Here is a 112,912-nt window from a genome sequence, read left to right as displayed (position 1 = left end):
ACCCGGGGCGCCCCCCCGGGGGGGCCCCCGGGCCCCCGGCCTCCGGGGCCACCCGCCGTTCGCATGCCCGCGACCGGCCGCCGATACGTGTTACAGGCATGTTTCCCGTGCAGGTCAGAGGCGGTGTACGCGGGTGCCGTCAAGGCCCTGGGAGGGTCAGTCCGGCGTCAGAGGAGCATCAGGGGTTTCGGCCAGCATGACGGAAAGGAATCAGCCACAACCCAGGGGGGGAATTCATGGCGGTCACACCTGTCATATCCGAGGTACAAGAGCGTCTCGACACCTGGCCCATGCCGCGCACCTGCCCGTATGCGCCGCCGGACGCCTACGCCGAACTGCGTAGGGGTGCACCCGTCAAGGTGCGGATCAGGACAGGAGAGGCCTGGCTGGTCACCCGCTACGCGGACGTTCGCGCCATTTTGGCCGACACGCGTTTCAGCTCGGACGACACGCTGCCCGGCTTCCCCGTCCGCATACAACTGCCGCCCGCGCCCCGGGTGATGTCGTTCACGCGCATGGACGGCCCGGAGCACGGCCGGCTGCGCCGCATGGCGATGACGGAGTTCACCGCCCGCCGCACCCGGGCCCTGCGGCCCTCCGTGGAGCTGCTGGTGGAGCGCCTCGTCGACGAGCTGGAGCGGGGGCCGCGCCCGGTCGACCTGGTGGCGCGCTTCTCCGTACGGCTGCCCTCCCTGGTGATCGCCCGCATGCTGGGCGTCCCGGAGGCCGACGAGTGCGACTTCACCGAGCTGAGCCAGGCCGTCCTCTCCCAGGACGCGACCCCCGAGGAGATCTACGCCGCCTTCGTGGAGATGACGGGCTACCTGGACGAACTGATCCGGCGCAAGGGCCGCGAGCCGCAGGAGGACCTGCTCAGCCGCCTCGCCACGCAGTACGTCGCGACGGGCGAGCTGTCCCACGACGACCTGGTGGCCATGGCGCGGCTCTTCCTGGTGGCAGGCCACGAGACGACGGCCCACCAGCTCAGCCTCAGCGTGCTGAGCCTGCTGCGCGAACCCGCGCAGCTGGAGCAGCTGCGCGGCGACCCGTCGCGGTTCGCCCCGGCCGTCGAGGAGCTGCTGCGCTACTGGTCCATCACCCAGGACAACCAGGTCCGTGTCGCCGTCGCCGACGCGGAGATCGGCGGCGCGCACATCGCGGCGGGCGACGGCGTGATCCTCGCCTACCCCGGCGCCAACCACGACGAGACGGTCTTCCCGGACGCCGACCGCCTCGACCTGACGCGCGACGCGAGCCGGCACATCGCCTTCGGCCACGGCCCGCACCTGTGCCCGGGCGCCTCCCTGGCCCGCATGGAGCTGGAGGTCGCCCTGCGCGCCCTGGTGGGCCGCTTCCCGGGCCTGCGCGTCGCGGACGTGCCCGGCGCGGTCTCCTTCCGCGAGAACACCATCAACTACGGGCTGAACTCCCTGCTCGTGACCTGGTAGGACCACCCGGCCGACGTCAGGCGGACGTCAGATCCGTGTCAGCGCCCGGTGAAAGAGTCGTTCGCAGGTGCTACCAGATCAAGGAGTACGCCCGTCATGGCCGACAGCAGCGACGCCGCGGTCCCCACCAGGGCCCTGGTCATAGCCAATCCCGCATCCGGCAGCCACAGCCCCGAACTGGTGCGTGACGTCGAGGAACTGTGCTCCGCCCACCTGTCCCACACCGAACGGCACCTCACCACCGCCCCCGGGGACGCGACCGCCTTCGTGCGCCGCGCCCTGGAGCGGACCGAGGGGGCGCCGGACCTCGTCGTGGCCATCGGGGGCGACGGCACGGTCCGCGAGGTGGTGCAGGGCCTCGCCGAGTCCGCCGGGCGCGCCGCGCTCATGGTGGTGCCCGGCGGCACCGGGAACTCCGGGTACAAGATGCTCTGGGGCGAGCAGCCCTGGACCGAGTCCCTGAAGGCGGTCCTCGCCGACTCCGGGCCGGGCGGCAGCGCCCGGCTGCGCCACCTGGACCTGGCGCGGCTCGCCGAGACCGGCAACTGCGTCTGCCTGGGCGCCTGCACCGGGGTGATCGCCGACGCGCTGATCACCGCGAAGGGCATCCCGCTCAGCGGCCGCGAGCTGTACGCCCGCGCGTTCGCCGAGACGGCCGAGGCCTACGTCCCGTACCCGGGCCGGGTCGTGGTGGACGGGAAGGTGGTCCACGAGGGCCCGACCGTCCTCGCCAACGTCGGGGGCGGCCGCTACCGCGGCGGCCGGTTCCTGGTCCTGCCCGACTCGGTGCTCGACGACGGACTGCTCGACGTCTGTGTCATCGGTGACGGCGTCGCCGCCACCGAGGTGCCCGGACTGACCCTGGAGGCGGCGCACATGGCGCATCCGGCGACCGTGTACGCACGCGGCCGCACGATCACCGTCGAGCGCACCGACGGCGGACGGCTGCCTCTGGAGCACGACGGCGAGTACCAGCACGGGATCGGCGCCTCGGCCACCTTCGATGTGCTCCCCGGAGCGCTCGCCGCCTGGGCGTCGGCGCGAGACGAGCTCTGACCGCACGCCCGGCCCCTCTTTCCTCATGTCCCTTACCACCTGACTGCTTTCTCTCTCCAAGGAGTCCTCATGAGCGACCTCAACAACACCGTCACCCGCTACCTGGCCATCTGGAACGAGGCGGACGCCGACAAGCGCGCCGCGGCGATCGCCGAGCTGTTCACGGCGGACGCCCCGTACATCGACCCGATGGCGGCCGTCGAGGGCCACGAGGGCATCGGCGCGGTCATCGCCGGCGCCCGCGACCAGTTCAAGGGCCTCGGCTTCGAGCTGATCGGCACCGTCGACACCCACCACAACCTCGCCCGCTTCCAGTGGGGCCTGGTGACCGAGCCCGGCGCCGAGCCGATCGCCATCGGCTTCGACGTCGCGGTCACCGCCGAGGACGGCCGAATCAAGGGCGTCTACGGCTTCCTGGACAAGGTCCCCGCGGCCTGATCACCCCCGCGGCGGCGGTACGTCATCGGCGTACCGCCGCCGCGGCACTCACCGGCCCGGCGGCCGTGCCGCCCGGGCCCGCACAGGAAAGGCACGGTGCGTCACATGTCGGCAGTCCTCGCCGAACGGGTGGCCCGGACACTGTGCGAGCAGTGGGAGCCGCCCCGGCCCGCGGCGGCCCGCGCCGCCACGGACACACCGCTGCGCGAACTCTCCCGATGGGCCGCGCGACTGCGCCCCCAGGACGTGCCCTGCCGGGTCCTGAAGCTCGCCGCGAGCCAGGTCCTGTCGCAGGTCGCCTCCATCAGGGCGGGCCTCGCCCATCCGCTGGGCCGCAAGCTCGTGGCCGCGTTCGGCCATCCCATGCAGCGCGACCCGCGTGCCGCGGCGGGCGTCTTCGCCGCCCTCGGCTCCTGGCTCAACCTCGACGACACCGCGTACGCCGGTCATCTGTCGAACTCGACCGTCGCGGTGCCCCTCGCCTTCGCCTACGCCCGCAAGCTCGACGGGCTCTCGCTGCTGACCGCCGTCGTCGCGGCCAACGAGTGCGCGGCCCGCATCACCGCCTCCGCGACCCTCGGTCCGCTGCGCGGGCAGAGCGCCGTGCACACCCATCTGGCGGGCGCGGTCGCCGGCCGGCTGCACTGCGACCGGGCGCCCGCCTCGCAGTGGGAGGACGCCTTCGGCCTGGCCTTCGCCATGCCCAACTGGCCGCTGATGCGCGCCTTCCTGGCCAGCGACGCCCGGCTGTTCAACACCTTCACGCCCGTACGCACCGCCATGGACGCCTGTGACGCGGCCGCCGCCGGGCTGCGCGGCGCCCCCGACATCATCGAGCACCAGGACGGCTTCCTGGCCCGCTTCGCCACCGTGCCGCTGCCCCAGGCCGTCGCCAAGGGGCTGGGCAGCCGCTGGCACACCGACACCCTGTCGTTCAAGATGCACCCGGGCGGCCCCGGCATCGACGCCGCCGTGGACTGCGCGATGGAGATACACCGGGAGCTGGGCTCCCTGCGCCCGCAGGACGTGGCGGAGATCGTCGTGGAGGCGTCGCTGTACACGCTGTTCGCGGGGGAGCGCGCCGCCCAGTACGTCAACGGGCCGGGGTCCCCCCTCGGCGCGCTCGTCCTCGACGTGCCCTACCCGGTCGCCACCACGCTGCTGACCGGGGAGTTCTCGGTGGACGACTTCTCCTCGCCGCGGCTGGACGACCCCGACCGCTGGGCGCTGGCCCGCCGGGTGCGCCTGGAGCACGACACGCGGATGACCCGCGAACTCTTCCTGTCGGACGCCCCGTTCGGCGAGGCGGTGCGTGAGGCGGGCCCGCTGGCCACCCCGTGGCTGCGCGGCTTCGGCGGTGACGAACTGGTGGACCTCATCGGGGATCTGGGCGCCGCGGGCGCGGACTTCTCCCGCTCGACGAAGGCCACCGGGGCCCGGGTCACCGTACGGCTGACCGACGGGCGCACGGTCACGCGCGGCCGGCTCATCCCGGTCGGCGCGGCCGGTCCCGACACGCGGGTGCGGCACTCGGAGATGGTCCGCGAGAAGTTCCTGGCCGTCGGCGGCTCCACGCAAGTGGCCGACACCGTCGGCGCGTTGCACCGGATGCGGCCGCGCGGGGTGCGCCGCTGGATCGAGGCGGCCTTCCTGGACTGACCGCCGGGCCGTGAGCGCACGGAGGCCGTACGCTCGTCGGCACACGGGTCAGGACGCCACCCGGTGGGTGGTCAGGAAGACATCGATGATCTCCCGCACCCGGTCGACGACGTCCTGGCGGTTGGCCTGGACCCAGGAGATGTGCTGGGCGCCGAAGAGCGCGGCCCGCAGCACCCGGGCCAGCGCGGCCGGATCGGCGGTCTCCAGCGTCCCCGCCTTGTCGCAGTTCGCCAGGAGTTCGGTCAGCAGGTCGGTGAAGCCCACGTAGGGGACCGGCATGTCGCCCTTGATGTAGGGGCGTTCGATCTGGAGCCGGGAGCCGGCCTTGATGTAGTCGTCGTCGCGGAAGCCGCCGGCCACCGCCATCAGGACGTCCATCACCGTCTGGGGCGAGGACGGGTCGCCGTCCAGGACGGGGGCGATGATCTCGTTCAGCCGCCGGTAGAACTCGTCGGCCACGGAGACGGCGATCGCCTCCTTGTTGGCGAAGTGGAAGTACACGGCCCCCTTGGTCAGCTCCGCCTTGTCGGCGACGTCCTTGATGGTGACGGCGGGGAAGCCGGTGTCGGCGAAGACCGAGGCCGCCGCGTCGAGGATCGTCCTGCGGGTGTGGATGGCCCGCTCCTGCTTGAGGTGCGAGGTGTCGTCGGAGAGGGAGCCGGCCGGGAGGGACGACAGCGGTGTCTTGCGTTGTTTGCTCATGGGCTTCCATATCGTGCTGAGTCGATCGGATCGGACAACTGCTGGGCACGCAGGGGTGGTTGATGATGACCGCACGTGGTGACAACCCTTGAAATATACCTTCCCGCAGGTATATTAATTCCCGGGCAGCAAGGCTTCACACGCCTGTTCTCTAACAAGAGTTCGTCCTGATTTGGGGGGAAGCGTTGTCTCGGATGTCGGTCGTACTCACGGATACTTCCAGAAACGGGGAGGCCTCATCAATGGATCCCACGGTCCCTGGCCTCACCTTTCTCAGACCCGTGCCGCGCGAGCTGGTGCACCGCAGCTCGATCGCGGAGGTCTTCGTCACGGACGGCTGTCGCGTAAGCGACAGCCGTTTCTCTGTCGCGGCCCAGTGGCCGCGCGATCACGCGCTCTACCACCCTGACGGGCAGGGCTTCAGCGATCCGATGCTGTTCGCCGAGACCATCCGCCAGGCCCTGCTCTACGTGGCCCACGAGTACTGCGAGGTCCCGCTGGGGCACCGCTTCGTCGGCCGCGACCTGTCCTTCGACATCACCGACCCGGCCGCCCTGCGGATCGTCGGTGTCCCCGTCCCGGTGGTCCTCGACGTGCGGTGGACCTGGGAGGAGGGGCGGCCCAGGGGGGCCAGGATCGACGTACGGCTGCTGGTCGACGGCGTGCAGTGCGGCAGCGGCACCCTGCGGGTCTTCGTGCTGGACGACAGGCGGTACGGGCTGCTGCGCCGGATGGCGTGGGGCGGCGACACCCCGCCCGTCCCCGTCGCGCGCAGTACCTCGGCCACGCCGCTCGTGCCGCCGCGCCGCGTGGGCCGGCTGCGCTGGAAGGACTGCGTCCTGGAGCGCTGCTGGCCGGACGGGGACTGGCAGCTGCGCCTCGACCGCGACCACGCGGTGCTCTTCGACCACCCGACCGACCATGTGCCGCTGATGGTCCTGATGGAGGGCTTCCGGCAGCTGGGCCACCTCTGTGTGCACGAACAGGTCGAGGAGCCCGACCAGGTGTTCGCGCTGGTCGGCTCCCAGGTGGAGTGCGCGGCCTTCGCGGAGCTGGACGCGCCGATCCGGCTCGTCGTCGAGCAGAGCGTGCCGGGCGCCGGGGCGACGGACCCCTTCCGGCTGCGGGTCGCGGCCCTCCAGGGGGACACCCTGCTGGCGCGCACCGACATGATGTGGGCGGGCATGGGGCCCTGCCCCGCCCCGCCGGCGGTGGGCCGCTGGCCCGAGCCGGCCTCACTGACAGGCTTTGCGCCGTAGGGCCTGGGCCAGCACGTTCCACATGGCGGCCACCCGGCCGCCGCCCGACTCCGGCCGGTCACCGGCGGAGCCCATCCAGAACACACCGAAGAAAGCGGCCACGAGCAGGTCGGCCACGGCCTTGGCGGACGCCGAGGCATCCCAGCGACCCTCCTGCTGTACCTCGCCCACCAGCCGGCGCACGACGGAGTGCGTCTCCTCCAGCAAGGCGGCGGTGACCCCTGACGCCTGAGCGGTCTCCAGGGTCAGTCTCAGCGCGGCACGGGCACGGACATCGCCCTGGAAGAGCTCCCCCAGGGTGAGCATGAGGCTACGCAGTCGGTCGAACGCCGGGCCGGTGGCGGCCCTCGCCTCACCCAGGGGGAGTTCGACCGCGGTGGACAGGTGGGTGGAGAGCACGGCGGCCAGCTCCTCCTTGTTGGAGAAGTGGCCGTAGAGGGCGCCCTTGGTCAGGCCGATCTGATCGGCGATCTTCTGCAAGTTGGTGTTCGCGTACCCGTATCGCGCGAACTCGTAGGCGGCGGCGTCCAGGACGGCGTCGTATGTGCGCAAGGCCCGTGCTTGCTTCGGCAAGGTGCACACCTCCTTCACTGGGATCGAGTGGCGAGGGGACCGGCGGCCATAAAGATACGTTCAAGAACGAATTCTAATCGGTGCGAGAGGTGTATGCCACAGATGTTTCCGTCACAGAGTTCACCAGCAGGACGTCAGCGGCCCGACAGCCTCGCGCTGCCCCCGGCCGCCGTCGCGAACGCCGCCAGATCCGCGGCGGTCCACACCCACCACGCCGACCGGGAGCACCGGTTGCACGAGGAGACCGCGGGGCTGCTGACCCGCGCCGGCTTCGCCCGGCACTTCGTGCCCCGCGCCTGGGGCGGCACGGAAGGCACCTTCGACGCGCTCCTCGACGCGGCCGCCACGGTCGGCGCGGGCTGCGCCTCGGCCGCGTGGTGCGGCGCCCTGTGGGCCGCGCACGGCAGATTCGCCGCCTACCTGCCCCCCGACGGCCAGCGCGACCTCTGGGCCGACTCGCCCGACACGCGGATCACCGCGGTGATGAGCGCCTCGGGCGAGGCCAGGCCCACCCGGGACGGCTGGCTGCTGAGCGGCAGCTGGGCCTACGCGAGCGGCGTGGACTACGCGGACTGGCTGCTGCTCACCTCCACCGAACCGACCGAAGCCGGTGAACCGGGCGGCCTCTGCCGGGTGTTCGCCCTCCCGCGCGCCCAGGCGACCGTCCTGGACACCTGGCGGCCCGACGGCATGCGCGGCACCGGCAGCCAGACCGTCGTCGTCGAGTCCGTCCCCGTGCCCCGGCACCGCTCCTTCCTGATGGCCGACCTGACCGCCGGTACGCCGGGTCCCGGGCGCGCCCGGTGCCACACCGTCCCCGCGCAGCTCGGCGGCGGCCTCCTGTTCTGCGGCCCCGCGCTGGGCGCCGCGCGCCACGCCCTTGAGGAGTGGTCGCGGTGGGCGGCGCGCGCCGCGCTGGCCCTGCCCGAGGCCGGCGCGCTGCGGCTGCACCGGGTCCTCGCCCTCTCGGCGGACGAGATCGAGGCCGCGGGCCTGCTGCTGCGGGACGCCGCCCAGCGCGCCGACGCCGCCACCTGGACCGAGCGGGACGTCGCCCGCAACCGGCGTGTCGCGGCCTCCGTCGTCGGGCTGCTCGCCCGCGCGGTGGAGCGGCTGCACCGCACCGGCGTCCCCGCCGGCCCGCCGGCCCCGGCCGCGGTCGAGCGGTGCCGCCGCGACGTGCGCACCGTGGCGGGCCACCGGATGCTGCGCCGCGAGCAGGCGGCGGTCGACTACGCGCGCAGCGTCTTCTCCGAACTGGCCGAGGAACTCACCGAAGTCACCGCCACCGCGCGGGACCTGGCACCGGAGGTGCCCCATGCCGAGGTCTGAACGCCCCCGTCTGGTCTTCTCCGACGTCGACGAGACGCTGATCACCGGCAAGAGCCTCTTCGACTTCCACGCCTACTACGCGAGGGGCCGCCACGGCGCCGAGGGCACCCTGCGCGCCGCCCGGCTCCGCGAGGACCTCCTCGCGAAATCGGCGGCGGGCCTGCCGAGGGCGCAGGCCAACCGCGCCTACTACCGGGCCTGGCGGGGCGAGCCCGTGGCGGCGGTCGAGGAGTGGGCCCGCCGCTGGTTCGCCGAGCGCAGCGCCGCCGAGGGCTTCTACGTGCGCCACGTCGTCGCCGAGCTGCGGCGGCACCGCGCCGAGGGCGCCACCATCGCCCTGGTCTCCGGCTCGTTCCGGCCCCTCCTGGAACCCCTCGCCGAGGCGGTCGGCGCCGAACACGTCTTGTGCGCGCGCCCGGAGCGGTGCGGCCGCGTCTACACCGGCGCGCTCCTCGGCGCCCCGGTCATCGGCGACGAGAAGCGCCGCCTGGTGCGCGAACTGCTCTCCCGGCACGCGCACATCGACCCGGCCGACTGCTACGGCTACGGCGACGACGTCTCGGACCTGCCGATGCTCTCCGAGGTGGGACACGCGGTGCTGGTCGCACCGCACCGCTGACGGCCCTTCCCGGCATGTCCGGCTCACACGGCGCGGTCGGTGACCCGATCCCGGCCGTGTGACTGGACGCGCACCATGTGGTCGGGTTCCGCGACACAAGCACCGCACGCGTACAGGTCGCCCGTCGCACCGGGCGTACGGACGGAGCCGACCCACAGCACGCGCACGCCCCGGCGCCGGCAGTACAGCCAACGGGTGCCGGTCACCTACCGGTTCCCGTCGTCCGTCCGCGCGACGAGCGGCCACGCGTCCCGCCACGGCCGCGCGGTGGCCGGCGCGAACGTCACGCCGTGCCCCGCTCGCGGCGCGGCGCCCCCCTTGACGTGCAGAAAGCCCCCGGCCCGCTCGATCTCGCGCGCCACCTCGTCGTACTCCTGGGGCACCGACGAGATCATCGACCGCCACGCGGTGAGCACCGCCCCGGCGTCGCCGCCGCGCACCCGCTCGACGGCCCGCTCCAGCCCGTCGCGCCCGTGCGGCGGCAGCAGCCCCACGCGCTCCTCGATGACCTCCGTGATGTGCCAGCCGAACATCCCGGCGTACTCCGCGCACTCCTGGCGCGACGTCGTGATGTCCGTCGTGGGCGCGCCGCACAGACAGCTCACGCAGCGGAACCGCTCCATGGACCGGCGTCCTTCGGCGGCGCGCTCACCCCGTACCCGGCGTCAGGCGACCGCCGCGGCCGCGAGCCCCGTCCGCGCTCCCGCGCCGCACAGCGGGACCACCGCCGAGCGCTCGCCGAGCGCCCCGTCCCGGACGGCGGCCCAGCAGGCGACGCCGGTCGGTTCGACGTACAGGCCGCGTGCGGCCAGATCCCGCTGGGCGGCGGCCACCTGCTCCTCCGTCACGGTGAAGAAGGCGCCGCCCGAATCGCGTACGGCCCGCAGGATCTGCCGCGCCCGGGGCGGGCGGGGGATCGCGATGCCCTCCGCCGCGGTGGGCGCCGCCGGCGTCTCGCCCGCCAGGTCGTCGGCGCCGGCCCGCCAGGCCGCGGCGAGCGGGGCGACCGCCGCGGCCTGCACCGCGTACAGCGCCGGAGTCTTCGCGATGAGCCCCGCCGCGTGCAGTTCCCGCACGGCGAGCGCGGCGCCGAGCAGCAGCGTGCCGTTGCCGACGGGCAGCACGAGGGCGTCGGGCAGCCGGCCGCCGAGGTCCTCCCACAGTTCGTGGACGTAGGTCTTGGTGCCGTGGAGGAAGTAGGGGTTGTGGACGTGCGAGGCGTAGAACGTGCCGGGCAGGTCGGCGGCGGCCCGGGCCGCGCGGGCCGTCGCCTCGCGGTCGCCGTCGACCACTTCGAGCCGCGCCCCGTGCGCGCCGATCTGCTCCAGCTTCTTGGCCGACGTGCCGGCGGGCACGTACACGGTGCAGGGCAGCCCGGCCCGCGCGCAGTACGCGGCGAGGGCCGTGCCCGCGTTGCCGCTGCTGTCGGCGATGACGAGGTCGGGCCCGAGGCGGTGCGCGAGGGCGGCGAGCACGACCGCGCCCCGGTCCTTGAAGGAGAGCGTCGGCATCAGGAAGTCCACCTTGGCCCGCACACCGCCGGTCAGCTCCACCAAGGGCGTACGGCCCTCGCCGAGGGAGATCGCGGGCAGGGGCAGCGGCAGGCACTCGGCGTACCGCCACAGCGAGTTGACGCGGCCGGCCAGGGACGTGAGTGGCGCCGGGGTGGGGGAGAAGTCCAGGTCGAGGGGGCCGCGGCAGAGCGGACAGGCCCATTGGAGCGAGCCGGCGGGGACGCGGGTCCCGTCGAGGGGGCAGAAGCAGTCGGGCAGCGCGGACGCGGGGCCCGCATGGTCCATGACGGTCATGCGCGCAGGCTAGGCCGTACCCGTACCGCCTTTGCGTCAGGTCGACCGCCCACGCACCCCCGAACCAGCCATGTCTGACGCCACGTCAGGCCAGTCGTGGGGCGGATGAGGCCGACGAGGTGCGGCGGGCGGGGCCCGTCCGGTCGTGGGCCTTGTGGGATTCCTATGGATCAGCCAATCTTTCGTCCCGACGGAGGCGGGCCCCGTGGGGTCGGACGGCATACGCGTACGCCCGTATTGACATGCTCCTGACGATCATATGGACGCCTCCGCGCGTGTGGGCACCACCCGTTCGACTTCCCCCACCAGCGCACCACCTATTGAGGAGGACCCCTCAGATGGCAGTGATGCGTCATGCCCGCCGAAGAGTGGCCGGGATCAGCGCGACAGCGGTCGCGGCCCTCGCCCTCGGCGTCGTCTCCGCCGTCCCCGCCGACGCCCGGCCGGACCGCGCCGAAGGCAGGATCGAGAACGCCGGCGCCCCCGGCACGATCAAGAACAGCTACATCGTGAGCCTCGGCAAGGACGCCCCGAAGGCGCGCTCGGCCGCCGGCAAGGCCCTCGCCCAGCGGTACGGCGCCGAGATCGAGCGCACCTACGACAGGGCGCTCAACGGCTACGCGGTGGAGCTGACGGAGGCCGAGGCGAAGCGGTTCGCCGCGGACCCGGCGGTCGACGCCGTCGTCCAGAACCGGACGTTCACTGTCTCCGCGACCCAGAGCAACCCGCCCTCCTGGGGCCTGGACCGCATCGACCAGAAGGCGCTCCCGCTGGACCAGAAGTACACCTACCCGGACTCCGCGGGCGAGGGTGTCACGGCGTACGTCATCGACACCGGCCTGCGCATCACCCACAGCGACTTCGGCGGCCGCGCCTCCTACGGCTACGACGCCATCGACAACGACAACACCGCGCAGGACGGCCACGGCCACGGCACGCACGTCGCCGGCACCGTCGCGGGCACCCTGCACGGCGTCGCGAAGAAGGCCAAGGTCGTCGGCGTCCGCGTGCTGAACAACCAGGGTTCGGGCACCACCGCCCAGGTCGTCGCGGGCATCGACTGGGTGACCAAGAACGCCGTCAAGCCCGCCGTGGCCAACATGTCGCTCGGCGGCGGCGCCGACAGCGCCCTCGACACGGCCGTACGCAACTCCATCGCGTCCGGCATCACCTACGCGGTCGCGGCGGGCAACGAGTCCACCGACGCCTCGACCAAGTCGCCCGCGCGCGTGACGGAGGCCATCACCGTCGGCGCCACGACCAACACCGACGCCAGGGCCAGCTACTCCAACTACGGCAGCGTCCTCGACATCTTCGCCCCCGGCTCCTCGATCACCTCGTCGTGGAACACCGGCGACGCGGCGACCAACACCATCTCCGGTACGTCGATGGCCTCCCCGCACGTGGCGGGCGCGGCGGCGATCTACGTCGGCCAGAACCCCTCGGCGACCCCGGCGCAGGTCTCCACCGCGCTGGTCGACGCCGCCTCCACCGGCGTCGTCACCAACCCCGGCACCGGCTCGCCCAACCGTCTGCTGAACGTGACCGGCGGCACCACGAACCCGCCCGGCCCGAAGTTCACCAACGACACCGACTACGCGATCGCGGACAACGCCACGGCCGAGTCGCCCGTGACCGTGACCGGCGTCGCGGGCAACGCGCCCGCGGCCCTGAGCGTGCCGGTGACCATCCAGCACACCTACATCGGCGACCTCCAGGTCCAGCTGATCGCTCCCGACGGCACCGCCTACACCCTCAAGGCGTACGGCACCGGCGGCAGCGCGGACAACATCAACACCACGTACACCGTGAACGCCTCCTCGGAGACGGCCAACGGCACGTGGAAACTGCGTGTCAGCGACAACGCGGCGCAGGACACCGGCAAGATCGACTCCTGGGGCCTGCAGTTCTGAGTGACCTCGCCCCCGGATGACCCGCTCGCCCTCGTGGCACGGCCCGGGGCCCCCCACCCCTGGCCCGCCGCGAGGGCGAGACGCATATCCGGGCAAGCGTCCTGCGTAAAGACCTGCGGGGTCAGAAATCATCACTTCGAGTGATTCCTTGGCCTTGGGTTGCGGGCGACAACCCACGGTTGCCAGGCTGTAGCTGTCTGTCAACCTGATGGGAGTGGCCAGTGACTTTCGGTGAGCAGCCGGCGTATCTGCGGGTCGCGGGTGATCTCCGCAAGAAGATCGCCGACGGTTCGCTGCCGCCGCACGCCCGCCTCCCCTCGCAGGCCAGGATCCGCGAGGAGTACGGCGTGTCCGACACGGTCGCCCTGGAGGCGCGCAAGGTCCTGATGGCCGAGGGCCTGGTCGAGGGCCGCTCCGGTTCCGGCACGTATGTGCGCGAGCGCCCCGTCCCCCGCCGGATCGCCCGCACGGGCTACCGCGCGGTGGACGGCGGCTCCACCCCCTTCCGCCAGGAGCAGGCCGCCGAGGGCGCGCGCGGCACCTGGGAGTCCCGCAGCGAGCAGGCGGACGCGAGCGCCGCCGTCGCCGAGCGCCTCGGCATCCGCGCCGGCGAGCGCGTCATGTGCACCAAGTACGTCTTCCGGGACGCGGGGGAGGCCATGATGCTCTCCACGTCCTGGGAGCCCCTCGCCGTCACCGGCCGCACCCCCGTGATGCTCCCCGAGGAGGGCCCGCTGGGCGGCTGCGGCGTGGTGGAGCGGATGGCGGCCATCGACGTGGTGGTGGACAACGTCGCGGAGGAGGTCGGCGCCCGCCCCGGCCTCGCGGAGGAGCTGACGGCCCTCGGCGGCGTCCCCGGCCATGTCGTCCTCGTCGTCTCGCGGACGTACTACGCCTCGGGCCGCCCGGTCGAGACCGCCGACATTGTGGTCCCCGCCGACCGCTACCGCATCGCGTACCACCTCCCCGTGAAGTGAGCCCGCGCGCCGGCGGCCGCGCCCGCGTGAACGGGGGCGCGCCCGCGCGCACCGTGGCCGATTGCCTACCTCCACCGCCCCTGACGGGTATCTCTTCGTGCAAACGCGTATCCGCTGAGTAAAGGTCGGGCGTAGGCTCGGGCATATGCGGAGTGCGGTTTCCTTGGTGATCGAGGCGTGGCGCGCGCCCGGGCCGGCGAGCGGAGGGGCGCGATGAACGACGGGACGGATCTGCTGCCCTGGCTCGTCATACGGCAGGACGACAACGGCAACCGCTATCGCGTGGGCAGGTACGCGACGAAGGCGGAGGCCCAGAAGATCGCGGACAGCCTCGACGGGCGCGGGAACAAGCAGCTGTACTGGATCGAGAAGCTCAACCAGAACGCCTGACCGCCCCGCTCCGGCCCGCCGGCCGCCCTCTAGGCTCCGGCGCATGAACGAACGCATCGTGGCGGGCGCTGCCCTGTACGACGACGGACGCCTGCTCGCCGCGCGGCGCAGCGCGCCCCCCGAGCTGGCGGGCGGCTGGGAGCTGCCGGGCGGCAAGGTCGAGCCCGGCGAGCGGTGCGAGGACGCGCTGGCGCGCGAACTGCGCGAGGAGTTGGGCGTTGAGGCGGAGATCACCGAGCGGGTGCCGGGCGAATGGCCGCTCCCCAAGGGGTACGTCCTTCGGGTGTGGCGGGCCCGCCTCGTCTCGGGCGTGGCCCACCCCCTCCAGGATCACGACGAACTGCGCTGGCTCGCCCCTGACCAGGTGTGGTCGGTCGACTGGCTGGCCGCCGACGTGCCCGCGGTGACGGCGGCGCTCGCCCTCCCGCACACCACGCGCTGACTCCGCCTACGCCGTTCGTGCCACAGTGCGCCCCAGTACGCGGTAAAGCCGCCGCGATATCGGGTATGTGCCCATTAACCACCCGAAACCGGACAGGTTCTGCCTCTGGTCTGGAAGTGATCGGCGTGATCGACATCCAAGGCGACTGCGCCGAGTGGGACTTCCCCGCGGACCCCGGCGCCGTCCGCACCGCCCGCGCCGTCGTCCGCGACCAGCTCGGGACCTGGGGTCTCGCGCCCCTCGGCGACGTCACCGCCCTGCTCGTCAGCGAGCTGGTCACCAACTCCCTGCGGCACGCCTCCGGTCCCATCGGCGTACGCCTCGTACGCCCCGCCGATCCCCTGGGGACGCTCCTCGTGGAGGTGTCCGACCCGCTGCCCGACCCGCCCCTGGAGCGTGTCGCGGCCCTCGACGACGAGGGCGGGCGCGGGCTCCAGCTGGTGGCCCGCTCCTCGCGCCGCTGGGGCACCCGGCCGGGCCGTACGGGCAGGACGGGCAAGACGGTGTGGTTCGAGCTGGCGCTGCCGGGTTAGAAGACTGGCAGTGTGCGTAGAGCGTCGGGCACAAGAGCCGCACGGGCCAAAAAGCGTCGAGTCCGTGCTGTGATCGTGAACGCCGTGTGGCGCTGGTCCGTAGTGCTGGATACTGCGGTCAGCCGTACGCGGTGACCGGTGCCGGACGCGGTGAGCTGGAGGGGACGGTTCGCGTGAGCGAGATACCAGCGAAGGCGACGGAGCCCGAGGAGCCGTCGGGCGGTGCGCCCGGCTCCGGCGGGCTGCCCGCTCCCGGCGACAGGTCCGGCTCCGGCGACAGGTCCGGCTCCGGTCAGGGGGCCGGCTCCGGTGCGGGGTCCGTCGACGAGACCTGGCGGAGCAGCCCGCCCGGGTCGATATACGACCACATCCAGGTCGCCTCGTTCTCGATCGGCCCCGACGGCCTCGTCGACCAGTGGAGCGCCCGGGCCGAGCGCCTGTTCGGCGTGGCCGCGCGGGACGCCGTCGGCAAGGACCCCATCGAGGCCTTCGTGCCGCCCGAGCTGCGCGCGGGGAGCCACCGGAAGATGGCGGAGATCCTCGACGGGCGGGAGTGGACCGGTGTCGTCCCCTTCCGGCTGCCCGCGGACGCGGACGCGAAGGTCGGCGGCCCCGGCGCCGAGCCCGTCACGGAGGGCGTCGCCGAGGTCTACGTCATGCCGACCGGGACGCGGGACGGCGAGCGGGCCGCGGTCTGCATCGTCGTCGACGTCCGGGCGCTGCGGCGGATCGAGACGGACCTCGCCGCCTCGCAGGCCATTTTCGGACAATCTCCCTTCGGCTTCCTGCTGTTCGGCACGGATCTGCGCGTCCAGCGCGCCAACCGCCGGTTCGCCGACGTCTTCGGCGGCGGCGCCGAGGACCACCGCGGCCGCACCGTCCACGACTACCTCCCGCGCCACGAGGCCGACCGCATGGCCGCCGCCCTGAAGCGGGTCCTGGAGACCGGCGAAGCGGTGACGGACATGCAGATCGTGGGCCCGGCGCCCGGCAGCACCGAGCGCAGGCACTGGTCGATCGACCTCTACCGCGTGCACAGCGGCGCGGGCCGCCCCATCGGCGTCGCGGGCCTCGGCACCGACGTCACCCGGCGGCACGCCGCCGCCCGCGAGGCCGCCCAGGCCCGCCGCAACCTCGCCCTCCTGAACGAGGCGGGCGCCCGCATGGGCAACTCCCTCGACCTGGAGACGACCGCCCGCGAACTCCTCGACGTCACCGTCCCCGGCTTCTGCGACCTCGCCTCCGTCGACCTCTACCAAGGCCTGCTCGCCGGCGACGAGGCACCGCCCGGCCTCGCCGACGGCAGCGCGGAACTGCGCCGGGTCGCCTACGCCAGCGCCGTCGCCGACGTGCCGTTCCCGGACGGCGGCGCGCCCGTCGCCGTCGGGGCCGTGCACCGCTTCCCGTTCACCTCGCCCTGCGCCGAGGCCCTGCGCGCCGCCCGGCCCCGGCTGACCAGCGCCCGGGACGAGGACTCCGCGAGCCGCCTCACCGGCGGGCTCATCCAGTCCACCCTCGCCGTGCCGATGGTCGCCCACGACACGGTGGTCGGCCTCGCCCAGTTCTCCCGTACCAAGGGCAGCGAGCCCTTCGGCGAGCGCGACCGCGCGCTCGCCGTCGAGCTGGCCGCGCGCGCCGCCGTTTGCATCGACAACGCCCGCCTCTACCGCCGCGAGCACGAGCGCGCGCTGATACTGCAGCGGTCCCTGCTCCCGCCCGGCGACCCCGAGGCCTCCGGCCTGGACATCGCCTGCCGCTACCTGCCGGGCAACGCGGCCACGGAGGTCGGCGGCGACTGGTTCGACGTCATCGAACTGCCCGGCCACCGCACCGCGCTGGTCGTCGGCGACGTCATGGGGCGCGGGCTGCGCGCCGCCGTCGCCATGGGCGAGCTGCGCACCGCCGTGCGCACCCTCGCCCTGCTCGACCTCGAACCGGCCGAGGTGCTCTCCGCGCTCGACGAGATCGCCCGCGGCCTCGGCAACCCCGCGGGTCCCCAGCAGAACACCCGCGCGGCCCGCAAGGCGGCCGACGCCGACCTCAGCGAGGTCTACCTCGCCACCTGCGTCTACGCGGTCTACGACGCCGTCACCCGGCGCTGCACGTTCGCCAACGCCGGACATCTGCCGCCCGTCCTCGTCGAGTCCGGGGACCCCGACCGGCTCGCGCTCATGCTCGACGTACCGCCGGGCCTGCCGCTCGGCGTCGGCGGCGAACCCTTCGAGGACGTCGAGGTCGAACTGCCCGAGGGCGCCCTCCTCGCGCTCTACACCGACGGCCTCGTCGAATCCCGCGACCACCCGCTGGACGAGGGCCTGAACGCGTTCGTACGGGCCCTCGGCGACGCGCCGCCCGCCCTGGAGGACGTCTGCGACCACGTCCTGAACAGCCTCCACACCCACCACGGCGAGGACGACATCGCGCTCCTCATGGCCCGCGTCCAGGGCCTGCCCGCCGAGCACGTCGGCGACTGGACGCTGCCGCGCGACCCCAAGTCGGTGGGCCGCGCCCGCGAACTGGCCTGCGACCAACTGCGCGCCTGGGACCTGGAGCAGCTCTGCGACAACGCGGAACTGCTCGTCAGCGAGCTGGTCACCAACGCCCTGCGGTACGGCGAGGGCGAGATCAGGCTGCGCCTGCTGCTCGACCGCACCCTGGTCTGCGAGGTCTGGGACGGCGGCTTCGTCCAGCCCCGGCGCCGCCGGGCCCGCGACACCGACGAGGGCGGGCGCGGCCTCCAGCTGGTCGGCCTGCTCAGCGCCGCGTGGGGCTCGCGCAGGACACCACGCGGCAAGACGGTGTGGTTCGAACTCCCCCTCCCCGACGGCGAAACCGAACCAATGGACGCGGCAGAAGCCCTCCTGAGCCTCTTCTGACCCGCTCCGTCCCGGCCGCGCCCGCTCCGCCTGCCCGGCTCGCCCTGCCCGGCCCGTCCTGCCCTGTCTGCCGTGCCGGTCGGGGGGTCGAGCATCTTCTGGGGGTCCTCGGCCTGGTCGAGGAGTGCGTTGACGTTCGCCTTGGCGAGCCGGCCCACACGGCCGAGGATGGTCTGCTTCGTCATGGCCTGGTCCTCCTGATACGAGGGTCGAGAGGGACGTACGCGATGTGCCGCCGGGCCTCAGAACCTGCCGCCCCCGCCCCGGCGCCCCCGCGTCCCCCCGCCGCCGAAGCTCCCCGGCCCGCCCCCGCCGAAGCCACCACCCCCGAAACCACCGCCTCCGTAGCCGCCGCCCCCGCGCCCCCCGCCCCCGGACAACTCGCCCAGGATGATCCCGCCGAGGACCGCGCCCCCCATGCCCCCGCCGCCCGAGCCGAAGCCCCCGTAGGGGTTGCCGTAGCCGCGCACGTCCCGCTCGGCGAGCTGGTGTGCCTGCCGGGCCAGGGAGTCCGCCCGCTGGGCCGCCGCGAGCGCGGCCGCGGCGTCCCCGTCCTCGGCGGCCTCCGCCCGCGCCAGGAGCCGCCCGGCCTCGGCCAGCCGTGTCCTGGCCTCGCTGCCGACGGCACCGCGATGCGTGGTGACGTGGTCCATGGCCGCCCCGACGGCGCTGCGCGCGGTGAGCAGGGCCTGGCCGAGCAGATCACGGGAGCGCCGGTCGGTGACCTCGCGCTCCCGGGCACCCGCCAGCGCCGCGTCGAGCGCCGCGTCGGCCTCCTCCACGCGGCGCAGGGCGGCGATCGGGTCGTGGGGGCCGGCCGCGAGCTGCCCCCGCACCTCGGCGGCCACCGCCTCGGCGCGGGCGACGCGGCCCCGCAGGTCCGCCGTGGGCGCCCCGGCCGCGGTGCCGTCGAGGAGGCCGCGCGCGTCGGCGAGGTCGGCCTCCGTCTCGGCGAGCGCGGCCGGCAGCCGCTCGGCGGCCTGCGCCAGTTCACCGGCCAGGCGGTCGACGGCGGCCACGAAGGTGCCCGCCTGGTCGACGGCGCCCTCGGCGGCCCGCAGATGCACGGCCGCCGCGCCGCCCTCGCCCGCGTCGAGCGACTGCCGGGCCGCGTTGAGGTGCGTGGTGGCGAAGACGAGGCGGTCCTTGGCCTGCTCGACATGGCCGACCACGGCCGCGGTGGCGGTCGCCGCGTACGTCCGGCGCAGCCCCGCCAAAGTGTCCGCGGCGGCACTCGTACGCGCCGCGACCTGCCGGAACACCGCCTCGGTGTGCTCCAGGGCCCCGGCGGCGTTCTTCTCCAGGGCGCGCAGCTCGTCGAAGGCGGCACTCTGCTCGTCCAGCAGGCGGTCGGCCGCCGCGCAGCGCGCGAGGATCTCGTCCAGCATGCGGCGCCGGGTCGGCTCGTCCTCGGGCAAGGCATCGTCCAGCTCCTGCCGCAGCCGGAACGCCGCCGTCAGCTCCGCCTGCGCGTACGCCAGCGCCTCACCGAAGGGCCTGACCGCTTCCTCACCGAACTGCGCGGTCGCGAAGCCCAGTTCCTCGGTGCTCGTACGGATCGCGTCGTCGCTCTCCACGAGGAGCAGCCGGGCCCGCTTGTCCAGCTCGGGCAGCGGCGTGAGGTCCTTGCCCGCACGCCCGCCCGCACCGCCCTGGCCGCCGCCCGGTGTCGTACGCGTCGTGAGCCGTTTCTTGCGCCGCCGGTGGGCGACCGTCGCGGCGACCCCGGCCGCGCCGGCCGCCAGCACGGGCAGCACCAGGTCACCGGCCACGGACTCGTCACCGCCGGAACCGCCCCCGCCGGGGTCGGCCGCCCCCGGGGTGAGGGACGGGAGCGGCACGGGGTCGCCCGCGAGGACCGCCCGGTAGCCGTTCGCGGCGCCGATGGCGGCCCTGGCCCAGTCGTTCTCGCGCAGGGCGGGCCGGATCGCGGTGGTGGCGACCTTCCGGAGCCGCGCGTCACTGAGCCGTGAGTCGTCGTCCACCGAGTAGGCGAACTGCCGGTCGTGGGTGGCGACGGCGAGCAGTACGTCGTCCGGGCCCAGGCCGTTGCGCTCGGCGGTGGCGTCCGCCCAGCCCTGCGCGGAACGGCCGGAGAAATCACGTACGTACACGACGAAGAGCTGTACCGCGCGGCCGTCATAGAGCCGGTCCAGGGCCCGCTCGGCGGCCTCCGCACGGTCCCCGAGGGCGCCCACCCGGTCGGTGGTCCGGCCGGTGCGGGAGAGCGTGACGGGGTCCTCGGCGGCGGCGGGCGAGGGGCACGGCAGCGCACACCAGGCGAGCAGCACGGCCACGGCGACCGCGGCTGCCCGCGAGGCTCCGGACGGGGTCGGCGTCACATGGGGGAGCGTATGACCCCCTCCGGGGTGCCGCGACCTGGGAAGCGCGCCCCCGGGCCCAGGGGCGCGGGAGCGTCAGGGCGTGCCGCCGAACGAGCGGCGGTAGGAGCGGGGCGGCACCCCGCGGCGGCGCACGAACTGCTCGCGCAGCACGGCCGCGCTGCCGTATCCGACGCGGCGGGCGATCTCCTCGACCGGCAGGTCCGTGGTCTCCAGGAGCTCCTCGGCGCCGCTCAGCCGCAGGCTCCGCAGCCAGGCGTGCGGGGTGGTGCCGGTCGCGGCGGTGAAGCGGCGGGCGAAGGAGCGCTTGCTCATCATGGCGCGCCGGGCCAGTTCCGCGACGGGCAGCGGCTCGTGGAGGTTCGCGCGGGCCCAGGCGAGCACCTCGGCGAGCCGCTCGTCCCGGCAGTCCTCGGGGGCGGGGGCGGCCAGGTACTGCGCCTGCCCGCCGTCGCGGTGCGCGGGCAGCACCACGTCCCGGGCGACCGCGTTGGCCATCGCCGCCCCGTGCTCGCGGCGCAGCAGGTGCAGGCAGAGGTCGAAGCCGGCGGCGGCGCCCGCGCCCGTGACGACGCGTCCTTCGTCGACGTAGAGGGCGTCCGGTTCGACGGAGACCTCCGGGTGGCGGCGGGCGAGCAGGTCGGCGAACCGCCAGTGGGTGGTGGCCCGCCGCCCGTCGAGCAGCCCGGCCGCGGCGAGGGCGAAGGCGCCGACGCAGTGGGCCGCGACCAGCGCGCCGCGCTCGTGGGCGGCCGACAGCGCGTCGAGCACGGCGGGAGGGGGCGGGGTGCGGAAGCCGGCCCCCGGCAGGGCGATGACCAGATCGGCGCGGGCGAGCCGGTCCAGGCCGTGCGCGATGCTCAGCGGCACGCCGAGATCGGTGGGCACGGCCCCGGGACGGTCGGCGCACAGCGCGAAGTCGAAGCCGGGCACGGCCTCGCCGTGCGGACCGAACACCTCGCTGACGATGCCGACGGCGAGCATGCCGACTCCGGGCGGGGCGTACGCGGCGATGGTCTCGAAGGGAGGCACGCGCGCAGTCTGACAGCCGTGGCAGCAATCCTGCGATCAGCGGCAGCTGTGCCACTCGTACCCGCACGTCCCGCCCGGCAGGATCAAGGACATGACAGAAGCACCGCTCGGCCGCAGCGCGGCGTACACGATCCTGACCACCGGTTACGTCGGCTCCACCGGCCCCGGAGTCGCCGCCACCGTCTCCTACATAGCCGACGCCGGACGGCACGTGATCTTCGACCCGGGCATGGTCGCGAGCCGCGACGACATCCTCGCCCCCCTCGCGGAACTGGGGCTCGGCCCCGACGACATCACCGACGTGGTGCTCAGCCACCACCACCCCGACAACACCATGAACGTGGGCCTCTTCGGGCGGGCCCGGGTGCACGACCACAAGGTGGAGTACCGAGGCGACCAGTGGAGCAACCGCGACGCGGAGGGCCACGAACTCACCCCCTCGCTCCGGCTGATCCGCACCCCGGGCCACAGCACCGAGGACATCACGCTGCTCGCGGGGACGGACGAGGGCGTGGTGGCCTTCGCCGGTGACCTGTGGTGGCACGCGCAGGGCCCGGCGGACGACCCGGTCGCCCCGGACCGCGAGGTCCTGCGCGCCTCCCGGCAGCGGGTCGTCGAGGCCGCCGACCTGATCGTGCCGGGCCACGGCGGCCCGTTCACGCCGGACGACAGCACGCCCCGCTAGGTACGGTGATCACGTGCGGACGCCCCAGGGGTGGGCCCGCGCGGGGGAGGGACGGGGATGAGCGGTGTCTGGACGGGGGTACGGGAACGCGTGCTCGCCCTGCGCGAGGCGCCGAACTGGCAGGCGGTGTTCGGCGCGGACTTCCACACGTACGGCCACCGGTTCGAGCTGCTTCCCGTGCTGACGGAGGAACAGGTCGCCGCGGTCGAACGGCATCGCGGCGTGACCTTCCCCGCGGAGTACCGCGCCTTCCTCCTGGAGGTCGGCGCGGGCGGGGCGGGCCCCGACTACGGCCTGTTCCCCGTGCGGCCGGTCGAGCCGGACGCCCCCGTGGAACCGGGCACGCCTGCCGGGCCGGGCACGCATCCCGAGCGGGACGCGCCGCCCGCGAGCGACCACTCCGCACTCCTCTTCCGCCCCGAACGCACCCGCGAACTGGCCGCCCACCAGGAGGCGCAGCCCCTGCGTGCGGACTACGGCGACACGGCGGCGGACGAGGAACGGTTCCGCCGCGACCTCCACGCCTGGGACACCCGCGAGGACGAACTCCTGGACGCCCTGTCCGAGGGCACGCTCTGCGTGAGCTCCCAGGGCTGCGGCTACTACACGCTGCTCGCCCTCACCGGCCCCGCGCGCGGCACGATGTGGCACGACGCGAGGGCGGCTGCCGAAGGCCTGCTCCCGGTCGAGATCATCGGCGGACCGGGCCGCCTCACCTTCGCCCCCTGGTACCTCCACTGGCTGCACCACGCGGAACGCCAGGCAGCGCGACCGCCCGCCGCCCCCGGCCACCCGCCGGCCTGACGAGCCCGCCCCCGGAGGCGGGCTCCGGCGGTTACTCCCCCCGCCGCCGGATCTTGTTGCCCAGCCACACCAGCGGATCGTACTTGCGGTCGACGGCCCGCTCCTTCAAGGGGATCAGCGCGTTGTCCGTGATCTTGATCCCCTCGGGGCACACCTCCGTACAGCACTTGGTGATGTTGCAGTAGCCGAGCCCGTGCTCGTCCTGCGCGGTCCGCTTGCGGTCCAGGCCGGCCTGTGTCGCCGCGTCCAGCGGGTGCATGTCCAGCTCGGCGACCCGCATCAGGAAGCGCGGCCCGGCGAAGGCCGCCTTGTTCTCCTCGTGGTCACGCACCACATGGCAGGTGTCCTGGCACAGGAAGCACTCGATGCACTTGCGGAACTCCTGCGAGCGGTCCACATCGACCTGCCGCATGCGGTACTCGCCGGGCCCGAGCCCCTCGGGCGGCACGAAGGCCGGCACTTCCCGCGCCTTCGTGTAATTGAAGCCGACGTCCGTCACCAGGTCCCGCACCACCGGGAACGCCCGCAGCGGCGTCACCGTGATCACCTCGTCGCGGCCGAAGACCGACATGCGCGTCATGCACATCAGCCGGGGCCGGCCGTTGATCTCCGCCGAGCACGAACCGCACTTGCCCGCCTTGCAGTTCCAGCGCACCGCCAGGTCGGGGGCCTGGGTGGCCTGGAGGCGGTGGACGATGTCGAGGACCACCTCGCCCTCGTTGACCTCGACCCCGAAGTCCTTCAGGCCGCCCCCGTCCGCGTCCCCGCGCCAGATTCTGAACCGCGCCTCGTACGAACTCGCACTCACTCGTACAGCTCCTCTTCAGCCAGGTACTTGACCAACTCCTCCTTCTCGAAGAGGGCGAGCAGGTCCGGACGGATGGGCTCCGTCGTCACGCGGTCGAGGTCGATCTGGCCGTGCACGGCGTCGGTCCCCGCCAGCCCCTCGGTGGGGTCCGCGAGCCGGCACAGCAGATTGGCGCGCCGCCACTCGCGGCTCATCGCCGGGTGGTCCTCGCGGGTGTGGCCGCCGCGGCTCTCCGTGCGCTCCAGGGCGGCCCGCGCCACGCACTCGCTGACCAGGAGCATGTTGCGCAGGTCGAGCGCGAGGTGCCAGCCGGGGTTGAACTGGCGGTGGCCCTCGACCCCGGCCCGCCGGGCCCGCACCCGCAGCTCCGCCAGCTTGTCCAGGGCCCGCGCCATCTCGGCCTCGCGGCGGATGATGCCGACCAGGTCGTTCATGGTCTGCTGGAGCTCCTGGTGCAGGGTGTACGGATTCTCCGGGGCCGCCCCGGCCTGCCGCCCCTCGGCGCTGAAGGGCCGCAGCGCCTCGGCCGCCGCGGCGTCCACCTGCGCCTCGTCCACCGCGGGCCGCGCGGCGAGCCCGGACGCGTACCGCGCCGCGTGCAGCCCCGCCCGGCGCCCGAAGACGAGCAGGTCGGACAGGGAGTTGCCGCCCAGCCGGTTGGAGCCGTGCATGCCGCCCGCGACCTCACCCGCGGCGTAGAGCCCCGGCACCCCGCGCGCGGCCGCGCTGTCGGACTCCACCGCGATGCCGCCCATCACGTAGTGGCAGGTGGGCCCGACCTCCATCGCCTCGGCGGTGATGTCGACGTCCGCCAGCTCCTTGAACTGGTGGTACATCGACGGCAGCCGGCGCTTGATGACCTCGGCGGGCATGCGCGTCGACACGTCCAGGAAGACACCGCCGTGCGGCGAGCCGCGGCCCGCCTTGACCTCGGAGTTGATGGCGCGGGCGACCTCGTCGCGCGGGAGCAGCTCGGGGGGCCGGCGGTTGTGGTCCGGGTCGTCGTACCAGCGGTCGCCCTCCTCCTCCGACTGCGCGTACTTCTCCTTGAAGACATCGGGGATGTAGTCGAACATGAACCGCTTGCCCTCGGAGTTGCGCAGCACCCCGCCGTCGCCGCGCACGGACTCGGTGACGAGGATGCCCTTGACCGACGGCGGCCAGACCATGCCCGTCGGGTGGAACTGCACGAACTCCATGTTCAGCAGCGGCGCCCCGGCCAGCAGCGCGAGCGCGTGTCCGTCGCCCGTGTACTCCCAGGAGTTGGACGTCACCTTGAACGACTTGCCGATGCCGCCGGTCGCGAGGACCACGCCGGGTGCTTCGAGCACGAAGAACCGGCCCGACTCCCGGTCATAGCAGAAGGTCCCGCTGACCCGGTCGCCGTCCTTCAGCACCCGTGTGACCGTGCACTCCTGGAAGACCTTCAGGCGCGCCTCGTAGTCACCGAACTCGCGGAAGTCCTCCTGCTGGAGCGAGACGATCTTCTGCTGGAGCGTGCGGATCAGTTCGAGGCCGGTGCGGTCGCCGACGTGCGCGAGACGCGGATACTCGTGTCCGCCGAAGTTGCGCTGGGAGATCCGCCCGTCCGGCGTACGGTCGAACAGGGCGCCCCACGTCTCCAGCTCCCAGACCCGGTCCGGGGCCTCGCGGGCGTGCAGCTCCGCCATCCGCCACTGGTTGAGGAACTTGCCGCCGCGCAGGGTGTCGCGGAAGTGGACCTGCCAGTTGTCGCCGGAGTTCACATTGCCCATGGAAGCCGCGATGCCGCCCTCGGCCATCACCGTATGGGCCTTGCCGAACAGCGACTTGCAGATGACGGCCGTACGAGCGCCCTGCTCACGCGCCTCGATCGCGGCCCGCAGACCCGCGCCCCCGGCCCCCACCACGACGACGTCCCACTGCTGCCGCTCCACTTGGGCCATCAGAACAACCTCGGATCGTCGAAGGCGCCGGACGCGATCAGGTACACGTAGAAGTCGGCGAGCGCCACGCTCACCAACGACGCCCAGGCAAGCAGCATGTGACGGGCGTTCAGCTGGCCGACCCACTGCCACATCCGGTAGCGGACCGGATGCTTGGAGAAGTGCTTGAGCTTGCCCCCGACGATGTGCCGGCAGGAGTGGCAGGAGAGCGTGTACGCCCAGATCAGGGTGATGTTGAGGAGGAAGACGAGCGTGCCGAGGCCCATGTGGCCCCACGCGTAGTCCTCGTCGCGGAACGCGAGCACCGTGTCGTACGTGAGGATGCCCGCGACGGGCACGGCCGCGTAGAAGAAGTACCGGTGGATGTTCTGCAGGATCAGCGGGAAACGGGTCTCACCGGTGTACTTCTTGTGCGGCTCGGCCACCGCGCAGGCGGGCGGGGACGCCCAGAAGCCGCGGTAGTACGCCTTGCGGTAGTAGTAGCAGGTCAGCCTGAAGCCCAGTGGGAAGATCAGGATGAGCAGCGCGGGGGACAGGCCCCACCAGCCGCCGAAGACCTCCCAGTTGGGGCCGGAGCGCATGGGCGCGCAATTCTCGGCCAGGCACGGCGAGTAGAACGGCGAGACGTAGGGCGCCTGGTAGTAATCCGCGTTCGCGAAGGCCCGCCAGGTCGAGTAGACGACGAAGGCGAGCAGTCCGGCTGCGGTCGCCGCGGGCGCGAGCCACCAGCGGTCGGTCCGCAGATGGGCGGCGGCGATAGCGGCGCGCGTGCCGTCGCGCACTCCGCCGCCGCGGGCCGGTCCGCTCTTCGGTCGGGGTTCCGTGCCGGTGGCCAACGAGGCTCCACTCCTTCGTCCTCGGGTACCTCGGGTCGGGGCTGGCTTTCGGGGCTCTTTCGGGGCTGGCTTTCGGGGTGGGCCGCCGGGATGGGCTGCCGGGTCCGGCCGCCGGGGGTGGCGCGCGGGGTGGCTCACGGGGGGGGGGGGGGGAGGGTCCGCCGCGGCGGTGCGTCAGGGGGCGCGGCGGTCGCGGCCGCCCAGGCCCTCGTCGTCGCAGTCCCCGGCGTTCGTCCACAGCGCGCTGTCGTACGGCGTGTCGGAGATGGTCACGAGATCCGGCCCGCGCGGCTGCTCACCCTCCCCCGGAAGCGGCGGCGCGGCCGAGGCGCGCAGCAGGGCGACGCTCTCGCGCAGCCGGTCCGCGTCGGCGCGCACGCGGCGCACGTCGACGCCCGCCAGCCGGCCGCCGGCCTGCTGCTCCAGCCTGCCGACCGTGCGGGCCAGCTCCTCCGCGCGGTGCTGAACGGCCGTCAGTTCGTCGTGCAGAGCCATGACTTGCCCTCACTTCGGAGTGTGCGGTGGCAACGCTCATGCGCCTGCGAGTGTCGCGCGTCACATCCCGGCTTGTGAAGAGATCTGCGCCGATTGCCGGATCGGGGACGGTGAATGCGCCGCGACACGCGCCTATCGCGCCTATCGCGCCGATCCCGACCGGCAGCGACCGATCCCGCGCCGGCGAGGGTCGGCGGGCTGTAGGGGCGGTGAGGGTGGGGGGGCGGGCCGAGGTGGCTGCCCGGCCCATTGGGCCGCACGGGTGGCATCTGGGGGCCCGCACGCCGTGGCGCCGCCGCGCGGTCCGCCCGGTCACCTTCAGTGGGGCCATAGATGTGATCAGCTCCATATACCGCCAAACGTGATCAAACCCGGCCCGGTCCTGGTAGCGGGCGGCCGGGCGAGCCCCGGACCCCGGAGGTACCACCCATGTCCCACGACCGCGTCAGGGCCAGATCTGTCGTGTTCCTCGCGACGGGGGTGCTGGCCCTGCCCGCCCTCGCCGGCTGCAGCTCGAACGACGAGGCCGGCCGGCCCGTCGCGGGTCAGGACGTCGCCCCGGCGGGCCGGGACATGGTCGCCGACGGCGGGACCGTGAACTGGGCGCTCGACGCGCTGCCCGAGACCCTCAACACCTTCCAGTCCGACGCCGACACGGGCACCTCGCGGATCGCGGGCGCCGTCCTGCCGAACCTGTTCCGCCTCGACGCGCAGGGCAGGACGCAGCGCAACGCCGACTTCCTGGAGTCGGCCAAGGTCGTCGAGCGCGAGCCCCGCCAGGTCGTCCTGTACAAGCTCAACCAGCAGGCCGTCTGGAGCGACGGCCGGGAGATCGGCGCCGACGACTTCGCCGCGCAGTGGCGGGCCCTGTCCGGCAAGGACACCGCGTACTGGACGGCCCGCAACGCCGGCTACGACCGCATCGAGAAGATCGAGCGCGGCGCGAACAACCTGGAGGTGCGGGTCACCTTCGCCAAGCCGTACGCGGACTGGCGCTCCCTCTTCTCGCCGCTGTACCCGAAGCAGGTCATGGGCGCCCCCGACTCCTTCAACGACGGCGCCCGCCGCAAGCTGAAGGTCACCGCGGGCCCCTTCGCCCTCTCGGCCATCGACCGCAAGGCCGGCGAGGTGACACTCGGCCGCAATCCGCGCTGGTGGGGCCGGCCGGCGAAGCTCGACAAGCTGGTGCTGCGCCGGGTCTCGCGGGGGGAGCGCGCCGAGGCACTGGCCAAGGGCAAGGTCGACCTCGCCGAGATCGACGCCACGGAAGCCGGGCGGATCTCGCTCGCCGGACGCGACCCGGCGGACCAGGGCGCCCTGGCCCAAGGCCCCGCCGCCCGGCTCACCCCCGCCAAGGCGCTGCGCTCCTGGGCCATCGCCCACGGCTCCGACGAGAAGGCGGCGGCGGCCGAGGCCGAGGCGCGCCAGAAGATCCGCAAGGCCGTGAAGAAGTACGCGACCGAACAGGCGGGCCTGACCGGCTACGTGGTCCGCAAGTCGCTGGAGCCCGCCTACACCCAGCTCGCCCTCAACGGCTCCAGCGGTCCGCTGGCCGACGACCGGGTGCGCCGGGCGGTGGCCCGCGCCCTGGACCGCGAGGAGCTGGCCGAGGCGGTGCTCAAGCCGCTCGGCCTGCCCGCGAAGCCGGTCGGCAGCCACCTCGCCCTCGCCGGGCAGGAGGCGTACGCGGACAACAGCGGGGCGCTCGGCGAGCAGGACACCGCCGAGGCGCGGGCGCTGCTCGCGGACGCGGGCTGGACGCCGGGCGCGGCCCTGAAGGACAAGAAGCCGAAGACGGCGGGCGGAGAGGCCGGTTCCGGGTCGCAGTCCGGGGCGGGTCAGGAGGGGGACGACTCCGGTCAGGAGGCGGGCGACGGCACGTACGTCGTCGGTGAGGGTGACGACAAGCCTGCCGACAACAGCGCCTCCGTCCTGGCTCCCGCGCCCGCCGCCGCCTACCAGAGGGCCGCCCTCGCCCGGCAGGCCGACGTCCTGGAGCTGCCCGGCGAGCCGGACGTGAAGAACAAGTCCGACGCGAAGCGGAAGGCGGACGCGAAGAAGGCGAACGCCAAGAAGAAGAACGTTAAGAAGAAGAACGCCGAGAAGAGGAACGCCGAGAAGACGAGCGCCAAGAAGGCGAGCGCGAAGAAGCAGAACGCCAAGAGGAGGGACGCCGCCGACCGCACCGGGCAGCACGACGACCGCCACTCCGCCGTGCAGTCCCACTCCCGGGACCGCGCCAAGGGCGGCGCTCCTGGCGCGTACGCCCCCAAGGGCACCGCGGCCCCCGCCGCCGCGAGCGGACCGCTCGCCAAGGACGGCAAGGCCCTCACCCTGCGCTTCGTACTGCCCTCCGGAGAGGGCTCGGAGCCCCTGCGGGCGGTGGCCGACCGGATCTCGCGGATGCTGGAGAGGATCGGCGTGCGCACCGAGACGGCGCGGGTCTCCGACACCAGCTACTTCAAGGACCACATCGCGTCCGGCCAGTACGACCTCGCCCTGTACTCCTGGCCCGCGTCGGCCTTCCCGGCCACGGACGCCCGGCCGATCTTCGCCAAGCCGGTCCCGGCCGCGGACGGCTCCCTGAACGTCGAGCAGAACTACACGCGGGTCGGCACCGACCACATCGACCAGCTGTTCGACCAGGCGGTGAGCGAACTGGATGAAGAAACGTCACGCTCCTTGGTGCGCAAGGCCGACGCCCGCATCTGGGCCGAGGCCGGCTCCATCCCGCTCTACCAGCGCCCCCAGCTGGTGGCCGCCCGGCCGAACCTCGCCAACGCGGGAGCCTTCGGCTTCCAGGCCCCGCGCTATGAGGACATCGGCTTCCTGAAGCAGGGCGCCAAGTCCTCGGGCTCACCGTCGGCGAAGTGACGTACGCCTCGTCCAGGTGACGTACACGATCTCTTCACGGGACCGACGCTCAGATTCCGCTCAACTCCCTTGCCCGCCGACCACCCCGGCGGGCAAGGTCGTACCTACCCATTGACCTGCGGTTTCACCCCTGACGCCCGTCCCTCGGGCGAGCTGTCACCACCCCCCGAAAACCCCCCGCGGGGGCCGCCTCCGCGCGAGCCACGTAGACTGGGGTAAGGCCGTGGCGTGTTGTCTGCCCGGCAGGGCCGCGTACCGGACCGTACGCGACGCCGTCCACTCTTCCCGGGAGAACCGCAGCTGTATGCCCACGCGCCATGACATTCGTAACGTCGCCATCGTCGCCCACGTCGACCACGGCAAGACGACCATCGTCGATGCCATGCTCAAGCAGGCCGGTGCCTTCGCCGCCCACGCCGCGGAGTCGCTCGACGACCGCATGATGGACTCGAACGACCTGGAGCGTGAGAAGGGCATCACGATCCTGGCCAAGAACACGGCCGTCAAGTACCACCCCAAGAGTGGTGGCGAGCCCATCACCATCAACATCATCGACACCCCCGGCCACGCCGACTTCGGTGGCGAGGTCGAGCGCGGCCTGTCGATGGTGGACGCGGTCGTCCTGCTCGTCGACGCCTCCGAGGGTCCGCTGCCGCAGACCCGCTTCGTGCTCCGCAAGGCCCTCCAGGCCCGGATGCCGGTCATCCTGTGCATCAACAAGACCGACCGCCCGGACTCCCGGATCGACGAGGTCGTCAACGAGACGTACGACCTCTTCCTCGACCTGGACGCCGACGAGGACCAGATCGAGTTCCCGATCGTCTACGCCTGTGGCCGTGACGGCATCGCCTCGCTGACCAAGCCGGAGGACGGCACCGTCCCGGCCGACAGCGACAGCCTGGAGCCGTTCTTCACCACGATCCTGGAGCACGTCCCCGCTCCGGAGTACGACGAGTCGGCCCCCCTCCAGGCCCACGTCACCAACCTGGACGCCGACAACTTCCTCGGCCGCATCGCGCTCTGCCGCGTCGAGCAGGGCGAGCTGCGCAAGGGCCAGACCGTCACGTGGATCAAGCGCGACGGCACCCAGCAGAACGTCCGCATCACCGAGCTGATGATGACCGAGGCGCTCACCCGCAAGCCCGCCGAGAAGGCCGGCCCGGGCGACATCTGCGCCATCGCCGGTATCGCGGACATCATGATCGGCGAGACCCTGGCCGACCCCGAGAACCCGATCGCGCTGCCGCTGATCACGGTCGACGAGCCGGCGATCTCCATGACCATCGGCACCAACACCTCGCCGCTGGTCGGCAAGGGCGGCAAGGGCCACAAGGTCACCGCCCGCCAGGTGAAGGACCGCCTGGACAAGGAGCTGATCGGCAACGTCTCGCTCCGCGTCCTGGACACCGAGCGCCCCGACGCCTGGGAGGTGCAGGGCCGCGGTGAGCTGGCGCTGGCCATCCTCGTCGAGACCATGCGCCGGGAAGGCTTCGAGCTGACCGTCGGCAAGCCCGAGGTGGTCACCAAGGAGATCAACGGCAAGGTCCACGAGCCGATCGAGCGCATGACGATCGACTCGCCCGAGGAGCACCTCGGCGCCATCACGCAGCTGATGGCGACCCGCAAGGGCCGCATGGAGACCATGACGAACCACGGTTCGGGCTGGATCCGCATGGAGTGGATCGTCCCGTCCCGCGGCCTCATCGGCTTCCGCACGGAGTTCTTGACCCAGACCCGCGGCACCGGCATCGCGCACTCCATCTTCGAGGGCCACGAGCCGTGGTTCGGCGAGCTGAAGACGCGCAACAACGGCTCCCTGGTCGCCGACCGCGCGGGCACGGTCACGCCGTTCGCGATGATCAACCTCCAGGAGCGCGGTGTCATCTTCACCGAGGCCGGCACCGAGGTGTACGAGGGCATGATCATCGGTGAGAACTCGCGCTCCGACGACATGGACGTGAACATCACCAAGGAGAAGAAGCTCACCAACATGCGCGCCGCCTCCGCGGACTCCACGGAGAACGTCGTGCCGCCGCGCAAGCTCTCCCTGGAGCAGTCCCTGGAGTTCTGCCGCGACGACGAGTGCATCGAGGTGACCCCGGAGACCGTGCGCATCCGCAAGGTCGTCCTGGACCAGAAGGAGCGCGGCCGCACCGCGTCGCGCGCCAAGCGCGGCTGACGTCCGCGTTCCCACAGGCGCCGCCGGCCGGTAAACCTCCGGCGGTGCCCGTGGGGCCGATGAGGCCGGTTTCCACCACCCCCGAGGGGAGTTGGGCGGAAGCCGGCCTCTCGCGTTTGTGCTGGCGGTACGGTGTGGCCACGTACCGCCACTGTCGCGTGAAGACGCCCGCGGCAACTCCTTTTTGCCCCCGGAGTGTCCGGTATACGGACGTCACTGACCGTTAGATGGGTAACACGTCCGTTTCGCAACCATCTATCTAGGATCGGTTTGTCCGGATTTTGGAAGTTGTCCGTGCCAGGTGTGATTGAACCGAGACCAAAAGGGTGTGGTCGACCGGTACCGCATGGCTAATAGTTGACCGCGTATAGCTCGGGTCAATGGGTCACGCGCTGTGGGGAGCGCCGACTCACGAGCACACTGGGGTACTCGATCTTCGCCGTCAGGGGTGTCGGCGCGATCACCCGTACCCCCTCTCGCAGTGAACAAGTGGACTCATGAGGAGGAACCCCATGCGTGGTGCCAAGAGCGCCAAGTGGGTCGCGATAGCCGGTGTTGTGGCTTTGACTGCCACCGCTTGTGGTGGCGGCGACAGCGACAACGGCAACAGCGGAAAGGTCGACCCCAAGGGGATCGTCAGCTACGCCAACGGTGAGCCGCAGAACGCCCTGCAGCCGTCCAACACCATGGAGGCGTACGGCAGCGTCGTCATCGACGCGCTCTTCACCGGGCTTGTCCACTACGACAAGCAGGGCAACATCACGTACGAGAACGCCGAGTCGGTCACCCCCGACAAGGCGAACAAGGTGTGGACCGTCAAGCTCAAGCAGGGCTGGAAGTTCCACAACGGCGAGGCGGTCACCGCCAAGTCGTACGTCGACGCCTGGAACTGGGCCGCCGACCCGGCCAACGGCCAGCAGAACAGCTCCTGGTACCGCGACATCGTCGGCTACGACGACGTCCACCCGGCCAAGGGCAAGGCCAAGAAGAAGGCCATGTCCGGCCTGAAGGTCGTCGACGAGAACACCTTCACCATCACGCTGAAGAACGGCATCCCGTACTACGCGTACAAGCTGGTCTACAAGCCCTTCTTCCCGATGCCCTCGGCCGCGCTGAAGGACCCGAAGAAGTACGGCGAGTCGCCGGTCGGCAACGGTCCCTACAAGTTCAAGAGCTGGGACCACAAGAAGTCGATCCAGGTCACCGCCTGGTCCGGCTACAAGGGCGAGGACAAGCCCAAGAACGGCGGCATCAACTTCAAGGCGTACAACAAGGACACGGCGGCCTACGCCGACCTGAAGTCCGACAACGTCGACACCATGCCGCTGGTCCCGAACAGCGAGATCGCCAACTTCAAGCAGGACTTCGGCGACCGCGCGATCGACATGGACTTCTCGGCTCTCAACACGATCAACTTCGCCTTCTACACCAAGCAGTGGAAGGACATCGACGTCAAGGTCCTCCAGGGCCTGTCGATGGCGATCGACCGCGACACCATCGCCAAGACGGTGTTCCACGGCACGCGTGAGGCCGCCACCGGCTGGGTCGCCAAGGGCGTCAAGGGCTACCAGAGCGACGCCTGTGGCGAGTACTGCAAGTTCGATCCGAAGAAGGCCAAGAAGGCCATCAAGGACGGCGGCGGCGTCCCCGGCAACAAGATCTCCATCCAGTACAACGCCGACCAGCCGCACAAGGACTGGGTCGTCGCGGTCTGCAACTCGATCACCAACGCGACCGGCGTCAAGTGCGTCGGCGACCCGGTGACCGACTTCGCGGCGGACACGGAGATCCGTGACCAGAAGAAGGTCAAGTCGATGTACCGCTCCGGCTGGGTGCTCGACTACCCGTTCAACGGCAACTTCCTCGCCGACCTCTACGGCACGGGCGTCGACGGCAACAAGGGCGGCTTCTCGGACAAGAAGTTCGACGAGCTGACCGCCAAGGCCGACAAGGCCAAGTCCATCGACGAGTCCGCGAAGCTCTACCAGCAGGCCGAGAAGCGCCTGACGGAGACCTTCCCGGGCATCCCGCTCTGGTACAACAAGACGCTCTCCGCGTACTCGAAGAACGTGAAGAAGGTCGAGTTCGACCAGGCCGGCGACCCGATCCTCACCGAGGTCGAGGTCTTCGAGAAGTAGCAGTCGTCGGAGTTCCGCTCCCGCGAAGCGACGCCCGGCGATCCCGGGCGTCGCTTCGCGGGCGGCTCCGCAATGGACGGAGGCACCACCATGGGGCGTTACGTCGCGAGGCGACTGCTCCAGATGATCCCGGTCTTCATCGGGACAACTCTTCTGATCTTCCTGATGGTCAACGTGCTCCCGGGTGACCCGGTCGCGGCACTGTGGGGAGACAAGCCGCCGGACCCCGCGCAGGTGGCACAGATCAAGCACGACCGCGGTCTCGACCTGCCGCTGTGGCAGCAGTACTTCCACTACATGGGCGGACTGCTGCAGGGCGACTTCGGGCACACGATCGCCGGCAACCGGCCGATCCTCGACGAGATCACACAGGCCTTCCCGGTCTCGATGCGTCTGGCCGCCCTGGCGTGGACCTTCGAACTCGTCGTCGGGATCTCCCTGGGCGTGCTCGTCGGCGTGCGGCGCGGCCGCATCATCGACAACACCGTGACTCTCTTCACGCTCCTCGTGATCTCCGTCCCGATCTTCGTGTTCGGCCTCTTCTTCCAGCTGATCTTCGGCAACGAACTGGGCTGGGTCACACCGACGGTCCAGGACTCGGAGAACATCGGGGAACTGATCCTGCCCGCCCTCGTGCTCGGGCTGGTCGGCCTCGCCTACGTGGCGCGGCTGACCCGCACCTCGATCGCCGAGAACCGGCAGGCCGACTACATCCGCACGGCCGTCGCCAAGGGTCTGCCGCGCCACCGCATCATCTCGCGGCATCTGCTGCGCAACTCGCTGATCCCCGTGGTCACCTACCTGGGTACGGACATCGGCACCCTGATGGGCGGCGCGGTCATCACCGAGGGCATCTTCAACGTCGGGGGTGTCGGCAACCTCCTCTACCGCGCGCTCGGCCAGCACGAGGGAACGGTCATCGTCGGCATCGTCACCGTCCTTGTCCTCGTGTACCTCCTCGCCAGCCTGCTCGTCGACCTGCTCTACGCGGTCCTGGACCCGAGGATCCGTTATGCCTGACATCGCCAAGACCACGCCGCAAGAGGCGATCGCGGCCACCGCGCCGGCCGAGGAGCAGGTCGTCGCCGACGCCGTCGAGGCGCCCGGCAAGCCCCACAGCCTCTGGGGCGACGCCTGGCACGACCTGCGCCGCAGGCCGCTCTTCGTGATCTCGGCGGCGCTGATCCTCCTGCTGCTGTGCGTGGCCGCCTTCCCGGGCGTGTTCTCCGACGCGAACCCCAGGTACGGCGACCTGACGAACCACTTCCTGGAGAAGCCGAACCTCGGTCACTTCTTCCAGGCCGACTGGTTCGGCTACGACCGGCAGGGCCGCAGCGTCTACGCCCGGGCCGTCTACGGCACCCGCAACTCGATCATGGTCGGCCTCGGCGTGACCATCCTGGTCACCGTCTTCGGCGGCCTGGTCGGCATGCTGGCGGGCTACTTCGGCGGGATCTGGGACAGCCTGCTGTCCCGCATCGTCGACGTGTTCTTCGGCGTCCCGTTCCTGCTCGGCGCCATGGTCGTCCTGAACGCCTTCACCGAACGCAACGCGGCGGTGATCACCGGCGCCCTCGCCTTCCTCGGCTGGACGCAGATCGCCCGGGTGATGCGCGGCGCGGTCATCACCACCAAGCACGCGGACTACGTGGTGGCGGCGCGCGCGCTCGGCGCGGGCACCAAGCGGATCCTCTTCCGGCACATCCTGCCGAACGCCCTCGCCCCCGTCATCGTCGTCGCGACGATCTCACTCGGCTCCTACATCGTCGCCGAGTCGACACTGTCGTACCTGGGCCTCGGCTTCGGCGACGACGCGCTCTCCTGGGGCGGCGACATCTCCGACGCGCTCAGCGACATCCGGAACAACCCGCACACGCTGATCTTCCCCGCCGGGATGCTCAGTGTCACCGTGCTGGCGTTCATCATGCTCGGCGACGCCGTACGCGAAGCCCTCGACCCGAAGCTGCGCTGAGGGAGGCGTACGTGACCAGCATCGATCAGAAGACAGATTCCGTCCCCGCCCCCCGCTCGGGCGAGGAGAAGAGCGGCAGGCTCCTGGACGTCAAGGACCTGCACGTCGAGTTCCACACCCGAGACGGTGTGGTCAAGGCGGTCAACGGCGTCAACTACAGCGTGGACGCGGGCGAGACGCTCGCCGTCCTCGGCGAGTCCGGCTCGGGCAAGTCCGTGACCGCCCAGGCGATCATGGGCATCCTCGACATGCCGCCCGGGAAGATCCCGCAGGGCGAGATCCTCTTCCGCGGCCAGGACATGCTGAAGATGTCCAACGAGGAGCGCAGGAAGATCCGCGGCCGCAAGATCGCGATGATCTTCCAGGACGCGCTGTCGTCCCTCAACCCCGTGCTCTCCGTGGGCTACCAGCTCGGCGAGATGTTCCGGGTGCACGAGGGACTCGGCCGCAAGGAGGCCAAGGCCAAGGCCGTCGAACTGATGGACAGGGTCAGGATCCCGGCCGCCAAGGAGCGGGTGAACGACTACCCGCACCAGTTCTCCGGCGGTATGCGCCAGCGCATCATGATCGCCATGGCGCTCGCCCTGGAGCCCGACCTGATCATCGCGGACGAGCCCACCACGGCGCTCGACGTGACGGTCCAGGCCCAGGTCATGGACCTGCTCGCGGAGCTGCAGCGCGAGTACAACATGGGCCTGATCCTGATCACCCACGACCTCGGCGTGGTCGCCGACGTCGCGGACAAGATCGCGGTGATGTACGCGGGCCGCATCGTCGAGACGGCACCCGTCCACGAGCTGTACAAGCGCCCCGCGCACCCGTACACCCGTGGCCTCCTCGACTCGATCCCGCGCCTGGACCAGAAGGGCCAGGAGCTCTACGCGATCAAGGGCCTGCCGCCCAACCTGCTCAAGATCCCCGGCGGCTGCGCGTTCAACCCGCGCTGCCCGAAGGCGCAGGACATCTGCCGCACCGAGATCCCGGCCCTGATGTCGGTCACCGAGCAGGACGGCACGGATCTGCCGGGCCGCGGCAGCGCCTGCCACTTCTGGAAGGAGACGATCCATGGCTGAGCCGAAGAAGCTCCCGCCCGAGGAGCCGCAGGACGTGATGCCGAACGTCTCCGAGGTGGCACTGGTCGACGCCGCCACCGAGACGGAGGCCGTGGCCGCCATCGAGGCCCCGGTCGAGCGCGGCGAGCCGATCCTCCAGGTCCGCAACCTGGTCAAGCACTTCCCGCTGACCCAGGGCATCCTGCTCAAGAAGCAGATCGGCGCGGTCAAGGCAGTCGACGGCATCTCCTTCGACCTCTACCAGGGCGAGACGCTGGGCATCGTGGGCGAGTCCGGCTGCGGCAAGTCCACGGTCGCCAAGCTCCTGATGACCCTGGAGCGGGCCACGGCCGGCGAGGTCTTCTACAAGGGCCAGGACATCACCAAGCTGTCCGGGCGCGCGCTGAAGGCGGTCCGCCGCAACATCCAGATGGTCTTCCAGGACCCGTACACCTCGCTCAACCCCCGTATGACGGTGGGCGACATCATCGGGGAGCCCTTCGAGATCCACCCCGAGGTGGCCCCTAAGGGCTCGCGCCGCCAGAAGGTCCGGGACCTCCTGGACGTGGTCGGCCTGAACCCCGAGTACATCAACCGCTACCCGCACCAGTTCTCGGGCGGTCAGCGCCAGCGCATCGGCATCGCGCGCGGCCTGGCGCTCAACCCCGAGATCATCATCTGCGACGAGCCGGTCTCGGCCCTGGACGTCTCCGTCCAGGCCCAGGTCATCAACCTGATGGAGAAGCTCCAGGACGAGTTCAACCTCTCCTACCTCTTCATCGCGCACGACCTGTCGATCGTCCGGCACATCTCGGACCGCGTGGGCGTGATGTACCTCGGCAAGATGGCGGAGATCGGCTCCGACGAGCAGATCTACGACCACCCGACGCACCCGTACACGCAGGCGCTGCTCTCCGCGGTCCCCGTCCCGGACCCGGAGGCCCGCGAGGGCCGCGAGCGCATCATCCTCACCGGCGACGTCCCGTCCCCGGCGAACCCGCCCTCCGGCTGCCGCTTCCGCACGCGCTGCTGGAAGGCGCAGGACAAGTGCGCCGAGGAGACCCCGCTCCTCGCCATCCCGGAGCGCTTCGTGGGCCGGGACACCCCGGCGGCCCACGAGTCGGCGTGCCACTTCGCGGAGGAGAAGGACGTCGTGCACGCGGCATGACATCACCGGCCCCCGGCCGGTACGAGAACGAAGGCGCCCCCCGCCGACACGGCCGGGGGCGCCTTCGTGTGTAACAACCCGTGGTCGCCGGGCGTGTATCAGTGCAGAAGCGGGCGACGGCGCTCGGGTGGCAACGGTCTCTGCCATGACCGGGGTCCTGGCGGAGGCGGAGGACGCGGTACGGGAGGCGTATGTACGGGCCTGGCAGCGGTGGGACCGCCTGACGGGCGAGGGCGACCCGCGTCAACGTGTCGGCCAGGGATTGATGCCGAGGCGAACGCCCCGTAGCCTCCCGACCCCGTCACCCCGTCACCCCGTCACCCCGGCGTCTCGGCACCCCCTCACCTCGCCCCGAAAGCAGCGCCATGTACCAGCCCCGGCCCCCGCTCCCGCCCCCGTCCACCCCGCAGAGGCCGCTCCTGCGCCCCTGGGAGCCCGAGGACGCCCCCGCGGTCCTGGCGGCCTTCGCCGCGCCGGAGATGGACCGTCAGGCCGACAGGGCCGTCGACTCCCGGGCGGCGGCGGACGGTTGGATAGCCCGCCGCGCCGCCGAGTGGGCGGCCGGCTCGGCGTACGCCCTCGCGGTGGTGGACGCCCGCACGGGCGTGCCCCTGGGCAACGTCGCGGTGGGCGCGGTGGACCGGACCCACTCCACCGGCTGGGTCTCCTACTGGACGACACCGGCCGCACGCGGCAGAGGCATCGCCACATACGCCTGCGGGGTGCTGGCCCGCTGGGCCTTCGCCGAACTGGCCCTCTTCCGCCTGGAACTGGGCCACCGCACGAACAACCCCGCCTCCTGCCGCGTGGCCATGGCGGCGGGCTTCACGGTGGAGGGCCTGCAACGCCGGAAACTGTCGTACGACGGCGTCCGCCACGACGTGGAACTGCACGCCCGGCTGGCGACGGACCCGGAGTGCGGGTGAGCCCGCCGGAACCGGCCCCGCCCCGCTCGGGTCAAGGGGGAGGGCGGGCCGGTTCCGTGGCTGTGGCCGGGGGCGGGACCCGGTGTGCCGGGTGGGTTCCGGGTGCCGGTCAGAGGGACTTGCGGGCCGCCGGGACCGAGAGCCGGGCCGAGTCCTCCGGGTAGTGGCACGCCGTCAGGTGCCCGCCGCGGTTGCCGTCGAGCTGGACCAGCGGCGGGTCCTCGGAGGCGCACTTGTCCGTCGCCTTCCAGCAGCGCGTACGGAAGCGGCAGCCCGAGGGCGGGTTGACCGGGGAGGGGACGTCGCCGGTGAGCAGGATGCGCTCGCGGCGCGGGACGTCGTCGGGGGTCGCCTCGGGGACGGCCGACAGGAGCGCCTTGGTGTAGGGGTGGCGAGGATTGCCGTACAGGTCCTCGCGGTCCGCGATCTCCACGATCCGGCCCAGGTACATGACCGCGACCCGCTGCGAGAAGTGCCGGACCACCGCCAAGTCGTGGGCGATGAACAAGAACGCGATGTCCAGCTCCTTCTGGAGCTTCTGCAGCAGGTTCACCACCTGCGCCTGGATCGAGACGTCCAGGGCCGAGACCGGCTCGTCCGCCACGATGAGCTTGGGCTCCAGCGCCAGCGCCCGCGCTACGCCGATGCGCTGGCGCTGACCGCCCGAGAACTCGTGCGGGAAGCGGTTGTAGTGCTCGGGGTTGAGACCGACGGTCTCCAGGAGTTCCCGGACGCGGGCCTCCCGGCCGCCGCTCGGAGTGATGCCGTTGACCTCCATCGGCCCGGAGATGATCTTTCCGACCGTCTGGCGCGGGTTCAGCGACGCGTACGGGTCCTGGAAGATCATCTGGATCTCCGAGCGGACCGGCGCCAGCTCCTTGCGGGAGGCGTGCGTGATGTCCTGCCCGCGGTAGGTGATCTTTCCGCCGGTCGGTTCGAGCAGGCGCGTGATCAGCCGGCCCGTCGTCGACTTGCCGCAGCCGGACTCGCCGACCAGGCCGAGGCTCTCGCCCTCGGCGACGGCGAAGTCCAGCCCGTCCACCGCCTGCACGGCACCGATCTTCCGCTTGAACGGGAACCCGCCCATGATCGGAAAGTGCTTGGTCAGCCCGCTGACATCCAGGAGAGGAGTGGGAGTGGTGCTGCTCATTGTCGTGAAGTCCCGTCTCTTGTACGTCAGTCGCGTCGGTCGGCGTCGTGCGCGCCGCGGCCCGCCTCGGCCACGAGGCCCGCGGCACCCGCGGTGCCGGCGAAGTCGGCGAAGAACTGCGACCGCTGCTCCGTGGTGAGGTGGCAGGCGGCGCCCCGGCCCCCGGTCAGTTCCAGGAGCGGCTGCTCACTGGAGCAGCGCCCGCCCCCGACCTGCTCGGTGAACGTGCAGCGCGGGTGGAAGCGGCAGCCGGACGGCGGGTTGAGGAGGCTCGGCGGGGTGCCGGGGATGGGCGAGAGCGGCACGTCCACCGGCCCGTCCAGGGACGGCATGGAGCCGAGCAGGCCCCAGGTGTAGGGGTGCTGGGGGGCGCGCAGCACTTCCTTCTTCGTGCCGCGTTCCACACACCGGCCGCCGTACATGACGAGGACGTCGTCCGCGATGTCCGCGATGACGCCGAGGTCGTGCGTGATGAAGATGATCGACGTGCCGAACTCCTGCTGGAGGTCCTTGAGCAGGTCCATGATCTGGGCCTGGACCGTCACGTCGAGCGCGGTGGTCGGCTCGTCGGCGATCAGCAGCGTCGGATTGCAGACCAGCGACATCGCGATCATCGCGCGCTGGCGCATACCGCCGGAGAACTGGTGCGGGTAGTCGTCCACGCGCAGGTCCGGCTGCGGGATGCCGACCTTCGTCAGCATCTCGATCGACCGCGCCCGCGCCTCCTTCTTGGAGGCGCCGGTGTGCTTGCGGAACGTCTCGCCGATCTGCCGGCCGATGGTGTGGTACGGCGAGAGCGAGGCCAGGGCGTCCTGGAAGATCATCGCCATCTTGTTGCCGCGGAGCCTCTCCAGCTCCCGCTCGGTGGCGGTGAGGAGCTCCTGCCCGTCGAGCAGGACCTCGCCCTCGATCACCGTGCTGTCCTTGTGGTGGAGGCCGAGGATGGCGAGGTTGGTGACGGACTTGCCGGAGCCGGACTCGCCGACGATGCCGAGGGTCTTGCCCTTCTCCAGGTCGAAGTCGAGGCCGTCCACGGCCTTGACCATGCCGTCCTCGGTGGAGAAGTGGACGCGCAGATCGCGTACGGAGAGGAAGGGGGTGCTCATGGGATCCGGCTCCTAGGCGAGGCGCACGCGCGGGTCGATGAGGGCGTACACCGCGTCGACGATGATGTTGAAGAAGATGATCGCCGTGGCGGCCACCAGGACGACACCCAGCAGCATGGGCAGGTCGCTGGTGTAGACCGCGCGGACCGACAGGTCGCCGATGCCGTGCAGGGCGAAGGTCTTCTCGGTGATGATCGCGCCGCCGAGGAGCACGCCCAGGTCGAGGCCGAAGATCGTGACGATCGGGCCCATCGCGCCGCGCCAGGCGAAGCGGAAGAAGACCGAGCGGCCGGAGAGGCCCTTGGCGCGCGCCGTACGGACGTAGTCCTCGCTGAGGGTCTCGACCATCTGGGAGCGCGTCATGCGGGTGTAGTTCGCCGTGAAGATCAGTGAGAGGACCAGCCAGGGGATCATCAGGCCCGAGAACCAGGCGCCCGGGTCCTCGCTGATCGAGGTGTACTGCGGCCGGTCCAGCCACTGGAGCTTGTAGGTGAAGAGGTACACGGCGAAGACGCCGACGACGTAGATCTGGAGCGAGGAGGCGACCAGCGATGCGGACGAGGCGATCTTGTCGAGGGTCTTGCCCTGCTTGTGGGCGGCCAGCATGCCGGTGCCGACACCGAAGATCACGAAGACGAGGGCCGCGCCGAGCGAGAGCGACAAGGTGGTCGGGAAGCGGTCCAGGATCGTGCCGAGGACGGGCTCACGGTTGCGGAAGGAGTAACCGAGGCACGGCGCCGGGCAGTTGCCGAACGAGGCGTAGTCACGGCCGACGAACAGCCCCTGGAACCAGTGCCAGTACTGCACCGGGAGTGAGTCGGCGATCCCCAGGTTGTGCCGTACCAGGTCCAGGGTCTCCGGGGAGCAGACCTTGCCGCAGGCCAGCCGGGCGGGGTCGCGCGGGGCGGCGTAGAAGAGGACGAAGACGAGAACGCTGATGATCAGCAGGATCACCGCGCCACCGGCGATGCGGCGAAGGAGGAAGCGGAGCATGGCAGTTGGTTTTCCTGACGGATGCCGTGGGTGAGGAGGGGGCGGGGCGGTCCTCCCTCAGGAGGCCCGCCCCGCCACGGGGGCCGTTCGTCAGGCCTTGACGTAGGTCTTGTAGATCAGCGTCGCGGCGAACTGCGGGTCGTGCTGGGCCCCGCCGACCTTGGAACCGTGCAGGTAGAAGCGGCGCTGGTAGGTCTCCGGGATGATCGGCACGACCTCTTCCATGATCCGCTTGTCCAGCGCGGCCCAGGCCTTGCCGGCCTCCTTCTGGTCCGAGATCTCCGCGTTCTTCTTGATCGCCTCGTTGATCCAGTCGACGTTCGTCTGCGAGATGTTGTTCTGGCCGTCGCCGATGGCGTCACCGTCGAAGAGCGGCTGGATCAGGGTGTAGGCGGTCGGCCAGTCCGGGGACCAGCCGAACCACATGACGTCGAACTTGTTGTCGACGCGCTGCGCCTGGTCGTAGTAGTCCGTCGAGTTCAGCGGCTTGATGACCGGGTCGAAGCCCGCGGCCTTCAGCGAGTTCTCGATGACGACCTTGGTCTTGTCGTACGTGGGGCGCTGCGGGAAGGCGTAGACGATCTTCTGGCCCAGCTTGCCGGCCTTCTTCAGGATCGCCTTGGCGCGCTCGGGGTCGCCCTGCGGCTTCTTCAGCTTGCCGAAGACGTCGAACTTCTCGCGGCCGATGATGTCGGGGCTGAGGATGGTCGTCGCCAGCTCGCCCGCCGACTCGCCGCCGTAGATCCGGCGGATCTGCTCCAGCGGCCAGGCGATGTTGAGGGCCTTGCGGACCTCGACGTCGGTGATGCGCTTGCAGTTGATGGCGTAGTAGTACGTGCCGGAGGACAGGCCGTTGAAGGACCGCTTGTTGACGTCCGGGTTGCTGAGCACCTTCTGCATGCGCTCGGCCGGGATGTTCTCGTAGATCGCGATCATCTGCTGGTCCTTGCCCTGGTCCGCGATGAAGCGGTCGCAGGAGTCAAGGCCCGTCGGCCCGAACTCGAACTCGAAGCTGTCCGGGTAGGCGTTGCGGATCGGGTCGGTCTTCGGGTCCCAGTGCTTGTTGCGCGTCAGCGTCATCGACTTGTCGATGGAGCGGTGCTTGACGATGTACGGACCGCAGGAGACCGGCGCCTTGTCGTACTTCTCCTTGGTGTCGTGCTTGACGGGCACGGGGGAGTACGAGGTCATCGCCAGCGTGAAGTTGAAGTCCGGGCGGGCTTCCTTCAGCTTGAAGGTGATCGTCTTCTTCGCCTTGTCGATGACGATCGAGTCGAGGTGGTCGCCGCCGTACGGGCCCTTGTAGCCCTCACGCCACTTGGCGCCCTTGCCGGTCAGCGCCATCTGGACGTACGAGGCGCCCTCGGTGATGAAGGAGGCCCAGGAGCGCTCTATGCCGTGGCGGACGTCCTCGACGGTCAGCTCGCTGCCGTCCTGCCACTTCAGGCCGTCCTTCAGCGTGAAGGTCCAGGTCTTGTTGCCGTCGGAGGCCTTGCCCGTGTCGGTGGCGAGGTCGCCGACGAGGGTCATGCCGCCCTTGGCGTCGACGTAGTAGCCGGTGAGGGCGCGGGCGAAGAGGTTGGCGACCGAGGAGTTGTACGCGAAGTAGATGCGCTGCGGGTCCATGTGCGACACGTCGTCCTCGGCGACGCCGTAGATCGTGCCGCCCTTCTGCGCGCCCTCGACCTCGGGGGCCGGGCCCTTGGAGTCCTCAGCGGTGCCGATCTTGACCTCGGCGCCCGTGTACTTGGTGGCGCCGCCGTGGTTTCCGCCCTTGCCACCGTTGCCGGAGCCGCCGCTGCTGCACGCGGACAGGACCATCGAACCGCCGGCCGCGACCGAGGTCGCGACGACGAAGTTTCTGCGGGAGAGAGACATGTGGCTACCAACCCTGATGTGTCGAGGAAGAAGAGCGGAGGAACGGCCCGGCACTGCCCCGTCGCAGGTGCCCGGCTTGGGGAGTGTCAGCGTTTGGTCTTCGGGTCCAGCGCGTCGCGCACGGAGTCGCCGAGGAGGTTGAAGGCGACGACGAAGATCACCATCGCGATGCCGGGGAAGGCCATGTACGTGATGTCCTGCTCGTACACCTCGGAGGCGCGCTGGATCATCACGCCCCAGTCGGGAGTGGGCTCCTGAAGTCCCACGCCGAGGAAGGCGAGACCGGCTTCCGCGGTGACGAACATCGGCAGCGCGAGCGTTGCCTGGATGAGGATCGGCGTCCACAGGTTGGGGAGCAGTTCCTTGAAGATGATCCGGGCCGGTGAGGCGCCGGTCACCTTCGCGGCCTCCACGAACTCCCGCTCGCGCAGGGCCAGTACCTCTCCGCGCAGCAGGCGGGCGATCGAGGCCCAGCCGAAGGCCGTCATCACCGCGATGAGGCTGGTGACCGTCAGCCAGGTGGGTGTCTTGTCCTCCGGGGCCACGACCACGGAGATCATCACCGGCCAGAAGGCGATGAAGAAGAGCGTCGAGGGGAAGGCCAGCAGGATGTCGATGACCCGGCCGATGAAGTAGTCGGTCTTGCCGCCGATGTACCCGGCGGTGACACCGACCGCGATGCCGATGAGCGTCACCAGGATCGTGGTGGCCGTGGCGATCAGCAGCGAGTTGCGCATGCCGTACAGCAGGAACGTCAGGACGTCCCGGCCCAGCTGCGGCTCGATGCCGAACCAGAACTCGCCGTCGATGCCGCCGTTCGGCTTGAACGGGTAGCTGAACTCGTTGAAGAGGCTCGGGTCGTTCACGCCGTACGTGGTGAACGGATCCTTGCCGTACACCTTCGAAATCAGCGGCGCCGCCAGCGAGATGACGAAGAAGAAGAGCACGACGCACGCGGCGACCACGCCCGACTTGTCCCTCTTGAAGCGGGTCCAGGCCAGCCGGCCCGGCGAACGCCCTTCGCCGCCCCGGTCCTTGGGCGAGGGCGGCATGCCGTCGTTTTTGGCCACCACGTCAAGCGTGGCGGCAGCAGCGGGAGTTGGCGAGGTCATGGCGCTCCAGGCCCGGAGGGGTCATCAGGATTCCGCAGGACAACCAGGGCACCTACGGGCTAGGCGCGACTTTCGCAAGGTGCTTCCCACGCGGTCAATGAATGTTCGGCCGCCTTGATGGGCTCTTGGGATTCTTTGCCAAGGCTTTGAACAATCAAGGCCATAGCATTGCCTTCGCGTAATCATGCGTGATGGACAAGGTCGGACCCAATCGGGCAAGCGCGGCAATGAGTCCGATATGCGGGCGCCGCTGTCTCGGAATGCGTACATCCGGATGGACTCGACCTCGTACGGTCCCCATATGGATGGGGTAAATGTGCGGTTCATGACTCCTGGGGTGATATTGGCCGATAAGCGACTCGGGGTACGGCGACAGCCCGGAACAGCACGGCCCGGAACACGGCGAGCGCCCCGAAAGCACGGCGACAGCCCGGAACAGGAGGACTCCATGCGTGGAGCCACGCACGCCCGATGGGCCGCATGCGCGGTGACCGTCGCCCTCACGGCGACCGCCTGTGGCGGCGGCGGGGACGACGGCGGCGGTGGCGGCGACGGCTCCGGCATCGTCAGCTCCTCCTGGGGCGACCCGCAGAACCCCCTGGAACCGGCCAACACCAACGAGGTGCAGGGCGGCAAGATCCTCGCCATGATCTTCCGGGGTCTCAAGGAGTACGACCCGAAGACCGGCGAGGCCAAGAACATGGTCGCCGAGTCGATCGAGACCAAGGACGCGCAGAACTTCACGGTCAGACTCAAGGACGGCTGGACGTTCAGCAATGGCGAGAAAGTGACCGCCAAGTCCTTCGTGGACGCCTGGAACTACGGCGCGAACCTCAAGAACAACCAGAAGAACGCCTACTTCTTCGGCTACATCGAGGGCTTCGACAAGGTCCACCCCGAGAAGGGCGAGCCCGGCGCGCGGACCCTCTCCGGGCTGAAGGCCGTCGACGACAAGACGTTCACCGTCAAGCTCACCCAGAAGTTCTCCACCTGGCCCGACACCCTCGGCTACCCCGCCTTCGCCCCCCTGCCCAAGGCGTTCTACGACGACCACGACGCCTGGCTCGCCAAGCCCGTCGGCAACGGGCCCTACACCGTGGAGTCGTACACCAAGGGCTCGAAGATGTCCCTGCGCAAGTGGGACGACTACCCCGGCGAGGACAAGGCGCGCAACGGCGGTGTGGACATGACGGTCTACACCGACAACAACACCGCCTACACCAACCTGATGGCCGGCAACCTCGACCTCGTCGACGACGTGCCCGCCGCCCAGCTCAGGAACGCCAAGAGCGACCTCGGCGACCGGTACATCAACACCCCCGCCGGCATCATCCAGGTCCTCGCCTTCCCCTTCTACGACGACAAGTGGACCAAGCCCGGCGCGGAGAAGGTGCGCAGGGGGCTGTCCATGGCCATCGACCGCGCGCAGATCACCGAGACGATCTTCCAGAAGACGCGGACGCCCGCCACCGACTGGACCTCCCCGGTGCTCGGCGCGGACGGCGGGTACAAGTCCGGGCTCTGCGGCGAGGCCTGCGAGTACGACGCCGCCAAGGCCAAGAAGCTGGTCGAGGAGGGCGGCGGCATCCCCGGCGGCCGGCTGAAGATCACGTACAACGCGGACACCGGCTCCCACAAGGAGTGGGTCGACGCCGTCTGCAACTCCATCAACAAGGCGCTGGAGAAGGACAAGGCCTGCGTCGGCAACCCCGTCGGCACCTTCGCGGACTTCCGCAGCAAGGCCTCCCAGCAGAAACTCGACGGCGCCTGGCGCGCGGGCTGGCAGATGGACTACCCGCTCATCCAGAACTTCCTGGAGCCGAACTACTTCACCGACGCCTCGTCCAACGACGGCAAGTTCTCCGACGAGAAGTTCGACAAGCTCGTCAACGAGGCCAACGCCGAGACCGACAGCGCCAAGGCCGTCGCCAAGTTCCAGGACGCCGAGAAGATCCTCGCCGAGAAGATGCCGTCCATCCCGCTCTGGTACCAGAACGGCAGCGCGGGCTACTCCGACAAGATCTCCGACGTCATGCTGAACCAGTTCAGCGTGCCGGTGTACGACCAGATCAAGGTCGACTGAGACGCCGGGAGCGGCCATGGGACGTTATGTGATCCGGCGTCTGCTCCAGATGATCCCGGTCTTCGTGGGCGCCACACTGCTGATCTTCCTGATGGTGAACGTGATGGGCGACCCCGTCGCGGGCCTGTGCGGGGACCGCAAGTGCGACGCCGCGACGGCCGCCCAGCTGAAGAAGGAGTTCGGCCTCGATAGACCGGTGTGGCAGCAGTACCTCACCTACATGGGCAACGTCTTCACCGGTGACTTCGGCACCGCCTTCAACGGCCAGAAGGTCACCGAGCTGATGTCGGCCGCCTTCCCCGTCACCATCCGCCTGACCGTCGTCGCCATCGTCTTCGAGATCGTCATCGGCATCTCGCTGGGCGTGCTCACCGGGCTGCGGCGCGGGCGCCCGATCGACACCGGCGTGCTGCTCCTGACGCTGGTGGTGATCTCCGTGCCGACCTTCGTCACCGGCCTGCTGCTGCAACTCCTGCTCGGCGTCAAGTGGGGCGTCATGAAACCCTCCGTCTCCAGCGAGGCGCCCTTCGACGAACTCCTGATCCCCGGCCTCGTCCTCGCCTCGGTCTCCCTGGCGTACGTCACCCGCCTGACCCGCACCTCCATCGCCGAGAACCGGCGCGCCGACTACGTCCGCACCGCCATCGCCAAGGGTCTGCCCCGGCGCCGCGTCATCATCCGGCACCTGCTGCGCAACTCGCTCATCCCCGTCGTCACCTTCATCGGCACGGACGTCGGCGCGCTGATGGGCGGCGCCATCGTCACCGAGCGGATCTTCAACATCCACGGCGTCGGCTTCCAGCTGTACCAGGGCATCCTGCGCCAGAGCACCCAGACCGTCGTCGGCTTCGTGACCGTCCTCGTGCTGGTCTTCCTGCTGGCCAACCTCATCGTCGACCTCCTGTACGCCGTACTCGACCCGAGGATCCGCTATGCCTGAACCCCATCAGCCGGAGCGCGCCATCGCGGCGACCGGGGCGGGCGGCGCCATGGACCTCGCCACCAGCGAGGCGACCTCGCTGGAGAAGGTCCCCGCCGGGCCCGACGGCGGCGGCCCCTCGGCGCCCGCGCGCAGCCTGTGGTCGGACGCCTGGCGCGACCTGCGGCGCAACCCCGTCTTCCTCGTCTCGGGCCTGATCATCGTCTTCCTCGTCGTCGTCTCACTGTGGCCCTCGCTCATCGCCACCGGCAATCCGCTGGCCTGCGACCTCGCCAACGCCCAGAAGGGGTCCGCGCCCGGCCACCCCTTCGGGTTCAACGAACAGGGCTGCGACGTCTACACCCGGGTCGTGTACGGCACCCGGGTCTCCGTCACCGTCGGCGTGTGCGCCACGCTCGGCGTGGCCCTCCTCGGCAGCGTCCTCGGCGGCCTCGCCGGGTTCTTCGGCGGGATGTGGGACGCGATCCTCTCCCGCCTCACCGACGTCTTCTTCGCCATCCCCGTCGTCCTCGGCGGCCTGGTGCTCCTGTCCGTGGTCACCAGCTCCACCGTGTGGCCCGTGGTCGGCTTCATGGTGCTGCTCGGCTGGCCGCAGATCTCCCGCATCGCGCGCGGCTCCGTGATCACCGCCAAGCAGAACGACTACGTCCAGGCGGCGCGGGCCCTCGGCGCCTCCAACACCCGCATGCTGCTGCGCCACATCGCGCCGAACGCCGTCGCCCCCGTCATCGTCGTCGCGACCATCGCGCTGGGTACGTTCATCGCGCTCGAAGCCACGCTCTCCTACCTCGGCGTCGGCCTGAAGCCGCCGACGGTGAGCTGGGGCATCGACATCTCCGCCGCCTCCCTGTACATCCGCAACGCCCCGCACATGCTGCTCTGGCCGGCCGGCGCGCTGGCGGTCACCGTGCTCGCGTTCATCATGCTCGGCGACGCGGTGCGCGACGCCCTCGACCCGAAGCTGAGGTAGGCGCCCATGGCAACCGAGGCATCCGAGGCCTTCGCGGCCCCCACCGGGGCGGCGCCCACCCTGCTCGACGTGCGCGACCTGCACGTGGAGTTCCGGACCAGGGACGGCGTCGCCAAGGCCGTCAACGGCGTGGACTACGCCGTCCGCGAGGGCGAGACACTGGCCGTGCTCGGCGAGTCGGGCTCGGGCAAGTCCGTGACCGCCCAGGCCGTCATGGGCATCCTCGACACACCTCCCGGCAAGATCACCAAGGGGGAGATCCTCTTTCAGGGCAGGGACCTGCTGAAGCTCAAGGAGGACGAGCGCCGGGGGGTCCGCGGCGCCGGCATGGCGATGATCTTCCAGGACGCGCTGTCGTCGCTGAACCCGGTGCTGAGCGTCGGCGAGCAGCTCGGCGAGATGTTCGTCGTCCACCGGGGCATGTCCCGCAAGGACGCCAGGACCAAGGCCGTCGAGCTGATGGACCGGGTGCGCATCCCCGCCGCCCGCGAACGCGTCGGCCAGTACCCGCACCAGTTCAGCGGCGGCATGCGCCAACGCATCATGATCGCCATGGCGATGGCCCTCGAACCCTCCCTCATCATCGCGGACGAGCCGACCACCGCCCTCGACGTCACCGTCCAGGCCCAGGTCATGGACCTCCTCGCCGAACTCCAGCGCGAGATGCGCATGGGCCTGATCCTCATCACCCACGACCTCGGTGTCGTCGCCGACGTCGCCGACACCATCGCCGTGATGTACGCGGGCCGCATCGTCGAGAAGGCCCCCGTCCACGAGATCTACCGGGCGCCCGCCCACCCGTACACCCGCGGCCTCCTCGAATCCATCCCGCGCCTGGACCAGAAGGGCCGCGCCCTCTACGCGATCAAGGGCCTGCCGCCGAACCTCACGCGCATCCCGCCCGGCTGCGCCTTCCACCCGCGCTGCCCCATGGCCCAGGACATCTGCGTCACCGAGGAACCACCGCTCGCGCGCGTGACGTACGAGGGCCTCGCCGCCGAGCGCGGGAGCGCCTGCCACTTCTGGAAGGAGACGCTCGATGCCGCACGCTGACCCCGGGCACGAACCGATCCTCCAGGTGCGCGGCCTGGTCAAGCACTACCCCCTGACCCAGGGCGTTCTCATCCGCAAACAGATCGGCGCGGTCAAGGCCGTGGACGGCGTCGACTTCGACCTCACGCGGGGCGAGACCCTCGGCATCGTCGGGGAGTCCGGCTGCGGCAAGTCGACGGTCGCCAAGATGCTCGTCAACCTGGAGCGGCCCACCGCGGGCGAGATCCGCTACAAGGGCGAGGACATCACGAGGCTCTCCGGGCGGGCCCTGAAGGCGGTGCGCCGCAACATCCAGATGGTCTTCCAGGACCCGTACACCTCGCTGAACCCGCGGATGACCGTCGGCGACATCATCGGGGAGCCCTACGAGATCCACCCCGAGGTCGCCCCCAAGGGGTCGCGGCGCCAGAAGGTCCAGGAACTCCTCGACGTGGTCGGGCTCAATCCCGAGTACATCAACCGCTATCCGCACCAGTTCTCCGGCGGCCAGCGCCAGCGCATCGGCATCGCGCGCGGCCTCGCGCTGCGGCCCGAGGTCATCGTCGCCGACGAACCGGTCTCCGCCCTCGACGTCTCCGTCCAGGCCCAGGTCATCAACCTCCTCGACCAGCTCCAGGACGAGTTCGACCTCAGCTACGTCTTCATCGCCCACGACCTGTCGATCGTGCGGCACATCTCCGACCGGGTCGGCGTCATGTACCTCGGGCGGATCGTCGAGATCGGCACCGACGAACAGATCTACGAGCATCCGACGCACCCCTACACCCAGGCCCTGCTCTCCGCCGTGCCGGTCCCCGACCCCGAGGCGCGCGAGCACCGGGAGCGGATCATCCTCAGCGGCGACGTGCCCTCGCCCGCCAACCCGCCCTCGGGCTGCCGCTTCCGCACCCGCTGCTGGAAGGCGCGGGAGCGGTGCGCCCTGGAGGTGCCGGCGCTCGCGGTACCGGCGGAGTTCCGGTACGAGGCCGGGCCCGCGGCGCACGACTCGGCCTGTCACTTCGCCGAGGAGAAGCAGGTCGTGCCGTAGCGCCGCGCGGCCCGCTCAGGCCAGGTGCAGCGACCGCTTGAGGAAGTCGGCCTGGACCAGCAGCAGGTTCTCCGCGACCTGCTCCTGCGGCGTCATGTGCGTGACGCCCGACAGGGGCAGGACCTCGTGCGGGCGGCCCGCGGCGAGCAGGGCCGAGGACAGCCGCAGGGAGTGCGCCACCACCACGTTGTCGTCGGCGAGGCCGTGCACGACCAGCATCGGACGGTGCGGCTCGGCCGCGTCCACCAGGCCGTCGTCCCAGACCAGGGAGTTGTGGCGGTACGTCTGCGGGGTCCGGGTCGGATCGCCCAGGTACCGCTCCTCGTAGTGCGTGTCGTACAGCCGCAGGTCCGTCACCGGGGCGCCCGCCACCGCCGCGTGGAAGACGTCGGGGCGGCGCAGCACGGCCATCGCCGCGAGGTAGCCGCCGTAGGACCAGCCGCGAATGGCCACCCGGTCCAGGTCCAGGGGGTATGCGCCGCTCGCCGCGAGGGCGTGCAGCGCGTGGACCTGGTCGTCGAGCGTGAGCGTCAGATCATTCTTGATCGACTTCTCCCAGGCGGGGGAGCGGCCCCGCATGCCGCGCCCGTCCGCCACGATCACCGCGAAACCCTGGTCGGCGAACCACTGCGAGGTCAAGAAGACGTTCTGCGCACGCTGGACGCGCTGACCGTGCGGACCGCCGTACGGATCGAGAAGTACCGGAAGCGGCCCGTCCGCCGCCTGGTAATCCGTGGGGAGCAGGACGGCGCACGGAACGCGGCGCGTGCCCCCTTCGGTGAGCGTCACGCGCGGCGTGAGCCCCGGGCGCCGGGCGTGCGAGGCGACGGTGGCCACCTGCTTGCCGTCGCGCAGCACGCGCACCCTTGCGCCCGGACGGTCCAAAGTGGCCGAAACCAGTACGGTGACCCCGCCCGCGCGGACCGCCGAGTGCACCCCGGGTTCCCGCGACAGGCGTTCCACACCCAGTTCGTTGACGCGGTAGACGTGCACCTCGCCGATGCCCGGGTCGGCCGCCGCCTCGCCCGCCGACGCGGAGACGAGGATGTCCTGCTCGGTCACGTCCAGGACCGCGCGAACGTGCAACTGGGCCCCCGTCAGCGGCCGCTCGCCCCACGCCAGGACCCGCGCCCCGCCCTCGTCCACGATCCGCACCAGCTTGCCGCTGGGCGACCAGCAGGGCACCCCGGCGAAGAGTTCCAGCCAGTCGGCGTCCTCCTCGGCGTGCACCATCCGCGTCGAACCGTTCTCCGGGCGCACCGCGAGGTACAGCTGACTCTGCTGGTCACGGGCCTGCACCAGGAGCAGCGGGGCACCGTCCGAGGACCAGTGCACCCGGGCGAGGTACGGAAACCGGACACGGTCCCACACCACCTCGGTGCGCGAACCGTCCAGCCCGAGAACGAACAGGCGTACGTCCGCGTTGGCCGTGCCCGCCGCCGGATAGGCGATCTGGGCGGGCTCCCGGTCGGGGTGCGCGGGGTCCGCGATCCACCACCGCCCGACCGGCGCGTCGTCGACCCGCGCGACGAGCAGCCGGTCGGATTCCGGCGACCACCAAAAGCCCCGGTACCGCGCCATCGACTCCGCCGCGACATGCTCCGCGAGGCCGTAGGTGACGGTCGACTCATGGCCGGATTCCGGCTCCGCGAGCGCCCGGTCGCCCTCGCCGTCGGCGCCGGTCACCCGCAGGGCGCCCCCGCAGACGTACGCGACATGCCGGCCGTCGGGCGAGGGGCGCGGGTCGATGACCGGGCCCCGCGCGACCAGTTGACGCGTCGTGCCCGCCCGCAGCTCCGCGGTGAAGAGCCGGCCGGACAGCGCGAACGCCGCCAACTCCACCGCCGCGTCCGTCGCGTACTCCACGATGCCCGCGCCGCCCTCCCGGCTGCGCTCGCGCCGCGACCGCTCCACCGGGGAGAGCCGCTCGGCCGCGCCGCCCAGCAACACGCCCGGATCGGCGGCGAGCCGCTCGGCCATGCCGTCCGCGAGGTCGAGGACCCACAAGCCGTGCGACGGATCGGTGCCGGAGGACGAACGCAGGAAGACCACCCGCGACCCGTCCGGCGCCACCGTGAACGCACGGGGCGCGCCCAGGGTGAACCGCTGCGTACGCGCGTGTTCCCGGGGAAAGGAGAGCCCTGACTCGGGGCTCGGGGCGGGCCTGTGGATTGCGCGGTTCTCGGTCGTCATCCCCCGACCCTAGGGCGCATGCGCCCCCCTGTGCTGCCGTGCTCCGAGTCATGCGTCCGCACGGATAGTTATGATCCGTAGCGCTTGGTGGGTAGGAACCCGCCGGTGTCCGCACTGGGTTTCGTCAAACGACTTGGAGGTGACCGCCGTGGCACTCTCGATTTCGGCGGTGGTGCTGCTGGCGATCATCGTCTTCCTGCTGGTCAAGAAGTCAGGCCTGAAAGCGGGACACGCTGTCGTCTGCACGCTGCTCGGCTTCTACCTGGCGAGTTCGTCCATCGCCCCCACGATCAACGAGCTGACGACGAACGTGGCGGGGATGATCGGTGACATCAAGTTCTGACCCGCGCCCGCGGTCCTCGTGGGGAGGTCCCGCGGTGTCCTCGTAGGGTGGTCCCATGACGGAACCGCCCGCCCGGCGCCTGCTGCTCGTGCACGCGCACCCCGACGACGAGTCGATCAACAATGGCGCGACCATGGCCAAGTACGCGGCCGAGGGCGCCCATGTGACGTTGGTGACCTGCACGCTGGGCGAGGAGGGCGAGGTCATTCCGGCCGGGCTCGCCCACCTCGCCGCCGACCACGAGGACTCCCTGGGCGCCTGGCGCGTCGGGGAACTGGCCGCCGCCATGAAGGAGCTGGGCGTCAGCGACCACCGCTTCCTCGGCGGCGCGGGCCGGTACCGCGACTCCGGGATGATGGGCGTCGAACAGAACGACAGGCCCGGCGCCTTCTGGTCGGCCGACCTCGACGAGGCCGCCGCGTACCTCGTGGAGGTGATCCGCGAGGTCCGGCCGCAGGTCCTCGTGACGTACGACCCCGACGGGGGCTACGGCCACCCCGACCACATCCAGGCGCACCGCGTCGCCATGCGCGCCGCCGACCTCGCGGCCGAGCCGGCCTTCCGCCGCGACCTCGGTGAGCCGCACACCATCGCCAAGATCTACTGGAACCGCGTGCCCCGCTCCGTGGCCGAGGAGAGCTTCCGGCGGATGGCGGACCCGCTGCGCCGCTCGCCGTTCACCCGGCCCGCCGCCGTCGCCGACGTGCCGGGCGTCACGGACGACGAGCGGATCACGACGGAGATCGACGGCGGCCCCTTCAAGGCGGCCAAGGCGGCGGCCATGCGCGCCCACGCCACCCAGATCACGGTGAGCGAACCCCTCTTCGCCCTCTCGAACGATCTCGCCCAACCCCTCTTCGAGGTGGAGTACTACGAGCTGGTACGGGGAGAAATGTCGGGTGACGGCACGCACCGCGAGACGGATCTGTTCGCGGGACTCGAAAGGACGACGGATATGGCCGAGGGGACCTCGCTGTGAGCACGCGTTCCCGGGCGTCGTCCGCCGGTTCCGCCTCGCCGCCCCCGGGCCCCCTGCCCGCGTCGGCCCCGGCCCCCGCCGGAAGCTTCCTCGCGCAGCCGCTGCGAGCGGGACGGCTCGCCGCGTACGCCGCTCTCTTCGTGCTCGGCGCCCTCGTCGGCACCGCCGGCGCGCTCGTCCAAGGCGGTTACTTCCCCGCCGGGTTGCTGCTCGCGCTCCTCGGTGCGGCCGGCGCCTTCCACGGCGGGGCGCGGGCGGCCGGCACCAGAGCCGGGGCCGTCGCGCCCGCCGCAGGCTGGCTGGTCGCCGTCATGCTGCTCACCGCCACCAGATCCGAGGGGGACTTCCTCTTCGGCGCGGGCCTGCGCTCGTACGGGTTCCTGTTCGGCGGTATGGCGGTGGCTGTGATGTGCGCCACGCTCGGACAGCGGCCGCAACCGGGCGGCGGCACCGCCCGACTTGGCAAGTGACGTACCACTTCGGACCGTGTTCCGCACGGGTTTGATGCCGGTCACAGGAAGAGCGCCGACGGCGGCCAGTATGGTGGTGCGGCCGCCGATCCTCCCCATCCTCCGGCCGGGGGGACCCCGGACGAGGCCGAGACCGGGCGGCGGAGTCAACCAGGAGAACCTGCCTTGAGTCGTGAAACTGACAGTTCGTCCTCCGGGCCCCAGGGGCGCGGTGGAGCCGCATACCCCTCGGGGACGCCGCCGTACGGCTCCCCGGCGCAAGGCCCTGCCGCGGACGGCGGCGCGGACGGCCGGCGGCGGCAGGCCGCCGAGCAGCGGCCGGACGAGCCCGAGACCCAGACCACGCTGACCACCCGCGTCCGGATCAACATCCCCGGCTCGCGGCCCATCCCACCGGTCGTCATGCGGACGCCCGTCGGCGACGAGGGCGGCTCGCGCGGTGACACCTCGCGCGCCCAGGACGTGAACGCCGCGCCCGGGGCTCCCGGTGCCCGGGACACGGCCGGGGACGCGGACGCCGCTGCCGCGCGAGGCGCCGCTTCCGGTGGCGTCGGCGGAGACTTCTCGTCCGGTTCCGGTTCCGGTTCCGCTTCCGCCTCGTCCGGCGGGGACGCCGGTGCCGGGTCCGCCCCGGGTGAGGGCGGCACGGCGGGTTCCGGCGCGGCCGAGGAGAAGACCAGCGACTGGTTCGCGCCGCGCAAGCCCGCGCGGGGCGACAGCGGCGCGGCGGGCGCCGGCAACGGCGCGCCCCCGGCGAGCGGTTCGAGCGCCCCCGGCGGCCCAGGGGCGAACGGTTCCGGTTCGGGTTCCTACGACGGCCCGGGTTCCTTCGACGGCTCGGGCTCCTTCGACGGCTCGGGCTCCTACGACGTATCGGGCGCCGTGGCGTCCGGACCCCTCGGCTCGGGAGCGCCGCAGGGCGACCTGCCGTACTTCACCGGCGGCCCGGGCACGGGCCCGGGGGACGCCGCGAACGGCCCCCAGGGCTCCCGGGGCCCCGCGGGCCCGACCGGCGGCCCTGTGACCGGCGACGGCCCGCTCGCGCCGACCACGCCCGGCTCCCGCCCCGCCGGTCCCACCGGCCCCGGCAACTCCACGGGCGTCCCGCCGCGTTCGGGCGCCCTGAGCGACGACACCGCGATCCTCACGCCCCAGAAGGGCGGTCCCCTCTCGCCGCCCCCCGGCGGCCCGCGCCCGCCCGCCGGCGGACCGGGTGCCCCCGCCCCGGGCGGCAACGTCTCGGGGGAGACGCTGACCAGCGGCATCCCCGTCGTACCGGCCACGCAGGACAACGGGCCGTCGGCGCACACCCCGCCGAAGCTGCCCGGCCCGGTGCGCTCCGACGTGCCGCCCGCCGCCGCCAAGCCCGCGCCGAAGCCGAAGAAGAAGGGCCGCAACAAACTGGTCCTCCTCGCGGCCGCCGTGGTCGTGGTGGCCTGCGGGGCGTACGGCGCGGGCCTGTTGATGAACCACGCCGACGTGCCGAAGGGCACCACGGTGCTCGGCGTCGACATCGGCGGCGGCACCCGCGACGAGGCCGTCAAGAAGCTGGACGACGCCCTCGGCGAGCGTGTCGCCAAGCCCCTGAAGCTGTCGGTGGCCGGCGAGCAGGTCACGCTCAAGCCGGACCAGGCGGGCCTGACCCTGGACAGCCAGGCCACCGTCCGCGAGGCCGCGGGCAGCGACTACAACCCCGTGTCGGTGATCGGCTCGCTCTTCGGCAACCAGCGTGTCGTCGAGCCGGTCATGCCCGTCGACGAGGAGAAGCTGGCGGCCGCCCTGGAGCGCGCCGCGGGCGGCTCGGGCTCGGCCAAGGAGGGCACGGTCAAGTTCCTGCCCGGCAAGGCCGTCCCCGTCTACGGCAGGGTCGGCAAGGGCATCGACCCCAAGGCGTCCACCACCGCCGTCGCCCAGGCCTACGAGAAGCAGGTCGAGACGGGCAGCGCCGGCCCGGTCCGGGTGCCGGTCACCACCCGCAGCCCGCGGGTCTCCAAGGCCGAGGTCGACAAGTTCATGACCCGGTTCGCCAAGCCGGCGATGTCCGCCAACGTCACGATCAGGGCGGGCGGCAAGGAGATCCCCTTCGGCCCGGCGAGGTCCCTGCCGAAGATCCTGTCGGCCAAGGCCGTGGACGACGGCAGCCTGCAGCCGCACTACGACCTGGTGGAGCTGAAGAAGCTGTACGGCAACATCTTCGACGGCATCCTCATCCAGCGCGGCAACGGCGACAAGACGCCGGTCCAGCCGACCGACGTGGCGGGCGCCATGAACAAGGCGCTGCTCGGCAAGACACCGGCCGAACGCATCGGCGTGATCGAGACGAACGCCGACTAGCCGCCGCAGGCACAGGTCCGCGCGGGTCCGGGACGACAGCACCACATGACATCTGTCATCCCGGACCCGGCACGGACGACACTGCCGCCGCCCTCCGCCGTCGCCGACGATGGACCACATGACGGCAGTGAGCTTCACCCAGGTGACCAAGAGCTACGGCGCCATGCGCGCCGTGGACGGTCTCACCCTCGACCTGCGCCCCGGTGAGACCGTGGCGCTGCTCGGGCCGAACGGCGCGGGCAAGTCCACCACCCTCGACCTGCTGCTCGGCCTGCGGCGCCCGGACAGCGGCACGGTGCGGGTCTTCGGCACCTCGCCGCGCGAGGCGATCACCGCCGGCCGGGTCGGCGCCATGCTGCAGAGCGGCGGCCTGATGGGCGAGGTCACCGTGCGCGAGCTGGTGCGCCTGGCCTGCGATCTGCACCCGAGGCCCCGCCGGGTCACCGACGTGCTCGCCGACGCGGGGATCACGCAGATGGCCGACCGCAAGGTCGACAAGCTCTCCGGCGGCCAGGAGCAGCGTGTGCGCTTCGCACTCGCCACGGCGGGCGCGAACGACCTGATCGTCCTGGACGAGCCGACCACCGGCATGGACGTCACCGCCCGCCAGGCGTTCTGGGCGACCATGCGCGAGCAGGCCGACCAGGGCCGCGCGGTCCTGTTCGCCACGCACTATCTGGAAGAGGCCGACGCGATCGCCGACCGCGTCCTGGTCCTGCACCGCGGCCGTCTCCTCGCGGACGGCACCGCCGCCGAGATCAAGGCGAGGGCGGGCGCCCGCAAGGTCGCCTTCGACCTCGCCGAGATCGACGAGGCGCTGACCGGACGACTTCGCGAACTGCCCTTCCTGACGTCGCTGGACGTCTCGGGCCGCACGGTCCGGATCCAGTCCGCCGACGCCGACGCCACCGTGCACGCCCTGTACGGGCTCGGCGTCCACCCCCGCAACCTCGAAGTCGCCGGGCTCGGCCTGGAGCAGGCCTTCGTGGCGATCACCGAGGCCGAGGAGGCCAAGGCCCGATGACCAACGCACTCGCCTCCCGCGCTCTGATCAGGCTGGAGATCGTCCGCGCCCTGCGCAACCGCAAGTTCCTGTTCTTCTCCGTGATCTACCCCTCGGTGCTCTTCCTGATCGTGGCGGGCACCCAGGGCGGCTCCGACGAGGTGCCCGGCTCGGGGCTCTCCGTCCCCGCGTTCATGATGGTCTCGATGGCGTCCTTCGGCGCCCTGACCGCCGTACTGATGGGCAACAGCGAGCGCATCGCCAAGGAGCGGGAGAGCGGCTGGGTGCGCCAGCTGCGCCTGACGACGCTCCCCGGGCGCGGCTACGTCCTGGCGAAGACGGCGAGCGCGGCGGTGGTGAGCCTGCCGTCCATCGTGGTGGTGTTCGCCGTCGCCGCCGCCTTCAAGGACGTCCGCCTCGAAGCCTGGCAGTGGCTGGCGCTGACCGGCGCGATCTGGGCGGGCAGCCTCTGCTTCGCGGCGCTCGGCGTGGCCATCGGCTACCTGGCGTCCGGCGACGCGGTCCGCCCCCTCACGATGATCGTCTACTTCGGGCTCTCCCTGCTCGGCGGCCTGTGGATGCCCACGACGACCTTCCCGGGGTGGCTGCGGGACGTGGCGTCCTGGCTGCCCACCCACGCGTACGCTGCCCTCGGGCAGGCCATCGAACTGGGCGACGCCCCGCACGCGAAGGACGTCACCCTGCTGGTCGCCTACTTCCTGCTGTTCGCGGGCGGCGCGGCGTGGCTGTACCGGAAGGACACCCTGAAGGCGTGAGCAAGGCTCCCCGCGCCCGCGACGCGCACGACCCGCTCCTCGAAGAGGCCCACCCGCTGCACGTCTTCGGCCGGCCCGTCCTCGACCGCCGGCAGATCCTCGTCAAGGCGCTGTGGATCGGCATCTGGCTGGTCTTCCTGGCCGGCCCGGTGCACGACCTCGTGGTGACCGAGCGCTCCGGCGTGGCCACGGCGCTCGGCTCCCTGGGCCTCGCGGCCTTCGTGGCCTGCTACCTCTCGCTGGTCTTCCGCTACACCGTGCGGGTGCTCGACTGGCGTGCGGTGTCCGTGTCGTTCGCGGTGCAGCTCGCCCTCGCCGTCATCCTCGCGTTCGTCTTCGGCAGCCACTGGCTCGGGCTGTTCGTGTACGTCTCGGTCTCCGCCGGCGCGGTGCTCCCGATGCGGTACGCGGGCTGGATCATCCCCGCGGTGACGGCCGTGATGGTCGCGGTGGGCCTGCGCACGGACAGCCTCCAGGACCTCCTCGGCAACCTCGCCGTGCTCAGCCTCCTCGTCGGCTTCGCGATGAGCGGCGTACGCCAGTTGGTGCGTACGACGGTCCAGCTGCGCCAGGCACGGGCCACCGTCGCCCAGCTCGCCGCCAACGAGGAGCGGCTGCGCCTGGCCAGGGACCTGCACGACCTGCTCGGGCACTCGCTCTCCCTGATCACGCTCAAGAGCGAGCTGGCCGGGCGGATGCTCCCCGACCACCCCGATAAGGCGGCCCAGCAGGTGGCCGACATCGAACAGGTCAGCCGGCAGGCCCTGGTGGACGTCCGCGAGGCCGTCTCCGGCTACCGCAGGCGCACCCTGGCCGGCGAACTGGCGGGCGCCCGCACGGCGCTGACCGCCGCCGGCATCGAGGCCGACGTGCCGCTCCAGGGGCCCGCCGAACTGCCGGACGAGACGGGCGAGGCGGCGCTCGCCTGGGCGCTGCGGGAGGCCGTCACCAACGTCGTGCGGCACAGCGGCGCCCGGCGCTGCACGGTGGCGTTCACGGCCCGCCAGACCCTGGCCGGGCCGCTCCTGGAACTGTCCGTCGAGGACGACGGCACGGGCGGCGGCCCGGGCGCGGTCGCCGGCAACGGACTGACGGGCCTCGCCGAGCGCGTGGCGGCCGTCGGCGGCACCCTGGAGACCGGCCCCGCGGCCCGCCGCGGCTTCCGGCTGGCGGCCCGCGTGCCGCTGACCTCCACGGCCGTAGGATCGCCCGCATGAGCGGCGAGGACGGCGAGGGCGTGGCGGCGGGGACGAGCGGTGTGATCAGGGTGCTGCTGGCCGAGGACCAGTCGATGGTCCGCGAGGCCCTCGCGGCCCTGCTCGGCCTGGAGCCGGACATCGAGGTGGTCGCCCAGGTCGCCCGCGGCGACGAGGTGCTCGCGGCGGCGCGCGAACACGCCGTGGACGTGGCGCTGCTCGACATCGAGATGCCCGGACTCACGGGCATCGAGGCGGCGGCCGAGCTGCACGCCGCGCTCCCCGCCACGAAGATCGTCGTGCTCACCACCTTCGGGCGCCCCGGCTATCTGCGCAGCGCCATGGAGGCGGGCGCCGCCGCGTTCCTGGTCAAGGACGCCCCCGCCGCCCAGCTCGCCGCGGCGGTGCGCAAGGTCCTCGCGGGGGAGCGGGTCATCGACCCCACGCTGGCGGCGGCGGCCCTCGCGGGCGGCGCGAACCCGCTGACGGACCGCGAGCGCGAGGTGCTGCGCGCGGCGGCCGACGGCGCCACCAACGCCGAGCTGGCCCGCGCCCTGCACCTGTCGCAGGGCACCGTCCGCAACTACCTGTCCATGGCCATCCAGAAGCTCGCCGTCCGCAACCGCGCGGAGGCCGTGAGCGCCGCCCGCGACAAGGGCTGGCTCTGAGCGGCGGCCCCGCCGCTCAGTTCAGCATCGCCCGCGCGGCCCGCGCCTGCTGACGCACCCGTTCCGCCGTGGTCGGCTCCACCGCCGTCACCACGTCGGCGTACTCGTCCAGCTCCGCCGCGCCGCCGAGGAAGTCGCCGCGCTGCACCAGGAGTTGGGCCCGCTCGTAGCGCAGCCGCGCGGGGTGCGCGGGCAGCAGCAGGGAGAGGTCCAGGGCCCACAGGGCGACCTCGGAGCGCTCGGGGCGCGCGGCGGCCCAGGCGCGGATGTTGTTCAGGATGCGCTGCACGATGTTCAGCGGGTCGGCGGGCGTCAGCATCGACGGCTGGATGCCGGTGCCCGCGGTCCCGGCCACCAAGAGCTCCGCGTCCTGCCCGGTCAGCAACCGCCCGCCGTCGAACGGATCGGCGAGCACCTGCTCGTCGCGCGGCCCGAAACCGACCACGAAGTGCCCCGGCAGCGCCACCCCGTAGACCGGGGCGCCCGCGCGCCGCGCCACCTCCATCCACACCACGGAGAGCAGGATCGGCAGGCCCCTGCGGCGCCGGAGCACCTGGTGCAGGAGGGAGGACTCCAGGCGCTGGTAGTCGCCCGGCGTCCCCTCGAAGCCGCACTGCCCGCCGAGGAGTTCGGCCATCGCGGCCGCCCACGCGCGCGGCCCGCCGGGACGGAACGGCAGCAGGCCCGCGAGCCGGTCCAGCTCGATCTCGGCGGCGTCGATGCCCGCCTCGTCCAGGGAAGGGTCGGCCTCCGCGCCGATCAGCAGGCACAGCAGGGCGAGTCCGGGCCGTTCGGACCGTGCCTCTTCGGCGAACCGCCGCCGCCATTCGCCGGACTCCGCGTGCATACGTGCCTCGTGTCTCATGCCCTCGCCGGGCTGCTTTCCGTGCCGTGCCGTGCGCCGCCCCGCCGGGCCGCCGCCTCAGGGACCGTCGTGCCGGTAGTGGTGGTAGGTGTGATGCGCCGCGAAGCCCATCCGGTCGTACAGCGCCCGCGCGCCGTCGTTGCCGTCCTCGACCTGGAGCCAGGCCGCCGACGCGCCGTCCAGCAGGGCCTGCCGGGCCAGCGCGGTCATCACCGCGGTGGCGAGTCCCCGCCGCCGGTGCTCGGGGTCCACCTCGACCGCCATGAAGCCCGCCCAGCGCCCGTCCACCACGCACCGCCCGATGGCGGCCGGGCCATCACCGCTCCCGGGCACGGAAGCGAACCACACCGACGGCCCGCTCGCCAGCACCTCGGACACATGGGATGCCGAGTCCCCGGCCCGGCCGTACCGCCGCAGCCACCCCTCGTCGCACGAGCGGGACAGCTCCACGCGCGCCACGTCCGCGTCCAGATCCGCGACCGGCGCCAGCGCGGCGACGCGCAGCTGAGCGCTCACCTCGCGCGCCCAGCCGCGCGCCTCCAACTCCGCGCAGAGCAGCTCCTGCGTGCCCTCGGCACCCGTCGCGGTCTGCACATAGGCGGGCAGGCCGCGCGCCGCGTACCACTGCCGTACGTAGGCCAGCGCCTCGTCCAGCGGCCGTCCCGGATCGCCCAGCGGCAGCACCGAGTTGGCGCGCCGCGTGAAGCCGCCGGCGGCCCGCAGCTCCCAGTCGCCGAGCCGCTCGCTCTCCAGGGGCTGCCAGGCCCGCGCGCAGACCCGCGCCAGCTCCGCGTACGAGGCGGCGGGCCCCCGTCTGCGGGCAGGGGCCGCCGGCACGACCTTCGCCGCGACCAAGGTGTCCTCCGCGATCCGCACGCTCTCGCCCGTCCGTCGTGTGATGAGCACCACACCATCGTTCCACGATGTGAGAACACCGACCGTGTCGGTGAACCCGCCGCCCGGTGAACCCGCTTCCCTCAGGCGTCTTACCGACACCCTTTTCCCCACGTCAGCAGGGGTGATGCGGACCTCGAGCCGTCCGCCCGCAGTGAATTCCACAGCTCTGTACGCCCCTCCTGTTCGGATCTTGCCCGGGAACGGAGATACTAGGGGCGGGCATCGACGACGCCGCGCTCCCGCGCGCCAGGCGAGCGGAGCCTGAGGACGGCCCGCCAACGCCCGTATCGAGGAGGAACGACAGCGTGACCTACGTCATCGCGCAGCCTTGTGTCGACGTCAAGGACAAGGCGTGCATCGAGGAGTGCCCGGTCGACTGCATTTACGAGGGCTCCCGGTCCTTGTACATCCACCCGGACGAATGCGTCGACTGCGGAGCCTGCGAACCGGTCTGCCCGGTCGAGGCGATCTTCTATGAGGACGACACTCCCGAGGAGTGGAAGGACTACTACAAGGCGAACGTCGAGTTCTTCGACGAGCTCGGTTCGCCCGGAGGCGCGAGCAAGCTCGGTCTGATCGAGCGCGACCACCCCTTCATCGCCGCACTGCCGCCGCAGAACCAGTAAGAACGGCAGCCTGAGCGCCGCCCCGGTCCCGTACGGCACGTCCTGCCGTACGGGACCGAGGCATTTCCACCGCGGCGCCGCGGGCCGTCCCCACGAAACAAGCGCACCACGGGAGTGAGCACGTGTCCGCAGTCTCCGATCGGCTTCCCGCCTTCCCCTGGGACAAGCTGGAGCCCTACAAGGCCACCGCGGCCGCGCACCCGGACGGCATCGTCGACCTGTCGGTCGGCACCCCGGTCGACCCGGTCCCCGAGCTGATCCAAAAGGCCCTGGTCGCCGCCGCCGACTCGCCGGGCTACCCGACGGTGTGGGGCACCCCCGAACTGCGCGACGCGCTCACCGGCTGGTGCGAACGCCGCCTGGGCGCACGGGGCATCACGCACCGCGAGGTCCTGCCGGTGGTCGGCTCCAAGGAACTCGTCGCCTGGCTCCCCACGCAGCTGGGCCTCGGCCCCGGCGACGTCGTCGCCTACCCGCGCCTCGCCTACCCGACCTACGAGGTGGGCGCGCGGCTGGCCAGGGCGGAGTACGTCGCCTACGACGAGCCGACGGACCTCGACCCCACGAACCTGCGGCTCCTGTGGCTCAACTCGCCCTCGAACCCCACCGGCCGCGTCCTGACCCGCGAGGAGCTGACCCGCACCGTCGCCTGGGCCCGCGAGCACGGCGTGCTGCTCGTCAGCGACGAGTGCTACCTGGAACTGGGCTGGGAGGCCGAGCCGGTCTCGGTCCTGCACCCGGACGTGTGCGGCGGCTCCTACGAGGGGATCGTCGCCGTCCACTCCCTGTCCAAGCGGTCGAACCTCGCGGGCTACCGCGCCGCGTTCATCGCCGGTGACGCGGCCGTCCTCGGCGACCTGCTGCAGATCCGCAAGCACGGCGGCATGATGACCTCCGCGCCGACCCAGGCGGCCGTCGTCGCGGCCCTCGGCGACGACCAGCACGTGCGCGAGCAGCGCGAGCGGTACGCGGCCCGGCGCGCCGCTCTGCGGGACGCCCTGCTGAAGCACGGCTTCCGCATCGAGCACAGCGAGGCGAGCCTGTACCTGTGGGCCACGCGCGACGAGTCCTGCTGGGAGACCGTCGGGCATCTGGCGGGGCTCGGCATCCTGGTGGCGCCCGGCGACTTCTACGGGCCGGCGGGCGAGCGCTTCGTGCGCGTGGCGCTGACGGCGACGGACGAGCGGGTGGCGGCGGCGGTCCGGCGCCTGGCGTGAGCCGCGCCCGAACGTGACGCGGGCCCGGAGCCAGTGGCTCCGGGCCCGCGTGCGGGTGCCGGGCGATCAGCCGAGCGGCAGCCCCTGGGTCGGCAGACCGGCGGTGGGCAGACCGCTGGTGGGCAGGCCGCCCTTGGTCACCACGTCGGTGGGCAGGCCGCCCTTGCTGACGGCGTCGGTGGGCAGGCCGTCCTTGGTGGCGGTGCCCGCCGTGTCGCCGAGCACCTCGCCCGCGCTGCCCGCGACGTCGCCGGCGGCTTTCTGGGCGGCCGGGGCGGCGGTCTTGGCGCCCTTGCCGACGACCTTGCCCGCGGCCGGGACGGCCTTCTTCACGGCCTTGCCGCCGGTGTCCCCGGCGGTCTTGGTGGTGGTCTGGGCGGCGCCGTCGACGGTGTTGCCCAGACCGGCGCCGTCCAGCGCGGTCAGCCCGCCCAGGTCGGGGGAGGCGGGCAGGCCAACGGCGCTCGCGGAGCCGGCCGCACCGACCACGGAAGCTGCACCTGCGGCGCTGAGCAGCGCGGCGCGGGCGATCCGGCGGGTCAGGGGGAGGGACATGGTGCTCCTTCAGACGGGAGAGAACGTTGGGTGTCCAGCCGGATCGGCTCCGGCGTCCCACCGGATGGCTTCCGGCGATCGGACGCCGTGACTACCGCTCGAAGCCCGGGAAGGTTGCGGTGCGCGGACGTAAAGAGTTGGCAATACGTCGCATTATCGGCTCTGGATAAAAACGGGCAAACGGATCACGGTCGAGAGTGCTGCCGAATCCTTCATCCCCTGTGCCCCCAAGGGATCGGGCCGGGGCCCGCACGGGCGGCGGAGAGACCGGCGGACCCGCCGCGCCGCGAGGAGCGCCGCCCCCCGAACGGGTGACGTGGCGTACTACTGCCCGGTGACGATGCGCACCTCGCCGGAGGTGCCGCCCGGCCCCGCCGCGCCGCCCCCGCGCACCCTGCGCCACGTCCCCGACTCGGCGGCGACCCACTCCCGCCCGCCGTACGAGACGCGCTCGACGCGCAGCGCGGAGGCCTGCGCCACCGCCCAGTGCGCCAGCTCCCAGCCGCGCCGCGGCGCCCTGCCGTCGGCCGCGGCCGTGGCGGGCACCGGCACCGTCACCGTCCGCCCCCGGCCCCCGGTCCGCACCCCGTGCCCGAAGTCGCGTGCGAGCGCCGCCCGCACCCGCGCCGGGCCGCCGGGGTCCGCGCCCGGGCGGCCCTCGCAGCTGAAGGCGGCGGGCGCGCGGCCGGTGAGCGCGGCGGCGAGCAGCACGGCGTCCGGCTCGTGCTTGGCGTACGCCTGCGGATAGCCGCTGCGCTGCACGCGCTGGGCGGCCACCGTCAGCGGCAGCCTCGAATAGCCGGGGACCTCGGCGAGATGCTCGTAGAAGCGTGCCGCCGAGTACGCCGGGTCCATGATCTGGCGCTCGTCGCCCCAGCCCTGCGTGGGGCGCTGCTGGAAGAGGCCGAGCGAATCCCGGTCGCCGTGGCGGATGTTGCGCAGCCCCGACTCCTGGAGGGCGGTCGCCAACGCGATCGTCACGGCCCGCTCGGGCATGCCGCGCGAGGTGCCGACGGCGGCGACCGTCGCGGCGTTGCGCGCCTGCTCCGCGGTGAACTCGTACGCCGCGCCGTCGTCGTGCGCCGACACCACCCGGCACCGCGCCGGCGGCTTGCCGCCGTACACGTACTGCACCGCCACATAGCCCGCGACGGCGCACAGCACGAGGACCGCGGCCGCCAGGCGGCGCAGCCGGCCGCGCCGCGGGAAGATCGGTGGCTCAGGCACGCGACCAAGGTACTGGAGTCCGCCGACCGGCCCGCCCGCCCCGCGGCGTTAGGGTCGTGCGCATGTCCCAGACCCCGCTTGACCTCACGCTGGACGCCGCCGAGCTGACCGCCCGGCTCGTCGACTTCCCGTCCCCGAGTGGCTCGGAGAAGGACCTCGCCGACGCCATCGAGACAGCCCTGCGCGGCCTTTCGCACCTCACCGTCGACCGGCACGGCAACAACGTCGTGGCCCGCACGCACCTCGGCCGCGCCGAGCGGGTCGTCCTCGCCGGGCACATCGACACGGTGCCGATCGCGGACAACGTGCCCTCCCGCCTCGACGAGGACGGCGTCCTGTGGGGCTGCGGCACCTGCGACATGAAGTCGGGCGTCGCCGTCCAGCTGCGCATCGCCCGGACGGTGACCGAGCCCAACCGCGACCTCACCTTCGTCTTCTACGACAACGAGGAGGTCGCCGCCCACCTCAACGGCCTCGGCCACGTCGCCGAGGCCCACCCCGACTGGCTGGCCGGCGACTTCGCGGTCCTCCTGGAGCCCACCGACGGCCAGGTCGAGGGCGGCTGCCAGGGCACCCTGCGCGTCCTGCTGAGGACCAGGGGCGTAAGGGCGCACTCCGCGCGCGCGTGGATGGGCTCCAACGCCATCCACGCCGCCACCCCGATCCTGACCAGGCTGGCCGCGTACGAGCCCCGCAGGCCGTTCGTCGACGGCCTCCAGTTCCACGAGGGCCTCAACGCCGTCCGCGTCGAGGGCGGCGTCGCCACCAACGTCATCCCCGACGAGTGCACCGTCACCGTCAACTTCCGCTACGCCCCCGACCGCAGCGAGGAGGACGCCCTCGCCTTCGTGCGCGAGTACTTCGCCGACTGCGGCGTCGACGAGTTCGTCGTCGACGACCACACGGGCCCGGCCCGCCCCGGCCTCACCCACCCCGCCGCCGCCGCGTTCATGGCGGCCGTCGGCGGCGAGGCCCGCCCCAAGTTCGGCTGGACGGACGTCTCCCGGTTCAGCGCGCTCGGCGTGCCCGCGGTGAACTTCGGCCCCGGCGACCCGCTGCTCGCCCACAAGGTCGACGAGCGCGTCAAGGCCTCGCGGATCCCGGAGGCGGAGGAGCGGCTGCGGGCCTGGCTGACGGCCTAGCCCGGCCCCCGGGGCGCCGGGTCACCCTCCCGGTGCCGGACATCCGCAGGTCCCTCCGGCGTAACCCGCGTGGACCTACCCTGTGGGTCACGCACGCATGGAGGGAGCAGACGATGACCAACCCCGACGCCGGCACGGACCGAGGGACCCCCGCTGCCGGGAAGCGTCCCGAGGAGCAGCGGCTGGGCCCGGTGCTGCGCCGCCGCGACAAGGTCCAGGCAGGCACCACCGATCAGCGTCTCCTCGACTCCGACGGCCCCTCCGAGTGGGTGCACACCGACCCCTGGCGGGTCCTGCGCATCCAGTCGGAGTTCATCGAGGGCTTCGGCACCCTCGCCGAACTCCCGCCCGCGATCAGCGTCTTCGGCTCGGCGCGCACCCCGATGGACTCGCCGGAGTACGCGGCGGGGGTCGAGATCGGCAAGGCGTTGGTGGAGGCCGGGTTCGCGGTCATCACCGGCGGCGGGCCCGGCGCGATGCAGGCGGCCAACCAGGGCGCCGTCGAGGCGAAGGGCACCTCGGTCGGCCTCGGCATCGAGCTGCCCTTCGAGCAGGGCCTGAACCCCTACGTCGACATCGGCGTGAACTTCCGCTACTTCTTCGTCCGCAAGACGATGTTCGTGAAGTACGCGCAGGGGTTTGTGGTGCTGCCCGGCGGCCTCGGCACCCTGGACGAGCTGTTCGAGGCGCTCACCCTCGTCCAGACCCGCAAGGTCACGCGCTTCCCGATCGTCCTCTTCGGCACGGAGTACTGGAGCGGCCTGGTCGACTGGCTGAAGAACACGGTCATCGCCCAGGGCAAGGCCTCCGAGGCCGACCTGCTCCTCTTCCACGTCACGGACGACGTGGAAGAGGCGATCTCCCTGGTCACCAAGGAAGTCGGCAAGTAACCGCAACGCGCCCGCACGAACACCTCAGGCCAACCCCCGACCGACCTCAGGCCAACCCCCGCCGCCGGGGGCGGGCCCGGTTGGTCAGGCCAGCCCTCGCCGGGCGACCGCCGGGGGCCGGTGCCCGGCGATGCTCGCCACCATGTCGAGTACCTGCCTCGTCTCCGCGACCTCGTGGACGCGGTAGACCTGCGCGCCCAGCCACGCCGAGACCGCCGTCGTCGCCAGGGTGCCGATCACCCGCTCCTTGACCGGCTTGTCCAGCGTCTCGCCCACGAAGTCCTTGTTGGACAGCGACACCAGCACCGGCCAGCCCGTCTCCACCATCTCGCCGAGCCTGCGGGTGGCCTCCAGGCTGTGCCGGGTGTTCTTGCCGAAGTCGTGCCCCGGGTCGATCAGGACCGACTCGCGCGGCACGCCGAGGCCGACCGCGCGCTCGGCGAGGCCCACCGTCACGCGCAGGATGTCGGCCATCACATCGTCGTACGTGACGCGGTGCGGCCTCGTCCGCGGCTCGGCACCGCCCGCGTGCGTGCACACCAGGCCCACGCCGTACCGCGCGGCGACCTCCGCCAGCCGCGGGTCGACGCCGCCCCAGGCGTCGTTGAGCAGATCGGCGCCGGCCTCGCAGACCGCCTCGCCGACGTCGTGCCGCCAAGTGTCGACGCTGATCACCACGTCGGGGAACCTCCTGCGCACCTCGGCGACGAAGCCCACCGTGCGCCGCGCCTCCTCCTCGGCCGTCACCTCCTCGCCGGGGCCCGCCTTGACCCCCCCGACGTCGACGATGGCCGCGCCCTCGGCGACCGCCTGCTCCACCCGGGCCAGCGCGGGCTCGTCGCGGAACGTGGCCCCTTGGTCGTAGAAGGAGTCCGGGGTCCGGTTGACGATCGCCATGATCACCGGCTCGTGCGCGTCGAACTCGCGCCTGCCAAGCCTGAGCATCCCCTGTGGCCCTCCTGGGTCCTTGTCGCTGGTGGGTCCGTGCCGCGGTTCGGCCGCCTGCGACCTTAACTGTCACAGGCGCATGGCACGATCGGAGCCGCACAGTTTCAGTACGGGCAGTCGAGTGTGAGGGCCTGACGGCATGGTCTTGTTCTTGTTCCTGGTCATCGCCCTCGTCGTGGTGGTCGGCGCGGTGACCCTCGCCGTGGTCGGCGGCGGCGAGAGCGCCGTCCTGCCCGACGCCGCGCCCGAGCGGTTCACCGATCCGCTGCCCCCCGACCGACCGCTGCGAAGGGCCGACGTGGATGCGGTCCGCTTCCCGACGACCCTGCGCGGCTACCACATGGACGAGGTCGACGACGTGCTCGGCCGCCTCGGCGCCGAACTGGCCGAGCGCGACGCCCGCATCGCCGAGCTGGAGGCGGCCCTGGCGGGCGTCCAGGCCACGGCGGTCGCGGGCCCGGCCCTCTTCGAGGGGTACGAGCGGCGCGGGGCCACGGGCGCCCACCCGGCGGACAGCAAGGGCATGCAGGACGTCGAGGACGGGGAGAGCGGCCAGTGAGCATCGAAGGCGGCGCGCTCGCGGGCCCGGACGGCGCCCTGCGCTGTCCCTGGGGCCTGTCCACCGCGGACTACATCGCGTACCACGACGACGAGTGGGGCCGCCCCGTCCACGGCGACGACGCGCTCTACGAGAGGCTCTGCCTGGAGGCCTTCCAGTCGGGCCTGTCCTGGCTCACCATCCTGCGCCGCCGGGCGGGCTTCCGCGCCGCCTTCGCGGACTTCGAGATCGCCGCGGTGGCGGAGTTCACGGCGGAGGACCGCGCCCGGCTCCTGGCCGACCCGGGCATCATCCGCAACCGCGCCAAGATCGACGCGACCCTCGCCAACGCGCGCGTGCTCGCCGACTGGCCCGCCGGCGAGCTGGACTCGCTCATCTGGTCCTACGCGCCCGACGCGGCCTCCCGCGAGGCGCCGAGGACCCTCGGTGACGTCCCCGCGATCACCGACGAGTCCCTCGCCCTGGCCAAGGCCCTCAAGAAGCGCGGCATCCGCTTCGTCGGCCCGACCACGGCGTACGCCCTGATGCAGGCCTGCGGCCTGGTCAACGACCACCTCGCGGACTGCGTGGCCCGCGAGGCGGCCGGGGCCTGACGCTCAGCGCCCCAGGTACTTCGGCCGCTCCTTGGCGATGAAGGCCTCGACGGCGATCGTGTGGTCCTGCGACGCGCCCGCCCTGCCCTGGAGCTCGTCCTCCTTGTCCAGCGCCTCGTCCAGCGAGTGGCCGGCCGCGTAGGCGAGGGACTCCTTCAGCGCCGCGTACGCGAGCGTCGGCCCCTCGGCCAGGGCGCGGGCCACCCGCGCGGCCTCGGCGGCGAGATCGGCCGCGGGCACGACCTTGCCGGCGATGCCCAGGTCGTACGCCTCCTGCGCGGTGATGTTGCGCGGGAAGAGCAGCAGATCGGCGGCGCGCCCGGGGCCGATCACGCGCGGCAGCGTCCAGGAGACGCCCGAGTCGGCGGTCAGGGCGACCCCGGCGAAGGAGGTGTTGAACGTGGCGGTGTCCGCGACCACGCGGTAGTCGGCGGCGAGCGCGAAACCGAGCCCCGCGCCGGCCGCGACGCCGTTGACCCCGGCCACGACCGGCTTCGGCATGCCCGTCAGCGCCCGCACGATGGGGTTGTAGTGCTCCCGGACCGTGCTCATGGTCTGCCCCGTGCCCGCCTCGCGGTCGGCCGCGAGGGAGCCGATGTGCTCCTTGAGGTCCTGGCCCACGCAGAAGGCCCGCCCGGTCGCGGTGAGCAGCACCGCGCGCACCTCGGCGTCCGCGGCGGCCGACCGCACGGCCTCCCGCAGGGCGACCTTGGCCTCCGTGTTCATGGCGTTCATCGCCTCGGGACGGTTGATCGTGATCGTCGCCAGTCCGTCGCTCACCTCGTAGAGCACGCTGTCGGCCATGGTGGTCCCCTCCGCTGGTCCAGTACGTGGACCTCAGCATGACGGAGATCATCACGGTCCGGCACGAGGCCGGATATGTGACCTGCGTCAAAGAATTCCGGTTCTGTCGGGTGTGCGGGGCGGCGAAGTATCGCAGCCACATCGCCGAATTGGGTGGTTTTGCGGGCGCGCGTTGCGCAAGCGATGCAGACCGATGTTGGTCATCGGGTCCCGCGATGCGGGATAATGGCCTGGAAGCAATATGTTCGATGCCGGTGACACCTGGGTTGTCGGCTGCGATGAGCTGGTTTCAGGAAGGGGAACGAGCATGGCGGCCATGAAGCCGCGGACGGGCGACGGCCCGCTCGAGGTGACCAAGGAGGGGCGGGGCATCGTCATGCGCGTTCCGCTCGAAGGCGGCGGACGACTTGTCGTCGAACTGACTCCGGACGAGGCCGACGCGCTCGGCGACGCTCTGAAGAAGGTCGTCGGCTGACGCGGAAGCGCACCCACTCTTTTCACTGCCCCGGCATCGTCGATGCCGGGGCAGTGCTGTTTTTTCGGGCCCGACCGGGGTGCGGGGGAGAAAAAAAAGGGGCGGTCGGCAACCGCCCCTTTTTTCTGTTCCTGTCCGCCGGCCCCGCGCTACCGCTTCACGGCGCACAGCAGTCCGTCGCCCACCGGCAGCAGCGACGTCACCAGCTCCGGACTCTCCCGCACGGTGCGCAGCAGGTCCCGCAGGGCCAGGATCTCCACGGGCTGCGGCCCCGAGTCCACCGTCCTGCCGTCCGCGAAGACACCCTCGAAGCAGACCAGTCCGCCAGGGCGCAGCAGGCGCAACGATTCAGCGAGATAGTCCAGGGACTCCATGCGGTCGCCGTCGCAGAACACCAGGTCGTAACCGCCGTCGGCCAGGCGCGGCAGGACGTCGAGGGCCCGCCCCGGGATGAACCGCGCCCGGTTGCCGGCGAAGCCCGCGGCACGGAAGGCCTCGCGGGCGAACTGCTGCCGGTCCGGCTCGGGATCGACGGTGGTGAGCACGCCGTCGGGCCGCATGCCGTGCAGCAGGTGGATCCCCGACACTCCCGTCCCGGTGCCGATCTCGGCGACCGCTTTCGCGTCGGCCGTGGCGGCGAGCATCCGCAGCGCGGCGCCGGTGCCGGGCGACACCGAGGGCAGCCCTGCCTCCCGGGCCCGGTCGCGGGCCCAGCGCAGCGCTTCGTCCTCGGCGACAAAGGCGTCGGCGAACGCCCAGCTCGTCTGCCGGTTGCCGGTAATGGCCCTCTCCTGTCCCCATGGTTGCCTGGCCGTGACTGTATCCGTTGGGCCGGGAACCCGCAGATGGGACCGGGCGTTTACAGGGAGTGGGAGGACGGCGGGGGGATCGGTATGGACCAGGACCGGAAGCGGGCGCGCCCGAGCGGCAGGACACGCGCGGCGAAGCCCGTACCAAATTCACGTAAAAACGCTTATCCGGAGCTAACGGGCGAGGTGGTTATGGTAGGGGCTCCACTGGACACCACCAGAGCCGACAGGGGAGGTGCGGCTGCGTCCGCGGTTCGGGGAGGAGCGCTCCGGCGTTTTCTCGGGTTGGCGGGTGAGCCGAAATCCGTGACCGACACCGCTGACCGCATCCGTGCCAACGACTCCGCTCAGACCGCGACCTTTGCCGCTGACGCGGATGCGCAGGCGTGGACTCCGCCCACCTGGGAGGAGATCGTCAGCACGCACAGCGGCCGGGTCTACCGCCTGGCGTATCGCCTGACCGGCAATCAGCACGACGCCGAGGACCTCACCCAAGAGGTCTTCGTCCGTGTCTTCCGGTCCCTGTCGACCTATACGCCCGGCACCTTCGAGGGCTGGCTGCACCGCATCACCACGAACCTCTTCCTGGACATGGTGCGCCGCAAGCAGCGCATCCGCTTCGACGCCCTCGGGGAGGACGCGGCGGAGCGCCTGCCGAGCCGCGAGCCCTCCCCCCAGCAGGTGTTCAACGACACGCACTTCGACGCGGACGTCCAGCAGGCGCTCGACACCCTCGCGCCCGAGTTCCGCGCCGCCGTGGTCCTCTGCGACATCGAGGGCCTCTCGTACGAGGAGATCGCCGCCACCCTCGGCGTGAAGCTCGGCACGGTCCGCAGCCGTATCCACCGGGGCCGCTCGCAGCTGCGCAAGGCCCTCCAGCACCGCTCTCCCGAAGCCCGTGCCGAGCGTCGCTCGCTCGCGGTCACCGGAGCCGTGGCGCTGGGAGGAGGGGGCGCGACCGCGTGAGTGGATCACGGTCGAATCCTGCCGAGCGGCAGCTGTCCGACGCCGAGCAGCATCTGGGGGACCGTCTCGCCGCCCTGGTGGACGGCGAGTTGGGCCATGACGCGCGCGAGCGGGTCCTCGCCCACCTGGCGACCTGCCCGATGTGCAAGACCGAGGCCGACGCCCAGCGCCGCCTGAAGAGCGTCTTCGCGCAGGCCGCTCCACCGCCGCCCAGCGAGAGTTTCCTCGCCCGACTGCAAGGCCTTCCCGCGGGCGGCTTCGAGCCGCCCGACGACCCCGGGCGCCCCGGGGGCGAGGACGGAGAGGGCTTCGCCACCGGAGCGACCGGTTCCACGGGGCTGCCGCGGCCCGGGCTCTTCGGCGTGCGCACCGACTCCTTCGTGGGGTACGCGCCGACCGGCACCCACGCCGCGGTGCTGCCCGGCACGGGGCGCGGATTCCGCGTCCACGACGTCACCCGCCAGGACGGCGACCGCTCGCTCTGGCGCGGACGCCGCTTCGCGTTCGCCGCGGCGGGCGCGGTGTCGCTGGCCGCGATCGCGCTGGGCGGGGTCACCGCGGGCGTCCCCGCGGACCTCGGCGACTCGCGCGCCGGCGGCTCCAAGGCGCCCAGCAACGTCACGCCGCAGCGCACCCAGGGCTCCGGTGTCGCCGCGGCGCCCGACTCCGTGCGGCGGCGTGGCGCGGGCACCTCGGCGGCGGCGCAGGGCCGGCGCTCCGGGGTCCTCGCGGCCCCGCTCGCCCCGACCGAGGTGCTGGGCCCCCTCCTGCCCGGCGGCGCGCGGCCGCCCCGCACCCATGGCGCCGTGCCCGAGCCGGCGGCGCCGATGCCGGCGGGCGCCGCCCTGCTCTCTCCTCTGATACGCCCGCCCCAGCTGCCGCATCGCGTCCCCGTGACGCCCCGCGTCGTGCGGCCGCCCGTGGTGGGCCACGTCGGCCCGGGCGCCGCGGACTCGGTGGACGCCACCGCGGTGAACCCCGTCCCGGTTCCGCTGCGGGGCACCGCGCGGGTCCACTGACGCGCCGGGAGCCCTGCGCTCCGGTGCGGGAACCTGGTTGAATCTCGGTGGACCGTGCCGGTCGGGGGATCCGGCGGGCGCGGAGTTGTCGAGCAGGTGGGCGGCGAGCAGGTGATCGGCGTCCGCCGCGGGCCAGTTGTGGGGAGAGCATGGACGAGGGCAGGCCCGCGAAGGCCAAGTGGTGGAGCCGTCCCCGGCCGGAGATGGCGGCCGGCCCGCCTCAGCCGCCCGTCGCGGCCCCCGAGGGCGCCGCCCCGCAGCCGGGGGTGACCCAGCAGCTCGACGCGTCCCGGCCGGGTGTGCCCGAGCAGCCGGGCGCGGCCCCGGCACGGGGTCCCGTCGCCAGTGCGCCGTCCGGCGGTGGCGTGGCCCCCGGTGACGCCGCCTCCCCCGTCCAGGGCGAGCGGCCCCGCCCCCTGCACGACCCGGACCCCTACAGCACCCCGCCGTACGGGGAGCCGGGCCCCTGGGCACCCGCGCCCCCGGTCCAACACCCGGCGACCACCCCGACCCACGGCACCACGCTCCCGCCCGCGCACGCCACGACACCCCCGCCCGGGAACATGCCGGCGCACGGCACGACGCCCCCGCACGGTGTGACACCCCCGCAGGGCACGACGCCCCCGCACGGCGTGCCCGCGGCCGCCTCCGGCCCCTACGGCGGCGTTTCTCAGGTCTCTGGCGTCCCGCAGGCCGCACCGGTCCCGCAGGCGGCTCAGGGGGCGTCCAGGCCCGCGTACGACCCCTGGAACGTGCCGCTCCAGCAGATCGGGTCGCTGCCTCCGGAGACCAGGGACCAGCAGCGCAAGCGCGGCAGGCGGGTCCTCGTCGTCGGGGTCGCCCTGATCGCCCTCGTGTCCGGCCTCATCGGCGGCGCGCTCGGGTCGTATCTGGAGCGCAACGGCCTGGACGAGATCGAACTGCCGCAGGCCGACGTCGAGTCCAAGGACCGCCCCCGGGGCAGCGTGGCCGCGATCGCCGCCACGGCCCTCCCCGGAGTCGTGACGCTGCACGTCAGCGGCGGCTCGGCGCAGGGCACCGGCACCGGCTTCGTCCTCGACGGCAAGGGCCACATCCTCACCAACAACCACGTCGTCGAGCCCGCCGGCCGGGGCGGCCGGATAACGGTGACGTTCAGCGGCGGGGACACCGCCGAGGCCGAGGTGATCGGCCGCGACTCCGGCTACGACCTCGCGGTCGTCAAGGTCTCGGGCGTCCGGGGCCTGAAGCCGCTGACCCTCGGCAACTCCGAGAACGTGCGCGTCGGTGACCCCGTCGTGGCCATCGGCGCCCCCTTCGACCTGGCCAACACGGTGACCTCCGGGATCATCAGCGCCAAGGAGCGGCCCATCACCGCGGGCGGCGAGAAGGGCGACGGCAGCGACGTCTCGTACGTCGACGCGCTCCAGACCGACGCCCCCATCAACCCGGGCAACTCGGGCGGCCCGCTGGTCGACTCCAAGGCGCGCGTCATCGGCATCAACAGCGCCATCCGCTCCGCCGACGACGGCTCGGACCCGGCCCGCGGCCAGGCCGGCTCCATCGGCCTCGGTTTCGCCATCCCGATCAACCAGGGCAAGCGCGTCGCCGAAGAGCTGATCAACGTAGGCAAGGCCACGCACCCGGTGATCGGCGTCACGCTGGACACCGAGTTCAGCGGCGACGGCGCCCGCATCGCCGACAAGAGCGGGGACGGCGGCCCCGCGGTCAACACGGACGGCCCCGGCGACAAGGCGGGCCTGAAGCCGGGCGACGTCATCACGGAGGTGAACGGCGCGCCCGTGCACTCCAGTGACGAACTGATCGTCAAGGTCCGCGCCCACCGCCCCGGGGACCACCTCGCCCTGACCGTCAAGGGCGGCGGCCGCGACCGCGAGGTGACCCTGGTGCTCGGCTCGGCGGACGGTGACTGAGCCGGCCGGGCGGCGGCCGGAGCGCGTCTGCGCCCCGTTGTGGCGCAGCGGCTACCGGACGGACACGGGCGCCGGGTACCGTGGGCACGGTCCAGACCTCGGACGACGACCTGTTGCGGGCTGAGGACATCGCAAGGAGCTCTAGGTGTTCAATGACATTGGCGCACTCGAGATAGTGGCGCTGGTCGTCCTCGCCGTGCTCATCTTCGGCCCCGACAAGCTGCCGAAGGTCATCCAGGACATCTCCCGCACGATCCGCAAGATCCGCGAGTTCTCGGACAGCGCGAAGGCGGACATAAGGGAAGAGCTGGGGCCGGAGTTCAAGGACTTCGAGTTCGAGGACCTGAACCCGAAGAAGTTCATCCGCAAGCAGCTCGACAACGACGAGCTGGGTCTCAAGGAGATCCGCAACGGCTTCGACCTGAAGAAGGAGATGAACGAGGTCGCGGACGCCGTGCACGGCCGCGACAGCGACTCGTCCGACTCCTCCGCACCGGCCGTCGCCGCCTCCTCGGGCGCGTCCAGCGTGGACATGCGGAAGAAGTCCGCCGAGCCCGCCAAGTCCGACTCCGGCGACCGCCCGCCGTTCGACGCGGACGCCACCTGAGGCCTCGCCTGAACCGTCGCCGCCGACCGGTGTGGCTATCCTGCCTTGTTGTCCGGCGTGAGGACGCCCGAGGGGGGCGGGCCGCTCCGGACGGACACAGAGACAGGAGGCGGCCGGGTACATGGAGACGACAAGTCGCGTAGGCGCGCAGGCGCCGGCCGCGGAGGGCACCGCGCAGACGGCGCCCTCCGTCCGGCGCACGGTCGACGGCTACCTGCTGGCGCCCTTCCCCTGGTACGGCCTCGACGAGGCGTTCACGGGGCCGCGCTGGCTGATGCGGGTCGGCGCGACGGCGGACGGCTGTGTGGAGCACGGTTCGATCGGCCACGGCGAGGAGCCGTCGGTCCGCGCCGAGGGGACCCTCGGCAACAGCGACAACGAACGCTTCGCGGTGGTGGTGACCGTCGCGGCCAACCCGGTGCGGCGCAGCGCGGACGGCACGGGTGTCCTGGAGGCGACCTCGGTCTCCTCGGCGGCCTGGCTGGCCGGGGTCGGCCTGCTCTCGTGCACCTGGCCCACCCAGATGGACCACTCCCTGCGCGACGACTGGCTGGACCAGCAGACGGAGACGGCGTGGGTCCTCGCGGACGACCTGGAGGGGGCCGACTGGTCGTCGCTCTCCCTGCCCGTGGACGGGGAGCCGACGCCGTTCCACTACCGGGAGTCCGAGTACGGGTGGGTGCTCGCCGGCTCCACCGGGCAGGGCGTGCACCTGGGCGCGTACGGGCGCGGCATGAGTGCGTACGGGCTGGGGTTCTCGGTGATCGAGGACATCGGCGCGTACGCGTGACGCCGCCAGGGGCGCGTGGGGGTTCCCCGCGCCCCTGAGCGATCAGAACTTGTTGCGGGGCGTGATGCCCAGCGACATGCCCGACAGGCCGCGCTGGCGGCCGCCCAGCTTGCCCGCGATGGTGCGCAGCGCCGCGCCGGCGGGGGACTCGGGGTCGGTCAGGACGACCGGCTTGCCGTCGTCGCCGCCCTCGCGCAGCCGCACGTCGATCGGGATGGCGCCGAGCACCGGCACCGTGGCGCCGGTGGTCCTGGTGAGGCCCTCGGCGACCTTCTGGCCGCCGCCCGTGCCGAACACGTCGACCATCTCGTCGCAGTGCGGGCAGGGCAGCCCCGACATGTTCTCCACGACGCCCACGATCTTCTGGTGGGTCTGCACGGCGATGGAACCGGCCCGCTCGGCGACCTCGGCCGCCGCCTGCTGAGGCGTCGTCACGACCAGGATCTCGGCGTTCGGGACCAGCTGCGCCACGGAGATCGCGATGTCGCCGGTGCCCGGCGGCAGGTCCAGGAGCAGCACGTCGAGGTCGCCCCAGAAGACGTCCGCGAGGAACTGCTGGAGCGCGCGGTGCAGCATCGGGCCGCGCCACACCACCGGGGCGTTGCCCGGGGTGAACATGCCGATGGAGATGACCTTCACGCCGTGCGCGGACGGCGGCATGATCATGTTCTCGACCTGGGTGGGCTTGCCGTCGACGCCCAGCATGCGCGGCACGGAGTGGCCGTAGATGTCCGCGTCCACGACGCCGACCTTCAGGCCGTCCGCCGCCATCGCGGCCGCGAGGTTCACCGTCACCGAGGACTTGCCGACGCCGCCCTTGCCGGACGCGACGGCGTAGACGCGGGTCAGCGAGCCGGGCTTGGCGAAGGGCACCTCGCGCTCGGCGGTGCCGCCGCGCAGCGCGGAGGCCAGCTCCTTGCGCTGCTCGTCGCTCATCACGTCCAGGGTGACGTCGACGCGCGTGACACCCTCGACGGCGGCGACCGCGTCCGTCACGTTCTTGGTGATGGTCTCGCGCATCGGGCAGCCGGAGACGGTCAGGTACACGGTGACCGCCACCGCCCCGTCGGCGCCGATGTCCACCGATTTGACCATCCCCAACTCGGTGATGGGTCGCTGGATCTCGGGGTCGTTCACCGTCGCCAGTGCTTCACGCACCGCGTCTTCCGTAGCCATAGACCCGATAGTACGGCGCGGTAACCCCGCCGGGGGAAGGGCCGTCAGCGGTCGCCTGCGTCACGCTGCTCGACGCGCTGCTCCTCCAGCTCCTTGACCAGGTCCTGGAGCTCGGAGCGGATCCAGTCGCGGGTCGCCACCTCGCCGAGGCCCATGCGCAGGGAGGCGATCTCCCGGGTCAGGTACTCGGTGTCGGCGATGGAACGCTCGTTCTGCTTGCGGTCCTGTTCGAGGTTGACGCGGTCCCGGTCGTCCTGGCGGTTCTGCGCGAGAAGGATCAGCGGGGCGGCGTAGGACGCCTGGAGGGAGAGCATCAGCGTCAGGAAGATGAAGGGGTACTGGTCGAAGCGCAGGTGATCGGGCGCCGCGATGTTCCACACCACCCACATGATGATGACGACCGTCATCCAGACGATGAACCTGCCGGTGCCCAGGAAGCGCGCGATCCGCTCCGAGAGCCGCCCGAACGCCTCCGGGTCGTAGTCGGGCAGCAGCTTGCGGCGCGGCGGCCGGGGCTGGTCGAGGCGGAACCGGGGGCTGCGGGTCTCGGCGCGGTTCTCGCGCTCCCGGTCAGCCGCCGCCATGGTCCGCTCCGTCCTCCGCCAGGTGGAACTCCGTCTCGCGCCAGTCCTCGGGCAGCATGTGGTCCAGTACGTCGTCCACGGTGACCGCCCCGAGCAGCGCGCCGCCCTCGTCCACGACCGGCGCGGCCACCATGTCGTACGCCGCGAAGAAGCCGGCGACGGTGGGCAGCGTGGCGCCGGGCGCGAGGGGCTGCAGGTCGTCGTCGAGGATCGAGCCGACCAGCGTGTAGGGCGGGTCGCGCAGCAGCCGCTGGAAGTGCACGGTGCCGAGGTACTTGCCCGTCGGCGTCTCGTCGGGCGGCCGGCACACGTACACCTGCGCGGCGAGGGCGGGGGAGAGGTCCTCCTTGCGCACGCGCGCCAGGGCGTCGGCGACCGTCGCGTCGGGGCGCAGCACGATCGGCTCGGTCGTCATCAGACCGCCGGCCGTGCGCTCCTCGTAGGCCATCAGGCGCCGCACGTCGGCCGCGTCGGCCGGCTGCATCAGGGCGAGCAGCCGCTCCTTGTCCTCCTCGGGCAGCTCGGCGAGGAGGTCGGCGGCGTCGTCGGGGTCCATGGCCTCCAGGACGTCGGCGGCGCGCTCCTCCTTGAGCTTGCCGAGGATCTCGATCTGGTCGTCCTCGGGCAGCTCTTCGAGGACGTCGGCGAGCCGGTCGTCGTCGAGGGCGGCGGCGACCTCGGCCCGGCGCTTGGGCGACAGGTGGTGCAGGACGTTCGCGAGGTCGGCGGGCCGCAGCTGTTCGAAGGTGGCCAGCAGGTTCTCCGCGCCCTGGCCGTGCTCCTCCAGGGAGAAGCCGTCGACGGCGGACCAGTCGACGGTGAGCGTCTCGCCCTTGCGCCGGAAGGTGCCGCCCTTGCCCTTGCGCACGAAGACCCGGTCGATCTCCCAGTCGCGGCGGGCCGGCAGCTGCTGGACGGAGACGTCCAGGACGGTCACCTCCTCGCCGGACTCGACCAGGTGGACCCGGCGGTCGAGCATCTCGCCGAGGACGAGCCGCTCGGTGGGCCGCTGCTCGAAACGCCGCACGTTCAGCACGCCGGTGGTGATGACCTGGCCCGACTCGATGCCGGTGACGCGGGTCATGGGCAGGAAGATGCGGCGCCGGGTGGCCAGCTCGACGACGAGGCCGAGCAGCCGCGGGGGCTTGCGACCGACGCGGAGCATCGTCACCAGGTCGCGCACCCGCCCGACCTGGTCGCCGTTCGGGTCGAAGACGGGGATGCCGGAGAGGTGCGAGACGAAGATCCGGGGCGCGCCTGCCGCCATGGTCCGCCTCCTCTTCTCCGAAGTGATTCCTGCCGTTTCGTCCGGCAATACGGGCTTCAGGCTAGCCCGTCCCGCTCGGACCCGCCCCGGCGGAGGGTCCGGACGGACTGGCTCCGATCCACCCGGCCGACCCGGGTACGCTGCCGTACGCCCCCAGCCGTTGAGGCCGACCGCACGAGAGGCAGCGCCACCTGTGACCGTACTTCCCCTGGCCGGCCGCGCCCGCCGCAGGGCAGTGTTCGTGAGTGCGATGTGCGCCGGCGTGGTCGCGGCGGTCGCGGGTCTGACCGGCTGCGGCGGTGCCGAGGACCCGGACGCGGGCACGAACGGCGTCGGGAAGCTGCCGGCGCCGAAGATCCAGAGCAGGTCGACCAAGGTGGCGGCGGCGGCGTCGGCGGTCCGGCTCTCGGGCACGGTGGTGAGCAAGGGCCACACGTACACCCTGGACATGCGCCTCAAGGACGAGGGCGGCACGGGCTCGGTCACCTCCAAGGGGCAGACGTTCCAGCTGCTGCGCGTCGGTGAGCAGCTGTTCCTGAAGGCCGACTCGCGGTTCTGGGCGCACAAGAGCGACCAGGGGGGCCAGGGCGACGGGAAGCCCGGGGCGGGCGACGACGCCGCGGCGGCCAAGCTCGACGGCAAGTACGTGAAGGTCCCGCAGGGCGATCCCGCCTACGAACAGCTGAGCGGCTTCACGGACAAGGGCGTGCTCCTCGGGGGGCTGCTCACCCTGCACGGCGAACTGGCCAAGGGCGACCGGGGCAAGACGGGCGCGGTACGCACCATCAAGATCACCGGCGACGAGGGCGCGGGCGGCACGCTGAGCGTCTCCCTGGACGGCAAGCCCTACCCCCTGCGCCTGGAGCGCGGCGGCCACGCGGGCACCCTGAAGCTCACGGACTGGAACAGGGACTTCCCCCTCCAGGAGCCGGCGAAGACCGAGATGGTCGACTACGGCAAACAGCTCCCCACGTCATAGGCCGAAGCGAGCCCCGAAGGGGCAAGCGTTAGGGCGCGGGGAACGGCGCGAGCAACCAGAACGCACCCGCGCGGACTCACGAACCGCAGACGCTCAACGGCGCTTGCGCCGGAACAACAAGCGAGGCAGCCCCGCGGGCACAGCCCGCCGAGTGGTGACCGCCGTAGGCACCGGCACCGCCGCCAGCGACCCCGAGGGCAACTCCGTGACCGCCGCACGCGGAGTGAGCCGCACGACCCGGCACTCCGCGGCCCACCGCGCGGGCATCCGCTCGGCGTCCACCGCGTTGAGCCGCTTCCCCTTCAGCTCGGCGACGGCCGCCTCCCACTCCTCGGAGCCGGCCGCCAGCTCCGTGACGCGCGCCGTCCAGGCGACGATCCGCCCGCCCTTGTCCTTGCTGCGCACGGTCACCTCGGCGAGGCCGCCGTCGACGAGCCCGGGCAGCGGCTGCTCGCCGGGTCCGTCGCCGACCAGGTGCGCGGCGCCGTCGTGCCAGACGTGCCACAGCGCCCGCGCGGGGGAGCCCTCGCCCTGGACCCAGATGAGGCCGGACTTCTTGGTGGCCTCCTCCACGAGGGCGCGGCCCAGCGGCATGTCAGCAGTCCCAGTCATGCGGGCAGCCTACCGAGTGGCGCTCACAGCCAGCCGTTGCGCTTCAGGGTCCGGTGGATGGCGAAGCAGGCGCCGCCGATGAGGGCGAGCACCATCGGGTAGCCGAACCGCCAGTGCAGCTCGGGCATGTGGTCGAAGTTCATGCCGTAGACCCCGCAGACCGCCGTCGGCACGGCGATGATCGCCGCCCAGGAGGTGATCTTGCGCATGTCCTCGTTCTGGGCGACGGCGGCCTGCGCGAGGTTGGCCTGGAGGATCGAGTTGAGCAGCTCGTCGAAGCCGACGACCTGTTCCTGGACGCGTGTCAGGTGGTCGGCGACGTCACGGAAGTACTTCTGGATGTCGGGGTCCACGAGCCGCATCGGCCGCTCGCTGAGCAGCAGCATCGGGCGAAGGAGCGGCGAGACGGCCCGCTTGAACTCCAGGACCTCGCGCTTGAGCTGGTAGATCCGTCCGGCGTCGACGCCGCGCGCGGACCCCTTGCCCTTGCTCGGCGCGGAGAAGACCTCGCTCTCGACGTCGTCGATGTCGTCCTGCATCGCGTCGGCGACCGCGAGGTAGCCGTCGACCACGTGGTCGGCGATGGTGTGCAGGACCGCGGAGGGGCCCTTGGCGAGCAGCTCGGGGTCCTCCTGGAGGCGGCGGCGCAGGGCGCGCAGCGAGCCGTGCCCGCCGTGCCGGACGGTGATGAAGAAGTCCCGTCCGGTGAAGCACATCACCTCGCCGGTCTCCACGACCTCGCTGGTGGCGGTGAGTTCGGCGTGCTCGACGTAGTGGATGGTCTTGAAGACCGTGAACAGGGTGTCGTCGTAGCGCTCCAGCTTGGGCCGCTGGTGGGCGTGGACGGCGTCCTCGACGGCGAGGGGGTGCAGCCCGAACTCGGCCGCGATGCCCGCGAATTCGGCCTCGGTCGGCTCGTGCAGGCCGATCCACGCGAAGCCGCCCTCGCCGCGCACCTTGAGCATCGCCTCGCGCGGGCTGAGGGCGTCGGCGCTCGCCACGCGCCGGCCGTCCTGGTAGACGGCGCAGTCCACGACGGCGGACGCGGCTTCGCGGGTCGCGTCATAGGTGTCGTACGAGGAGGGGGAGGCGGTCGCGAAAGAGGTGCCGTCCTTGCGGAGCGAGGGGCGGACGGCGGCACGAAGGTCACGGATCATCGACATGGGCAGGCTCCTTCGGGGGAGGCCGCCTACGGCGGGTGGAACTACCCGGAATGGGGACGTCCTGCTGCGGGATGTTTGGCACGTCCACAAAGCGGGGAGCACCGCACCGACGCGGTGGCAGCTTCGCTACTGACACAGATCAGGGAACTCAGACAGATCAGGTGGAAACGAAGTGCTCTTCCGTCGCACACGGCACGGACACCGCTTGAGGTGCGCGCGTGTGTGCTCCTGCAGCTACGGGGCTGCGTGATTCAGCGGGCGGAAGAGCGGGTGGTACTGCACGGTCGACTTCGGTCCATTGCAGCCCCACCTCCTCCGGCCGGTCCCCCGTAAGGGAAGTCCCATGCGCCCCTCGCACCCGTGGCGCGAAGTCAGTGTCTGTGCTCAGGGCTTGAAAGCGACGCTTCTGCGTGCTGCCCTGGGCCAGCGGCCAACACTATCAGCCGACCGCGGTGTCAAGTCCCCGCTTTGCCCATCACTGGCGAGTTCTATGCTCATGTCATGGCTGATGTTCTTGCGCTGGTCGAGGCCCGTCTCCGTACCGGCCTCGGGGAACCGGACGCGCGCGCCGCGGTGACCTTCCTCGGCACCGACCGCGTCGAAGTGCTGCGGTTCACGGACGGCGACGTGGTCCGCTACGCCACGCTCGGCATGTCCGCCCAGCCGATGGCCGATCCGACGGCCGTGCTCGCCGACCCGGTCAAGGGTCCGCGCGCCGAGCTGGTGCTCTCCGTACGGGCCGGGCTCGCCGACACGGACAAGGTGCTGCGCCCCCTCGCGGTGCTCGCGGCCTCGCCGCAGGTGGAGGGCCTCGTCGTGGCGCCCGGTGCCTCGCTGGACGTGGGCGACCCGCTGTGGCCGGGCGCGCCCTTCACCTCGGTCCTCGTCGCGGAGTCCGGCGGCCTGGTGGAGGATCTCGACCTGGACGACCCGATGGACCCCGTCCGGTTCCTGCCGCTGCTGCCGATGACGCCGAACGAGGCGGCGTGGAAGCGGGTGCACGGCGCGGCGGCCCTCCAGGAGCGCTGGCTGAGCGGCGGGACGGACCTGCGCGATCCCCTGCGCAAGTCCGTGTCCCTGGACTGAGGTTCCGTACCGGGGAGGCTCAGCCGGCGAAGACGGTGACGCCGTCCTCGGTGGCGTGCTTCGGCTCCAGCTCCTCGGCCTCGTGGGTCAGGGAGGTGCGGCGTACCCAGACCACGGCCGCGCCGAGTACCGCCGTGACGGCGGCGACCACGAACGGCATGTGGATGTCGCTCCACTTCTCGATCTTCGGCGCGAAGAACGGCGCGGCGGCCGCGGCGAACCACCGCACGAAGTTGTAGCCCGCGCTGGCCACCGGCCGCGGCGCGTCGGAGACGCCGAGGGCCAGCTCGGTGTAGACGGTGTTGTTCACGCCGATGAAGGCGCCGGACAGGATCGTGCAGACGACGGCCGCGGTGTGGTTGCCGTAGCCGAGGACCAGGACGTCCGCGGCGAGCAGCACCAGCGAACCGCCGAGCACCCTCAGTGACCCGAACCGCTCCTGGAGCCGGGGTGCGACGAGCACCGAGAAGACGGCGAGCAGCACGCCCCAGGCGAAGAAGACGGCGCCGGACTTGTACGGGGTCATGTCCAGCACGAACGGCGTGAAAGCCAGCACGGTGAAGAACGTGTAGTTGTAGAAGAACGCGGAGGCCGCCGCCGAGGCGAGACCGCCGTGGCCGAGGGCCCTGAGCGGGTCGAGCAGGGACGTCTTCCGCGCGGGCTTCGGCTGCTCCTTGAGGAACGCCGTGATGCACAGGAACCCGATGGCCATCAGCACCGCGGTGCCGAAGAACGGGTAGCGCCAGCTGGCGTCGCCGAGCAGGGCGCCGACCAGTGGCCCGCAGGCCATGCCGAGGCCGAGCGCCGACTCGTACAGCAGGATCGCGGCCGCGCTGCCCCCGGCCGCGGCGCCGACGATGACGGCCAGCGCGGTCGACACGAAGAGGGCGTTGCCGAGCCCCCAGCCCGCGCGGAACCCGACCAGCTCGCCGACCGAGCCCGAGGTGCCGGACAGGCCCGCGAAGACGACGACGAGCGCGAGGCCGAGGAGCAGTGTCTTCTTGCCGCCGACGCGGCTGGAGACGTAGCCGGTCACCAGCATGGCGAGGGCGGTGATCAGGAAGTACGAGGTGAACAGGAGGGAGACCTGGCCGGCGCTCGCGTCCAGGCCCTCTGCGATGGAGGGCAGGATCGGGTCGACGAGGCCGATGCCCATGAAGGCGACGACGGAGGCGCCCGCGGTGGCCCACACCGCCTTCGGCTGCCGCAGGAGGCCGCCGGCCCCGGTGTCGAACGGGTCCCCTTCGGCGGGGCCTCCCGTGCTGCTGCTGTTCATGCGGCCGCTCCTTCACTGCGTCCGGAGAGTTCGTTGACGTATGCACATATTAAGTTAGAGAGGCTAAAGAGTGCAAGCTACATCTAATTTTCCCCGGTGACAGGGCCACCGGACGGGTGATCGTCCTTGACGGGGCGACGAGCGGAGAGGACCGTTGGTCGTTATGAGGGGCGAACCCAGTTGCCCGAAGTGTGGTGGCCGGGTCAGGGCTCCCGGCCTCTTTGCCGACTCCTGGCAGTGCGACGTGGACGGCACCGTGCACCCGCTGCAGCCCGTGATCCCGCCCAGCGTCGAGGCCCTCCAGGTCGTCGTGCACCGCGCGCAGGTCCCGGTGTGGATGCCGTGGCCCCTGCCGGTGGGCTGGCTGTTCACGGGCGTGGCCTGCGCGGGCGACGACCGCAGCGGCGGCCGGGCCACCGCCGTGGCCTGCTCGGGGCCCGCGCCGCTCGGCGGTGTCGGGGAGCTGGTCCTGGTCGCCGAGGAGCTGGGCGTCGGCCTCGGCGCGCGGTACGCCGGTGTCGACGGACCCGACCCCGGCCCGTTCATGAGCGTCGACAAGCCGCCGCACGCCAAGGTGCACGCCGCCGGGCGGCCGACACCGCTGTGGCATGTGTCGGGGACGCCGGACGACCGCGCCGTGTTCGCGGGAGAGGCGCGGGGCCTGTGGCTGTGGGCCATCGCGTGGCCCGAGCAGTCGGGGCTCCTCATGTACGACGAGCTGGTCCTGACGGACCTGCGGGACGCGGGCGCGGAGGTGGACCTGCTCCCGTGCGGCGCGCTCTCCCCGAGACTGCTCACGCCGTGAGCGGGTGCCGTCCGGATGCGCGGGGAGTGGGCGCGGCGGGGCCGTTCGCCCCGTGAGGAGGCGCTGTCCGGGGCCCGTCGCGAGGTGAGCGAGGCCTCTTTCGGGCCGGGAGGGGGAGCGTTCGATTCCCGTTATCCTTGAGCGTCCCCTTCGTCCGCCCCGTCAGAGCCTGGAGTCAGCGCCGTGCGCATCGATCTGCACACTCACTCCACCGCCTCCGACGGCACGGACACCCCGGCCGAGCTGGTGCGCAACGCGTCGGCCGCCGGTCTCGACGTCGTCGCGCTGACCGACCACGACACGACGCGCGGGTACGCGGAAGCGATCGCCGCCCTGCCGCCCGGCCTGACCCTCGTCACCGGCGCCGAACTCTCCTGCCGCCTCGACGGCGTGGGCCTGCACATGCTGGCGTACCTCTTCGACCCCGACGAGCCGGAACTGGCCCGCGAGCGCGAACTGGTGCGCGACGACCGGGTGCCGCGCGCGAAGGCCATGGTCGGCAGGCTTCAGCGGCTGGGTGTCGACGTGACCTGGGAACAGGTCGCCCGTATCGCGGGGGACGGCTCGGTCGGCCGCCCGCACATCGCCGAGGCCCTCGTCGAGCTGGGCGTCGTGCCCACCGTCTCCGACGCCTTCACGCCCGAGTGGCTCGCCGACGGCGGCCGCGCGTACGCCCAGAAGCACGAGCTGGACCCCTTCGAGGCGATCCGCCTGGTCAAGGCGGCCGGCGGCGTCACCGTCTTCGCGCACCCCGCCGCCGTCAAGCGCGGCCAGGTGGTGCCCGAGGACGCGATAGCCGCCCTCGCCGCGGCGGGCCTGGACGGCGTCGAGGTCGATCACATGGACCACGCCCCCGAGACCCGCACCCGGCTGCGCGCCCTCGCGGCGGACCTCGGCCTGCTGGTCACCGGCTCCAGCGACTACCACGGCAGCCGCAAGACCTGCGTGCTCGGCGAGTTCACCACCGACCCCGAGATCTACGGCGAGATCACCCGCCGCGCCACCGGGGCGTTCCCCGTGCCCGGCGCGGGCGGAAGCCCGGCCGCGTAACGCCCGCGCGTCCGCGCGCCCGGCCCCACGCCCGCCCCCGCCCTCACCCCACCCTCCGCTCCACCGTTCCGCTGTTCCGGGCCGGTGGCCGCCGCGCCCTGCGCCCGGCGACCTCCGGTGCGGCTCCTTCGTACGACTCTCCGCAAGGCCATCACTGTGTTCGACGTCGCCGTCTTCGGCTCCCTCTTCCTCACCCTCTTCGTGATCATGGACCCCCCGGGGATCACCCCGATCTTCCTCGGCCTGACCGCGGGCCGGCCCGCCAAGGTGCAGCAGCGGATGGCCTTCCAGGCCGTCTGCGTCGCCTTCGGCGTCATCGCCGTCTTCGGTGTCGTGGGCCACCAGATCCTCGACTACCTGCACGTCTCCGTCCCCGCGCTGATGATCGCGGGCGGCCTCCTGCTGCTGCTCATCGCGCTCGACCTGCTCACCGGCAAGACGGACGAGCCGAAGCAGACCAAGGACGTCAATGTCGCGCTCGTACCGCTCGGCATGCCGCTGCTCGCCGGACCCGGCGCGATCGTCTCGGTGATCCTGGCGGTCCAGGACGCCGACAGCATCGGCACGCAGATCTCCGTCTGGTCGGCGATCGTGGCCATGCACATGGTGCTGTGGCTGGTGATGCGGTACTCGCTGCTGATCATCCGGGTCATCAAGGACGGCGGCGTGGTGCTCGTGACGCGGCTCGCCGGCATGATGCTCTCCGCGATCGCGGTGCAGCAGATCATCAACGGCGTGACGCAGGTGATCAACGGGAGCTGAGGCCCCGGCCCGCCCCGGGCGCGGACACACGAAGGGCCCCCGTACGGCGTGCGTACGGGGGCCCTGCGACGTCTGCGTTACTGCGTTACTGCGTCATGAGGCCGAGGAGTCGGCCGGGCGGATGTAGATCCGCTGGCCGATCGCTGCGGCCTGCTGCACGATCCGGTTGACGGAGGCGGCGTCCACGACGGTACTGTCCACGGCGTTGCCGTCGACGTCGTCGAGTCGCATGATTTCGAAGCGCATATGGCTTCTCCCTTCGTCTGGTCATCCTCCTGGAGGAGAACTACTGGGGTCGGTCGGGCCTGCTGCCCGTCCCGTGAAGTGGGGGTCGCGTGGCTACAGTGCCCCGCGTTCCTGATGGGTACAACGAGTTGCCCCCTGCAAACATTCCCTACGCTAAAGAAATTTTTCGAGTCCCTAATTACTCGCTGGTAGCGGCACCGTTTGTGTTCGCTGTGTGACCAGCGGGAGACTGGGTTCCCTATGGACGACGTCGAACACAGAACCGCCGGCACCGCCGGCACCGCCGACTCCGCCGCTCACATGGCGGAACACATCAGCGCCCAGCTGGAGCGCGCCAACGCGCTGCTCGCCCGCGTGCTCGCCGAGGTGGCGAAGACACCGTCGACGCACGCGATCTTCGTCGACGCCGGGTACCTGTACGCGGCCGCGGGCCGGCTCGCCGCCGGGACCGAGGACCGGCGGTCCTTCGACCTCGACGCCCAGGGCCTCATCGACGCGCTCATCGACAAGGCCCGCACGATCTTCGCGGACAGCCGCCTGCTGCGCGTCTACTGGTACGATGGGGCCAGGCGCCGCATCCACACCGCCGAGCAGCAGTCGATCGCCGAGCTGCCCGACGTCAAGGTCCGGCTCGGCAACCTCAACGCCAACAACCAGCAGAAGGGCGTCGACTCCCTCATCCGCAGCGACCTGGAGTCACTGGCCCGACACCGCGCCATCAGCGACGCGGCGCTCATCGGCGGCGACGAGGACCTCGTGTCGGCGGTCGAGGCGGCGCAGGGGTACGGGGCGCGGGTGCACCTGTGGGGCATCGAGGCGCCCGACGGGCGCAACCAGGCGGAGCCGCTGCTGTGGGAGGTCGACAGCCAGCGGACGTTCGACCTGGACTTCTTCAAGCCGTACGTGTCGCGGCGCGCCGTCCTGGCGTACGAGTCGGGGGCCTCCCCGCAGCGGCCCTCCCGCGAGGACGTCCGCTTCGTCGGCGCGCAGATCGCCGCGAAGTGGCTGGCGGCCCGGGGGCGCGAGGCGCTCGTCGGGCTGCTGCCCGGGCATCCGTACCTGCCCGGCTCAGTGGACCAGGAGCTGCTGGTGGAGGCGGAGCGGCTGCTGGAGTACTCGCTGCGGGGGCAGTCCGAGCTGCGCAGGGCCCTGCGGGACGGGTTCTGGGAGCACTTGCGTACGCAGTACTGAGGGTCGCCCCCGGGGCGGTGCGGGCCGGGCCCGGGTCAGCCGTCCCGGCGGGGGGTGAGGCCGTCCCAGAAGGCGATCAGGGCCGCGGCCGTTTTCTCGGGGCGGTCCGTGTTGGGGGAGTGCTCGGCGCCGTGGATCACCGTGCGGTGGGCGTCCAGGCGGCGGGCCATGTCGTCCAGGAGCGGCACGGGCCAGGTGTCGTCGCGCTCGCCCGAGATCACGTGCTTGGGCAGCGGGACGGCGGCCAACTCGGCCACCCGGTCCGGCTCCATGGAGAGCTGCCTGCCGGTGGCGATGAGCTGGGCGGGATTGTGGCGCAGCCAGCGGGCGCGCAGGGCCTCGCTGTCGTCCCCGCCGTCCGTTCTGGCACCGCCGGTGTCCGCGTCCTGCGGGGGCGGCGGCTCCATGGCCCGCATCGCCTCCCACACCACCTCCATCGACAGGGCCGTGAGGGCGTCCGCCAGCATCTTGGCGCGGGTCTGCTGCGCCGGGACGATCGCGGCGGGCCCGGAGGACATGAGGGTGAGGGAGGCGAAGGCGCCGGGCGCCAGGAGGGCGGCGGCGCGGGCGATCTGGCCGCCGAGGGAGTGGCCGAGGAGGTGGGGCTTCCCCTCCGCCGCCTGTGACGGGGCCGCCGTCTCCGGTAGGGCCGCCGCTTGCGCCAGGACGTCCTGGGCCAACTCCGCCTGCGCGTACGCCGATTCGTCGTCGGGGCCGGGCGTCTCGTACTGGCCGCGGCCGTCCACGGCGACGGCGCGGTAGCCGGCGGCGGCCAGAGGTGCCAGGAGGGCGATGAAGTCCTCCTTGCTGCCGGTGAAGCCGGGGAGCAGGAGAGCGGTGCCGCTGACCTCGGTGCCGGCGGGCGGGAGGGCGTCCAGGACGGCGAAGTCGCCGCGGGCGGTGTGGAGGGTGCGGCGGGTCGCGCAAGGGGGCGGCGTGAAGGTGGGTGGCCTGCTCATGGGGTGAGGCTAACGGGTTCTGGCCCCTGGGCCTTGGGCGGACTTGGGGGGCCGGGGTCTTTGCGGTCGGGCCGCGCCGTTTCGTGAGGGGTGCCTCGCCGCTTCGCGGCGGATTTCCCGCCCGCCCGCCCGTTGCTCCGGGTTGGGTTGTGGGCGTAGTGCTTCGCCGCTTCGCGGCGGATTTCCCACCCGCCCGCCCGTTGCTCCGGGTCGAGTCGTGGGCGTGGTGCTTTGCCGCTTCGCGGCGGGGTTCCCACCCGCCCGCCCGTTGCTCTGGGTCGAGTCGTGGGCGTAGTGCTTTGCCGCTTCGCGGCGGGGTTTCCGCCCGCCGGCCCGTTGCTCCGGGTTGGGTTGTGGGCGTGGTGCTTTGCCGCTTCGCGGCGGGTAGCCGCCCGCCGGCCCGTTGCTCCGCGTCGGGTGGCTGGTGGGGGCGGCCTCGGAACTTTTCCGGGACGGGCGAAGGCCCGCCCCTGGTGGGGGCGGGCCTTCGTATGCCGGGGAGGGTGGGCGTCAGTTGTCCGCCGTCTCCGCCTTCTTGCGCGTGCGTCGACGCGGCGCCGGGGCCTCCGCCTCGGGTGCGTCCGTCGCGGGTGCGGCGGCCGTCGCCTTGCGCGTACGGCGACGCGGCTTCGGCTCCTCCGTCGACTGAGCGGGGATCTCCGCCACGGCGGCCGTCTCCGTGGCGGCGTCCGCGGTCTTGCGGGTGCGTCGCTTCGGCTTGTCCGCCGCCGGGGCTTCCGCCTCGGGCGCGTCCACGGCCGGGGTGGCGGCTGTTGCCTTGCGGGTGCGGCGCTTGGGCCTCTCCTCCGCCGGGGTCTCCGCTGCGGGGGCCTCGGCGGTCGGGGTGGTGGCCTTGCGGGTGCGGCGCTTCGGCTTCTCCTCCACCGGGGTCTCCGCTGCCGGGGCCTCCGTCTCCGTGGCGGTTTCCGCCGTCTTGCGGGTGCGGCGCTTGGGCTTCTCCTCCGCCGGAGTCTCGGCTACGGGAGCCTCGGCAGTGGAGGTGGTGGCCTTGCGGGTGCGGCGCTTCGGCTTCTCTTCCGCCGGGGTCTCCGTTGCGGGGGCCTCGGCGGTCGGGGTGGTGGCCTTGCGGGTGCGGCGCTTCGGCTTTTCCTCGGCCTCGGCCGGTGCGGCCGTGGCCTCCGTCTCCGTGACGGCTTCCGCCGTCTTGCGGGTGCGGCGCTTGGGCTTCTCCTCCGCCGGAGCCTCGGCTACAGGGGCCTCGGCGACCGGGGTGGTGGCCTTGCGGGTGCGGCGCTTCGGCTTCTCCTCCGCCGGAGCCTCCGCCACGGGGGCCTCGGCCTCGGCGGTCGCCTTGCGCGTACGGCGCTTCGGCTTCTCCACTGCGGGGGCCTCCGCCACCGCCGCTTCCGCGACCGGAACCTCCGTCACCGGCTCCGCGGCCTTCCGCGTGCGGCGGCGCGGCTTCGTCGCCGGGGCCGGGGTCTGCGCGGGCTCCGCCTCGGGGGCGGCGACCGGAGCCTCCGTGGTGACGGCTGCCGTCACGACCTCGGCCGCGACCGGGGTCTCCGACGCGCCGCCACGCGTGCGCCGGCGACGACGCGGGGTGCGCGACTCCGTCGGCTCGCTGACGGCCTCGACGGGCGAGGCGACCGGCGCTGCCGTGGGCGCAGTGGACGCCGTGGGCGTGGCCTGGGCCGCGTCCAGCGGGCTGCCGGCCCGCGTGCGACGACGACGCCGCGGCGTACGCGCGGGACGCTCCCGCTCGGTCGAGGCCGAGGCCGAGCCGGGGCCCGAGCCCGAGCCCGAGGCAGAACGGTCACGGTCACGGTCCTGCGTACGGCCGCCACCCCGCGCGGGACGGCCACCGCGGCCGCGCCCACCGGTCTCGCCGAGGTCCTCGATCTCCTCCGCGCCCAGACCCGCACGGGTCCGCTCGCCGCGCGGCAGCACACCCTTGGTGCCCGCCGGGATCTTCAGCTCCTCGTACAGGTGCGGAGAGCTGGAGTACGTCTCGACCGGGTCGCTGAAGCCCAGCTCCAGCGCCTTGTTGATCAGCTGCCAGCGCGGGATGTCGTCCCAGTCGACCAGCGTGATCGCGATGCCCTTGGCGCCCGCGCGGCCGGTGCGGCCGATGCGGTGCAGGTAGGTCTTCTCGTCCTCGGGGGACTGGTAGTTGATGACGTGCGTGACGCCACCGACGTCGATGCCGCGCGCGGCGACGTCCGTGCAGACGAGCACGTCGACCTTGCCGTTGCGGAACGCCCGCAGCGCCTGCTCGCGCGCGCCCTGGCCGAGGTCGCCGTGCACGGCGCCCGCGGCGAAGCCCCGGCGCTCGAGCTGCTCGGCGATGTCCGCGGCCGTCCGCTTCGTACGGCAGAAGATCATCGCGAGTCCGCGGCCCTCGGCCTGCAGGATGCGCGAGACCATCTCGGGCTTGTCCATGTTGTGCGCGCGGTAGACGAACTGCTCGGTGTTCGCGACCGTCTGGCCCTCGTCGTCCGGCGCGGTGGCGCGGATGTGCGTGGGCTGCGACATGTAGCGGCGGGCCAGGCCGATGACGGCACCCGGCATGGTCGCCGAGAACAGCATCGTCTGACGCTTCGGCGGCAGCATGTTGATGATGCGCTCGACGTCGGGCAGGAAGCCCAGGTCGAGCATCTCGTCGGCCTCGTCCAGGACGAGGCACTTGACGTGCTTGAGGTCGAGCTTGCGCTGGCCCGCGAGGTCGAGGAGACGACCGGGGGTGCCGACGACGATGTCGATGCCCTTCTTGAGGGCCTCGACCTGCGGCTCGTAGGCACGGCCGCCGTATATGGCGAGGACGCGGACGTTGCGCGCCTTGCCGGCGGTCAGGAGGTCGTTCGTCACCTGCTGGCACAGCTCGCGGGTGGGGACGACGATGAGGGCCTGCGGCGCCTCGGTCAGCTGCTCGGGCTCGGCGCGGCCCGCCTCGACGTCGGCGGGGACGATCACGCGCTCCAGGAGCGGCAGGCCGAAGCCGAGCGTCTTGCCGGTGCCGGTCTTGGCCTGGCCGATGACGTCCTTGCCCGAAAGGGCGACGGGGAGCGTCATCTCCTGGATGGGGAAGGGGGTGATGATGCCGACGGCTTCAAGGGCTTCGGCTGTCTCGGGAAGAATCCCGAGCTCTCGGAAAGTCGTAGTCAGGGCTATGCCTCTTCTGTGAGACGCGGCGTGAGGCGAACGCTGGGGGTCGTGACCGTGCCACTACCGCCGGCTGCTTGGGGGGCGGGCCGGGGGCGCGGGACCACTGCCTGCGCTCGAGCGCTCTTACCGCTGAGGTTCCCTCCTCGTGCCGTACGCAGCTGCGCGTACCGCCCGGAGGGCTGTCGGGTCGGAGCCGATCGGGCCACCGACCGGGCATCCTCATTCATACCGCCCGTCGAATATTCGGCAGGCGCTTTACCACTGTACCCCGGAATCTCGCATGCGTGTCCGGCGAATTCGTCACATGGTCGTTGTCACACCGACTGACCGGGACCTTACGCCTTACGGCAGGCGGGCTATTGTGCGCTTCATGGAGACGCCTGACACCGCCGCTGAATCCGCCGCCGAAACCCCCGCCGAACCCACCGGGATCGCCGCCCAGGACTGGGCGAAAGCGTCCACCGAGCCGCACTACCGCGCCGCGGTCGTCGATCTGCTCGGCGCGCTCGCCTACGGGGAGCTGGCGGCGTTCGAACGGCTCGCCGAGGACGCGAAGCTGGCGCCGACGCTCGGCGACAAGGCGGAGCTGGCGAAGATGGCGTCGGCGGAATTCCACCATTTCGAGCAGTTGCGGGACCGGCTCTCGGCGATCGGCGCGGAGCCGACCGAGGCCATGCAGCCGTTCGTGGCGGCGCTCGACGGCTTCCACCGGCAGACCGCGCCGTCCGACTGGCTGGAGGGCCTGGTCAAGGCGTACGTGGGCGACTCCATCGCCAGTGACTTCTACCGGGAGGTGGCGGCCCGTCTCGACGGCGACACGCGCCGGCTCGTGCTCGGCGTCCTCGACGACACCGGGCACGCCAGCTTCGCCGTGGAGAAGGTCCGGGCCGCCATCGACGCCGATCCGCGGCTCGGCGGGCGGCTCGCGCTGTGGGCGCGGCGGCTGATGGGCGAGGCCCTCTCGCAGTCCCAGCGGGTCGTCGCGGACCGGGACGCGCTCTCCACCATGCTGGTGGGCGGGGTCGCCGACGGGTTCGACCTCGCGGAGGTCGGCCGGATGTTCTCCCGCATCACCGAGGCGCACACCAAGCGGATGGCCGCGCTGGGCCTGGCCGCCTAGCGCGCGGCCGGCGGGCGCCCCTCCGGGGGCGCTCCTACGCCGTCGCCGAGCGGTGCAGGCTGCCCCGGGTGGGGCGGATCAGCAGGGAGAGCAGGGCCACCGAGACGGTCAGCGCTCCCAGCAGGGTCGCGGGCGCGTGGCCGGGACCCAGCGCCATGTGGGTGATGAAGGCGCCGATGAGGGCGCCCACGGGGCCCGTCGACAGGACGAGGCTGCGCGCGGGCAGCCGGTGCGCCAGGCGGTGCGCGGTGGCCCAGGACAGGGCGAAACCCAGCAGAGCGGAGCCGAATGCTTCCAGGATCACGGTGATGCCCTCCCTCGCGGCCGGTGCGAATCGGTCGTAGCCGGTGTACCCAAGGTGGCCGGAACGCAACCCTCCAGCAACAACAGACGAGTGCGGCCCGGTGGTCGACAACCACCGGGCCGCACTCGTCGTACGCGATACGACTGCTGTGACAACTGTCGTACTCGTGCTGCCTGTCCGCGTGTTCCGCGGGCGTCCCCTTACAGGGCGCTGAAGCCCACCTTGCGCGCGGTGGGCTCGCCGAGCTCCACGTACGCGAGGCGGTCGGCCGGAACCAGGACCTTGCGGCCGTGGTCGTCCACGAGGCTCAGCAGCGGCGACTTGCCGGTCAGCGCCTCGGACACCGCGGTCTCGACTTCCTCGGCGCTCTGGCCGCTCTCCAGCACGATCTCGCGGGGCGCGTACTGCACGCCGATCTTGACCTCCACGGCTTTGTCCCTCCGACGCTCAGTCTGTGCGCGGCCGTCCGCGCCGTACCCAGCACACATTAGCCCGGTGAGGCGATGCGGAGGACCGCCGCCATGAACGCCGGTAGCGAACACGGAACGGGAACAAAGCGCGCGCCGTCAGTGGCCCTCGGTGCCGTGCAGCGGGAAGCCCGCGATGCCGCGCCAGGCGAGCGACGTCAGCAGCTCCACCGCCTTGTCGCGCGGGACCGTGCTGCCGCTGGCCAGCCAGTAGCGGGCGACGACCTGCGAATAGCCGCCGAGGCCGACGGCGAGCAGCATCGCCTCGTCCCTCGGCAGGCCGGTGTCCTCGGCGATCACCTCGCAGATCGCCTCCGCGCACTGGAGCGTCACGCGGTCCACGCGCTCGCGGACCGCCGTCTCGTTCGTCAGGTCCGACTCGAAGACCAGACGGAACGCGCCGCCCTCGTTCTCGACGTACGCGAAGTAGGCGTCCATCGTCGCGGCCACGCGCAGCTTGTTGTCCGTGGTGGACGCCAGCGCCGTGCGGACCGACTGGAGCAGTGACTCGCAGTGCTGGTCGAGCAGGGCGAGATAGAGGTCCAGCTTGCCGGGGAAGTGCTGGTAGAGCACCGGCTTGCTGACCCCGGCGCGCTCGGCGATGTCGTCCATCGCCGCCGCGTGGTAACCCTGTGCGACGAAAACTTCCTGGGCCGCGCCGAGAAGTTGGTTCCGTCGGGCACGGCGCGGCAGGCGTGTGCCCCGCGGGCGTGCCGCCTCTGTCTGCTCGATGGCTGTCACGCCGCCTCCCAATCGTCCGATGTGCGGTGTGCGCCCGCGTCGCCATCGTACTTTTCGGTAACAGCGATGTGCGCGGTGCGGACGCAGAATTTCATGGACTGGACAACCGCAGAAGGCCTCCGCCGCGGTGCGTAGCAGGGCAAACACGGCCAGGTCGGCCGGTCAGGGGGTACGGAGGTGCACAGGACCGGGGTAAGCGGGGGCGGGGCGGCCGCCGGTGGGCGTGACCCCGCCGGACCGGCGCGGGCCGCCCCGGCCCCCGGGCGGTCAGCGGTAGTCGTCCTCGTCGAGGTCGACCACGCGGGCCTGCTCGGCCAGGTCCGCCTCGCTCGCGGCGTTCGGGTCGGCGTCCCGCAGCGAGTCGTCCCCGCTGGGAGCGAGGTCGGTGTGCTGCTCGGCGGTGTCCGCCTCCGGTGCCTCCACGCCGGCCTCGGCTCCGGTCGTGCTCTCTTCCGTCTCGAAGGTCTCGGGATCGGTCGGATCGACACTCATGTGTTGCTCTCTTCCCTCGCGGTACTGACGGCCCTTCGTGATGCGAGTGCCCTCATCGCCCGCTTTCTATGAGCGTAGGAGACACCCGGATGAGGCGCTACGCGATCCGTGTGCGGTCTGTGACGGCGAACACGTGAGTCCGGACGTGATCGTCTCGTAACATTGCCGCATGTCTTCCACCGAGCTGCCGAACCTGCTGGCCGCCACCGCCGCGCCCAAGCCCGGTGCCGTGGCGGTCGCGGAGGGCGAGCGGCTCGGCTCGATCGGCCTGCCCGGGCTCACGCTGACGGTGCGTTCCCGGCCCCCGGCCCGGGAAGGACTCCCGCCCGCGCTGTACGTGCACGGCCTCGGCGGCTCCTCGCAGAACTGGTCGGCGCTGATGCCGCTGCTGGAGGACGTCGTCGACTGCGAGGCGATCGACCTGCCCGGGTTCGGGGACTCGCCCCCGCCGGACGACGGGGACTACTCGATCACCGGGCACGCCCGCGCCGTCATCCGTTACCTCGACGCCCGCGCCCGCGGTCCCGTCCACCTCTTCGGGAACTCTCTGGGCGGCGCGATCACGACGCGCGTCGCCGCCGTGCGCCCCGACCTCGTCCGTACGCTCACCCTGCTCTCGCCCGCCCTGCCCGAGCTGCGGGTGCAGCGCACGGCAGTGCCGACGGGGCTGCTCGCCGTGCCGGGCGTCGCCACCCTCTTCATGCGGCTCACCAAGGAGTGGTCGGCCGAGCAGCGGGTGCGCGGGATGCTGGGCCTCTGTTACGGCGACCCGGCCAAGGTGACGGCGGAGGGCTTCGACGCGGCGGTGCGGGAGATGGAGCGCAGGCTGCGGCTCCCCTACTTCTGGGACGCGATGACCCGCTCGGCGCGCGGCATCGTGAACGCGTACACGCTGGGCGGCCAGCACGGCCTCTGGCGGCAGGCCGAGCGGGTCCTCGCGCCGACCCTGCTCGTCTACGGCGGGCGGGACCTCCTCGTCTCGTACCGCATGGCCCGCAAGGCCAATGCCGCGTTCCGCGACTCGCGGCTGCTCACGCTGCCCGAGGCGGGGCATCTGCCGATGATGGAGGACCCGCAGAGCGTGGCCACGGCATTCCGTGAACTGCTCGTCGAACTGGGAGAGGAGCCGAGCACCCCGGAGTCCTCCGGTGGCTCCAGTGCCTCCCGTGACTCCGGCACTCCCCGTGACTCCAGAGCCTCGCGTGACTCCCGTACGGGTTCGGGGAGCTGAGGCGGCGCGTGGGACGACACAGCCGCCGCGACCCGGCGAGCGCCTCTTCGGCCAGCATTCCTGACCACGGCAGCCCTGACCACGGCTCTCCTGATCAGGGCTCTCCTGACCACAGTGCCTCTGACCACGGCACCCCCGACGAGAGCGTCCCTGACGGCACGGGCGCCTCGAGCCCCCCGCCGGCGCGCCGCGCCCCGGCCCCGGCCCCGCAGTCGGCGCCCGGTACCGGGCGCCGCAGGCGCACCGCCTTGGACGCCGGCGAGGAGATCCCTGTGTACGGGACGCCCGCCAAGGGAACCCCCGCGCACGAGACCTCCACGCATGAGTCCGCGCGCGCGACACCGGCCCATGGGCTCCCGCGCGTCCGTGGCGGGCACCCCGAGCAGGGCGAGCCGGGCGGTGCCGAGCGCGGCATGCCGCGACCTCGGCAGGACCGCCCCACCCCGGGGCAGGACCGCCCCACCCCGGGGCAGGACCGCCCCACCCCGCGGCGGGCCCGCACCGCCCTGCGGCAGGATCGATCCGCTCCTCGGCAGGACTACATGGAGGCGTTCCCGGAGGGTGACCCCTACGCCTCCGTCACCGACTGGAGCGACGTCCCCGAGCCTCGCGGCGAGGGGGCCGTCGTGGCCGGCGGCGGCCGGAAGGGCGGGCGTGCGCGCCTGCTCACCGGGGGCGCGGCCGCCGTGACCCTTCTGCTCGCGGCGTTCCTCGCGGGCCAGGTCCGCGACGGCGCGGGCGGCTCCGACGACAGGCCGCAGGCCGCCCCCGGCGACGGCGCGCGCGACGCCGGGGACTCCGCCTCACGCTCCGACGAGCGCCCGCCGCCCGGGGGCCCCGCCGTGAAACCGGATCTGGCCCGGATGACGTACGAGCAGAAGCTCGGCGAGAGATATCCCCTGGACCCCAAGTTGCAGGCGTCCGGTGAATTCGAGGCGGTCGCCGGATTCGACAAGGCACCCGGAAAGGGGCAGCTGTTCCGGTATCGCGTCGACGTCGAAAAGGGGCTCGGTCTCGACGGCGGACTGTTCGCGCAGGCGGTGCAGAAGACCCTGAACGACGACCGGAGTTGGGCCCATGGCGGCGCCCGCACCTTCGAGCGCGTCTCGTCCGGCAAACCTGATTTCGTCATCACGCTGGCGAGCCCCGGGACGACCGCGGCCTGGTGCGCGAAATCGGGGCTCGACACGGCGCAGGACAATGTGTCGTGCGATTCCGCGGCGACGGACCGCGTGATGATCAACGGATATCGGTGGGCACAGGGCGCCAAGACCTACGGCGACGAGGTCAAGAAGACCTTCGGCAACGCCCTGCGCCCCTACCGCCAGATGCTGATCAACCACGAGGTCGGCCACCGGCTCGGCTTCGACCACACCGACTGCGCGAAGGACGGGGACCTCGCGCCCGTCATGCAGCAGCAGACCAAGTTCCTGGACCACGACGGGATCAAGTGCAAGGCCAATCCCTGGGCCTTTCCGAAGAGTTGAGGTGGCGGCGGGCGGCAGGCGCCCGCCGCTTTGACATCCGCGCTTTGACATCCGCCGGGAATTCGTTCATATTTCTGCGCATGTCGAACCGTCACGCCCCTTCGAGCGCAGCCATCGAGCTGGCGCTGCTCGGCGTGACCGCGCTCTGCGTGTCCGACGTCCACTGTTGCTGACGCCCGCCCCGGCGAGTGCGTCGCTCATTTCCGGCCGCCCCTGAGCCCTGCCTTCCCGCACGGCCCGGTGCCGCTTTTTCCCCGCACCCTCTCCGGGGTCAGCTCTGCTCCATTTCCGCTGATCAGCCGCCTTCGCGCGGCGTTTTCCCCGAGAGGTCGCCTCCGATGCGTCAATCGTCCGCCATCGCCCGCCGCGTGGCCGCGGCATCCGTCAGTCTAATCCTCGCCTCGGGCACCGCCGCCTGCGCCGGTCCGCGGGACGCCGACGCCGGCGGTGGCGCGGAGAAGACCCCCGCCAAGGGCGGCACGCTCACCGTCCTCAACAGCGCCCCACAGACCGACTTCGACCCCGCGCGGCTCTACACCTCCGGCGGCGGCAACATACCGGGCCTCGTCTTCCGCACCCTGACCACCCGCAACCGCGAGGCCGGCGCGAAGGGCGCGAAGGTCGTCCCCGACCTCGCGACGGACCTCGGCAGACCGAGCAAGAACGCCACGGTGTGGACGTACACCCTGAAGAAGGGGCTCAAGTACGAGGACGGTTCGCCGATCACCACCGCCGACGTGAAGTACGGCATCGAGCGGTCCTTCGCCGCCGAACTCAGCGGTGGCGCACCCTACTTGCGGGACTGGCTCGTCGGCGGCGACACCTACCAGGGGCCCTACAAGGACAAGAGCGGCAAGGGACTCGCGTCGATCGAGACCCCGGACGAGCGGACCATCGTCTTCCATCTGAACAAGCCCGAGGGGGAGTTCCCCTTCCTCGCCACCCAGACGCAGTTCGCACCCGTCCCCAGGAGCAAGGACAAGGGCACGAAGTACGAGGAGCACCCCCTCTCCTCGGGCCCCTACAAGGTCGTCGGGAACGAACGCGACGGGGAGCGGCTGCGGCTGGAGCGCAACCCCCACTGGTCCGCCGCGACCGACGCGGAGCGCAAGGCCTACCCGGACGCCATCGACGTACGCTCCGGGCTCGACGCGTCCGTCATCAACCAGCGGCTCGCCGCGGGCCGGGGCGCGGACGCCGCCGCCGTCACCACCGACACCAACCTCGGCCCGGCCGAACTCGCCAAGGTCAGCGGCGACAAGGACCTGGCCGCCCACGTCGGCACCGGACACTTCGGCTACACGAACTACCTCGCCTTCAACCCCAAGGTGAAGCCCTTCGACGACCCCAAGGTGCGCCAGGCCATCGCGTACGCCGTGGACCGCTCCTCGGTCGTCAACGCCGCCGGCGGCTCCTCGCTCGCCGAGCCCGCCACCACCTTCCTGCCGGACCAGAAGGCCTTCGGACACACGGAGTACGACCACTTCCCGGCGGGCGCCTCCGGCAACCCGAGGAAGGCCAGGCGGCTGCTGAAGGAAGCCGGTCACGAGAACGGCCTGACCATCCGGCTCACGCACTCCAACGCCAAGAACGACGAGACGGGCCCGGAGGTCGCGACCGCGGTACAGGACGCCCTGAAGAAGGCCGGCATCACGGTCGAACTGGACGGCCTGGAGGACAACGACTACTCCGACCGGATCCACGACGTCGACCACGAGCCCGGCCTGTTCCTCTCGGGCTGGGGCGCCGACTGGCCCTCCGGCGGCCCCTTCATCGCCCCGATCTTCGACGGACGCCAGATCGTGAAGGACGGCGCCAACTTCAACACGGGCTTCCTGGACGACAAGGCCGTCAACCACGAGATCGACGAGATCAACGAGCTGACCGACCTGGACGCCGCCGCGGCGCGCTGGGGCGCCCTCGACAAGAAGATCGGCCGCCGGGCCCTGACCGTGCCGCTCCTCCACCCGGTCTACAAGCGGCTGTACGGCAAGGACGTCCGGAACGTCGTGATCAGCGACTGGACCGGTGTCCTCGACGTCTCCCAGGTCGCGGTGAAGTCGTCATGACCGGCAAGACCGCCCTCTGGCGGCGGCTGCGCGAGCAGCCGGCCGCCCTGGCCGCGGCGGGAGTCGTCGCGCTGCTTGTGTTCGTGGCGCTCGCCGCGCCCCTCCTCACGGCCCTGGAGGGGCAGGACCCCACCACGTACCACCCCGACCTGGTCGACTCGGCGCGCGGCGGGGTGCCCATCGGCCCCTTCGGCGGGATCAGCGGCGACCACTGGCTCGGCGTCGAACCGCAGACCGGGCGCGACCTCTTCGCCCGGCTCGTCCACGGCGCACGGGTCTCCCTCGGCGTCGCGCTCGCCGCGACCGTCGTCCAGGTGACCATCGGTGTCGCGGTCGGCGTCGCCGCCGGATTCGGCGGCCACCGGCTCGACCAGGTGCTCAGCCGCGCCACCGACGTCGTCGTGGCCCTGCCGCTGACCGTCCTCGCGCTCGCGCTGATGACGGTCGTGCCGAGCGGATTCCCGCGGCCTGTGCTCGTCGCCCTGGTCATCGGCCTCCTCGCCTGGGGCAGCGTCGCCAAGGTCGTGCGCGCGCAGACGGTCACGCTCAAGGCACTCGACCACGTGGCCGCCGCACGGCTCAGCGGCTGGGGCTCCGTGCGCGTCGCCCGGCGCGAACTGCTGCCCGCCCTCGCCGCACCCGTCCTCACCTACGCCGCGCTGCTCGCCCCCGCCAACATCACCGTCGAGGCCGCGCTCTCCTTCCTCGGCGTCGGCGTGCGACCGCCGACCCCCTCGTGGGGGCAGATGCTCACGGCCGCGGACGTCTGGTACCAGGCGGCCCCGCAGTACCTGCTGCTCCCGGCGGGCGCCCTGTTCGTGACCGTGCTCGCCCTCACCGTGCTCGGGGACGGCGTGCGCACGGCGCTGGACCCGCGGGCCGCCTCCCGGCTGCGCATCGGCACCGGACGCAAGAGGGAGGAGGCCCCCGCGTGAGCGGGTCCCGGCGGCTCACCGCCTTCCTGCTGCGGCGCCTCGCCGGCGCCCTCGGCACGCTCCTCGCCCTCTCCGTGATCATCTACGCGGTGTTCTACGTCGCTCCCGGCGACGTCGCCCAGATCACCTGCGGCCCCCGCTGCTCGCCCGCGCAGGTCCACCAGGTCGCCGCGCAACTGCGCCTCGACGACCCGCTGTACGTGCGCTACGCGGACTTCCTCCAGGGCCTGTTCACCGGCCACGACTACTCCACCGGCACCGGCGTGGAGCACTGCGGCGCGCCCTGCCTCGGCGTCTCCTACCAGAGCGACCAGCAGGTCACCGCGCTGATCGCGGCCAAGCTGCCGGTCACCGCCTCGCTGGCGGTCGGCGCGATGGTGCTGTGGCTGGCCCTCGGGGTCGGCACCGGCGTCCTGTCCGTGTGGCGGCGCGGCCGACTCGGCGAGCGCGTCCTGACCGCCCTCACCCTCGCGGGCACCGCCACGCCGGTCTTCGTGGTCGGCCTGCTGCTGATGATCGTCGTCTGCGGTCAGCTCCAATGGCTGCCCTTCCCGCAGTACGTGGACTTCGGCGACGACCCGACCCAGTGGGCCTGGAACCTGCTCCTGCCCTGGCTGGCGCTCGTGCTGGTCGAGGCCGCCACATACGCCCGGGTGACCCGCTCCGCGATGCTGGAGACGCTCGCCGACGACCACGTGCGGACCTTTCGCGCGTACGGCGTCGGGGAGCGGGCGATCGTCGGCAGGCACGCCCTGCGGGGCGCGCTGGCCCCGGTCATCGCCCTGACCGCGAACGGCTTCGGGTCGCTGTTCGGCGGCGCGATGCTCACCGAGTCGCTGTTCGGGCTCCCCGGCCTCGGGCGCGAACTCGTGCAGGCGGTGAAGTCCGTCGACCTGCCGGTGGTGGTCGGCCTGGTCATGGTCACCGGCTTCTTCGTGGTGCTCGCCAATGCCGTCGCGGACGTGCTGTACGCGGTGGCCGACCGACGGGTGGTGCTGACATGAACCTCGTGCGCGTGAGGGACCTGGGCGTGGAGTTCGACTCCGGCGTACGCGCCGTGGACGGGCTCTCCTTCACCCTGGAGGCGGGCCGCGCGCTCGCCCTCGTGGGCGAGTCCGGGTCCGGCAAGTCGACCGTGGCGTCCGCGCTGCTCGGGCTGCACCGCGGCACGGGCGCGCGCGTCAAGGGATCCGTGCGGGTCGCCGGCGTCGACGTACAGGAGGCGTCGCCGGCACAGCTGCGGCGGCTGCGCGGCGGGAAGGCGGCGATGGTCTTCCAGGACCCGCTCTCCTCCCTCGACCCGTACTTCGCGGTGGGCGACCAGATCGCCGAGGTGTACCGCGTGCACACCGGCGCCTCCCGGCGGGCGGCACGCGCGCGTGCCGTGCGGGTGCTCGACCGGGTCGGCATCCCCGATCCCGTACGCCGGGCCCGCTCGCGCCCGCACGAGTTCAGCGGCGGCATGCGCCAACGCGCGCTCATCGCCATGGCGCTGGCCTGCGAACCGGAACTGCTGATCGCCGACGAGCCCACCACCGCCCTCGACGTCACCGTCCAGGCCCAGATCCTCGACCTGCTGCACGCGCTGCGGAACGAGACCGGGATGGGCCTGCTCCTGATCACCCACGACGTGGGCGTCGCGGCGGAGAGCGCCGAGGAGGTCCTGGTCGTGCGGGGCGGGCGGGAAGTGGAGCGGGGCGCGGTGCGGGACGTCCTGAGGGCGCCCCGGCGGCCGTACACCCGGGAGCTGCTGAGCGCCGTGCCACGGCTCGACGCACCGCCGAAACCCCCCTCGCCCCGCACGAGCGGGGAAGTGGTGCTCGAAGCGGTGGGCCTGCGCCGGGAGTTCGGCCACGGGAAGCGCGCCGTCACCGCCGTCGACGACGTCACGCTCAGCGTCCGCCGCGGGGAGACCCTCGGCGTCGTGGGCGAGAGCGGCAGCGGCAAGACCACGCTCGGGCGCATGCTCGTGGGCCTCCTGGAGCCGAGCGCGGGGAAGCTGCGCCACGAAGGCGTGGAGCGGCCCGGCGGCCGCGTGGACCCCGCCGTGCAGATGGTGTTCCAGGACCCCGTCGCCTCGCTCAACCCCCGCCGCTCGATCGGCGAGTCCGTCGCCGACCCGCTGCGTGCCAGGGGCGCGAGCGACACCTTCGTACGGGGGCGCGTGCGGGAGCTCTTGGAGCGCGTGGGGCTCGAACCGGCGCACTACGACCGCTATCCGCACCAGTTCAGTGGCGGTCAGCGCCAGCGCGTCGGCATCGCGCGGGCGCTCGCCGCCGAACCGCGCCTCATCGTGTGCGACGAACCGGTGTCCGCGCTCGACGTGACGACCCAGGCCCAGATCACTGCTCTCCTCGCGGAACTGCAGCGGGACCTCGGCCTGGCGCTGGTCTTCATCGCGCACGATCTCGCGGTCGTACGCCAGGTCAGCGACCGGGTCGCCGTGCTCAGGCGCGGCCGGCTCGTCGAGTACGGGCCCGTCGACGAGGTCTACGGCTCACCGCGCGACCCGTACACCAGGCAGCTGCTCACCGCCGTGCCCTCGCTCGATCCGGAGACGGTCGCGCTGCGGCGCGGGGCCCGCACGGAGCCGGCCGCCGCCTGACGGTCCGCGGTGGAACGGGCCCTTCCTGCCGCCATAGCGCGACAGAACGCCACCGGCACGGGAAAGTTACGGCCGTTCACCCCTTTTGGTGGCGCGATGGACAACCGTCCGTCGCGCCACCGGCAGGACCGCATACGTTCTTCCCGCTGCGGGCCGCCGACTCAACGGCGGCTCCCCAAACGGGAGATCGGGGGTGCGCTCGTGCGCGTTGCACTGCTTACGGAGGGTGGCTATCCGTATGTGAGTGGTGAGGGCCGGCTCTGGTGCGACCGGCTCGTGCGCGGGCTCGGGCAGCACGAGTTCGACCTCTACGCGCTCGGCCGCGACGCCCGCCAGGAGGCCTCGGGCCGCCTCGACCTCCCGCCGCACGTCACCCGGGTGCGCACGGCGTCGCTGTGGACCACCGACGACGCGGCCCTCCAGGGCGCGGGCCCGCGCGGCGGCCGGGGACGACGGGCACGGCACCGGTTCGCGGAGTGCTTCGCGGAGCTCGCCGACGTGGTCTGCCGGGGCGGAGCCGGCGGCGCGCCGCGCCCGGACCCGGCGCACGGGGCCGACTCCGACGATGTGGCGGACCGTTTCGCCAGCGCGCTGTACGGCCTCGCCGACCTCGCCCGCGAAGAGGGCGGCCTGGTCGGCGCCCTGCGCTCGGAAGCCGCCGTGCGCGCGCTGGAAAGCGCCTGCCGCGCGCCCGGTGCACTGCCCGCCGCCCGCACCGCGCGCGTCGCCGACCTGCTCGTCGCCGCCGGCCTGATGGAGCGGGCGCTGCGCCCGCTCTCCCTCGACTGGTACGGGGACGACGCCCTCGGCGCCGCCGACCTGTGCCACGCCACCTCCGGCGGACCCGCGGCGCTGCCCGGCCTGCTCGCCCGGCACTTCGCGGGCGTGCCGCTGCTCGTGACCGAGTACGGCGTGCGGCTGCGCGCGCACCACCTCGCCGCGGGCCGCATGGACCTGAGTGCGCCGGTCCGGGCGCTGCTCGCCGCCTTCCACGCCCGCCTCGCCGCCGAGGTGTACGACCGGGCCGTCCTGATCACCCCCGGCGACGCCCACGCCCGCCGCTGGCAGGAGCGCTGCGGCGCCGACCGGGCCAAGCTGCGCACGGTCCATCCCGGCATGGACTGCGACGACTTCCGCGAGACCGGCGAGCGGGGCCAGGACACCGCCGACCCCTACACCCTCCTGTGGGTCGGCCGCGTCGAGCCCGCCAAGGACCTGGTCTCCCTGCTGCACGCCTTCGCCGAGGTGCGCGGCCGGGAGCCGAGGGCCCGGCTGCGGATCGTCGGGGCACCCGCCGAGGAGCCCGGGGCCGCGGAGTATCTCGCGCACTGCCGGGCGCTCGCCGCGCAGCTCTTCCCCGACGAGGCACAGGATGCGCACGCCGTCGACGACAACCCCGTCTCGTTCGAGGAGATCGGCGGTCCCGAGGCACCGGAGCCGGCCGGCGTCTACGCCACGGGCGCCGTCGTGGTCCTCTCCAGCGTTGTCGAAGGCTTTCCGGCCGCCCTGGTGGAGGCCATGTTCTGCGGGCGCGCGACCGTCTCGACGGACGTCGGCGCGGTGGTGGAGGTGATCGGCGGCACGGGGCTCGTCGTGCCGCCGCGCAATCCGCAGGCGCTCGCCGAGGCGTGCGGGGCGCTCCTGCGTGACCCCGAGCGCTGTGCGCGCCTGGGGGCGGCCGCGCGGGCGCGAGCGCTCGAACTCTTCACCGTCGAGCAGAACGTCGCGGCTTTCCGCGACATCTACCTGGAGATCGTCTCGCACTGCCCGGTGCGCCGGGACGCCGTGGACGCGGCGGGCGGACCGCTGCCGTTCGCGACCCCGGCCGAGGCGTACGTGCCGGGCCGCTGGGCGGTCGCGGTGGGCCCCGCGCCGGCCGAGGAGAGCGGCGACGCGCCCAGCTGGGCCGCGCGCGAAACGCATGGCCGGGAGCAGCTGAAGGGGGCCGCCGTATGACACGGCGGGACGGCGTGCGGGCGGCGGACGCGCCGAGGGCGGCCGAAGGGGAGGGCACTTGCTCTGCGGGGCGGTCGGTTCTCGGCGCCGCCTTCAGATTGGGCGGGGACTCTCTTCCCGGGGAGGACGTCGGCGTCGCCGGGAGCGTGGGGGACGCGGGCGGGGGGCGCGCGGGGTGCGTGGGTGCGGGGTTTGTGGGCGGCGCGGGTGCGGGCGCGGGGCGTGCGGGTGACGTTGAGGGAGGTCGCGCAGACGGTGCAGGCGACACCGGCGGGGGGCGCGCGGACGGCGTGGGCGCCGGGCGCGTGGACGTAGGGCGTGCGCGCGTCGGTGGGGGAGGGCGCGTGGGTGCCGTCGGTGGGGACGCCCGCGCGGACGGCGTGGGTGACGCGGGCGGAGGGTGCGCGGACGGCGTTGGTGGGGGTCCGGGCGGGCCAGGGCGGGCCTCTTGGGCCGGGGCAGCGCGCCGGGGGAGCGCCGATCCCGTGAAGGCCCTGATGCACCGGCATCGCGAGCTGTGCGCGCGGGCCGTCGACCCGCTGGAGATCGCGGCCGGCCTGGAGGCGCACGGCGTGACCGACCGGGCGGCCGCGCGTTACCGGCACCGGGATGTGTTCGCCCTGGCCGAGGAGATGTACGCGCGCGTGCCCCGCGACGACGAATGCCGTGCCCCCGAGGGCGTGGGACCCGCCGTGCCCGAAGGGCCGCCGGGCCGGGCCCTGTTCGCCCTGGCGCCCGGCGCGGTGGGCCTGGTGGCGGTGGCCGGGACCGGCCTGACCAGCGCGGGCACCCGGCTCGCCGTGGCGCTCGCCGGCACCCTCGCCATAGCCCTCGCGCTGTGGATCGCCCTGCGCGAGGGCCCCCTGCGCGCCCCCGCCCGCGCCCGCCTGACGCCCGCCGCACGCGCGTGGGTGTGCTGGCTCCTCGCGTACGCGCTTCTGGGCGACGCCCTGCTGAGCAGTGCCGTCACCGGCGGTCCCGACGGGCCGGACGACCTCTGGCGGCCCGCCACTGCCGGGCTCCTCGGCCTCGCCCTCGCCGTCGCCCCCGCGACCTGGTGCGCCCGGCTCTTCGCCGTCCGCGCCCAGGGGCGGCTGCGGACCAGCCGGGGGCTCGACGACTTCACCGCCTCCGCACGGCCGTTGCTGCTCGGCGTCCTCACGCTGTTCCTCGCCGCGCTCACGGTGTCCCTCTGGGCGTCGCTCGCCGCGACGAACGCCCTGCTCGACACCTCCGACACCGGCGCGTCCCTCGCCGGGGCCGGCGCGCTCGGCGCCCTGCTGCTGCTCGCACGGCTGCTCGGCGTGTACGGCTCCGTACGGGCGCCCGCCCTGCTCCTGGGCGCCGCCGGCGCCGGTGAAGCCACAGCCTCGGCCCTCGTGTTCGCCGGCCGCCTGCCGGGCTGCGACGCGGTGGCGGCACCCGTCACGGCGGCCGTCGACACCTGGGGCCCCGGCGCCGTCCCCGCCGCCGTGTGCGGGGCCGCCGCCCTCGCCCTCCTGAGCCACGCGCTCAGGACCTTGACCCTGGCCTCGGCCCACGCCGGTCCCACCCAGGCCCACCCCGTCCCCGGCGACGCGATGTGAGCCGCCGGCCACCGACCGGCCAGACCACTCTCCCGCGGGGCCGACACCGCGGGCCTCATCCCGTGACCCATGGCACCATCCCTAAGGAGAAAGACAGATGACCACCGGTAGTCGACTCCGCGTCCGCGCGGCCACCCCGGGAGGCGCCCGATGAGGGTGCTGCTGATCGGAGCCAACGGATACCTCGGCCGGTTCGTCGCCGACCGGCTGCTCGCCGACCCCGCGGTGCAGCTCACCGCCCTCGGCCGCGGCGACGACTCTGACGTACGGTTCGACCTCGCCAGCGGCAGCCCCGGAGCGCTCACCCGCTTCCTGGACGCCGTGCACCCGGGCGTCGTCGTCAACTGCGCCGGCGCCACCCGCGGCGGCGCCCGCGAGCTGACGCGGCACAACACCGTCGCCGTCGCCACCGTCTGCGAGGCCCTGCGCCGCAGCGGCTGCGGCGCGCGGCTGGTCCAGCTGGGCTGCGGCGCCGAGTACGGGCCCAGCCAGCCGGGCTCCTCGACCGCCGAGGACGCCGTGCCGAGGCCCGGCGGCCCCTACGGCGTCAGCAAGCTGGCGGCGACCGAACTGGTCCTCGGCTCCGGGCTCGACGCCGTCGTCCTGCGGGTGTTCTCGCCCGCCGGGCCCGGCACGCCCGCGGGCTCGCCGCTCGGGCGGCTCGCCGAGGCCATGAGGCGCGCCATGCAGGCGGGGGACGGCGAGCTGAAGCTCGGGGGCCTCGGTGTGCAGCGGGACTTCGTCGACGTACGCGACGTGGCACGCGCCGTGCACGCCGCCTCCCTCTCCGCCGCCCAGGGCGTGGTGAACATCGGCTCGGGCCGTGCCGTGCGCCTGCGGGACGCGGCCGCCGTGCTCGCCCGCGTCGCCGGATACGGCGGCGCCCTGCACGAACTCGACCAGGTGCCCGTCCGCGGCGTCATCGGCCACCCCCGCGCGGAGGGGGAGCACGGGCCCCCGGCCGCGTACCCCTACCCGGACGGCTGCGGCAGCTGGCAGCAGGCCGATGTGCGCACCGCCCGCGACCGGCTCGGCTGGCGGCCGCGGATCAACCTGGAGGAGTCGCTCGCCGACATCTGGATGGAGGCCGCGTGTCGCATCTGACCAGGCCCACCAGGGGCTCCGCGAGCACCGGCGTACGGGTCGGCCTCGGCGTCCCCGGCTTCGCCCACCCGCTCCTCGCACCCGCCGAATGGGCCGAACTCACCCGCCCGGGCACCCCCTTGAAGTGGGTCGTCCTGAACGTCGCGAACGGCCCGGGCGAGCGGCCCGATCCACACTGTCTGGAAGCGGCGGGACGGCTGCGGAACGCCGGTGTCCGCGTGCTCGGCCAGCTCGACGCGCGCTACGGCGCACGCCCCTTCGGGGAGCTGGTCCGCGACGCGCACCGCTACGTCGACTGGTACCAGGTCGACGGCTACTTTCTGGACCGCTGTCCCACGGAGCGGACCGCGCTCCCCGAGGTGCGCGGGACCGCCGCCACACTGCGCACGCTCGTCGGCGACGCCCACCTCGTGCTCGGTCACGGGACGCACCCGGATCCCGGATACGCCGAGGTGGGCGACCAGTTGGTGACCTTCGCCGGCCCCTGGAGCGATTACCGCTGGTCGCAGGTGGCCGAGTGGACCGCCGAGCATCCACCGGAGCGCTTCTGCCACTTCGTGCACGGCGTGCCGCGCGGGCACCTGGAGGAGGCGCTGCGCATCGCCCGCTGGCAGGGCGCCTCCACGCTCTACTTCACCGACCGGGTGGAGGGGGCGGGCGCGGGGGCTCCCTGGGAGTCCATGCCCGCGTACTGGGACGAAATTGTCTCGCGTATCGGAACGGGTGTCTCGGAATGAAGAAGGGCGTGGCAGTGTTACGGAGAGAACAACCGTACGTAGGAACCGACCAACGGAGTCCCCGTGTCGCTGCCACCCCTGGTCGAGCCCGCCTCTGAGCTCACCGTCGACGAGGTCCGCCGGTACTCCCGCCACCTGATCATCCCCGATGTCGGGATGGACGGGCAGAAGCGGCTGAAGAACGCCAAGGTGCTGTGCGTCGGCGCCGGCGGCCTCGGCTCCCCGGCGCTGATGTACCTCGCCGCGGCCGGTGTCGGCACGCTCGGCATCGTGGAGTTCGACGAGGTCGACGAGTCCAACCTCCAGCGGCAGATCATCCACAGCCAGGCGGACATCGGCCGCTCGAAGGCGCAGTCCGCGAAGGACTCGGTCCTCGGCATCAACCCGTACGTGAACGTGATCCTCCACGAAGAGCGGCTCGAGGCCGACAACGTGATGGACATCTTCGCCCAGTACGACCTGATCGTCGACGGCACCGACAACTTCGCCACCCGTTACCTGGTCAACGACGCGTGCGTGCTCCTGAACAAGCCGTACGTGTGGGGTTCGATCTACCGCTTCGACGGCCAGGCCTCGGTCTTCTGGTCCGAGCACGGCCCGTGCTACCGCTGCCTGTACCCGGAGCCGCCGCCGCCCGGCATGGTCCCCTCCTGCGCCGAGGGCGGGGTGCTCGGCGTGCTGTGCGCGTCGATCGGCTCCATCCAGGTCACCGAGGCGATCAAGGTCCTCACGGGCACGGGCGAGCCGCTGGTCGGCCGCCTGATGATCTATGACGCCCTGGAGATGCAGTACCGCCAGGTCAAGGTCCGCAAGGACCCCGACTGCGCGGTCTGCGGCGAGAACCCCACCGTCACCGAGCTGATCGACTACGAGGCCTTCTGCGGCGTCGTGTCCGAGGAGGCCCAGGAGGCGGCAGCAGGCTCGACGATCACTCCCAAGCAGCTCAAGGAGTGGATCGACGAGGGCGAGAACATCGAGATCATCGATGTCCGGGAGGTCAACGAGTACGAGATCGTCTCGATCCCCGGCGCCAAGCTGATCCCCAAGAACGAGTTCCTCATGGGCACCGCCCTGGAGAGCCTCCCGCAGGACAAGAAGATCGTCCTGCACTGCAAGACGGGTGTCCGCAGTGCGGAAGTCCTCGCCGTCCTGAAGTCGGCGGGCTTCTCCGACGCGGTCCACGTGGGCGGCGGCGTGATCGGCTGGGTCCACCAGATCGAGCCCGAGAAGCCGGTCTACTAGGCACAGCGCCCTAGGGCGTGTTGTGAAAGTAGCGTCGTCCGCCCGCAGGGCGGGCCTGGCGGCGTCTGGTGCGTGCGCTCGCAAGGCGGAGGGTCGCCCCGATACTGGTGGTATCGG

At 72.1% G+C, this 112,912-nt stretch carries 105 protein-coding genes and 1 pseudogene; 68 read left to right on the top strand and 38 right to left on the bottom strand.

What is annotated here, in order from left to right:
• Positions 1–236 precede the first annotated feature (236 nt).
• The 4 genes from ABZ385_RS28025 to ABZ385_RS28010 all read left to right on the top strand — a co-directional run bounded on the left by ABZ385_RS28025 (position 237) and on the right by ABZ385_RS28010 (position 4,601).
• Positions 237–1,448 carry a cytochrome P450 gene (locus ABZ385_RS28025; RefSeq protein ID WP_358584365.1) on the top strand — a complete coding sequence of 404 codons (1,212 nt, stop codon included), beginning with the start codon at positions 237–239 and terminating at the stop codon, positions 1,446–1,448.
• Between the two features lie 96 nt (positions 1,449–1,544).
• The gene (locus tag ABZ385_RS28020) at positions 1,545–2,504 is read left to right on the top strand and encodes a diacylglycerol kinase family protein (RefSeq protein ID WP_358584364.1); all 960 of its coding nucleotides are present in this window, start codon (positions 1,545–1,547) and stop codon (positions 2,502–2,504) included.
• A gap of 69 nt (positions 2,505–2,573) precedes the next feature.
• A complete protein-coding gene (locus ABZ385_RS28015) occupies positions 2,574–2,942 on the top strand; it encodes a nuclear transport factor 2 family protein (protein ID WP_358584363.1) in 369 nt (122 codons plus the stop codon).
• Between the two features lie 105 nt (positions 2,943–3,047).
• The gene (locus ABZ385_RS28010) at positions 3,048–4,601 is read left to right on the top strand and encodes an MmgE/PrpD family protein (RefSeq protein ID WP_358588784.1); all 1,554 of its coding nucleotides are present in this window, start codon (positions 3,048–3,050) and stop codon (positions 4,599–4,601) included.
• A gap of 48 nt (positions 4,602–4,649) precedes the next feature.
• Here ABZ385_RS28010 and ABZ385_RS28005 read toward each other — a convergent pair whose 3' ends face one another.
• Positions 4,650–5,303 carry a ScbR family autoregulator-binding transcription factor gene (locus ABZ385_RS28005; RefSeq protein WP_358699846.1) on the bottom strand — a complete coding sequence of 218 codons (654 nt, stop codon included), beginning with the start codon at positions 5,301–5,303 and terminating at the stop codon, positions 4,650–4,652.
• Positions 5,304–5,545: 242 nt separating this feature from the next.
• Here ABZ385_RS28005 and ABZ385_RS28000 point away from each other — a divergent pair, with 242 nt between their 5' ends.
• A complete protein-coding gene (locus ABZ385_RS28000) occupies positions 5,546–6,562 on the top strand; it encodes a ScbA/BarX family gamma-butyrolactone biosynthesis protein (protein ID WP_358913677.1) in 1,017 nt (338 codons plus the stop codon).
• On the opposite strand, the gene ABZ385_RS27995 is transcribed toward ABZ385_RS28000, so the two are convergent.
• The gene (locus ABZ385_RS27995; protein WP_358913676.1) at positions 6,539–7,144 is read right to left on the bottom strand and encodes a TetR/AcrR family transcriptional regulator; all 606 of its coding nucleotides are present in this window, start codon (positions 7,142–7,144) and stop codon (positions 6,539–6,541) included. The genes ABZ385_RS28000 and ABZ385_RS27995 overlap by 24 nt on opposite strands.
• Positions 7,145–7,237: 93 nt before the next feature.
• On the opposite strand from ABZ385_RS27995, the gene ABZ385_RS27990 reads away from it, so the two are divergent.
• The gene (locus ABZ385_RS27990; protein WP_358913675.1) at positions 7,238–8,467 is read left to right on the top strand and encodes an oxidoreductase; all 1,230 of its coding nucleotides are present in this window, start codon (positions 7,238–7,240) and stop codon (positions 8,465–8,467) included.
• Positions 8,454–9,086: an HAD-IB family hydrolase gene (locus tag ABZ385_RS27985; protein WP_358913674.1), complete on the top strand. Its 633-nt coding sequence runs from the start codon at positions 8,454–8,456 to the stop codon at positions 9,084–9,086. Before ABZ385_RS27990 ends, ABZ385_RS27985 begins: the two co-directional genes overlap by 14 nt.
• Before the next feature lie 23 nt (positions 9,087–9,109).
• On the opposite strand, the gene ABZ385_RS27980 is transcribed toward ABZ385_RS27985, so the two are convergent.
• The 3 genes from ABZ385_RS27980 to ABZ385_RS27970 are packed head-to-tail and all read right to left on the bottom strand — an operon-like array spanning position 9,110 to position 10,885.
• Positions 9,110–9,292: a hypothetical protein gene (locus tag ABZ385_RS27980; RefSeq protein ID WP_358588798.1), complete on the bottom strand. Its 183-nt coding sequence runs from the start codon at positions 9,290–9,292 to the stop codon at positions 9,110–9,112.
• The gene (locus tag ABZ385_RS27975; protein WP_358588800.1) at positions 9,293–9,709 is read right to left on the bottom strand and encodes a hypothetical protein; all 417 of its coding nucleotides are present in this window, start codon (positions 9,707–9,709) and stop codon (positions 9,293–9,295) included. It lies immediately after the preceding gene.
• A 42-nt stretch (positions 9,710–9,751) separates the two neighbouring features.
• Positions 9,752–10,885, bottom strand: coding sequence for a pyridoxal-phosphate dependent enzyme (locus tag ABZ385_RS27970; protein ID WP_358913681.1), 1,134 nt, complete (start codon positions 10,883–10,885; stop codon positions 9,752–9,754).
• A gap of 347 nt (positions 10,886–11,232) precedes the next feature.
• Between ABZ385_RS27970 and ABZ385_RS27965 the strand changes: the two genes are divergently transcribed.
• The 6 genes from ABZ385_RS27965 (at position 11,233) to ABZ385_RS27940 (ending at position 18,025) form a co-directional block, all read left to right on the top strand.
• Complete coding sequence (locus ABZ385_RS27965; RefSeq protein WP_358588802.1) at positions 11,233–12,807, top strand: S8 family peptidase; 1,575 nt, start codon at positions 11,233–11,235, stop codon at positions 12,805–12,807.
• 221 nt (positions 12,808–13,028) lie between these two features.
• Entirely contained in the window at positions 13,029–13,784 is a 756-nt protein-coding gene (locus ABZ385_RS27960; protein WP_358913673.1) for a GntR family transcriptional regulator, read from the top strand.
• 213 nt (positions 13,785–13,997) lie between these two features.
• Entirely contained in the window at positions 13,998–14,174 is a 177-nt protein-coding gene (locus tag ABZ385_RS27955; RefSeq protein WP_358588805.1) for an SPOR domain-containing protein, read from the top strand.
• Between the two features lie 43 nt (positions 14,175–14,217).
• Entirely contained in the window at positions 14,218–14,616 is a 399-nt protein-coding gene (locus tag ABZ385_RS27950; RefSeq protein ID WP_358913672.1) for a (deoxy)nucleoside triphosphate pyrophosphohydrolase, read from the top strand.
• 116 nt (positions 14,617–14,732) lie between these two features.
• Positions 14,733–15,149, top strand: coding sequence for an ATP-binding protein (locus tag ABZ385_RS27945; protein WP_358588808.1), 417 nt, complete (start codon positions 14,733–14,735; stop codon positions 15,147–15,149).
• Positions 15,150–15,322: 173 nt separating this feature from the next.
• Positions 15,323–18,025 carry a SpoIIE family protein phosphatase gene (locus ABZ385_RS27940; protein ID WP_358913671.1) on the top strand — a complete coding sequence of 901 codons (2,703 nt, stop codon included), beginning with the start codon at positions 15,323–15,325 and terminating at the stop codon, positions 18,023–18,025.
• Between the two features lie 86 nt (positions 18,026–18,111).
• Here the strand turns inward: ABZ385_RS27940 and ABZ385_RS27935 are convergent.
• The 3 genes and pseudogenes from ABZ385_RS27935 to ABZ385_RS27925 all read right to left on the bottom strand — a co-directional run.
• Positions 18,112–18,210, bottom strand: a pseudogene (locus tag ABZ385_RS27935) (PspA/IM30 family protein); the annotation flags it as partial.
• A 57-nt stretch (positions 18,211–18,267) separates the two neighbouring features.
• Positions 18,268–20,322: a TPM domain-containing protein gene (locus ABZ385_RS27930; RefSeq protein WP_358913680.1), complete on the bottom strand. Its 2,055-nt coding sequence runs from the start codon at positions 20,320–20,322 to the stop codon at positions 18,268–18,270.
• Between the two features lie 120 nt (positions 20,323–20,442).
• Positions 20,443–21,351, bottom strand: coding sequence for a helix-turn-helix domain-containing protein (locus tag ABZ385_RS27925; protein ID WP_358913679.1), 909 nt, complete (start codon positions 21,349–21,351; stop codon positions 20,443–20,445).
• A gap of 139 nt (positions 21,352–21,490) precedes the next feature.
• Here ABZ385_RS27925 and ABZ385_RS27920 point away from each other — a divergent pair, with 139 nt between their 5' ends.
• Together ABZ385_RS27920 and ABZ385_RS27915 are read left to right on the top strand one after the other, a co-directional pair.
• Positions 21,491–22,084, top strand: a complete 594-nt coding sequence (locus tag ABZ385_RS27920; protein WP_358913670.1) for an MBL fold metallo-hydrolase — start codon at positions 21,491–21,493, stop codon at positions 22,082–22,084.
• 57 nt (positions 22,085–22,141) lie between these two features.
• Positions 22,142–22,888 (top strand): SMI1/KNR4 family protein, encoded by a 747-nt coding sequence (locus ABZ385_RS27915; protein ID WP_358913669.1) that lies wholly within the window; start codon positions 22,142–22,144, stop codon positions 22,886–22,888.
• Between the two features lie 31 nt (positions 22,889–22,919).
• Here the strand turns inward: ABZ385_RS27915 and ABZ385_RS27910 are convergent, their stop codons facing one another.
• The 4 genes from ABZ385_RS27910 to ABZ385_RS27895 all read right to left on the bottom strand — a co-directional run bounded on the left by ABZ385_RS27910 (position 22,920) and on the right by ABZ385_RS27895 (position 26,952).
• On the bottom strand, positions 22,920–23,696 hold the full coding sequence (locus tag ABZ385_RS27910; protein ID WP_358583839.1) for a succinate dehydrogenase/fumarate reductase iron-sulfur subunit: 777 nt from the start codon (positions 23,694–23,696) through the stop codon (positions 22,920–22,922).
• Entirely contained in the window at positions 23,693–25,621 is a 1,929-nt protein-coding gene (locus tag ABZ385_RS27905) for a fumarate reductase/succinate dehydrogenase flavoprotein subunit (protein WP_358913668.1), read from the bottom strand. The genes ABZ385_RS27910 and ABZ385_RS27905 overlap by 4 nt, the downstream gene beginning before the upstream one ends.
• Positions 25,621–26,457, bottom strand: coding sequence for a hypothetical protein (locus ABZ385_RS27900; RefSeq protein WP_358913667.1), 837 nt, complete (start codon positions 26,455–26,457; stop codon positions 25,621–25,623). The genes ABZ385_RS27905 and ABZ385_RS27900 overlap by 1 nt, the downstream gene beginning before the upstream one ends.
• A gap of 174 nt (positions 26,458–26,631) precedes the next feature.
• Positions 26,632–26,952, bottom strand: coding sequence for a hypothetical protein (locus ABZ385_RS27895; RefSeq protein ID WP_358913666.1), 321 nt, complete (start codon positions 26,950–26,952; stop codon positions 26,632–26,634).
• A gap of 429 nt (positions 26,953–27,381) precedes the next feature.
• Between ABZ385_RS27895 and ABZ385_RS27890 the strand changes: the two genes are divergently transcribed.
• From ABZ385_RS27890 to ABZ385_RS27855, 8 genes are all read left to right on the top strand, one after another.
• Positions 27,382–29,826 carry an ABC transporter family substrate-binding protein gene (locus ABZ385_RS27890; protein ID WP_358583845.1) on the top strand — a complete coding sequence of 815 codons (2,445 nt, stop codon included), beginning with the start codon at positions 27,382–27,384 and terminating at the stop codon, positions 29,824–29,826.
• Between the two features lie 304 nt (positions 29,827–30,130).
• Complete coding sequence (typA, locus tag ABZ385_RS27885; RefSeq protein WP_358583847.1) at positions 30,131–32,005, top strand: translational GTPase TypA; 1,875 nt, start codon at positions 30,131–30,133, stop codon at positions 32,003–32,005.
• Positions 32,006–32,517: 512 nt separating this feature from the next.
• Positions 32,518–34,143: an ABC transporter substrate-binding protein gene (locus tag ABZ385_RS27880; RefSeq protein WP_358583848.1), complete on the top strand. Its 1,626-nt coding sequence runs from the start codon at positions 32,518–32,520 to the stop codon at positions 34,141–34,143.
• A 90-nt stretch (positions 34,144–34,233) separates the two neighbouring features.
• Positions 34,234–35,163, top strand: a complete 930-nt coding sequence (locus tag ABZ385_RS27875) for an ABC transporter permease (protein ID WP_358583849.1) — start codon at positions 34,234–34,236, stop codon at positions 35,161–35,163.
• A complete protein-coding gene (locus tag ABZ385_RS27870; RefSeq protein WP_358583851.1) occupies positions 35,156–36,115 on the top strand; it encodes an ABC transporter permease in 960 nt (319 codons plus the stop codon). Before ABZ385_RS27875 ends, ABZ385_RS27870 begins: the two co-directional genes overlap by 8 nt.
• Before the next feature lie 11 nt (positions 36,116–36,126).
• On the top strand, positions 36,127–37,188 hold the full coding sequence (locus ABZ385_RS27865; RefSeq protein ID WP_358583853.1) for an ABC transporter ATP-binding protein: 1,062 nt from the start codon (positions 36,127–36,129) through the stop codon (positions 37,186–37,188).
• Complete coding sequence (locus tag ABZ385_RS27860; RefSeq protein WP_358583855.1) at positions 37,181–38,335, top strand: dipeptide ABC transporter ATP-binding protein; 1,155 nt, start codon at positions 37,181–37,183, stop codon at positions 38,333–38,335. The genes ABZ385_RS27865 and ABZ385_RS27860 overlap by 8 nt, the downstream gene beginning before the upstream one ends.
• A 365-nt stretch (positions 38,336–38,700) precedes the next feature.
• Complete coding sequence (locus ABZ385_RS27855; RefSeq protein WP_358913665.1) at positions 38,701–39,261, top strand: GNAT family protein; 561 nt, start codon at positions 38,701–38,703, stop codon at positions 39,259–39,261.
• Between the two features lie 109 nt (positions 39,262–39,370).
• Here ABZ385_RS27855 and ABZ385_RS27850 read toward each other — a convergent pair whose 3' ends face one another.
• The 5 genes from ABZ385_RS27850 to ABZ385_RS27830 all read right to left on the bottom strand — a co-directional run bounded on the left by ABZ385_RS27850 (position 39,371) and on the right by ABZ385_RS27830 (position 45,440).
• Positions 39,371–40,411 (bottom strand): dipeptide ABC transporter ATP-binding protein, encoded by a 1,041-nt coding sequence (locus ABZ385_RS27850; RefSeq protein WP_358696276.1) that lies wholly within the window; start codon positions 40,409–40,411, stop codon positions 39,371–39,373.
• 26 nt (positions 40,412–40,437) lie between these two features.
• Positions 40,438–41,517, bottom strand: a complete 1,080-nt coding sequence (locus tag ABZ385_RS27845; RefSeq protein WP_358583860.1) for an ABC transporter ATP-binding protein — start codon at positions 41,515–41,517, stop codon at positions 40,438–40,440.
• Positions 41,518–41,529: 12 nt separating this feature from the next.
• The gene (locus ABZ385_RS27840; protein WP_358583861.1) at positions 41,530–42,510 is read right to left on the bottom strand and encodes an ABC transporter permease; all 981 of its coding nucleotides are present in this window, start codon (positions 42,508–42,510) and stop codon (positions 41,530–41,532) included.
• 90 nt (positions 42,511–42,600) lie between these two features.
• Positions 42,601–44,388, bottom strand: coding sequence for an ABC transporter substrate-binding protein (locus ABZ385_RS27835; protein ID WP_358913664.1), 1,788 nt, complete (start codon positions 44,386–44,388; stop codon positions 42,601–42,603).
• A gap of 86 nt (positions 44,389–44,474) precedes the next feature.
• Entirely contained in the window at positions 44,475–45,440 is a 966-nt protein-coding gene (locus tag ABZ385_RS27830) for an ABC transporter permease (RefSeq protein ID WP_358696279.1), read from the bottom strand.
• Positions 45,441–45,948: 508 nt separating this feature from the next.
• Between ABZ385_RS27830 and ABZ385_RS27825 the strand changes: the two genes are divergently transcribed.
• The 5 genes from ABZ385_RS27825 to ABZ385_RS27805 are packed head-to-tail and all read left to right on the top strand — an operon-like array spanning position 45,949 to position 51,573.
• Positions 45,949–47,583 (top strand): ABC transporter substrate-binding protein, encoded by a 1,635-nt coding sequence (locus tag ABZ385_RS27825; RefSeq protein WP_358913663.1) that lies wholly within the window; start codon positions 45,949–45,951, stop codon positions 47,581–47,583.
• Between the two features lie 16 nt (positions 47,584–47,599).
• The gene (locus tag ABZ385_RS27820) at positions 47,600–48,523 is read left to right on the top strand and encodes an ABC transporter permease (protein ID WP_358583867.1); all 924 of its coding nucleotides are present in this window, start codon (positions 47,600–47,602) and stop codon (positions 48,521–48,523) included.
• The gene (locus ABZ385_RS27815; protein WP_358583868.1) at positions 48,516–49,493 is read left to right on the top strand and encodes an ABC transporter permease; all 978 of its coding nucleotides are present in this window, start codon (positions 48,516–48,518) and stop codon (positions 49,491–49,493) included. The genes ABZ385_RS27820 and ABZ385_RS27815 overlap by 8 nt, the downstream gene beginning before the upstream one ends.
• A gap of 6 nt (positions 49,494–49,499) precedes the next feature.
• Positions 49,500–50,546 (top strand): ABC transporter ATP-binding protein, encoded by a 1,047-nt coding sequence (locus ABZ385_RS27810; protein ID WP_358583869.1) that lies wholly within the window; start codon positions 49,500–49,502, stop codon positions 50,544–50,546.
• Positions 50,533–51,573, top strand: a complete 1,041-nt coding sequence (locus ABZ385_RS27805; protein WP_358583871.1) for a dipeptide ABC transporter ATP-binding protein — start codon at positions 50,533–50,535, stop codon at positions 51,571–51,573. Before ABZ385_RS27810 ends, ABZ385_RS27805 begins: the two co-directional genes overlap by 14 nt.
• 15 nt (positions 51,574–51,588) lie before the next feature.
• On the opposite strand, the gene ABZ385_RS27800 is transcribed toward ABZ385_RS27805, so the two are convergent.
• Positions 51,589–53,766 (bottom strand): prolyl oligopeptidase family serine peptidase, encoded by a 2,178-nt coding sequence (locus ABZ385_RS27800; RefSeq protein WP_358913662.1) that lies wholly within the window; start codon positions 53,764–53,766, stop codon positions 51,589–51,591.
• A 148-nt stretch (positions 53,767–53,914) separates the two neighbouring features.
• On the opposite strand from ABZ385_RS27800, the gene ABZ385_RS27795 reads away from it, so the two are divergent.
• From ABZ385_RS27795 to ABZ385_RS27760, 8 genes are all read left to right on the top strand, one after another.
• Positions 53,915–54,109: a hypothetical protein gene (locus ABZ385_RS27795; RefSeq protein WP_358583875.1), complete on the top strand. Its 195-nt coding sequence runs from the start codon at positions 53,915–53,917 to the stop codon at positions 54,107–54,109.
• Between the two features lie 55 nt (positions 54,110–54,164).
• Positions 54,165–55,088 carry an N-acetyl-1-D-myo-inositol-2-amino-2-deoxy-alpha-D-glucopyranoside deacetylase gene (gene mshB / locus ABZ385_RS27790; RefSeq protein WP_358913661.1) on the top strand — a complete coding sequence of 308 codons (924 nt, stop codon included), beginning with the start codon at positions 54,165–54,167 and terminating at the stop codon, positions 55,086–55,088.
• Positions 55,089–55,189: 101 nt separating this feature from the next.
• A complete protein-coding gene (locus tag ABZ385_RS27785; RefSeq protein ID WP_358583881.1) occupies positions 55,190–55,558 on the top strand; it encodes a DUF6113 family protein in 369 nt (122 codons plus the stop codon).
• A 165-nt stretch (positions 55,559–55,723) separates the two neighbouring features.
• Complete coding sequence (locus ABZ385_RS27780) at positions 55,724–57,892, top strand: hypothetical protein (RefSeq protein ID WP_358583877.1); 2,169 nt, start codon at positions 55,724–55,726, stop codon at positions 57,890–57,892.
• Between the two features lie 109 nt (positions 57,893–58,001).
• Entirely contained in the window at positions 58,002–58,916 is a 915-nt protein-coding gene (locus tag ABZ385_RS27775) for an ABC transporter ATP-binding protein (protein ID WP_358913660.1), read from the top strand.
• Positions 58,913–59,671 carry an ABC transporter permease gene (locus ABZ385_RS27770; protein ID WP_358583880.1) on the top strand — a complete coding sequence of 253 codons (759 nt, stop codon included), beginning with the start codon at positions 58,913–58,915 and terminating at the stop codon, positions 59,669–59,671. Before ABZ385_RS27775 ends, ABZ385_RS27770 begins: the two co-directional genes overlap by 4 nt.
• Positions 59,672–59,727: 56 nt before the next feature.
• Positions 59,728–60,888 carry a sensor histidine kinase gene (locus tag ABZ385_RS27765; RefSeq protein ID WP_358913678.1) on the top strand — a complete coding sequence of 387 codons (1,161 nt, stop codon included), beginning with the start codon at positions 59,728–59,730 and terminating at the stop codon, positions 60,886–60,888.
• Positions 60,885–61,535 carry a response regulator transcription factor gene (locus ABZ385_RS27760; RefSeq protein ID WP_358913659.1) on the top strand — a complete coding sequence of 217 codons (651 nt, stop codon included), beginning with the start codon at positions 60,885–60,887 and terminating at the stop codon, positions 61,533–61,535. The genes ABZ385_RS27765 and ABZ385_RS27760 overlap by 4 nt, the downstream gene beginning before the upstream one ends.
• A 16-nt stretch (positions 61,536–61,551) precedes the next feature.
• On the opposite strand, the gene ABZ385_RS27755 is transcribed toward ABZ385_RS27760, so the two are convergent.
• Positions 61,552–62,400 (bottom strand): transglutaminase-like domain-containing protein, encoded by an 849-nt coding sequence (locus ABZ385_RS27755; RefSeq protein ID WP_358590529.1) that lies wholly within the window; start codon positions 62,398–62,400, stop codon positions 61,552–61,554.
• Positions 62,401–62,457: 57 nt separating this feature from the next.
• Complete coding sequence (locus ABZ385_RS27750) at positions 62,458–63,459, bottom strand: GNAT family N-acetyltransferase (RefSeq protein WP_358590531.1); 1,002 nt, start codon at positions 63,457–63,459, stop codon at positions 62,458–62,460.
• Positions 63,460–63,602: 143 nt separating this feature from the next.
• Between ABZ385_RS27750 and fdxA the strand changes: the two genes are divergently transcribed.
• Together fdxA and ABZ385_RS27740 are read left to right on the top strand one after the other, a co-directional pair.
• The gene (gene fdxA, locus ABZ385_RS27745) at positions 63,603–63,923 is read left to right on the top strand and encodes a ferredoxin (RefSeq protein ID WP_018089397.1); all 321 of its coding nucleotides are present in this window, start codon (positions 63,603–63,605) and stop codon (positions 63,921–63,923) included.
• A gap of 122 nt (positions 63,924–64,045) precedes the next feature.
• Positions 64,046–65,140 carry a bifunctional succinyldiaminopimelate transaminase/glutamate-prephenate aminotransferase gene (locus ABZ385_RS27740; RefSeq protein WP_358590533.1) on the top strand — a complete coding sequence of 365 codons (1,095 nt, stop codon included), beginning with the start codon at positions 64,046–64,048 and terminating at the stop codon, positions 65,138–65,140.
• Positions 65,141–65,206: 66 nt separating this feature from the next.
• Here ABZ385_RS27740 and ABZ385_RS27735 read toward each other — a convergent pair whose 3' ends face one another.
• Positions 65,207–65,695 (bottom strand): ATP-binding protein, encoded by a 489-nt coding sequence (locus ABZ385_RS27735; RefSeq protein WP_358913658.1) that lies wholly within the window; start codon positions 65,693–65,695, stop codon positions 65,207–65,209.
• 324 nt (positions 65,696–66,019) lie between these two features.
• On the bottom strand, positions 66,020–66,922 hold the full coding sequence (locus ABZ385_RS27730) for a heavy metal transporter (RefSeq protein ID WP_358913657.1): 903 nt from the start codon (positions 66,920–66,922) through the stop codon (positions 66,020–66,022).
• A gap of 62 nt (positions 66,923–66,984) precedes the next feature.
• Between ABZ385_RS27730 and dapE the strand changes: the two genes are divergently transcribed.
• Positions 66,985–68,064, top strand: coding sequence for a succinyl-diaminopimelate desuccinylase (gene dapE, locus ABZ385_RS27725; protein WP_358585523.1), 1,080 nt, complete (start codon positions 66,985–66,987; stop codon positions 68,062–68,064).
• Positions 68,065–68,177: 113 nt separating this feature from the next.
• Complete coding sequence (locus ABZ385_RS27720) at positions 68,178–68,954, top strand: TIGR00730 family Rossman fold protein (RefSeq protein WP_358585521.1); 777 nt, start codon at positions 68,178–68,180, stop codon at positions 68,952–68,954.
• An 84-nt stretch (positions 68,955–69,038) separates the two neighbouring features.
• Here ABZ385_RS27720 and folP read toward each other — a convergent pair whose 3' ends face one another.
• A complete protein-coding gene (gene folP / locus ABZ385_RS27715) occupies positions 69,039–69,899 on the bottom strand; it encodes a dihydropteroate synthase (protein WP_358913656.1) in 861 nt (286 codons plus the stop codon).
• A gap of 142 nt (positions 69,900–70,041) precedes the next feature.
• Between folP and ABZ385_RS27710 the strand changes: the two genes are divergently transcribed.
• On the top strand, positions 70,042–70,461 hold the full coding sequence (locus ABZ385_RS27710; protein ID WP_358913655.1) for a DivIVA domain-containing protein: 420 nt from the start codon (positions 70,042–70,044) through the stop codon (positions 70,459–70,461).
• 2 nt (positions 70,462–70,463) lie between these two features.
• Entirely contained in the window at positions 70,464–71,054 is a 591-nt protein-coding gene (locus ABZ385_RS27705; RefSeq protein WP_358585534.1) for a DNA-3-methyladenine glycosylase I, read from the top strand.
• A 3-nt stretch (positions 71,055–71,057) separates the two neighbouring features.
• Here ABZ385_RS27705 and ABZ385_RS27700 read toward each other — a convergent pair whose 3' ends face one another.
• Positions 71,058–71,858, bottom strand: a complete 801-nt coding sequence (locus tag ABZ385_RS27700; protein WP_358585515.1) for an enoyl-CoA hydratase-related protein — start codon at positions 71,856–71,858, stop codon at positions 71,058–71,060.
• A gap of 38 nt (positions 71,859–71,896) precedes the next feature.
• Here ABZ385_RS27700 and ABZ385_RS27695 point away from each other — a divergent pair, with 38 nt between their 5' ends.
• Together ABZ385_RS27695 and ABZ385_RS27690 are read left to right on the top strand one after the other, a co-directional pair.
• A complete protein-coding gene (locus ABZ385_RS27695; RefSeq protein WP_358585513.1) occupies positions 71,897–72,178 on the top strand; it encodes a hypothetical protein in 282 nt (93 codons plus the stop codon).
• Positions 72,166–72,333 (top strand): DUF3117 domain-containing protein, encoded by a 168-nt coding sequence (locus ABZ385_RS27690; RefSeq protein ID WP_003966491.1) that lies wholly within the window; start codon positions 72,166–72,168, stop codon positions 72,331–72,333. Before ABZ385_RS27695 ends, ABZ385_RS27690 begins: the two co-directional genes overlap by 13 nt.
• A gap of 149 nt (positions 72,334–72,482) precedes the next feature.
• Here ABZ385_RS27690 and ABZ385_RS27685 read toward each other — a convergent pair whose 3' ends face one another.
• Positions 72,483–73,178, bottom strand: coding sequence for an O-methyltransferase (locus ABZ385_RS27685; RefSeq protein ID WP_358585532.1), 696 nt, complete (start codon positions 73,176–73,178; stop codon positions 72,483–72,485).
• 156 nt (positions 73,179–73,334) lie between these two features.
• Here ABZ385_RS27685 and sigE point away from each other — a divergent pair, with 156 nt between their 5' ends.
• From sigE to ABZ385_RS27660, 5 genes are all read left to right on the top strand, one after another.
• Positions 73,335–74,108 carry an RNA polymerase sigma factor SigE gene (sigE, locus tag ABZ385_RS27680; protein WP_358585512.1) on the top strand — a complete coding sequence of 258 codons (774 nt, stop codon included), beginning with the start codon at positions 73,335–73,337 and terminating at the stop codon, positions 74,106–74,108.
• Positions 74,105–75,127 (top strand): zf-HC2 domain-containing protein, encoded by a 1,023-nt coding sequence (locus ABZ385_RS27675; RefSeq protein WP_358913654.1) that lies wholly within the window; start codon positions 74,105–74,107, stop codon positions 75,125–75,127. The genes sigE and ABZ385_RS27675 overlap by 4 nt, the downstream gene beginning before the upstream one ends.
• 149 nt (positions 75,128–75,276) lie before the next feature.
• The gene (locus tag ABZ385_RS27670) at positions 75,277–77,040 is read left to right on the top strand and encodes a trypsin-like peptidase domain-containing protein (protein WP_358913653.1); all 1,764 of its coding nucleotides are present in this window, start codon (positions 75,277–75,279) and stop codon (positions 77,038–77,040) included.
• 145 nt (positions 77,041–77,185) lie between these two features.
• Complete coding sequence (locus ABZ385_RS27665; RefSeq protein ID WP_358585506.1) at positions 77,186–77,647, top strand: sec-independent translocase; 462 nt, start codon at positions 77,186–77,188, stop codon at positions 77,645–77,647.
• 121 nt (positions 77,648–77,768) lie between these two features.
• Positions 77,769–78,437, top strand: a complete 669-nt coding sequence (locus tag ABZ385_RS27660) for a hypothetical protein (protein WP_358585504.1) — start codon at positions 77,769–77,771, stop codon at positions 78,435–78,437.
• 42 nt (positions 78,438–78,479) lie between these two features.
• Here ABZ385_RS27660 and ABZ385_RS27655 read toward each other — a convergent pair whose 3' ends face one another.
• Genes ABZ385_RS27655 through ABZ385_RS27645 form a run of 3 tightly spaced genes read right to left on the bottom strand, consistent with a single transcriptional unit; the run spans position 78,480 to position 81,464 of the window.
• Positions 78,480–79,613 (bottom strand): Mrp/NBP35 family ATP-binding protein, encoded by a 1,134-nt coding sequence (locus ABZ385_RS27655; RefSeq protein ID WP_358913652.1) that lies wholly within the window; start codon positions 79,611–79,613, stop codon positions 78,480–78,482.
• A gap of 44 nt (positions 79,614–79,657) precedes the next feature.
• Positions 79,658–80,197 carry a DUF1003 domain-containing protein gene (locus ABZ385_RS27650; RefSeq protein WP_358585500.1) on the bottom strand — a complete coding sequence of 180 codons (540 nt, stop codon included), beginning with the start codon at positions 80,195–80,197 and terminating at the stop codon, positions 79,658–79,660.
• Positions 80,184–81,464 carry a CBS domain-containing protein gene (locus tag ABZ385_RS27645; protein WP_358585498.1) on the bottom strand — a complete coding sequence of 427 codons (1,281 nt, stop codon included), beginning with the start codon at positions 81,462–81,464 and terminating at the stop codon, positions 80,184–80,186. Before ABZ385_RS27645 ends, ABZ385_RS27650 begins: the two co-directional genes overlap by 14 nt.
• Before the next feature lie 250 nt (positions 81,465–81,714).
• Here ABZ385_RS27645 and ABZ385_RS27640 point away from each other — a divergent pair, with 250 nt between their 5' ends.
• Entirely contained in the window at positions 81,715–82,443 is a 729-nt protein-coding gene (locus tag ABZ385_RS27640; protein ID WP_358585530.1) for a hypothetical protein, read from the top strand.
• A gap of 93 nt (positions 82,444–82,536) precedes the next feature.
• Here ABZ385_RS27640 and ABZ385_RS27635 read toward each other — a convergent pair whose 3' ends face one another.
• Positions 82,537–83,055 carry a hypothetical protein gene (locus ABZ385_RS27635; RefSeq protein WP_358585496.1) on the bottom strand — a complete coding sequence of 173 codons (519 nt, stop codon included), beginning with the start codon at positions 83,053–83,055 and terminating at the stop codon, positions 82,537–82,539.
• A 23-nt stretch (positions 83,056–83,078) separates the two neighbouring features.
• Entirely contained in the window at positions 83,079–84,218 is a 1,140-nt protein-coding gene (locus ABZ385_RS27630; protein WP_358585494.1) for a magnesium and cobalt transport protein CorA, read from the bottom strand.
• A 501-nt stretch (positions 84,219–84,719) separates the two neighbouring features.
• Here ABZ385_RS27630 and ABZ385_RS27625 point away from each other — a divergent pair.
• On the top strand, positions 84,720–85,304 hold the full coding sequence (locus ABZ385_RS27625; protein WP_358585492.1) for a suppressor of fused domain protein: 585 nt from the start codon (positions 84,720–84,722) through the stop codon (positions 85,302–85,304).
• Between the two features lie 19 nt (positions 85,305–85,323).
• Here the strand turns inward: ABZ385_RS27625 and ABZ385_RS27620 are convergent, their stop codons facing one another.
• Positions 85,324–86,580, bottom strand: coding sequence for an MFS transporter (locus ABZ385_RS27620; RefSeq protein ID WP_358585490.1), 1,257 nt, complete (start codon positions 86,578–86,580; stop codon positions 85,324–85,326).
• Between the two features lie 163 nt (positions 86,581–86,743).
• Between ABZ385_RS27620 and ABZ385_RS27615 the strand changes: the two genes are divergently transcribed.
• The 3 genes from ABZ385_RS27615 (at position 86,744) to ABZ385_RS27605 (ending at position 89,197) form a co-directional block, all read left to right on the top strand.
• On the top strand, positions 86,744–87,385 hold the full coding sequence (locus tag ABZ385_RS27615) for a DUF6758 family protein (RefSeq protein WP_358585488.1): 642 nt from the start codon (positions 86,744–86,746) through the stop codon (positions 87,383–87,385).
• Between the two features lie 183 nt (positions 87,386–87,568).
• Positions 87,569–88,435, top strand: coding sequence for a PHP domain-containing protein (locus ABZ385_RS27610; protein ID WP_358585486.1), 867 nt, complete (start codon positions 87,569–87,571; stop codon positions 88,433–88,435).
• A 156-nt stretch (positions 88,436–88,591) separates the two neighbouring features.
• The gene (locus ABZ385_RS27605) at positions 88,592–89,197 is read left to right on the top strand and encodes a MarC family protein (RefSeq protein ID WP_358585484.1); all 606 of its coding nucleotides are present in this window, start codon (positions 88,592–88,594) and stop codon (positions 89,195–89,197) included.
• Positions 89,198–89,290: 93 nt separating this feature from the next.
• Here ABZ385_RS27605 and ABZ385_RS27600 read toward each other — a convergent pair whose 3' ends face one another.
• Positions 89,291–89,443 carry a hypothetical protein gene (locus tag ABZ385_RS27600; protein WP_164551819.1) on the bottom strand — a complete coding sequence of 51 codons (153 nt, stop codon included), beginning with the start codon at positions 89,441–89,443 and terminating at the stop codon, positions 89,291–89,293.
• A gap of 300 nt (positions 89,444–89,743) precedes the next feature.
• On the opposite strand from ABZ385_RS27600, the gene ABZ385_RS27595 reads away from it, so the two are divergent.
• On the top strand, positions 89,744–90,634 hold the full coding sequence (locus tag ABZ385_RS27595; protein WP_358585528.1) for an NYN domain-containing protein: 891 nt from the start codon (positions 89,744–89,746) through the stop codon (positions 90,632–90,634).
• A gap of 35 nt (positions 90,635–90,669) precedes the next feature.
• Here ABZ385_RS27595 and ABZ385_RS27590 read toward each other — a convergent pair whose 3' ends face one another.
• Positions 90,670–91,593, bottom strand: coding sequence for an alpha/beta hydrolase (locus ABZ385_RS27590; protein WP_358585483.1), 924 nt, complete (start codon positions 91,591–91,593; stop codon positions 90,670–90,672).
• Positions 91,594–92,103: 510 nt separating this feature from the next.
• Positions 92,104–94,626: a DEAD/DEAH box helicase gene (locus tag ABZ385_RS27585; protein WP_358913651.1), complete on the bottom strand. Its 2,523-nt coding sequence runs from the start codon at positions 94,624–94,626 to the stop codon at positions 92,104–92,106.
• Between the two features lie 454 nt (positions 94,627–95,080).
• On the opposite strand from ABZ385_RS27585, the gene ABZ385_RS27580 reads away from it, so the two are divergent.
• Positions 95,081–95,839: a ferritin-like fold-containing protein gene (locus ABZ385_RS27580; RefSeq protein ID WP_358590198.1), complete on the top strand. Its 759-nt coding sequence runs from the start codon at positions 95,081–95,083 to the stop codon at positions 95,837–95,839.
• A 34-nt stretch (positions 95,840–95,873) separates the two neighbouring features.
• Here the strand turns inward: ABZ385_RS27580 and ABZ385_RS27575 are convergent, their stop codons facing one another.
• The 4 genes from ABZ385_RS27575 to ABZ385_RS27560 all read right to left on the bottom strand — a co-directional run bounded on the left by ABZ385_RS27575 (position 95,874) and on the right by ABZ385_RS27560 (position 97,843).
• On the bottom strand, positions 95,874–96,143 hold the full coding sequence (locus tag ABZ385_RS27575; protein WP_358590200.1) for a hypothetical protein: 270 nt from the start codon (positions 96,141–96,143) through the stop codon (positions 95,874–95,876).
• A gap of 200 nt (positions 96,144–96,343) precedes the next feature.
• Positions 96,344–96,571 (bottom strand): DUF3107 domain-containing protein, encoded by a 228-nt coding sequence (locus ABZ385_RS27570; RefSeq protein ID WP_358590202.1) that lies wholly within the window; start codon positions 96,569–96,571, stop codon positions 96,344–96,346.
• Between the two features lie 138 nt (positions 96,572–96,709).
• Complete coding sequence (locus ABZ385_RS27565) at positions 96,710–97,351, bottom strand: TetR/AcrR family transcriptional regulator (protein ID WP_358590205.1); 642 nt, start codon at positions 97,349–97,351, stop codon at positions 96,710–96,712.
• A gap of 267 nt (positions 97,352–97,618) precedes the next feature.
• The gene (locus ABZ385_RS27560) at positions 97,619–97,843 is read right to left on the bottom strand and encodes a hypothetical protein (RefSeq protein ID WP_358590207.1); all 225 of its coding nucleotides are present in this window, start codon (positions 97,841–97,843) and stop codon (positions 97,619–97,621) included.
• Positions 97,844–98,012: 169 nt separating this feature from the next.
• Between ABZ385_RS27560 and ABZ385_RS27555 the strand changes: the two genes are divergently transcribed.
• From ABZ385_RS27555 to moeZ, 12 genes are all read left to right on the top strand, one after another.
• Complete coding sequence (locus ABZ385_RS27555; protein ID WP_358590209.1) at positions 98,013–99,074, top strand: alpha/beta hydrolase; 1,062 nt, start codon at positions 98,013–98,015, stop codon at positions 99,072–99,074.
• Positions 99,075–99,346: 272 nt separating this feature from the next.
• Positions 99,347–100,561, top strand: coding sequence for a DUF3152 domain-containing protein (locus tag ABZ385_RS27550; protein ID WP_358913650.1), 1,215 nt, complete (start codon positions 99,347–99,349; stop codon positions 100,559–100,561).
• Positions 100,562–100,641: 80 nt separating this feature from the next.
• Positions 100,642–100,734 carry an Ms4533A family Cys-rich leader peptide gene (locus tag ABZ385_RS27545; protein ID WP_358589930.1) on the top strand — a complete coding sequence of 31 codons (93 nt, stop codon included), beginning with the start codon at positions 100,642–100,644 and terminating at the stop codon, positions 100,732–100,734.
• 165 nt (positions 100,735–100,899) lie between these two features.
• On the top strand, positions 100,900–102,630 hold the full coding sequence (locus ABZ385_RS27540; protein ID WP_358913649.1) for an ABC transporter substrate-binding protein: 1,731 nt from the start codon (positions 100,900–100,902) through the stop codon (positions 102,628–102,630).
• Positions 102,627–103,565 (top strand): ABC transporter permease, encoded by a 939-nt coding sequence (locus ABZ385_RS27535; RefSeq protein WP_358913648.1) that lies wholly within the window; start codon positions 102,627–102,629, stop codon positions 103,563–103,565. Before ABZ385_RS27540 ends, ABZ385_RS27535 begins: the two co-directional genes overlap by 4 nt.
• The gene (locus ABZ385_RS27530) at positions 103,562–104,569 is read left to right on the top strand and encodes an ABC transporter permease (RefSeq protein ID WP_358913647.1); all 1,008 of its coding nucleotides are present in this window, start codon (positions 103,562–103,564) and stop codon (positions 104,567–104,569) included. Before ABZ385_RS27535 ends, ABZ385_RS27530 begins: the two co-directional genes overlap by 4 nt.
• Complete coding sequence (locus ABZ385_RS27525; RefSeq protein ID WP_358913646.1) at positions 104,566–106,170, top strand: ABC transporter ATP-binding protein; 1,605 nt, start codon at positions 104,566–104,568, stop codon at positions 106,168–106,170. Before ABZ385_RS27530 ends, ABZ385_RS27525 begins: the two co-directional genes overlap by 4 nt.
• A 201-nt stretch (positions 106,171–106,371) precedes the next feature.
• On the top strand, positions 106,372–108,126 hold the full coding sequence (locus ABZ385_RS27520; protein ID WP_358913645.1) for a DUF3492 domain-containing protein: 1,755 nt from the start codon (positions 106,372–106,374) through the stop codon (positions 108,124–108,126).
• Between the two features lie 485 nt (positions 108,127–108,611).
• On the top strand, positions 108,612–109,712 hold the full coding sequence (locus ABZ385_RS27515; RefSeq protein WP_358913644.1) for a hypothetical protein: 1,101 nt from the start codon (positions 108,612–108,614) through the stop codon (positions 109,710–109,712).
• Between the two features lie 150 nt (positions 109,713–109,862).
• Entirely contained in the window at positions 109,863–110,816 is a 954-nt protein-coding gene (locus ABZ385_RS27510) for an NAD-dependent epimerase/dehydratase family protein (protein ID WP_358913643.1), read from the top strand.
• Entirely contained in the window at positions 110,804–111,553 is a 750-nt protein-coding gene (locus ABZ385_RS27505) for a spherulation-specific family 4 protein (protein ID WP_358913642.1), read from the top strand. Before ABZ385_RS27510 ends, ABZ385_RS27505 begins: the two co-directional genes overlap by 13 nt.
• A 63-nt stretch (positions 111,554–111,616) precedes the next feature.
• Complete coding sequence (gene moeZ, locus ABZ385_RS27500) at positions 111,617–112,795, top strand: adenylyltransferase/sulfurtransferase MoeZ (RefSeq protein WP_358583245.1); 1,179 nt, start codon at positions 111,617–111,619, stop codon at positions 112,793–112,795.
• The last annotated feature ends 117 nt before the right edge of the window (positions 112,796–112,912 follow it).

The sequence above is a fragment of the Streptomyces sp. NPDC005898 genome (assembly GCF_040629635.1).
Lineage (GTDB): Bacteria > Actinomycetota > Actinomycetes > Streptomycetales > Streptomycetaceae > Streptomyces.
Note: the sequence above shows the minus strand (reverse complement) of the source record. Positions and strands in the feature narration are given on the sequence as shown.

Bases quoted from the DNA above. Each gene is read 5' to 3' on its own strand.
- ABZ385_RS27895 (WP_358913666.1), bottom strand. From the start codon at position 26,952: ATGGCTCTGCACGACGAACTGACGGCCGTTCAGCACCGCGCGGAGGAG.
- ABZ385_RS27545 (WP_358589930.1), top strand. From the start codon at position 100,642: ATGTCGAACCGTCACGCCCCTTCGAGCGCAGCCATCGAGCTGGCGCTG.
- ABZ385_RS27625 (WP_358585492.1), top strand. From the start codon at position 84,720: ATGGCTGATGTTCTTGCGCTGGTCGAGGCCCGTCTCCGTACCGGCCTC.
- ABZ385_RS27810 (WP_358583869.1), top strand. From the start codon at position 49,500: ATGGCAACCGAGGCATCCGAGGCCTTCGCGGCCCCCACCGGGGCGGCG.
- ABZ385_RS27620 (WP_358585490.1), bottom strand. From the start codon at position 86,580: ATGAACAGCAGCAGCACGGGAGGCCCCGCCGAAGGGGACCCGTTCGAC.
- ABZ385_RS27600 (WP_164551819.1), bottom strand. From the start codon at position 89,443: ATGCGCTTCGAAATCATGCGACTCGACGACGTCGACGGCAACGCCGTG.
- ABZ385_RS27850 (WP_358696276.1), bottom strand. From the start codon at position 40,411: ATGAGCAGCACCACTCCCACTCCTCTCCTGGATGTCAGCGGGCTGACC.
- ABZ385_RS27615 (WP_358585488.1), top strand. From the start codon at position 86,744: ATGAGGGGCGAACCCAGTTGCCCGAAGTGTGGTGGCCGGGTCAGGGCT.
- mshB (WP_358913661.1), top strand. From the start codon at position 54,165: ATGACGGAACCGCCCGCCCGGCGCCTGCTGCTCGTGCACGCGCACCCC.
- ABZ385_RS27990 (WP_358913675.1), top strand. From the start codon at position 7,238: ATGTTTCCGTCACAGAGTTCACCAGCAGGACGTCAGCGGCCCGACAGC.
- ABZ385_RS27775 (WP_358913660.1), top strand. From the start codon at position 58,002: ATGGACCACATGACGGCAGTGAGCTTCACCCAGGTGACCAAGAGCTAC.
- ABZ385_RS27825 (WP_358913663.1), top strand. From the start codon at position 45,949: ATGCGTGGAGCCACGCACGCCCGATGGGCCGCATGCGCGGTGACCGTC.
- ABZ385_RS27755 (WP_358590529.1), bottom strand. From the start codon at position 62,400: ATGAGACACGAGGCACGTATGCACGCGGAGTCCGGCGAATGGCGGCGG.
- ABZ385_RS28015 (WP_358584363.1), top strand. From the start codon at position 2,574: ATGAGCGACCTCAACAACACCGTCACCCGCTACCTGGCCATCTGGAAC.
- ABZ385_RS27560 (WP_358590207.1), bottom strand. From the start codon at position 97,843: ATGAGTGTCGATCCGACCGATCCCGAGACCTTCGAGACGGAAGAGAGC.
- ABZ385_RS27525 (WP_358913646.1), top strand. From the start codon at position 104,566: ATGAACCTCGTGCGCGTGAGGGACCTGGGCGTGGAGTTCGACTCCGGC.
- ABZ385_RS27760 (WP_358913659.1), top strand. From the start codon at position 60,885: ATGAGCGGCGAGGACGGCGAGGGCGTGGCGGCGGGGACGAGCGGTGTG.
- ABZ385_RS27655 (WP_358913652.1), bottom strand. From the start codon at position 79,613: ATGGCTACGGAAGACGCGGTGCGTGAAGCACTGGCGACGGTGAACGAC.
- ABZ385_RS28000 (WP_358913677.1), top strand. From the start codon at position 5,546: ATGGATCCCACGGTCCCTGGCCTCACCTTTCTCAGACCCGTGCCGCGC.
- ABZ385_RS27955 (WP_358588805.1), top strand. From the start codon at position 13,998: ATGAACGACGGGACGGATCTGCTGCCCTGGCTCGTCATACGGCAGGAC.
- ABZ385_RS27845 (WP_358583860.1), bottom strand. From the start codon at position 41,517: ATGAGCACCCCCTTCCTCTCCGTACGCGATCTGCGCGTCCACTTCTCC.
- ABZ385_RS27510 (WP_358913643.1), top strand. From the start codon at position 109,863: ATGAGGGTGCTGCTGATCGGAGCCAACGGATACCTCGGCCGGTTCGTC.
- ABZ385_RS27875 (WP_358583849.1), top strand. From the start codon at position 34,234: ATGGGGCGTTACGTCGCGAGGCGACTGCTCCAGATGATCCCGGTCTTC.
- typA (WP_358583847.1), top strand. From the start codon at position 30,131: ATGCCCACGCGCCATGACATTCGTAACGTCGCCATCGTCGCCCACGTC.
- ABZ385_RS27535 (WP_358913648.1), top strand. From the start codon at position 102,627: ATGACCGGCAAGACCGCCCTCTGGCGGCGGCTGCGCGAGCAGCCGGCC.
- ABZ385_RS27770 (WP_358583880.1), top strand. From the start codon at position 58,913: ATGACCAACGCACTCGCCTCCCGCGCTCTGATCAGGCTGGAGATCGTC.
- ABZ385_RS27890 (WP_358583845.1), top strand. From the start codon at position 27,382: ATGTCCCACGACCGCGTCAGGGCCAGATCTGTCGTGTTCCTCGCGACG.
- ABZ385_RS27800 (WP_358913662.1), bottom strand. From the start codon at position 53,766: ATGACGACCGAGAACCGCGCAATCCACAGGCCCGCCCCGAGCCCCGAG.
- ABZ385_RS27820 (WP_358583867.1), top strand. From the start codon at position 47,600: ATGGGACGTTATGTGATCCGGCGTCTGCTCCAGATGATCCCGGTCTTC.
- ABZ385_RS27840 (WP_358583861.1), bottom strand. From the start codon at position 42,510: ATGCTCCGCTTCCTCCTTCGCCGCATCGCCGGTGGCGCGGTGATCCTG.
- ABZ385_RS27710 (WP_358913655.1), top strand. From the start codon at position 70,042: ATGGTCTTGTTCTTGTTCCTGGTCATCGCCCTCGTCGTGGTGGTCGGC.
- ABZ385_RS27915 (WP_358913669.1), top strand. From the start codon at position 22,142: ATGAGCGGTGTCTGGACGGGGGTACGGGAACGCGTGCTCGCCCTGCGC.
- ABZ385_RS27975 (WP_358588800.1), bottom strand. From the start codon at position 9,709: ATGGAGCGGTTCCGCTGCGTGAGCTGTCTGTGCGGCGCGCCCACGACG.
- ABZ385_RS27920 (WP_358913670.1), top strand. From the start codon at position 21,491: ATGACAGAAGCACCGCTCGGCCGCAGCGCGGCGTACACGATCCTGACC.
- ABZ385_RS27670 (WP_358913653.1), top strand. From the start codon at position 75,277: ATGGACGAGGGCAGGCCCGCGAAGGCCAAGTGGTGGAGCCGTCCCCGG.
- ABZ385_RS28005 (WP_358699846.1), bottom strand. From the start codon at position 5,303: ATGAGCAAACAACGCAAGACACCGCTGTCGTCCCTCCCGGCCGGCTCC.
- ABZ385_RS27540 (WP_358913649.1), top strand. From the start codon at position 100,900: ATGCGTCAATCGTCCGCCATCGCCCGCCGCGTGGCCGCGGCATCCGTC.
- ABZ385_RS27905 (WP_358913668.1), bottom strand. From the start codon at position 25,621: ATGGCCCAAGTGGAGCGGCAGCAGTGGGACGTCGTCGTGGTGGGGGCC.
- sigE (WP_358585512.1), top strand. From the start codon at position 73,335: ATGGTAGGGGCTCCACTGGACACCACCAGAGCCGACAGGGGAGGTGCG.
- dapE (WP_358585523.1), top strand. From the start codon at position 66,985: ATGTCCCAGACCCCGCTTGACCTCACGCTGGACGCCGCCGAGCTGACC.
- ABZ385_RS28020 (WP_358584364.1), top strand. From the start codon at position 1,545: ATGGCCGACAGCAGCGACGCCGCGGTCCCCACCAGGGCCCTGGTCATA.
- ABZ385_RS27860 (WP_358583855.1), top strand. From the start codon at position 37,181: ATGGCTGAGCCGAAGAAGCTCCCGCCCGAGGAGCCGCAGGACGTGATG.
- ABZ385_RS27585 (WP_358913651.1), bottom strand. From the start codon at position 94,626: ATGACGCTCCCCGTCGCCCTTTCGGGCAAGGACGTCATCGGCCAGGCC.
- ABZ385_RS27700 (WP_358585515.1), bottom strand. From the start codon at position 71,858: ATGGCCGACAGCGTGCTCTACGAGGTGAGCGACGGACTGGCGACGATC.
- ABZ385_RS27870 (WP_358583851.1), top strand. From the start codon at position 35,156: ATGCCTGACATCGCCAAGACCACGCCGCAAGAGGCGATCGCGGCCACC.
- ABZ385_RS28025 (WP_358584365.1), top strand. From the start codon at position 237: ATGGCGGTCACACCTGTCATATCCGAGGTACAAGAGCGTCTCGACACC.
- ABZ385_RS27835 (WP_358913664.1), bottom strand. From the start codon at position 44,388: ATGTCTCTCTCCCGCAGAAACTTCGTCGTCGCGACCTCGGTCGCGGCC.
- ABZ385_RS28010 (WP_358588784.1), top strand. From the start codon at position 3,048: ATGTCGGCAGTCCTCGCCGAACGGGTGGCCCGGACACTGTGCGAGCAG.
- ABZ385_RS27630 (WP_358585494.1), bottom strand. From the start codon at position 84,218: ATGTCGATGATCCGTGACCTTCGTGCCGCCGTCCGCCCCTCGCTCCGC.
- ABZ385_RS27925 (WP_358913679.1), bottom strand. From the start codon at position 21,351: ATGCTCGCCGTCGGCATCGTCAGCGAGGTGTTCGGTCCGCACGGCGAG.
- folP (WP_358913656.1), bottom strand. From the start codon at position 69,899: ATGCTCAGGCTTGGCAGGCGCGAGTTCGACGCGCACGAGCCGGTGATC.
- ABZ385_RS27555 (WP_358590209.1), top strand. From the start codon at position 98,013: ATGTCTTCCACCGAGCTGCCGAACCTGCTGGCCGCCACCGCCGCGCCC.
- ABZ385_RS27965 (WP_358588802.1), top strand. From the start codon at position 11,233: ATGGCAGTGATGCGTCATGCCCGCCGAAGAGTGGCCGGGATCAGCGCG.
- ABZ385_RS27660 (WP_358585504.1), top strand. From the start codon at position 77,769: ATGGAGACGACAAGTCGCGTAGGCGCGCAGGCGCCGGCCGCGGAGGGC.
- ABZ385_RS27805 (WP_358583871.1), top strand. From the start codon at position 50,533: ATGCCGCACGCTGACCCCGGGCACGAACCGATCCTCCAGGTGCGCGGC.
- ABZ385_RS27950 (WP_358913672.1), top strand. From the start codon at position 14,218: ATGAACGAACGCATCGTGGCGGGCGCTGCCCTGTACGACGACGGACGC.
- ABZ385_RS27830 (WP_358696279.1), bottom strand. From the start codon at position 45,440: ATGCCGCCCTCGCCCAAGGACCGGGGCGGCGAAGGGCGTTCGCCGGGC.
- ABZ385_RS27590 (WP_358585483.1), bottom strand. From the start codon at position 91,593: ATGAGCAGGCCACCCACCTTCACGCCGCCCCCTTGCGCGACCCGCCGC.
- ABZ385_RS27970 (WP_358913681.1), bottom strand. From the start codon at position 10,885: ATGGACCATGCGGGCCCCGCGTCCGCGCTGCCCGACTGCTTCTGCCCC.
- ABZ385_RS27635 (WP_358585496.1), bottom strand. From the start codon at position 83,055: ATGACTGGGACTGCTGACATGCCGCTGGGCCGCGCCCTCGTGGAGGAG.
- ABZ385_RS27645 (WP_358585498.1), bottom strand. From the start codon at position 81,464: ATGGCGGCAGGCGCGCCCCGGATCTTCGTCTCGCACCTCTCCGGCATC.
- ABZ385_RS27640 (WP_358585530.1), top strand. From the start codon at position 81,715: ATGTGCGCCGGCGTGGTCGCGGCGGTCGCGGGTCTGACCGGCTGCGGC.
- ABZ385_RS27815 (WP_358583868.1), top strand. From the start codon at position 48,516: ATGCCTGAACCCCATCAGCCGGAGCGCGCCATCGCGGCGACCGGGGCG.
- ABZ385_RS27695 (WP_358585513.1), top strand. From the start codon at position 71,897: ATGACGGAGATCATCACGGTCCGGCACGAGGCCGGATATGTGACCTGC.
- ABZ385_RS27690 (WP_003966491.1), top strand. From the start codon at position 72,166: ATGGCGGCCATGAAGCCGCGGACGGGCGACGGCCCGCTCGAGGTGACC.
- ABZ385_RS27855 (WP_358913665.1), top strand. From the start codon at position 38,701: ATGTACCAGCCCCGGCCCCCGCTCCCGCCCCCGTCCACCCCGCAGAGG.
- ABZ385_RS27735 (WP_358913658.1), bottom strand. From the start codon at position 65,695: ATGTCCCTCCCCCTGACCCGCCGGATCGCCCGCGCCGCGCTGCTCAGC.
- ABZ385_RS27985 (WP_358913674.1), top strand. From the start codon at position 8,454: ATGCCGAGGTCTGAACGCCCCCGTCTGGTCTTCTCCGACGTCGACGAG.
- ABZ385_RS27650 (WP_358585500.1), bottom strand. From the start codon at position 80,197: ATGGCGGCGGCTGACCGGGAGCGCGAGAACCGCGCCGAGACCCGCAGC.
- ABZ385_RS27720 (WP_358585521.1), top strand. From the start codon at position 68,178: ATGACCAACCCCGACGCCGGCACGGACCGAGGGACCCCCGCTGCCGGG.
- ABZ385_RS27595 (WP_358585528.1), top strand. From the start codon at position 89,744: ATGGCGGAACACATCAGCGCCCAGCTGGAGCGCGCCAACGCGCTGCTC.
- ABZ385_RS27880 (WP_358583848.1), top strand. From the start codon at position 32,518: ATGCGTGGTGCCAAGAGCGCCAAGTGGGTCGCGATAGCCGGTGTTGTG.